The following is a 115,343-nucleotide window of genomic DNA, read 5'->3' as shown; positions in this document are numbered from 1 at the left end:
GCCCGGCGTACGTCCTCGTGATGGATGAAGAACTCCATCATGTTGGCCAACTCGTCGGTCAACGGGTTGCTCATCGGGCTCCACACCGGAGGGTGGCGTACCTGGTCGAGCAGTTGCGCCCAGTCGCCCGCCGCGACCTGCCGGCGGATCCGCTCGCCGCGATCGCGCAGCGGGGCGAGCACGAGGCCGGCGGCGGCGTCCGGTCGACGCTCGCGTACCACGAGGTGTGCGGCGAGGTCGCGAACCGTCCAACCCTCGTTGATGGTGGGGGCGTCCGGTCCCAACCCTGACATCAGATCGGTGAGCGCTTGGCGTTCGGATCGGGCGTACCGCGGCATGACTGCGATGGTAGGTGCAACTGACCGGTCCTGCCGGGTTCGCCGGTGCGCCGGTTGCTCCGGCCGGAGGTGACGTCGGACATATCACCCGGGGTCGGCGGGACGAGCGGGCAACGGTAAGGATGAGAGAGGATACTGGCGGCTTACGGCGGGGGAGACAGTGGCGAGCGGGACAAGTCGGGACGTGCTCGGTCGCGGGCTGGGCGTCCTGGGACGGGCCATCCGCGAACAGCCGAGGATCTTCGCGGTCGCGGTCAGCGGCAGCGTGCTGTTCGGCGCGATGGTGGTGGCCAGCGCATTCGTGGTCGGTCGGGTGGTCGGCGACGTGGTGGTCCCGGCGATCGAGCGCGGCTCGGTCGGGGTGAGCGCCCTGGCCATCGCGGCCACCGCGCTGTTCGGGCTCAGCGTGCTGCGGGTGGTCGGCATCTTCGGTCGGCGACTCGGCGCGGGATACATGCAGTACCGCCTCCAGGCCGATTACCGGCGTCGGGTCACCCGCCGCTACCTCGACCTGCCGTTGTCCTGGCACCACCGCAACGCCACCGGCACCCTGCTGTCCAACGCGAACTCCGACGTGGAGGCGGCCTGGCAACCGATCGCCCCGCTGCCCTTCGCGGTCGGCACGCTGGTGATGCTGGTGGGCGCGGTGTCGTCGCTCTTCTTCACCGACTGGGCGCTGGCCCTGGTCGGGCTGGCGGTGTTCCCGGCACTGTTCGCGCTCAACGTCGCCTACTCCCGGCGGATGGCACCGCGGCAGGCCCGTGCCCAGCGGCTGCGGGCCGAGGTCAGCGGGATCGCCCACGAGAGCTTCGACGGCGCGCTGGTGGTCAAGACGATGGGCCGGGAGAGTCAGGAGACCGCCCGGTTCGCCGACCGGACCGGACAGCTGCGCGACGCGTTGATCTCCGTGGGCCGGCTGCGCGGCATCTTCGATCCGATGCTGGAGACCCTGCCCAGCCTCGGCACCCTGGCGGTGCTGGTGGTCGGTGCGTACCGCCTGCGCCAGGGGGCCATCGACGTGGCGGAGCTGGTCAGCGTGGCCTTCCTCTTCACCGTGCTGGCGTTTCCGGTGCGGGCGATCGGCTGGGTGCTGGCCGAACTGCCGCGCAGCGTCGCCGGCTGGGACCGGGTCAGCCGGGTGCTCGACGCCACCGGCGAGATGCCGTACGGCGAGCAGCGGCTCGCCCCCACCGCCGCGCCGGCCTCGCTCACCTTCACCGACGTCGGCTTCGCCTACGAGCCCGCCGAAGCGCACCTGCCCGGCGCGCAGGTGCTCGGCGAGGTCTCCTTCACCGTCGAGCCCGGCAGGACCGTCGCCCTGGTCGGGCCGACCGGCTCCGGCAAATCGACAATCGCTTCGCTGGCCGTGCGGCTGGTGGACCCGCTGGCCGGCGCGGTCCGCATCGACGGGGTGGACGTGCGGCAGTTGACCGCGGATTCGCTCGCCGCCAACGCCGCCCTGGTCGCGCAGGTGCCGTTCATCTTCGACGACACGATCCGGGCGAACGTCTCGCTGGACCGGCCGGGCATCGACGACGAGGTGGTCTGGAGCGCGTTGCGGTTGGCCGAGGCCGACGGCTTCGTCGCCGCCCTGCCCGACGGACTGGACACCATGGTCGGCGAGCGGGGCACCTCGCTCTCCGGCGGCCAACGGCAGCGCCTCACCCTGGCCCGGGCGCTGGCCGGGCGACCCCGGCTGCTGGTGCTCGACGACGCGACAAGCGCGGTCGACCCTCGGGTGGAGGCCGCCATCCTGGCCGGGCTGCGCTCGTCGGCGACCGGTGGTCCCGGCGCGTCGATCCTGGTGGTGGCGTACCGCCGGGCCACCATCGCGCTCGCCGACGAGGTCATCTACCTGGAGCAGGGCCGGGTGCTCGCCCGCGGCACCCATTCGACGTTGCTGGCCACCGTGCCGGGCTACGCCGACCTGGTCACCGCCTACGAACAGGCCGAGGTCGACCCCGAGAGCACAGCGCAGGACTACGACGAGGTGGCCCCCCTGCCCTCCGGCCTGGAGGTGGACCGGTGACCGCGAGGAAGGTAGGGAACGAAGGGTGGGTCCGGTGAGCGCGAGGAACGCGGCGCAGCGCAGTCCCGCGGTCGGGAACGAAGGTGGACCGGTGAACGCGGCGTCGGAACGGGTCGAGTCGACCTGGGCGACGCTGCGCCGTGGCCTGGCCCTGTCCCCGGAGTTGCGGGTGGGCCTGGCCGGCACGCTCGGCCTGGCGTTGGTCTACATGCTCGGCCGGGTGGCCGTACCGGTGGCCGTGCAGCAGGGCATCGACCGGGGCATCGTCGGTGGGCTCGACCTGAACGCCCTGTTCGTCGTGGTGGCGGTGACCGCTGCCGTGCTGGTGGTGACCACCGCCTGCGGCTACCTGATGATGCGACGACTGTTCACCGTCAGCGAGACCGCGCTGGCCGGCGTACGGGTGCGGGCCTTCCGGCACGTGCACGACCTGTCGATGTTGCACCAGCAGTCCGAGCGGCGGGGTTCGCTGGTGTCCCGGGTGACCAGCGACGTCGACCAGATCACCCAGTTCCTCCAGTGGGGTGGCGTGATCCTGCTGGTCAACCTGGGGCAGTTGGCGGTCACCACAGTGGTGATGCTGGCGTACTCCTGGCAGTTGACCCTGGTGGTCTTCGCCGCCTTCGTACCGGCGGTCCTGGTGATCCGGCTGCTGCAGCGCCGACTGGCCGCCGCGTACGGGGTGGTCCGGCAGCGGACCGGCGCGTTGCTCGGCGCGGTCGGTGAGAGCGTGGTGGGTGCGCCGGTGATCCGGGCGTACGGCATCGCCGGGCGCACCGCCCGGCGGCTGGACCAGGCGATCGACAGTCAACGGCAGGCCCAGCAGAAGGCGATCCGGATCAGCATTCTGGGCAGTTCGGTCGGCGAGCTGGCCGCCGGGGTGGCGCTGGCCGGGGTGGTGGTCGTCGGTGTGCTTCTCGGCGCCGACCAGACGCTGAGCATCGGTGAGGTCACCGCGTTCCTGTTCCTCGTGACGTTGTTCATCCAGCCCGTGCAGATCGCCACGGAGGTGCTCAACGAGGCGCAGAACGCGATCGCCGGCTGGCGTCGGGTGCTGGATGTGCTGGACGTGTCCCCGGACGTGGCCGACCCGGGCGAGCAGGGGCGGGAGTTGCCGCCCGGCCCGCTGGACATCCGGTTCGCCGGGGTGAGTTTCGCCTACCCGAACGGCCCGACGGTGCTGCACGACGTCAGCCTGGAGATCCCGGCGAAGAGCCGGGTGGCGGTGGTCGGCGAGACCGGCAGCGGCAAGACCACCTTCGCCAAGCTGCTCACCCGACTGATGGACCCGACCCAGGGCGACGTGCTGCTCTCCGGGGTGCCACTGACCGACGTCCGGTTCGAATCGCTGCGTTCCCGGGTGGTGATGGTGCCGCAGGACGGCTTCCTGTTCGACGCCACCGTCGCCGACAACGTCCGCTTCGGTCGCCCCGAGTTGACCGACGAGCAGCTCACCGCCGCCTTCACCGAGTTGGGGCTGAGTGACTGGCTGGACGGTCTGCCGGCCGGTTTGGCCACCGGGGTCGGCGAGCGTGGTGAGGCGTTGAGCGTGGGGGAGCGGCAGTTGGTCGCGTTGGCCCGGGCGTACGTCGCCGATCCGGATCTGCTGGTGCTGGACGAGGCGACAAGCGCCGTCGACCCGGCCACGGAGGTCCGGCTGCAACGGACCCTGGACGCGGTGACCCGGGGCCGGACCACCCTGGCCATCGCGCACCGGCTCTCCACGGCGCAGAGCGCCGACGAGGTGATCGTGGTGGACCGGGGCCGGATCGTGCAGCGCGGTCCGCACGACGAGTTGGTCGCCGACCCGGATTCGGTCTACGGCCTGCTCTACGCCTCCTGGCTGGAACAGACCCGCTGATCAGAGCGGGGCGGTGAGGTAGCGCCCGATGGTGGGGGCGATCGCGGCGACCAGGACCTCGGGATCGGCGGTGGCGATCGGCTCCAGCCGGATCACGTGCCGCATCACCGCCAGCCCGACCAGTTGGCTGGCCAGCAGTGACCCGCGTAGCGGCACCTCCGCCGGGTCGACGTCGACGTGGTCGAGGATCGGGCGCAGCACGTGGATGGTGACGAACTCGCGCAGCAGCCGGGCGGTCCATTCGTTGCTGACCGCGGAGCGCAGCATGGCGATCCCGGCGGTGCCGGCGGGGGAGTCCCACACCGAGAGGAAGGTCCGCACGATCCGTTCGCCGAGGCCCGCGCGGTCGCCGGCGAGCACCGCGGGCAGCACCTCCCGGGGGTCGAACGGCGCCTGCATGGCGGCCAGGAAGAGCTGGTCCTTGCTGCCGAAGTAGTGGTGCACCAGGGCCGGGTCCACTCCGGCGGCGGCGGCGATGGCCCGGATCGTGCTGCCGTCGTACCCCCGCTGCCCGAAGGTGGCCCGGGCCGCGTCGAGGATCGCCTCGCGGGTCGCCGGGTTGCCGGGGCGTCGACCGGTCCGCCGTGCCATCGTCCTCCTTCCGCTCGGTGCCACGCCGCGTCCGGGCCGCCGACGTGTCAGCCGGCGGCCCGGACGCGGGTGTCAGCTGCTGCGTCGTCGCAGGGTGGCCGCGGCGAGCAGCAGCGCCAGCACCGCCACGGCGGCGACCACGGCCACGTCGCGCCACATCGTGGCGGTCGGCTCGGCGTGCGCGCCCACCTCCTGCAGAGCCTCGACGGCGTACGTCAGGGGCAGCGCGTCGCTTACCGCCTGCAACCAGCCGGCCATCTGCTCCCTCGGTACGAACAGCCCGCAGAGCAGCAGCTGCGGCGCGACCACGACCGGCATGAACTGTACGGCCTGGAATTCGGTGCGGGCGAAGGCGCTGCACAGCAGGCCGAGCGCGACGGCCAGCACCGCGTTCAACGCGGCGATCATGATCACCAACCCGCTGCTGCCGGCGGTGTGCAGGTCGAAGACCCAGTACGCCACGGCCGAGGCGATGGTGGCCTGTACCGCGCCGGCCAGCCCGAAGGCGATGCCGTACCCGAAGAGCAGGTCGGCCTTGGCCAGCGGCGTGGTCAGCAGTCGTTCCAGCGTGCCGCTGGTCCGCTCGCGGAGCATGGCGATGCTGGTCACCAGGAACATGATGATGAACGGGAAGAAGCCGAGCATGACCAGCGCGATCCGGTCGAAGGCGGACGACGTTCCCGGCACGCTGGGCTGGTCGGCGTACATGTAGTAGACAAGCGTGAGCAGCACGGTGGGCACCACCACGAGCAGGGCCACCGTACGCCGGTCGTGGCGCAGTTGACGCAGGATGCGCCCGACGGTGGCGACGAGAATCCGGCTGTTCATCACGCCTCCCCGGCCTGCGTCGTCTCGGCCGCCCTGATCAGCCGCAGGAACGCCTCGTCGAGGTCGTCCACCCCGGCGGCGGACCGGACGGCGTCCGGCGTGTCGTCGGCGACCAGCCGTCCGGCGCGGATCAGCAGCAGCCGGTCGCAGCGGGCCGCCTCGTCCATCACGTGACTCGACACCAGCAGCGTCGTCCCGGCCGCGGCCAGTTCGTGGAAGCGGGCCCAGAGGTCGGCGCGCAGCACCGGATCCTGACCGACAGTCGGTTCGTCGAGCACGATCAACTCCGGGTCACCGACAAGTACGCAGGCCAGTGATGCCCGGCTGCGCTGCCCACCGGAGAGGTTGCCCACCAACTGTCGTGCCGCGGCGGCCAGACCCACGTCGGCCACAGCCCGGTCCGCCTCGTCCGCGCCCCGGCCGTGGAGGGTGGCGAAGTAGCGGGCGTTCTCCCGGACCGTGAGGTCGGCGTAGACGCTCGGCGCCTGGGTCAGGTAGCCGACCCGGTGCCGCAGACCCGCCGAGCCGGCCGGCTGACCCAGCACCGTCACCGCGCCGGCCGTGATCACCTGCACTCCGACGATCGCCCGCATCAGGGTGGTCTTGCCGCTTCCGCTCGGCCCGAGCAGCCCGGTGACCGAGCCGCCGGGAACGACGGCGTCGATGCCGTCCAGAACTCGCCGTCCGCCCCGGTCCACGACCAGGCCCCGGACGGCGATCGCGTCGACCATCGTCCACCTCCCAACAAACTCATCAACTGTTGAAATCAACGCTAGTTGAATTGGGTCGACCGGGAAAGGCCGGAAGTGAATCGCGGGCTGATACCACGGGCAACTAATGATTTAACGGACACAGAGTCCGTCATCGGGCATTGCACCTAGATCGGACCTGCGGCAGGATGGCGCAGTGGATCACGCTCCGTCATCGGACAGCCGATTCTTCGACGACTGGACCGCACGGCTGCGGGCGAGCGCCGACCGACCCGTGGTGGGCATTCTGCTCCGCGGCAGCCACGCCCGTCGGGCCGCCACCGCCCACAGCGACGTCGACGTCGACGTTCTGGTCGGCGGTGGTGCGCCGTACGCGGCCCGCCGGGCCTACATCGCGGAGCATTCCGGCCGGCTGACCCACGTCTCGGTCGCGGCTCGGGACATCCGGTCGTGGGTGACCCGACTGGGCGAACCGGCCGACTGGGCGTTCGGCCTGCCCGTGACGGCTCCCGCCCGGCTGCTGTGGGCGGATCCGCGCTGGCGGGCCCGGATCGACCTGCCGGTGCTCTGCCAGCCGGCCGACGAGCCACGGCTGGAGGAAATGATCGCCAGCCTCGGCAAGGTGGCCTCGGCCCGGGACGCCGACGACCGGCTCGGGGTCCGGCTGGCCGCCGCCGACCTGGCGCGGCTCTGCCCCTCGGTGCTGCGACTGGCCAATCCCTCCGTACGGGTGGTGTCCCGCCGGTCGGCGTTCACCGCCGCGCTCGACCTGCCGGTGGCACCCGCCGGCTACCGCGAGGCCATGCTGCGCTGTCTCGGGTTGCGGCCCGGCTCGACCCGCCAACTGTGGGCCGCCGCGGCCCGCCTGGTGGCCGGCACCCTCCCGTTGATCCGCCCGTACGCCGCCGAGGTGGCGGAGGTCGGCGGCGCGGACCTCGCCGCCGCCCTGCTCGACGGCCGGTTGGACCGCTACGTGGCCCAGCTGGGCCACCCCGTGGTCCCGCCCCAGCACACCGGCCAGGAGTCCGCCGCCGTGCCGTCGCCAGGTCGCGAGTCGACCGGGGCGGTGCCGTCCGACGGTCGGGAGGCCGCTGGGGTACCCGCTCCGCGTGCGGAACAATGGCTAACTGTGCCCGTACCTGACGCGCCGGTGACCGGCGCCCACCGCGAAGGTCGCCCCCGCCCGGCGGCCCGGACCGGCCGTCCCGGCTCGACCCGGCGATCGCCGCCCGGCTGCGCCGGACCCCCGACGGCCTGGTGGCCGCCGTGGTCCGTCAGCACGACAGCGGTGAGGTGCTGATGGTCGCCTGGATGGACGACGAGGCCCTGCACCGCACCCTGACCACCGGCCGGGCCACCTACTGGTCGCGCAGTCGCCGGGAGTACTGGGTCAAGGGCGCCACGTCGGGCCACCACCAGTACGTCCGCTCGGTCGCGCTGGACTGTGACGGCGATGCCGTGCTGGTCAGCGTCGACCAGGTGGGTGCCGCCTGCCACACCGGGCAGCGCACCTGCTTCCATACCGAGCTTCCGGTCACCGGCGAGGTGACCTCATGACCGACGGTCGGGTGAGCCCCGACGAGACCACCTTCACCGAACTGGCGGCCCGCTGGCGGGTGGTGCCGGTGACCCGCCGGCTGCTCGCCGACGCGGAGACGCCGGTCGGGGTCTACCGCAAGCTCGCCGGTGGCCCCGGCACCTTCCTGCTGGAATCCGCCGAACAGGGCGTCGGCTCGGCGGGGCTGGCCTGGGCCCGGTACTCCTTCGTCGGCGTACGCAGCAGCGCCACCCTTGTCGAACGGGACGGCGCGGCGGCCTGGCTCGGCACGCCCCCGGCCGGACTGCCGACCACCGGCGACCCGGTCGAGGTGCTGCGGGCCACGGTGGCCGCGCTGGCGGGCCCGCCCGGCGACCCGCAGGGCGGGATGCCGCCGCTGACCGGGGGCATGGTCGGCTACCTCGGTTACGACCTGATCCGGCGCTTCGAGCGGCTGCCCGCGCTCACCGAGGACGACCTGGCCGTACCCGAACTGGGCATGATGCTCGCCACCGACCTGGTGGTGCTCGACCACTTCGACGGCTCGGCGATCCTGGTCGCCAACGCGATCCTGCCCCCGCAGGACGAGCCGGGCCGCGAAGCGCTGGTCGCCGCCGCGTACCACCACGCGGTGGGTCGGCTGGACGCGATGACCACCGCGCTGTCGCGGCCCATCCCGCCGATGGTCTCCACGGTGCACCGCCCACCCGTCGGCGAGGTGCGCAGCCGTACCCCCGACGGCGGCTACCCCAAGGCGGTCGAGGCGGCCAAGGAGGCGATCCGGGCCGGCGAGTGCTTCCAGATCGTGCTGGCCCAACGCTTCGAACGGGACACCGCCGCCGACCCGCTGGACGTCTACCGGGTGCTGCGTACCACCAACCCCAGCCCCTACATGTACCTTCTGCGCTTCGACGACTTCGACATCGTCGGTTCGTCGCCCGAGGCGCACCTGAAGGTGACAATCGAGGAGAGCGGCGAGCGGCGCGCCCTGCTGCACCCGATCGCCGGCACCCGCCCGCGCGGCGCGACCCCGGAGGCCGACGCCCGCCTCGCCGCCGAACTGCTCGCCGACCCGAAGGAACGGGCCGAGCACGTCATGCTCGTCGACCTGGGCCGCAACGACCTGGGTCGGGTCTGCCGGCCCGGCACCGTCGAGGTGCCGGAGTTCGCCACCATCGAGCGGTACAGCCACGTCATGCACATCGTCTCGACCGTGGTCGGCACCCTGCGCGAGGACCGTACGGCCTTCGACGCGCTGGCCGCGACGTTCCCGGCGGGCACCCTCTCCGGCGCCCCCAAGGTGCGTGCCATGGAGATCATCGAGGAACTCGAACCGGTACGCCGGGGCCTCTACGGCGGCACGGTCGGCTACTTCGGCTTCGGCGGCGACCTCGACATGGCCATCGCGATCCGGACCGCCCTGATGCGCGCCGGCCGCGCCTACGTCCAGGCCGGTGCCGGCGTGGTGGCCGACTCCGACCCGGCCGCCGAGGACCAGGAGACCCGCAACAAGGCCGCCGCGGTACTGGCAGCCATCGCCGCCGCCGAAACCCTGAGAGCAGCCCGATGACCGCCCGACGTGAGTTGGCGTACGCCGTGCTGCTCTGCCTGGCGGGCGCGGGGCTGGCGCTCTGGGCGGTGACCCGCACCTGGGTGGTGGACTCCACCACGTCGTCCGCCCTCGACGAAGGGGGTACCGGCGCCCGACTGCTGCCCTGGCTGCCGGCGCTCGCCCTGGTAGGGCTGGCCGGCGGGGGTGCGGTGCTGGCCACCGGAGGTTGGCTGCGCCGGGTGCTCGGTGCGCTGCTGGCGCTGTTCGGCCTCGCCCTGGCCGGCGGTGGTGGCTACGGGCTGCTGGCGGACCTCGGTGACCAGGTCAGTTCGCAGTGGCCCGCGCTCACCCTGCTCGGTGGCCTGATGGCGACGGCCGGCGGGGCGCTGACCGCGCTGCGCGGAAACCGTTGGCCGGCGATGAGCGCCCGCTACGAACGCCGATCGCGGCGGGACGCCGACACGTCCGGCCCCATCCAGGGTGCCGGCACCGTGGACGCCTGGGAAGCACTGGACCGGGGCGAAGACCCCACGGTGCGCTGAGCGCGGTCAGGCCCTGCGGGCGTCAGGCCACTCGATCCCAGATCGAGCGTGACCATGGGAAGCTGCCGCGGTCGGGTGGGCGACCTTTGAGTGGCGGGTGCGGCCGGGCTGGTCAGCTGACGGGTTGCCGGTCGCGGGTACGGGCGGCGGCGAGTTCGGCGACCAGCTGGTCGAGGGCGGCGCGCTGGTCGGCGCGGGCACGGTCGGCGCAGATGGCTTCCCAGGCGTTGCCCTGTGCGGTCCGGATCCGGGTCGGACCGACCACGGCGCGCTCGACCGTGTGGACGACACCGACGGCGAGCGACGCGACGGTACGCGAGATGGTGGTGAGTCCGATGGTCTGGTGCGGCGCGGAGGAACTCATGAGAACCCCGAAGAGATCGTCGTGGTAGAGGGGCAAGCGCGTCATTGAGTCTGCCCGAGAACGATGCTGCGCGGCTCACGTTTCGTAGTGATGACTGCAACGTCAACTCTGCGGTAGCTGCCCTGACCAGGCAAAGGGCCGTTCGTCCTTGAGGTAGCTCACAGCATCGACGGCGGTCATCGCGGGTGGTGGGTTCCCGTCGGCCGAGCCTGCGCATGGGCATCTGTCGATGTGGTGGTGACGTAGAGTCACGGTACGTTTGCGCAAGTCGGCCATTATGCCCGAGCCATTTCGTGAGGAGCGCCATACCCCCGGCGGGCGGTGCCTGGCAGAGCCACCTAGCATCGGCCCATGACACCCGGAGAGGGGAGTCCGTTGGTGACTGCTGAGCATGCGCACGCGGAGGGGGACAAAGCCGGTTCTCCGGCCGCCCCGACAAGCGTGCTCGACGAGATCCTGGCCGGCGTCCGCGAGGACGTGGCCCGGCGGCAGGAGCAGGTTCCGCTGGAGCGGATCCGCGAACTCGCCGCCGCCGCCCCACCGCCGTTGGACGCGTACGCGGCCCTGCGGCGGCCGGGCGTCGCCGTCATCGCCGAGGTGAAGCGCTCATCGCCGTCCAAGGGCCAGTTGGCGGAGATCGCCGACCCGGCCGAGCTGGCCGGCGAGTACGCCGCCGGTGGGGCCCGGGCGATCAGTGTGCTCACCGAAGGGCGCTGGTTCGGTGGCTCGCTGGACGACCTCGCCTCGGTGCGGGCCGCGGTGAACATCCCGGTGCTCCGTAAGGACTTCGTGGTCTCCAGCTATCAGGTGCACGAGGCCCGTGCGCACGGCGCGGACCTGGTGCTGCTGATCGTCGCCGCGCTGGAGCAGAACGTGCTGGTCGGCCTGCTGGAGCGGATCGAGTCGCTGGGCATGACCGCGCTGGTCGAGGTGCACGACGAGGAGGAGGCCGACCGGGCTCTGGAGGCCGGTGCGCAGGTGATCGGCGTCAACGCCCGCGACCTGCGTACCTTGGAGGTCGACCGGTCGGTGTTCGAGCGGATCGCACCGGGGCTGCCGAGCAGCGTCGTCAAGATCGCCGAGTCCGGCGTACGCGGTCCGCACGACCTGATCCGGTACGCCTCCGCGGGTGCCGACGCGGTCCTGGTCGGTGAGGGCCTGGTCACCAAGAAGAGTCCCCGCGAGGCGGTGGCCGAACTGGTCAACGCCGGAAACCACCCGGCCACGCCCCGTCCGGTGCGCTGACGTCGTACCGGTTGTCCTTCGAGGGGGAGGTTCCCCGATGAGCGCAGGTCACGGCAGGAGCACCGCGGAGTCGGCCGGCCCGGCGGCGCAGTTCCCGGACGCCGCCGGTCACTTCGGTCGTTTCGGCGGGCGGTTCGTGCCGGAGGCGCTGGTCGCGGCCCTGGAGGAACTGGACGTCGCACACCGTACGGCGATGGCCGACGAGGCGTTCCGCGCCGAGTTCGGCGCGCTGCTGCGCGACTACGCGGGCACCCCGTCGCTGCTGTACGAGGCCCGCCGCTTCTCCGCCCGCGCCGGTGCCCGGGTGCTGCTCAAGCGCGAGGACCTCAACCACACCGGCGCGCACAAGGTCCGCAACGTGCTCGGCCAGGCGTTGCTCACCCGGCGGATGGGCAAGAAGCGGGTGATCGCCGAGACCGGCGCCGGTCAGCACGGCGTCGCCACCGCCACCGCGGCCGCCCTGTTCGACCTCGACTGCGTGGTGTACATGGGTCAGGTCGACACCGAGCGGCAGGCGCTGAACGTGGCCCGGATGCGGATGCTCGGCGCCACCGTCGTCCCGGTCACCACCGGCAGCCGTACGCTCAAGGACGCGATGAACGAGGCGATGCGCGACTGGGTCGCGAACGTCGACGACACGCACTACCTGATCGGCACCGCCGCCGGCCCGCACCCGTTCCCGGCGCTGGTCCGCGACTTCGTCCGGGGTATCGGCGACGAGGCCCGGCAGCAGTGCCTCGACCTGACCGGCGCGCTGCCGGACGCAGTGACCGCCTGTGTCGGCGGCGGCTCCAACGCGCTGGGCATCTTCCACGCCTTCGTCGACGACCCGCAGGTGCGGCTGTACGGCTTCGAGGCCGGCGGCGAGGGGGTGGCCAGCGGCCGGCACGCGGCCAGCATCACCGGTGGCTCCGCGGGCGTCCTGCACGGCACCCGCACCTACGTGCTCCAGGACGCCGACGGGCAGACGGTCGAGTCGCACTCGATCTCCGCCGGCCTGGACTATCCGGGTGTCGGCCCGGAGCACGCCTGGTTGCACGACACCGGGCGGGCCAGCTACCTGCCGATCACCGACGACGAGGCGATGGCGGCGTTCGAGCTGCTCTGCCGTACCGAGGGCATCATTCCGGCGATCGAGAGCTCGCACGCGCTCGCCGGCACCCTGGCCATCGCCGGGAAGCTCGCCGCCGAGTTGGGTCGGCAGCCCACCATCGTGGTCAACCTCTCCGGCCGGGGCGACAAGGACGTGCACACCGCCGGCGGGTACTTCGGCATCCTGGACGGGGAGTCGGCATGAGTGAGCAGCAGAGCCGGATCGGGGTGGTCTTCGACAAGGCGCGGGCGGAGGGCCGGGCGGTGCTGATCGGCTGCATGCCGGCCGGATTCCCGACCGTCGAGGGCAGCATCACGGCGATGAAGGCGATGGTGGCGGCCGGGGTCGACGTGATCGAGCTGGAGATCCCGTACTCCGACCCGGTGATGGACGGCCCGGTCATCCAGCGGGCCAGCGACATCGCGCTGGCCGGGGGCGTACGCACCCGGGACGCGTTGCGGATCATCGAGGAGGTCACGGCCACCGGCGCGCCGGTGGTCACGATGACCTACTGGAACCCGATCGAGCAGTACGGCGTGGACGCGTTCGCCCGGGATCTCGCCTCGGCCGGTGGCACCGGACTTATCACGCCCGATCTGATTCCCGAGGAAGCCGGCGAGTGGCTCGCCGCCTCGGACGCCCACGGGCTGGACCGTACGTTCCTGGTCGCGCCCTCGTCGACGGACGAGCGGCTGGCGATGACTGTCGAACACTGCCGCGGTTTCGTCTACGCCACCGCGCTGATGGGTGTGACCGGTGCCCGGACGCAGACCTCGGAGGCGGCGCCCGTGCTGGTGTCCCGGGTCCGCAAGGTGACCGACCTGCCCGTCGGCGTCGGCCTCGGGGTGGGCACCGGCGCCCAGGCGGCCACCGTCGCCGGCTACGCCGACGGCGTGATCGTCGGCAGCGCCCTGATCCGTTGCCTCCTCGACACCCCCGACGAACCCACCGCCCTCACGGCCCTGACCACCCTCACCACCGCCCTGGCCACCGGCGTCCGCCACCCCGCCACCCCCTAACCCCGCACCCCTTTTCTCGCCGATCATGCACTTTTGGTCGCACATATGCCTGAAATGTCAGGGTTTGTGGAGGCGGGAAGTGCAAGATCGCGGGGAGTGGGGTGGGTGTGGGGGTGGTCGGGGTGGTGGGCCGGGGTGACGGGGGAGGGGTTGGCAGCGGTAGGGTGCGCGCGTGAGTCTCGCCTCGCCGACGTACCTTGCCGCCATCCCCAGCCCGAGCACCGCCGTGTGGCACCTCGGGCCGATTCCCCTGCGGGCGTACGCGCTGTGCATCATCGCCGGCATCGTGGTGGCCTGCTGGGTCACCGACCGGCGACTGCGCCAGCGTGGGGTCGCTCCCGGCGCGGTGCTGGACATCGCCCTGTGGGCGGTGCCGGCCGGCATCATCGGCGCCCGGATCTACCACGTGATCACCTCACCCGCGGCGTACTTCGGCACCGGCGGTGACCCGATCAAGGTCTTCTACATCCACGAGGGTGGGCTCGGGATCTGGGGCGCGGTCGCCGGTGGCGCGGTCGGCGCCTGGCTCGCCGCCCGGCAGTTGGGCATCCCCTTCGCGGTGGTCGCCGACGCGCTGGCACCCGGCCTGCCCCTGGCGCAGGCGGTCGGCCGGCTCGGCAACTGGTTCAACAACGAGCTCTACGGCAGCCGGACCGACCTGCCGTGGGGCCTGGAGATCCACCGGATGGACGGCGGGCAGGCGCTGCGCGACGAGGCGGGCCGGCCGATCCTGGAGGAAGGGCTCTACCACCCGACCTTCGCCTACGAGGCGCTGTGGAACGTCGGCGTCGCGGCGCTTGTCTTCTTCCTCGACCGCAAGCTGCGGCTCGGCCGAGGCCGGGCGTTCGCGCTGTACGTGATGGGCTACACCGCCGGCCGCTTCTGGATCGAGATGATGCGCACCGACGAGGCGAACACCATCCTCGGCGTACGCCTCAACGTCTGGACCGCCGCGCTGGTCTTCCTCGGCGCGCTGGCGTACTTCCTGCTGGTCCGCGGCCCGCGCCAGTACCTGATCCCGATCGGCGCCTCCGTCGCGACCTCGACGGCGGCCTCCGACGTCTCCCAGGTGGACCTGTCCGCCCGGCAGGCGGGCGAGCAGCCGGTCGCGCCGGAGGGCTACCGGGTGGTCAGCGAGGAGCAGTTCCGCCACTGGCAGGAAACCGGCGAGGCGCCACCCGAGCCCACCGGCACCGACGATCCCGCTACGGGCACCACCACCGACGCTTCCGGAACGAGCACCACCACCGGTGCTTCCGGGACGGGCACCGCCTCGACCGGCGATGCCGCGACGGGTGAGTCGGTGACCGCCGCGGGCCGGTCCGACGATGCGGCCACGGCCGAGGAGCGGCCAGGCGACGCGGCCACCGACGGTGGTGCGGCCGCGTCGGCTCGGCCCGCCGAGCGCGACAGCTGAACGAGGGGGCGGTATGCGGACCGCGGTGGTGGTCGGCGGCGGGTTGGGTGGCCTCGCGGTCTCGGGTGCGCTGGCCCGATCCGGCTGGCAGGTCACCCTCCTGGAGCAGGCCGACCGGATCCGCCCGGAACCGACAGCCGTCGTGCTCTGGCCGAACGGGGTCCGCGCCCTCCGTGCCCTCGATCTCGGTGCCGGCCTGGACGCGGTCGCCACGGCGCTGCCCGATGGTGGGGTACGCCGTCCCGACGGTCACTGGCTGGTCCAGCCGCGTCCGGTTCCGGTCGAGCGGCTGCCCGTCGTGGTGCACCGGGAGGACCTGCACGACGCGTTGATCGCAGGGCTGGGTGACCGGGTCGAGCTGCGCACCGGGGTGACCGTACGAACGGTACGAGCGGCACCCGGTGCCCGCCCGGCGGTCGGCGACGGCCGGCACCTGTACGAAGCCGACCTGGTGGTGGCGGCGGACGGCGTCGACAGCGTGATCCGTCGTCAGCTCGCCCCCGGAGCCAACGTGGTCAGCTCCGGATGCGCCGCCTGGCGGGCGGTGATCCCCTGGTACCGGGCACCCAACCTGTCCGAGTCGGTCAGCGGCGAGATCCTCGGCGCGGGTTACCGGTTCGTGGCCGCCTCGCTGGGTGAGCGGGGCTCCTCCGGCGCTTCCAGCCGGGGCGGCATCTACTGGATGGCCACCGCCGCGGGCGCTGCCCGACCCGAGCCGCCGCAGACCCAGTTGGCGCTGCTGCGCCGTTGGTACGCCGGCTGGCCCGGGCCTGTCGAGGAGTTGCTGGCCGCCACCGAGCCCGACGACCTGGTGCAGCAGGAGATCCGTGAGCTGCGCCCGTTGCCGAAGGCGTACGGCTTCCCGCTCGGACCGGGCGGGGTGGTGCTGCTCGGCGACGCGGCCCACGCCATGCCGCCGCATCTCGGCCAGGGAGCGTGCCTCGCGTTCGAGGACGCCGCGACGCTCGCCGCATTGCTACGTGAGTCCACGCTGCCCGACGCGGTGCTCGCGTACGACCGGGCGCGTCGCCCCCGCGCGGCCGCCGTGGTCCGTCAGACCCGTCGGATGTCCGCCGTGCTGCAGACCCGGGGCCGACTGGCCCTGCGCGCCCGTGACGTCGCCCTCAACACCATCACCCCGCGCATCCTCGGCACGGCCGCCACCGTAGCCGCCCAGTGGCGCCCCCCACCCCCCTAACCCCACCCTTCCCTCCCGCCCCCTCCCTTCCCTTCCCTCCCCGCTCGCCGCCGCCCCGTACCCTCGCCCCTCTCGCGGCGTCGATCATGCAGTTCTGGTCGGCACAAAGGGTGGCATAACGGGATGAAGGGGTGACCGAAAGTCCATGATCGCGGGGGCGTGGCGGGCTCGCGGCGGACTGCGTCCGCTCACCTGCACCCTGACCGCTCGTGCGGCGTCGATCATGCGGTTTTGGTCGGTGCAAAGGGTGGCATAACGGGATGAAGGGGTGACTGAAAGTCCATGATCGTGGGGGCGTGGCGGGCTTGCGGCGGATTGCGTCCGCTCACCTGCACCCTGACTGCTCGTGCGGCGTCGATCATGCGGTTTTGGTCGGTGTAAAGGGTGGCAGAACGGGATGAAGGGGTGACCGAAAGTCCATGATCGCGGAGTGCGGCGGGGCTGGGGTGGCGCGGGAGAGGGCGTGGGGAGGGGGCGTGGGGGGAGGGAGGGAGGGCGGCGGGGTGGGGGTCAGGGTGGGGGGATGGTGGGGGGTTCGGCTATGCAGGCGGTGCCTATGCGGCGGAAGCCGGCGCGGAGGTAGACGCGGGCTATCTCGTCGCTGCCGGCGGAGAGGAAGATCACCTCGACACCCTCGGTGAGCAGGGCATGGGACAGGGCGGCGGTGACGGCGGTGGCCAGTCCGCGGCGGCGGGCGCTGGGCAGGGTGGCGACTCCGGCGATCTCGGCGACGTCGTCGACGCGCATGGCCATGCCGCTGGCGAGGGCCCCGTCCTCGGGCGTCTCGGCGAGGGCGGCGAGGCGGCTGCCGTCGGCGATGCGGGTCAGCTCCTCGTCCAGGGCCGCGACCTCCAGGCCGTACAGGGCGGTGTCGCGCTGGGCCGGTCCGGCTTCGCCGCGGCTCGTGCCGGGGGCGGCGAAGCCGATCGCGGCGACGGCCCGGCGGGCGGCCACGTCGGCGGCGGTGGGCGGTGTCGAGGCGGTCAGGAGTCGCACCGGTACGTCGGTGAAGGTGGTCGGGTCGGCCAGGGTGGTCGGGTCGAGCACCAGCAGCGGGGCCTCCAGCACGGCGAGGCCGGCCGAGCGGGCCACCGTGAGCAGGTCGGGGTTGATCTCGTGCACCCATTCCAGGGTTTCGGGCAGGCCCAGTTGGCGTTGTCGGGCGCGAACCGCGGTCAGATCGGCCAGCGACGGGGACCGGTCCGCGCCGCGACGAGGGCGGGCGTAGAACGGCCATCCACTGCCTTCGCGGACGAACAGGACGCAACTACCGTGATCCTCCGCGCGAGCGGCGTCTCGCGGCACAGCGTCATAAAATTGTTCCAATCGGCCCAGCAGGTCAGCGTGGTCTGCATCCACCCGGCGAGACTACCTGTCCCAGAGTCTGGACGGTGTGATCAATCTGCACTGGCCCTGCGTACCCAGCCCTAACGTAGACTCAGAAGTCCGTGTAGAGGGCCGACGTCGTCCCGACCATGATCCACCCTGAGTGACGACAGGAGGCCCGGTGGCCTTTGCGTACCCACACCGCCCCCAGCCGGCACCGCAACACCCCCAGGTGACGTCCCCCGCCGGCCTTTACGACGCCGCCCACGAGCACGACGCCTGCGGTGTTGCCTTCGTGGCCGACCTGCACGGTCGACGCTCCCATACGGTGGTCGCCAACGGTCTCGGCGCCCTGTGCCGGTTGGACCACCGGGGTGCCCGCGGTGCGGAACCGAACACCGGTGACGGCGCGGGCATCATGATCCAGGTGCCGGACGCGTTCCTGCGCGCGGTGGTGGACTTCCCGCTGCCTCCGGCCGGCGAGTACGCCACCGGTCTGGTCTTCCTGCCCGACGACGACGCCGGCGAGGCCCGTGCCCGTCAGGTCGTCGAGAAGTACGCCCTGGTCGAGGGGGCGGAGCTGCTCGGCTGGCGGGACGTGCCGGTCGACCCGTCCGACCTCGGCGCCACGGCGCTGGCGGCGATGCCCCGGGTGCGGCAGCTGTTCCTCGCCGCCCGTCGGCTCACCGACACCCCGGCCGGCCCGGCCGGCTCCCCGCTGCGCGGTCTGGAGCTGGAGCGGGTCGCCTTCTGCGTACGCAAGCAGGCCGAGCGGGAGTCCGCCGAGCGCGGCGTGCCGGCGTACTTCCCGTCGCTGTCCGGGCGGACCATGGTCTACAAGGGCATGCTCACCCCGGACCAGCTGCCCGCCTACTATCCGGACCTGACCGACGAGCGGGTGGACAGCGCCATCGCCCTGGTGCACTCGCGCTTCTCCACCAACACGTTCCCGTCCTGGCCGCTGGCGCATCCGTACCGGTTCATCGCCCACAACGGTGAGATCAACACGATCCGGGGCAACCGGAACTGGATGCAGGCCCGCGAGGCGTTGCTGCGTACCCCGGAACTGTCCGGCAACATCCGTCGGGTCTTCCCGATCTGCACCCCCGCCGCCTCCGACTCGGCCAACTTCGACGAGGTCCTGGAGCTGCTGCACCTGGCCGGGCGGAGCCTTCCGCACGCGGTGCTGATGATGATCCCGGAGGCCTGGGAGAACGACCCGGACATGGCCGCCGACAAGCGGGCCTTCTACCGGTTCCACGCCAGCCTGATGGAGCCCTGGGACGGCCCGGCCTCGGTCGCCTTCACCGACGGCGAGATCGTCGGCGCGGTGCTCGACCGCAACGGCCTGCGGCCGGGCCGCTGGTGGCAGACCGCCGACGGGCTCGTCGTGCTGGGCAGCGAGGCGGGCGTGCTCGACCTCGACCCGGCCACCGTGGTCGCCAAGGGTCGCCTCCAGCCCGGCAAGATGTTCCTGGTCGACACCACCGCCGGTCGGATCGTGCACGACGACGAGATCAAGACCGAGTTGGCCGCCGCCCAGCCGTACGCCGACTGGCTGCACGCCGGGCTGATCGAGCTGGACGACCTGCCGGCCCGCGAGCACCAGGTCTACACCCACGATTCGGTACGCCGCCGCCAGCTGACCTTCGGCTACACCGAGGAGGAGCTGAAGATCCTGCTCGCCCCGATGGCCCGTACCGGCGCGGAGCCGATCGGCTCGATGGGCACCGACACCCCGATCGCCCCGCTGTCCACCCGGCCCCGGCTGCTCTACGACTACTTCCATCAGCTCTTCGCCCAGGTCACCAACCCGCCGCTGGACGCCATCCGGGAAGAGTTGGTGACCAGCCTGGCCATGACCATCGGCCCGGAGGGCAACCTGCTCGACCCGGGTCCGGCGAGCTGCCGGCAGATCGTGCTGCCCTACCCGGTGATCGACAACGACGAGCTGGCCAAGATCCTCAGCATCGACGAGGACGGCGACCTGCCCGGCTTCAAAGCGGTACGGGTCTCCGGGCTCTACCGCATCCGCGACGGCGGCGCCGGGATCAAGGCCCGGCTGACCGAGATCTGCCGGCACGTCTCCGAGGCCATCGAGGACGGCGTACGCATCCTGGTGCTCTCCGACCGGGACTCCAACGCCGACCTGGCCCCGATCCCGTCGCTGCTGCTCACCGCGGCGGTGCACCAGCACCTGGTCCGCGAGCAGACCCGCACCCAGGTGGCGCTGATCGTGGAGTCGGGCGACTGCCGCGAGGTGCACCACGCGGCGGTGCTGATCGGCTACGGCGCGGCGGCGGTCAACCCGTACCTGGCCTTCGAGTCGGTCGAGGACATGATCTCCACGGGCGCGCTGGCCGGCGTCGAGCCGCGCGCCGCGATCCGCAACTACGTCAAGGCGCTCGGCAAGGGCGTCCTGAAGATCATGTCGAAGATGGGCATCTCAACGGTGTCGTCGTACTGCGGCGCGCAGGTCTTCGAGGCGGTCGGGCTGGACACCCGCCTGATCGAGCGCTACTTCCGGGGCACCCCGAGCACGATCAGCGGCGTCGGTCTGGACGGCATCCACGCCGAGGTGGCCGCCCGGCACGCGCTGGCCTGGCCGGCACCCGGCCTCACCGCAAGCGACCGGCTGCCGGTGGGCGGGGAGTACCAGTGGCGTCGCGAGGGTGAACTGCACCTGTTCAACCCGGAGACGGTCTTCCTGCTCCAGCACGCCACCCGCAGCCGCCAGTACGACGTGTTCCGCAGCTACACCGCCAAGGTCGACGAGTTGGCCGCGAAGGCCGGTTCGTTGCGCGGGCTGTTCCGGCTGCGTACCGGTGAACTGCCGCCGGTGCCGATCGAGGAGGTCGAGCCGGCCAGCGAGATCGTCAAGCGGTTCGCCACCGGCGCCATGTCGTACGGGTCGATCTCGGCCGAGTCGCACGAGACCCTGGCGATCGCGATGAACCGCCTCGGCGGCAAGTCCAACACCGGTGAGGGCGGCGAGGACGTCGACCGGCTGCACGACCCGCTGCGTCGCTCGTCGGTCAAGCAGATCGCCAGTGGCCGGTTCGGGGTGACGAGCGAGTACCTGGTCAACGCCGACGACCTGCAGATCAAGATGGCGCAGGGCGCGAAGCCCGGCGAGGGTGGGCAGCTGCCCGGCAACAAGGTGTGGCCGTGGATCGCCCGGACCCGGCACGCCACCCCCGGCGTCGGTCTGATCTCCCCGCCGCCGCACCACGACATCTACTCCATCGAGGACCTCGCCCAGCTGGTGCACGACCTCAAGTGCGTCAACCCGGCCGCCCGGGTGCACGTCAAGCTGGTCAGCGAGGTCGGTGTCGGCACGGTCGCCGCCGGCGTGGCCAAGCTCAAGGCCGACGTCATCCTGATCTCCGGCCACGACGGCGGCACCGGCGCGTCCCCGCTGAACTCACTCAAGCACGCCGGCACCCCGTGGGAGCTGGGCCTGGCCGAGGCGCAGCAGACGCTGCTGCTCAACAAGCTGCGCGACCGGGTCACCGTGCAGGTCGACGGCCAGCTCAAGACCGGTCGGGACGTGATCGTCGCGGCGCTGCTCGGTGCCGAGGAGTTCGGCTTCGCCACCGCCCCGCTGATCGTCTCCGGCTGCATCATGATGCGCGTCTGTCACCTGGACACCTGTCCGGTCGGCATCGCCACCCAGAACCCGGTGCTGCGGGAGCGGTTCACCGGCAAGCCGGAGTTCGTGGAGAACTTCTTCCTCTTCCTCGCCGAGGAGATCCGCGGCTACCTGGCCGAGCTGGGTCTGCGCAGCATCGACGAGGCGATCGGCCGCACCGAGCTGCTCGACGTGGCACCGGCGATCGAGCACTGGAAGGCCGGCGGGCTCGACCTGCACCGGGTGCTGCACCTGCCGCAGCTGCCCGATCAGACGGCGCGTCGGGGCGTACGCGCTCAGGATCATGGCCTGGAGCTGGCGCTGGACAACCAGCTCATCGCGCTGGCGGAGCCGGCGCTGCACGGCGACGGCGCGCCGGTGCGGGCCGAGGTGACGATCCGCAACGAGCACCGCAGCGTCGGCGCGATGCTCGGTGGCGAGGTCACCCGCCGCTACGGCGGTGCCGGGCTGCCCACCGACACCATCGAGTTCACCCTGCGCGGCACGGCCGGGCAGTCCTTCGGGGCGTTCCTGCCCCGCGGGGTCACCCTGCGGTTGTACGGCGACGCCAACGACTACGTCGGCAAGGGACTCTCCGGTGGGCGGCTGATCGTCCGGCCGGCACCGACGTCGCCGTTCGTCGCCCCCGACGCCGCACCGGGTGGCCGTGCCGAGGACCAGATCATCGCCGGCAACACCATCCTGTACGGCGCCACCGGCGGCGAGGTCTTCCTGCGCGGTCGGGTGGGGGAGCGGTTCGCGGTCCGCAACTCCGGTGCGGCAGCCGTCGTCGAGGGCGTCGGCGACCACGGCTGCGAGTACATGACCGGCGGCACGGTGGTGGTGCTCGGCGCGACCGGGCGCAACTTCGCCGCCGGCATGTCCGGCGGTACCGCCTTCGTCTGGAATCTCGACCGGCGGCGGGTCAACACCGAACTGGTCGACCTGTCCGCGCCCAGCGAGACCGAGCGGGCCCGACTGCACGAGCTGGTGCAGCGGCACTTCGCCGAGACCGACTCGGCGGTCGCCGAACAGCTGCTCAAGCGCTGGCCGGAGGCGGTGGAGGAGTTCACCGCAGTGGTACCCCGGGACTACCGCCGGGTCATGGAGATCATGCAGGCCGCCGAAGCCGCCGGCCAGGACGTCGACGACGCGGTGATGAGCGCCCTGGCGGCGCCAGCCGCCACACAATCGCAGCCGGCGCCCACCGAGGCGTCGCAGCCGGCGCCCACCGAGGCGTCGCAGCCGGCGCCCACCGAGGCGTCGCAGCCGGCGCCCACCGAGGCGTCGCAGCCGACGCCCGGTGAGGTGTCGCTGGCACCCGCGAACCGGGTGGTCGCCCAGGAGGTGGCTCGTGCCTGACCCGAACGGTTTCCTGCGCTACCCCCGCCGGGTGCCGGCGCGCCGGCCGGTGCCGGTGCGCATCAGCGACTGGCGGGAGGTCTACCCACCGGCCGGTGAGGAGCTGATCCGCGAGCAGGCGGCCCGGTGCATGGACTGCGGCATCCCTTTCTGCCACAGCGACACCGCCGGTTGCCCGCTGGCGAACCGGATCCCGGACTGGAACGACCTGGTCCGCACCGGCAACTGGGACGCGGCGGTGGAGTCGTTGCACGCCACCAACAACTTCCCCGAGTTCACCGGTCGGCTCTGCCCGGCGCCCTGCGAGGCCGCGTGTGTGCTCGGCATCGCCGGGGGTGACCCGGTGACCATCAAGCAGGTCGAGGTGGAGATCGCCGACGCCGCGGTGGCCCGGGGGCTGACCCCGCGTGCGGTGCCGCCGCCGACCGGGCGGTCCGTCGCCGTGGTCGGTTCCGGCCCGGCCGGGCTCGCCGCCGCGCAGCAACTGGCCCGCGCCGGTCACGCCGTCACCGTGTACGAGCGCGACGACGCGATCGGCGGCCTGCTGCGGTACGGCATCCCCGACTTCAAGCTGGAGAAGCGGCACATCGACACCCGGCTGGCCCAGCTCACCGCCGAAGGGGTGCAGTTCCGTACCGGGGTCAACGTCGGCGTCGACATCACCGCCGAGCAGTTGCGCGAGCAGCACGACGCGGTGCTGCTGGCCTGCGGTGCGTTGCAGGGCCGCGAGACCGACACCCCGGGCCGGCAGCTGCGGGGCGTACACCAGGCGATGGCGCATCTGGTGGCGGCGAACCGGGTGGTGGCCGCGGCCGGTGAGGGGCGGCCCGCCCTGGCCACCCTGGCCGACGGTACGCCTATCGACGCGGCCGGCAAGCACGTGGTCATCATCGGCGGCGGCGACACCGCGGCGGACTGCCTCGGGGTGGCCCACCGGCAGGGTGCGGCCGGCGTACACCAGTTGGACCTGTACCCGCAGCCACCTCGGGCCCGCGACGAGGCGCGCGACCCGTGGCCGACCTGGCCGTGGATCCTGCGCGAGTACGCGGCCCACGAGGAGGGCGGCGAGCGGGTCTTCGCGGTGGCGGTGCAGGAGTTCGTCGACGACGGCACCGGGGCGGTCCGGGCGGTACGCATCGCCGAGGTGACAGTCGAGAAGCGCGACGGCCGGCGGATCGTCACCGCCGTGCCGGGCACCGAGCGGGAGTTGCCCGCCGACCTGGTGCTGCTGGCGATCGGCTTCGAGGGCACCGAGGAGCAGCCGCTGCTGGCGCAGTTCGGGGTCGCCCGCAACGCCCGGGGCGCGATCGACTCGCGGGCCGACTGGCAGACCGGGTCCGACGGTGTCTTCGTCGCCGGTGACATGCACCGGGGCGCCTCGCTGATCGTCTGGGCGATCGCCGAGGGCCGGGCCGCCGCCGCGGCGATCCACACCTACCTCGGCGGGGTGGGCGCGCTTCCTGCGCCCGTGCACGCCGGCTCCCGCCCACTCGCGGTGTAAGGAAGGGCCCCCTCTTAACGTCTCATGTAGAGCAGGGGTCCCCTGTTAACAGCACACCGACGGCACCCGCCTGGATCAGGCGGGTGCCGTCGGCTATTCCCTTCATTCACTTGTTTCGATAGCATTACCGCCCAGTAACAACCCTTGGCCACGCGCGCGGTTCTCGGGCTCCACCATCACCCCCCTGTGGAGGTCCGTCCATGCCCCACCGTCCGCTGGCCCGCGCCCTCGCCGCGCTGGTCGCCCTCGCCACCGCCACCCTCGGCGCGCTGGCCGTCCCCGCCGCCGCCCAGGCAGCCGCCGCCCCCATCCACTACGTCGCCCTCGGCGACTCGTACTCCTCCGGGGTCGGCGCCGGCCCGTACGACCTGTCCACCTGCCTGCGCAGCCAGAAGTCGTACGCCCCACTGTGGGCCGCGGCCAACAACGTGGCCAGCTTCCGCTTCCCCGCCTGCGGCGGCGCGGTCACCGCCGACGTGCTCAACAACCAGCTCAGCTCGCTGAGCAGCACCACCACCATGGTCACCATCACCATCGGCGGCAACGACGCCGGGTTCGCCGACGTGATGACCAGCTGCCGCTTCGGCAGCACCTCCAGCTGCACCAACGCCGTCAACGAGGCGAAAGCCTTCGCCACCGGTACGCTCCCGGCCCGGCTGGACCGCACCTACGCCGCCATCCGCGACCGGGCCCCCAATGCCCGGCTGATCGTGCTCGGCTACCCGCGTCTGTTCGAGACCGGCTCGTGTGGTCTGCTGGCGATGAGCAGCCAGAAGCGCATTCTGCTCAACGAGGCCGCCGACGTGCTCGCCCAGGTGACCGCCGACCGGGCCGCCGCAGCCGGTGCCACCTTCGCCGACACCCGGCCCACCTTCGCCGGTCACGGCGTCTGCGCCGCCCAGCCGTGGATCCGCGACGTCACCGGCGTCATCGAGGCGTACCACCCGAACGCCGACGGCTACCGCCACGGCTACCTGCCGGCGCTCAACGCGGTCACCGGCTGACCGCCCACCCACGACGGCCGGCGGTCCGCGCCCGCGTACCGCCGGCCGACGTCGTCCACCGTGGAGCCGACACGTCCGGGTGCGGACACGTGCCCGCCTCGCCGCGGTCCGTTAGGGTTTCACCGACCAGACGGCCGTCGGCGGAGGGGCAGACGTTGGGCAGGCTCGCGTCGGCGTACGGGCAGGCGATCGGCGCACACCGGGCCGCCCGGGCCCACCTCGACGCCGCTCGGCACACGTTGCAGCAGAGCACACCCACCGCCCCGACGGTCGACCCCGACCTGCTGGCCCTGCTGGCCCGGGTCGGTGGCACCCTGGCCACCCCGACGCCGGGCACCCCGCTGGCCGGACAACCGGTGCCGGTACGCCTCGGCGAGGCGGTCACCGCCGGTGGCGGCTTCCCCGTCCTGGTGCCGCTCGGCGCCGGACACCACCTGGCCGTCGACACCGACGCCCGCGACCCGGCCGTGGCCGGACTGCTGCGCGCGGTCGTGCTGCGACTGCTCGCCACCGCCGCACCCGGCGGCGTCCGGGTCGCCGGGTGCGACAGCGCCGCCCTCGGCGCGACCTTCGGTCCACTGCGACCCCTGCTCGACGCCGGCGTCATCGACCCGCCGGCCACCACCGAGCCGGAGGTCGCCGCGCTGCTCGACGCCGCCGAACAGCACGCCCGTACCGCCCGGCAGGCCGCCCGGCCGGACCAGGACCTGCTGGTGCTGGTCGCCGCGTCGGTGCCGTCGCCACGGGACGCCGCCCGGCTCGCCGCGCTCACCCACGCCGGTCCGGCCGCCGCCGTCTGCGTCCTGCTCGCCGGCTGGCGGGCGGCCGGTCCGGGTGAGCCGGCGCCGCCGCTGGGCGCCACCACCGTGCTCCGGATGATCGACGGGTACGCCCGCGTCGGTGACCCGCCGCACGCACCGTTCAGCGCCGACGGCAGCGGCCTGGCCGTCCCGGTACGGCTCGATGGTGACCCGCCACCGGCCTCGGTCGCGGCGCTCGCCACCCACCTCGGCGAGGCGGCCCGCCGGGGCGCGACGATCGGCTTCGCCGACCTGCTGCCGTCGCGACGATGGGCCGCCTCGGCCCGCGCCGGACTGCGTACCGTGGTCGGTCGGGCCGGCCGCGAACCGTTCACCATCGCCTTCGACGACGCCACCCCGCACTGGCTGGTCGGCGGGCGCACCGGCGCCGGCAAGACGGTGTTCCTGCTCGACGTGCTCTACGGGCTGGCCGCCCGCTACGCCCCGAGCGAGTTGCAGCTCTACCTGCTCGACTTCAAGGAGGGGGTGAGCTTCACCGAGTTCGTCCCCACCGGCCGCGACCCGTCCTGGCTGCCGCACGCCCGCGCCGTCGGCATCGAGAGCGACCGCGAGTACGGCGTGGCCGTGCTGCGGGAACTGCGCCGCGAACTGCAGCGGCGGGCCACCGCGCTGAAACGTCACGGCGTCACCAAACTGGCCGACCTGCCCGCCGCCACCGCAGTGCCACGGATCATCGCCGTGATCGACGAGTTCCAGGTGCTGCTCGCCGGCAACGACCCGATCTCCCGCGAGTCGGTGGACCTGCTGGAGGAACTGGCCCGCAAGGGCCGCTCGTACGGCGTGCACCTGGTGCTGGCCAGCCAGAGCACGACGGGCATCGAGGCACTCTACGGCCGCGCCGAGGCGGTGTTCGGGCAGTTCGCGTTGCGGGTGGCGCTGCCCGGCGGCGGGGGAGTGCTCGACCCGCTCAACGACGCCGCGGCCACCCTGCCGGTCGGCTCGGCCGTGATCAACACCGCCGCCGGCGTGACCGGCGCGAACACGGTGATCCGCTTCCCCGACGCCTACGCCGCCGTCGACGAGTTGACCCGACTGCGGCACGAGCTGTGGCAGGCCCGCCCGTCGGATGCCCGGCCACCGTCGGTGTTCCGGGGCTACGAGACCGCCCGCGTCGAGGACGACGCCACCTTCACCGGCCTGCGCCCCGGCGGCCGACGCCCCCTGGCCCTGGTCGGCCGCACCGTCGACGTGGACGGCACCAGCGCCCTGTTCATCATGGACACCGCACCCGGCCGGCACCTGGCTGTGGTGGGCACCTCCGCCGCCGGTGCCGAGGTGCTGCGCGCCGCCACCCTGAGCCTGGCCCGGCAGCACACCCCCGGCGAGGCGACCTTCCTGCTCGCCCCGCTGGTCGCCGCCGCCGACCCGGCGGCCGACGACACCGCCGCCACGCTGACCACCGCCGGCCACCCCGTGGTACGCCTCGACGCCGCCGCCCTGCGCCGGCACCTCGCCACCCTGGCCGCAGCCGGCGGCCCCGGCCCGACCGCTGAACCGACGGTGGCGAGTGGATCGGCAGGGGACGCCGGGGCGGTCGGAAGCGACATGCTTGGTGCCGCGCCGGGGCGTAGCTACCTGGTGGTGTTCGGGATGGACGCGGCAGCCGGGCTGCTCGCCGAGTCCGATCCGGCCACCTTCCGTTCCGGCCACGACGACCTGCGTACCCTGCTGCGCCAGGGCCCCGGCCACGGGGTGCACCTGCTCGGCTGGTGGCGTGGGCTGCGCCGGCTCGCCGACGACCTCGGCGGGACGCAGAACCGCGACGACGTCGCCTGCCTGGTCGCGCTGAACGTGCCCGGCGCCGACCTCGGCCTGCACCTCGGGGTGCACGACCTGGCGTACATGCCCCGAGCCGACCGGGCCCTGCTGGTCGACCGGCACGATCAGCGGATCCGGCTGATCGTGCCGTTCGCTCGCGATGGGTACACCGCCGAGGGGCAGGAGTGAACGTGTCCACCTTCGACGAGTACGCCGCGCTGGTCCGTCACCTGTCCACCCAGCAGCGCGCCAGCGAACAGGGTGTCGCCGCCGACGAGCAGCGGCGACGGGACCTCGGCGCGACCGTGGAATACCTCGATCGTCGACTGCTCGCCCAGGGGCAGCGCCTCGACCAACTCGGCCGCACCATCGGCGTCACCTCGCCACCCCCCGGCCCATCGGGCACCGCGCCCACCTCCGGCCCACCGGGCAGCATGCCCACCTCCGGCCCGCCAGGTCCACCCGGCGTGCCCACCTCCGGTCCGCCTGCGCCGTCTGGTCACGCGGGAGCAGGTGGCTCGGGACCGGGGACGGGGTGGGACGGCGGCGCAGCCGCCGCGCCGGGGCGGTCGGGGGTCGGGGCGTACCCCCAGGTGAGTGTGGGGGAGGCGGAGCGGGCGTTGCCGGTGGCGGTGAGTGCGACGGCGGCCGGGGTGCCGGGGCAGCGGGCCGGGGAGGTCGATGCGGCGACGGAGCTGGAGATGGCCCGGCGGTGGGCCGACGAGGCCGACCGGTACGCGCAGCAGACGGAGGTGCTCGCCCAGCAGCCGGCGCTGCTGCCGACCTGGTCGCCGATGGCCCGGGCGTTCGCCGTCTACCTCGCGTTCGCCGCCGTGTCGGTGCTGATCATGCTGGTGATGGTGCTCGCCTCCGGGGTCGGCGTGGTCGGCGGATGGACGCTGTTCTCCTGGATGTGTGCCGGCCTGCCCGCTGCCTCGCTGATCGGTGGCTGGCTGGTGCTCGGCCGCTGGGGTCGGCCCGCCGTCGGCGCGATGACCGCACCCCGCTACCCGGTGATCGGCTTCCTGCTCTGCTTTCTCGCCGTCCCGCTCGCCTACTGCGGCTACCTCATCCTGATCCGCACCCTGCGGTGAACCTCCGCGCAGACCTTGGAACGTCAGCGCCCCTCCAGGGGCACTTTCGTACCAAGGTCTGCGCGGAGATTCAGGGTGTCGCGGCGGGTGCGGGAGTCTCGTAGGCTCCTCTGTGGTTGCTCGTGGTGGCGGAGGGTCAGGCGGGGGAGGGCTTGTGAGTGCAGCGGAGATGATCGTCAGGCTGGCGGCAGCGGCGCAGAAGCTGGACGAGGCGAAGGCGAAGACGGCCGCCGCCGCGCAGGACGCGGCCGAGGCACGGCAACTCGTCGCGGGCGCGTTGCAGGGCGTCGCCGCCGGGCCGCTGATCAACATGATCGATTCGTACCGGCAGGCGCTCGCGCAGGCCGCCCAGGGCGGTGAGCCCGCCAAGCAGCACGTCCAGGAAACCATCGCGAAGGTACGCGCACTGGGCAACTGACCGCCGACGGCGGGACGAGGGTGGAGGTGGCGCAGTGGGTGACGGCGGGATGCTTGACGGGTTCCACATCGGACATCTGCCGGGCGGGCTGGGCGATCTGGTCTCCGACTTCGCCAGCGAGTGGGAGGACGTGCAGATCACCAGCCGGATCTGGGAGCGGCAGACCGCCGACGGATACCGGGTGGATCTGCGGGTGCATGTGCTGCGCGGGCCGCGGCTGAGTGACCTCGACGGGCTACGTGCCTTCCTCGTCGACTATCACGAGCGGGAACTCGACGATTCGCAGTTGGTCGACTTCCCGCACCCCGACGGGCCCGGTCGGGCGACCGATGCGCAGGCGTTCTGGCTGACCGAGCCGGGGGTCGCGGTGACCGTGCTTGTCGACCCGGAACAGTTCGGTCAGGACGCCCTGCTCACCGTCGCGCATAGCGTCGTCCGGCCACGCGAGCAGGCGGGCTGAGCCGGGGCCGCAGTTCTGCTGCGGCCCCGCGGTGCGAGTCGGGGATCAGGAACCGGTCGGGCTCAGCGGAGCACCATCCGGAACGGGTATGACCCCGGTCGGGCCGACGTAGAGCAGCCGGTTCGGCGAGCTCTCCGGGTTGGGAATCTTGTTCCCGGTGGCGTTGCCCAGGATCACGTTGCCTACCTGCTGGGGGGTCAGGCCGGGGTTGTTGCCGAGGATCAGGGCGGCGGCACCGGCGACGTGCGGGGCGGCCATCGAGGTGCCGCTGGCAATGTAGGAGCTGTTGTCGCTGGTGTACCAGGCGGAACGGATTTCCTGGCCGGGGGCGAAGATGTCGGTGCAGCGGCCCCAGTTGGAGAACAATGCCCGGGTGTCGCCGATGGTGCTGGCGTTAACCGTGATCGCTTCGAGGACCTTGGCCGGGGTGTATTCGCAGGCGTCGGAGTTGTTGTTACCCGAGGAGATCGTGTACAGCACGCCTTTCAGGATGGAACCCCGGATCGCGTTCTCCAGGGTGAGGTTGCTGCCTTTGGCGCCGAGACTCATGTTCGCCACCGCCGTCGTCCTGGTCACGTGTTGAGCGGTCACCCATTCGACCCCGGCGATGATTCCCGCGATAGCACCCACTCCGCCGCAGCCGAGGACCTTGACCGCGACCAGTGACACGCTCTTGGCAACTCCGAATGCCCTGCCACCGAGGGTGCCTGCGACATGCGTACCGTGGCCGTTGCAGTCGGTGTTGATCCCGTCCCCGGTGGTGTTGATACCCCAGACCGCCCGGCCGCCGAAATCGGCATGCGTCGTCCGGATCCCGCTGTCGATCACATACGCCCGCACCCTGTTCGTCGCGTCCGGGTACATGTACGTGTTGTCGAGCGGCAGATGTCGCTGATCGATCCGGTCGAGCCCCCACGACGGCGGGTTCGTCTGGGTGCCCGTGAGCCGGACCTCGACGTCCTGCTCGACGTACGCCACTCCCGGCTGGGCGGCGAGCCGACGCGCGTCCGCCTCGCTCATCGTGCCGGCGAACCCATGCAGGGTATGCGAGTAGGTGTGCGTGACCTTGACGTTGTATGTGGTGGTCAACTCGCGGGTCAGCGCCTGGGTTTTCATGGCGGTGTCGTCCTTGAGCACCACGAGGTAGCTGTCCGGAATGGCATTCGGGTTGCTGGCGCCGAGAATGTTGCCCTCGGCTGCGGCCGCCGGTGACGGGGCCACCGAGACCAGTAGGGCAGTCGCCATTGCAATCGCCACTGAGCTGGCGGAACGCCGTCGCCAGGCTTTTCCGGCATCGTTCATGGTGATTCCTCCCATGCTGACGCTGAGTGTGGGACCCCGTCGAACATGCAGAGCGCCATCTGCCGCGCAAGAATAACGAAATCTATCCGTAACCGTCAATTAGTTGAATCGAGATAGCCTGCGTGGGCTAGCGTCTGGAGGAATTGCCCATTAGCTCGCAAACCTGTTTTAGTCGCGATAATGCATGGTAGGCCGCATCTTCAATTCGGGTCGAGGAATTGCGGTCGTGCGACTTGCGCAATGCACAAGCGCTACGCCGACGGCTCGTACCGGTCCTCGGCGGCCTCCGACAAATGACACCGGACGATCGCCCGGCAGGAGGTGGCCAGCAACAACCCGATGCCAGCCGCCATGATCGGCAGCCCGACACCGAAGGACCGCTCGGCCACCGCATTCAGGCTGCTCTGTTCGCCCAACATCGCGAAGCTCGCCGCCACCACCGCAAGCGCGTTGACCAGGGTGCCCACGGCGGCCACCATGCCGGTCATCGCCGCCACCACGCTCCGCCCTGCCCACAGTGCCGCCCCGGCAGCCAGCAGCAGCCACGCGAAGGTGATCAGAGTCCAGCCACCCCCGCTGCTGAGCGACGCGTACTCCCAGCCGGAGAACGACCACATAGCCCGGTTCCTCTTGAACCAGGGCATCAGGTATCCGACGAGAGTGACCAGAGTGGCCACGAGCATGCCCGTGTCGACGGCGACCAGCCGAAGCGATGAGGTCTGCGGTGTCGTGGACATGATCCTCCTCGTCATCGAATTACGGAGCAGCATCGTACGCGCGCTCCATGATCGCGACTTGGTCGCGCGTGGTCCCGACGTCTGATGGGAACACTGTGGACACCGCCCTGAAAACGTTGCGTGGTGATGGATGTGGATGCCGGTGACTACACTGCGCGGCCGTGGAACCTGCCTCGCTCACCTCCGCCCTGGCCAAAGCGATCATGTCGCAGTTGGTCAGACAGTTGGCGGGCCCGGCACTGACGAGCGTGAAGACGCGCCTGGTGGGCGACCCGGAGCGCAAGGCGCTGGAGCAGGCGTTGGACCGCGCGTTCGGCCAGACCCGGCAGGCGTACGGGCACCAGCTCGCAGACTTCGACGTCAATCCTGACTTCTGGCAGCATGAGGGCGCCATGGAGCTGGCGAAGGTCCTCCTGCCCGGTGCGCGACCCTCGCCGGCGGCACTGGCCCGGCGGGCCGTCGAGTCGCTGGGGACCTTCCAGTCCGACGACGAACAACTCGACCGCATCAACCTGCTCCGCCCGGTGTTCAAGGCGTTCCTCGACGCCCTGAGCACCGAGGTACGCCGCGAACCGGCGCTGCAAGCCCTGCTGCACCGTTCCGACGAGGCCCACAGCGCCCAGGCGACCGGCAGGCTGGCCGAGCAGTCGGGTGCTGCCGGGGCCGGCGAAGACGATCTGCTGCACTACCTGACCTGGCTGATCGACCAGCACCGGTACCTGCCGACCGTGGGGGTGGTCCGCAACACCACCGTCCGGCTGCCGCTGACCGAGGTGTTCGTCGGGTTGCAGGCCCAGGTCGACAGACGTCCCGGTGACCGGGCGTGGGAGTGGTTCACGCGGGAACGCGACAAGCTGACCGCGCTGATGGAGACCGGTCAGCTCGACCAGACCGGCTTCGAGGCCGCCCTGGACCGGTTGCAGCTGACCTACGGCCGGAAGTTCCCCGCCGATGGTGAGCGGGACGATACAGCGACGCCGGTGCTGGACACGGTCGGCAGGAACGCCCAGTTGCTGGTGCTCGGCGACCCAGGTTCGGGCAAGACGACCCTGTTGCGCTACCTGGCCCTGACCTATGCCAAGGCCCGGATCGCCGATTCCACGGATCCGGCCACCCGACTGCCGATCTATCTGCGGATCGGCGAGTACGCCCAGCACGGCTACCCCCGGGTGGGCATCGGCGAGTTCCTCGTCGAGCACCTGCGCCGCCACGAATGCCGTACGCCGGGCCTGGCCGATCTGCTCCAGAGGCACCTCGACACCGGTCGGTGCCTGGTGCTGTTGGACGGTCTCGACGAGATCGCCTCCGCAGAGTTGCGGCGGGGGGTGGTCGCGGCGGTGGTCAACTTCGTCACCGCGCATGCCCGGCAGGGCAACCGCTTCGTGGTGACCAGCCGGATCTCCGGCTACCAGGCCGCGCCGCTACCCGACTCGTTCCACGCGGTGCGGTTGACGGAGATGGACGACGCGACGATCGAAGCTTTCCTGGAGGTCTACTGCCGGGAGGTGGAACGGGCCGAGACCCCGGAGCGGAGCGCCTCCGCGACCCGCGAGGCCGCCGCCCGGGAGGCCGCCGCGATCGGCGCGGCCCTGAAAACCACCCCGGGGGTACGCCGACTGGCCGCCAACCCGCTGCTGCTCACCGCCCTGGTCCTGGTGCACCGCTCCAGTGGGCGACTGCCGCACCGGCGGGTCGAGGCGTACATCGAGGTGTGTCACGCCCTGGGGCGCACCTGGCGCAGCGCGCAAGGGGTCGCGGAGGCCGACCTGCCGGACGAGCGGATCCTCAACCGGTGGTTGGCACGGCTCGGGGCCTGGCTGCACGAGCATCGCCCCGAGGGCGCGGCCAGCAAGCTGGAACTGCTCGACGTGCTCGGCCCGCTCTGGGCGGCGCACCACGGCAGCCCCTGGGATCCGCAGGTGTTGCGCGACGCCGACCCGTTGGACACCGATCCGGGTCGGGGGGTGCTCGACTTCGTCAGGAAGGTCGACGCGCACACGGGGCTGCTTGTCGAGCGGGCACCTGGAAGGTACGGCTTCGCTCACCTGACCTTCGAGGAGTACTACACCGGCCGAGCGCTGGCCCTGCTCGGCCCGATCGAGAACCGGGCGAGCGAGATCCGCCGCCGGCTGCACGATCCCCGCTACGACGAACCGATCCTGCTCGCCCTAGGCCTGATCGGCACCGATTACGCCGAGCAGATTGACGAGGTGGTCGCGCAGGCGATCTGGCCTGCGGCAGAACCCAGCGAGTACGAGGATCTGCTCGGACGTGACTTCCTGTTCATGCTCCGGGTCCTGGCCGATGACGTGCCGCTGACGCGGACCGCGACCATCGACGAGATCCTGCACCAGGCGATAGAGGAGTACCTCCACCGTGATTCCAGCCGATGCCGCTTCACCGCCTACCGGGAAGCCCTGGTCCAGCGACTGAGCGCACTCGGGGGCACCAGAGCTGGTGAGCGTTTCCGAGCCGCCGTTGACGCCTGGGTGGAGATCCTTGACTCGCTCGCGGGGATACCCGACGCCCTCGAGCCCGGACGTTGGTGTGAGCTGGCCGGGATAGCCGCTGCGCACGGTCAACTCCTCCCTGCCACCCGCAACCGGCTCGTGCGGCTTGCGACGAATTCTTCTGATCCATACCGGGCGATTCAGGCGATGGTGGTGTTGGCAAAACAGAATGCATGGACCGATGCGGTGGTCGCGGCGGCTCTGGCGTTGTTGAGGAGCGACTGTGGTTCGGACGTTAAGCGTTTCGCGCTGATTGCCTTGCGCCTTGCTGATGCTTTCACCCCTGATGTGGTTGACGCGATAATGGAGATGGCGACGAGTGCCGCCGATCCGTTCAATCGGCCGTTGGCGGTGGAGATGTTGGCGCTTCGCGGTCTGCTGACCGATGAGTTGATCGCGGCTGTCGTGGGACTGACGACGAAGGAACAGTCGGAGGACACGGCTTTGGCGTTGATGGAGTTGGCGTGGGCAGGTGTGTTGACTGACGAGGTGATCGCTGCGCTGGTGGGGTTGGCGACCGGCGCTGATCGCGTCGACGTCAGGGTTATGGCGGCGGAGGTACTGGCGGCCGGTGGGGAACCTGCTCCGGAGGTGGTCGCTGCATTGGCGGAGCTGGCGACCAGTGCTGCTGACTTTGAGGTTCGGGTGGTTGCGGTCGAGGAACTAGCTCGGTGTGGCCGGTTGACCGGTGAATCGGTGACGTCGGCGATGGAGGTGGCTACGAGCATCGGGGCCCCCGAATCGAGGACCAGAGCGATAAAGGTGTTGGCGGACGGTGGCCGGTTGACCGATGAGGTGGTTGCGGCGGCGGTGGAGTTGGCGACCGGGCCGGGCCGCACGGCCGTCAGGGTGCGGGCGATGAAGGCGTTAACCAGCAACGAGACACGGACCGATGAGGTGACCGCTGCGCTGGTGCGGGTGGCGACCACCGAAAGCGAGAACCTCTCCGAGCGCGTGCAGGCGATGGAGGTGCTGGGCGAGATTCGTGCGCTGGGCGGCGAGGTGGTCGCGGCCGCAGTTGGAGTCGCGACCGGCGAGCATCCACCGGACCTGCGGGCGCGGGCTATTTGGGCCCTCGCCGCAGGAGGGATGCTGACCGGACCGCTCGCCGCCATCGCTCAGGAGATCGTCGCCGAGGTGGAAGATTGGCGGATTCGACGCGCTCTCGTGCGACACCTGCGGTACGCCCCACCGACTATGGAACTCTTCGACACCCTGATGGCCCGGTTTCGGGACCGCAGCGCACCGGTCTGGGACGAGGTCGGAGACACGCTGGTCGAGATCTCCCGCCGGCATCCGGAGGTTGCCGCCGATATCCGATCGAGACTGGCTGCTGCCTGCACCGACCCGCTGATGCGGAGCGACTTCGTATACCGGGCGCTGCACCGTCAGGTCGAGGCCATCGGTTAACGGCACCGTCTAGTGGCTTGCTCAGGTAGCGGCACCAGATAGACCGGCAGCCGACCGGCCAGCTCGGCTGCCGGGTCGGCGCCTGGTGCCTGAGTCAGCGTTGCGCATCCCGGTCGCTGCGGAACCGGACGATTTCCTGGGCGATCAGCTCGTTAGCGTCGATGAGGCCGGTGGCGACGTCTCGAAGCGTTCTCTTCCACTCTTCGTCGAATTCGACGCCTGCGAGCGCGGCGTTTGCGACGGCGTTGGCAACCGCCGTTTCGACGTCGGACACCTCGGTATGTGGGCTGCTTCGATCTGTCATCCGGGGGGAGTTACCGGGACCCAGTCGGTGAAGCGTTGGTGCAGGTTCGGGTAGGCGTCGGGATGCAGGTCGGCGAGTTGTTCGGTGGCCTGTTCGCGCAGGGTGACCAGGTGGACCAGCAGCCCTGGCATGTTGCCCCGGTACTCGGCGAGCAGGCGCAGCTTCGCCGGTGAGCAGGGCCAGAAGCTGCCGCACGCCTGGCAGCGCCAGGTCGGGCGGTACGGGACGTGATCGCGCAGGTGCGCCCGCCTCACCGGTCGCCCCCGGCCGTGCCGCGCCGCCGGCTCCGAGCCCGGCTTCTGCTCGGCGGGGGTACGGGTCGAAGCCCGACCGGTCGTACGAACAACTCCCGGCGCTGGACGGCGTCGCCGTTGCGGTCGAGTACGTACGCCTGGATCCAGGCCCAGCCGTGGAAGCTGTTTCGGTCGGTCAGTTCACGGATGACCCGTACCGTGATCGGCTTGGCGAACTGCGGTGACGCCTCCTGTGTCAGCAGGTAGACGCCGGGTACGACGCGAGGGGTGCCGTCCTCCCGTGCACCGGGGGTCGGGGTGGCCGGGCGACTCCTCCAGCGCGAGACGGGGACAGCATTCGCGGGCCTGGGCAATGTCACGGGCACCTCCTCGTCTGGTCGGTGTGGCGGGCCGATGGCCACGGCCACTTCCTGCCACGGGCGGCGAAGGTCGCCGCGATAGTGCGGTGCTCTGGATGGGGGTCGCTGCGGTGGGGACATCCGGCAGCGACCCCCGGGACGTACGCGCCTGCCGGGTCGGGGGGATCGACCTCCACCAGGCACGCCGTGCTACTTCCACCTTGGACGTACGCCCCATACGGTGTGAATAGTCAGCACTCGATCGCGGAACGTAGCGGCCGGGTCCGGGCTTGGGTGGAGTCGGGCAGAGCGTCGGGGAAGGGTGTGGAAGTCGTGGGAATCTCGCCCTCGGAGTACCTGCTTCGTGAGCTGCGGCGTCGGCGTGGGGCCGCCGGGCTGACTCAGGCGCAACTCGGCGAGCGGGTCTTCTGCTCGGATTCGCAGGTGAGCGCCATCGAGACCGGCACGAAGCCGCCGACCCTGCCCTACCTGACCGCTGTGGATGGCGCGTTGGAGACCGGCGGCTACTTCGCGACCCTCTGGGACGAGTTGGTCAAGGGCGATTCCTCACCGGTCTGGCTGCGCGAATGGATTCAGATCGAGCGGGAGGCGACGGCGCTGCGCTGGTACGAGCACTCGTTCGTGCCGGGGCTGCTCCAGACCGAGGCGTACGCCCGCGCGACGTTCCGGGCGGCGCGGACGCCCGCTGCCGAACTGGATCGGCGGGTCGCGGCACGGTTACAGCGACAGGCGGTGCTCGCCCGTGACCCGAGTCCGCAGTTGTTCGTGGTGTTGGACGAGATGGTGCTGCGGCGGGCCTGCGGTGGCCCGGAGGTGATGGCCGAGCAGGTCGCCCACCTGATCAGTTGCGCCGAGCAGCCGCATATTCAGTTGCAGGTCGTCCCGCTGTCGGCTGGCATCTATTCGGGACTGGCCGGGGCGTTCATCCTGGCCGATCTGCCTGACGGAGCCCGTGCGGCCTGCGTGGACCATCAGCTTGAATCGCAGACCACTGGGCAGCCGGATCCGATAGCGCGCGTCGGTTTGGAGTGGGACGCGGTCCGGGGCGAAGCGCTCCCGTTGGGGCAGACACTCCACATGCTCAAGGAGGCGGCGAAGACATGGACAACCTGACCGGCGCACGGTGGCGTACCTCGTCGCGCTCCTCCACCAACGGCGGTGTCTGCGTCGAGGTCGCCGACAATTTGCCCGGGGTGGTCGGCGTACGCGATTCGAAGGATCCGACCGGCCCGGCGCTGACCTTCACCCCGGCCGCCTGGCGGGCCTTCCTCACCCGGTTCCCCGAGCGTCCCTGACCGCGCGCCCTCGGCCCACCGGCTGCTGAAACGGGTGTCGCCCCGGCCTCGACGGCCGGGGCGACAGTGTTGCTACTCGGTTCAGTTACGCGGGACGTTGCGGCGCTCGGGGATGAGCTCGTACCGCTCCGGGTCGATGGTGTTCAGGGTCCCGTCGGTGATCGCGTTGAAGATGCCGAAGAGGCCGTCCTCGACCTGCTTGGTCAGCATGCCGTGCTGCTTCTGGCCCCAGGACTGGGTCTGCCCACGGGTCTCGAACAGGATGGTGGCGCTACCCCGCAGGGCGAACGAACCAAGCGCGGTGCCCGGCAGGTTGGTGTTCTGCGGGTAGAGGGTCACCTTGCTCTGCGGCGAGTTGCCGGACTGGAGGGCGTCGTACACCGCGACGTTCACCCGACGCGAGGCGTCGTAGTTGAACTTGGGCCAGTTGCCGTGCTGGGCGGGGTTGTTGATGAAGCGCCCGGAGATGGAGAGGGTGGTGTAGTCGTCCATTCCCTCACCGGTGTAGCAGGCGGCCTGGTTGTGCAGGTCGGCGAAGATGTCGACAGTGCCGAACTCCTGCTCCAGCGCGCGGTACACGTCCCGCGCGGTCTGCGCCTCCGGGGTGATGTACCAGCCGGTGGAGGCGCTGTTGCCCGGGAAGTGGGCAGCCTGCGGAACGTAGTCGAGGTTGGGGTTGAAGTCGCGGTTCACGTCGAACCCGCCGACCCGGGTGTTGTAGTTCCAGGCCGTGCGGGCGTCGGCGAGCTGCGGGAAGTCGGCGACGACGTCGCTCCAGGTGCGCTGGTTCTGCCGAACGTCCGCCTCGCTGCCATCCGGGTTGAGCTTCGGAATGGCGACGATGGTGACGGCCTTGCGGATCTCTTCGGACCGCTTCGAGTTGTTGCCCAGGGTACGCAGGGCGTCGAGGACGGCGGCGGTGCCGTGCATCTCGTTGCCGTGGATCTGGCTCTGCACCAGGACCACGGTGTCGCCCTCGCCGACCCGGGCCGTCCAGATCTCGCGGCCCTGGTTCGAGTAGCCGGCGACGTCGACCTGGACCTTGCCGTTGCTGGTGTGCTCGATCTGCTGGAGGCTGCGGCGCAGTTCCTCGTGGCTGATGAAGCCCTGGACCGACTTGCCGCCGGTCTCGTTTCCGCAGTGCGATTCGAGCGGTTGGGCGGCTGCCGGAGCGGTAATTGACACCGCCATTCCGGGAAGGCCGATGAGCAGCGCGGCGGCGACTGCGACGTGACGCTTTACCCGACTTGGTGACGCTGACGGAATAGCTTGACGCATGGATAGCCCTCCACAGTGATCGGGTGGATCTAGTTCGCCACCTAAGCACAGTTGGGTGCGGCTAGCAATGGATCGCTTTGACCGGGGCACCGCTTTCCGGCGATTCCCGGGACCGTGGCGACGCTGCATGGAGCGCCGTTTTGCCGTGCTCGTCGTTATGGCGACATCGCCAATCTCAAGATTTCCTCAACTGTTGGCAGTCAAGCCTGTCGAGAACTGCCGGCGCGTTTAATGTGCCGCATCCGGTCGCCTGTCACGACTCTGAAAAAATTAAAGATCCGTGCGATCGAGCCCGACGATTGTAGGAGATTTGACGAGCAGATCTGGACATCTGTCCAACAGCGAATTCACGGGCCGGTTCTGCGCAATGGTCGCCCCGGTCGCTGGCCGGGGCAACTCCCCGTTCAGACGGGCCGCGACCGGAGTCGGTGCGGGCAGCCGGCGCTGTTGGTCAGTAGTGCGGCCATGCGTTCGCCGAGATCGCCATCGCGCCCCGCAGCAGCACCAAGCCGCCGTTCCTCGCCGCCGCAGCCGGAGCGCCCGCGCCGTCGAGCACTACTCGCGCTGATCATCAGGTGCTGCGGCGCCCGGCGCTCGGGCCGCGTGGAGTGCGTTGGTGACGAGGCGGTCGGCGAAGTCCCGGTCGAGTGGTCCGGTCCCGAGCAGCCAGCGCTGGGTCAGGGGTGCGTAGAGCATCTCCACGATGAGGTCGAGGTCCGCGTCCGGGTGGAGTTGTCCCTGCTCCTGCGCAGTGCGCAGGCGGCGACGTTTCGCCTCGTTGATGGGGGCCGCCATCCGGCGGCGGTAGTCCGCGGCGAGGTCGGCGTCCGTGATCATCTCGATGTAGAGGGCGCGCAGGGGCGCCTCGAATGCCGGGTCGGCGAACTCGGCGACGGTGGCTCGCAGGACGGTGCGCAGGTCTGCGTCGATGTCCCCGGTGTCGGGCAACTCGACGGTGCCGGGCGTGCCGGACTCGGCGCCCTCGGGCGTCTCGCTCAGCGCGAGTAGCGCGTCGAACACCACCGCGCCCTTGGACGGCCACCACCGGTAGATCGTCTGCTTGCCCACCCCGGCGCGTGCCGCGATCTTCTCGATGGTCAGTGCCCGGAAACCCGCCTCGGCGAGGAGTTCGCGGGTCGCCGCGAGGATCGCGGCGCGCGACCGTGGGTTGCGGCGGCCCGGGTCGGGTGCTCGGGAGGTCATGAGAACGCAGTTTAGGCAAGACGAGACGTATCGGATTGCTTGCCGCGCCCTCGTGTGGCACTCTCAAAACGAGACGGTACGTATCGTCTTGTCTTTGGCCGCGAGGGCGGCCCGGATTGGAGGAATCGGTGACAGTGGATACGGATGCCAAGGGCCGCATCTGGTTCATCACCGGCGCGAGCCGGGGCCTGGGGAGGGCGTTCACCGAGGAGGCGCTCGCCGCCGGGGATCGTGTCATCGGCGTCGCCCGGGACGTGTCACCCCTTGCCGAGTTGATCGACCGGTCGGACGGGCGGCTGGTCGCGTACCCCCTGGATGTCTCGGACCGGGCGGCGGTGATGGCCGGCGTGCGACGTGCGGTGGCGGTGTTCGGCCGGCTCGACGTGGTGGTCAACAACGCCGGCGGCGCGCTGCTGGGGATGATCGAGGAGGTCTCGGAGGAGCAGGCCCGGCGGCACCTGGACACGAACCTGTTCGGAGTGTTGTGGGTGGCCCAGGCGGTCGCACCGTACCTGCGCGAGCAGCGCTCCGGGCACCTGCTGATGATCTCGTCGATGGGATCGGCCGGCGGATTCGCCTCGACCGGGCTCTACGGCGCGGGAAAGGCCGCGGTCGGGGCGATCTCCGACGCCTTGGCGATGGAGCTTGCCGACTTCGGTGTGCACGTCACGCTGGTCGGTCCCGGCGGGTACGAGACCGGTCTGTTCACCAAGGGGCTGACCCTGGCGGACCCGAATCCGGCGTACGCCGAGTTGCGGGCCCGGCTGGAGCGGCTGTGGGGGGAGTCCCGCGACTTCGATCCGGCCGACGCGGCGCGGGTGCTGCGGGAGATCGTCGACCTGGCGTCCCCGCCGCGCCGGATCGTGCTCGGTGGCGTGGCGTTCGACATGGTCGCCGAGTTGGAGCGGACCCGCTGGGCCGAGTACGCCCGCTGGGAAGCCCTCAGTCGCCGCGCGGACCGGCCCTGATCCGGCCGGGGTTGCGGAGCGGGGGGTGACGCGGTACGCCATGCTTGCGCAGATCGCCGATGGTTCCGGGTGCCCCGCCCGGCGGTGGTCTGAGAGTCGAGGATGGAATGGAATTCTTGACCAGTCCCGAGCTGTGGATCGCGTTCGCGACCCTGCTCCTGCTGGAGATCGTGCTGGGCATCGACAACGTCGTGTTCATCTCGATCCTGTCCGGCCGGCTACCCGAGCATCAACAGGCCCGAGCCCGTACGATCGGCATCTCGCTGGCCCTGGTCACGCGGCTGCTGCTGCTCGCCTCGCTGTCCTGGATCATCGGGTTGACCGCGCCCCTGTTCACCGTGCTCGGGCAGGAGATATCCGGGCGGGATCTGATCCTGTTGCTCGGCGGCTTGTTCCTGGTCGGTAAGGCGACGTACGAGATCCATGAGCACCTGGAGGGCTCCGACCACGGCCGGTCGAAGAAGAAGGTCGTGTCCTTCGGCGCGGTCATCGCGCAGATCCTGGTACTGGACATCGTCTTCTCGCTGGACTCGGTGATCACGGCAGTCGGCATGGTCGACGAGCTGGCCATCATGATCGCCGCCGTGGTGATCGCGATGATCATCATGCTGGTCTCGGCCGCAGCGGTCAGCAACTTCGTCAACCAGCACCCGACGGTGAAGATGCTGGCCCTGTCGTTCCTGCTGATCATCGGTGCGAGCCTGATCGCGGAGAGCCTCGACCAGCACATTCCGAAGGGCTACGTGTACGGGCCGATCGCCTTCTCCATCTTCGTGGAGTTCCTCAACCTGCGGGTACGGGCGCGGCAGCGCCGCGAGCAGGAGACGAAGCCGGTGCAGTTGCACCCGACGTACGTCAAGAACAGCCCGGCCCGGCCCGACCCCGAGCCCGAGCCGGAGGTGACCCCCGCCAGCTGAGTCTGCCCCGCGACCGTGCGCCGCCCGTACCCCGGTGGGTACGGGCGGCGTCCGTCGTCTATGGACAGTCGACATCCTGGATGCCTGGTGAAGGTCGGGGCTACCCGAGCGTAACTTTTCATTGACGTTTCTAGATTGTGACGGGATCATCATTGCACGGTCGATCGGACACACCCCCCACCTTTGCCCCGGCAACCCCGGGGCTCTCCCCTTGGGAGGTGCAGCGATGCTGCTCCGAAAGGCTGTCCCCGTCCTCGCGCTGACCCTCGCCGCCGTCCTGTCGGCACCCCCCGCCTCGGCTGCCGTGACCTCGGCCGCCGCGGTGGCTGCCGAAGCACCGGCCAGCACCGCCGCCGTGACCACGGCAGCCGACGCGTCGGTCGCCAGTGCGGCCGGCGACGGGCTCGGTGCCCTCGCCAATGCCAACCCGGTGATCGTGGTCGGTGGGCTCAGCGGCATCGCCGCGGTGTACCAGCCGCTGGCTGCCCGGCTGCGCGCCGACGGCTACCGGGTCTGGGTCTACGAGTTGCCCAATCTCGGGCTCGGCGACATCGCCGCCTCCGCCGGCAGCCTGCGCACCTTCGTCGGAACGGTCCGCTCCAGCACCGGCGCGGCCAAGATCGACCTGGTCGCTCACTCCGAGGGTGGCCTGGTCAGTCGGTACTACATCAAAAATCTGGGCGGTGGCGACACCATCGGTCGCTACGTCAGCCTCGGCACCCCCCAGTACGGCACCTACGTCGCCAACATGCTGGCGTTCCTCGGCCTGGGCAGTTGCGCCGGAATCGTCGCCTGCCAGCAGATGACCATCGGTTCGTCGTTCCTCGCCGCGCTCAACGCGGGTGACGACACTCCGGGCTCGGTCCGCTGGACCACCGTACGCACCTGGCAGGACGAACTCGTCCGCCCGGTCGACAACGCCACGCTGGCCGACGGCGCGACGAACGTCCTCATCCAGGCCAAGTGCCCCCTACGCGTGGTGGGTCACCTCGCCCTGGTCGTGGACGGCACCACGTACTCGATCATCCGCCAAGCCCTCCGCGACCACCCCATCAACCCCTCCTGCCTAGCCCTCTAACCCTTCCCCCACCCCACCCCCGTCCCACCCCCGCCCCACCCCCCTACCCCCTCGTCGCGTCGCCCCCGCCCTCTCGCATCGTCGATCTTGCACTTATCGACGGGACATTAAGGGCATAGGGCGTATTCAGGCGACCAAAAGTGCAAGATCGCGGGGGCGGGGCGGGGGGAGGGGGTGGGTGGGGGTGGGGGTTAGGCGGCGGTGGAGAGGGTTTCGTATTCGGTGTCGGTGAGGGTTACCTGGGCGGCGGCGACGTTCTCCTCGAGGTGGGCTACCGAGGAGGTGCCGGGGATGGGGAGCATGACGGGGGAGCGGCGCAGCAGCCAGGCCAGGGCGAGCTGGGCGGGGGTGGCGCCGTGCTCGGTGGAGATCGCGTCCAGCGGGCCGCCGGGGCGGGCCAGTTCGCCGGTGGCGATCGGGTACCACGGGATGAAGGCGATGTCGTTGTTCTCGCAGTAGGTGACGACGTCCTCGGCCTTGCGGTTGACCAGGTTGTAGAGGTTCTGCACGGAGGCGATCGGCGCGATCTGGCGGGCCGCCTCGATCTGCTCGACGGTCACCTCGGACAGGCCGATGTGTCGGATCTTGCCCTCCTCCTTGAGCAGCACCAACTCGCCGAGCTGATCGGCCAGCGGCACCTTCGCATCGATGCGGTGCAGCTGGTAGAGCCCGATGCTCTCCAGGCCCAGGTGGCGCAGGCTCAGCTCGCACTGCTGCCGCAGATACTCCGGCCGGCCGAGGGGACGCCAGTCACCCGGGCCGCTGCGCGACAGGCCGGCCTTCGTCGCGATGAGCAGATCATCGGCGTACGGGTGCAACGCCTCCTTGATCAGCAGTTCGGAGACGAACGGCCCGTACGAGTCGGCGGTGTCGATGAACGTCACGCCCAGCTCGTACGCCCGGCGCAGGACCCGTACCGCCTCGGCCGGGTCCTTCGGGTCGCCCCAGACGCCCGGGCCGGTGATCTGCATTGCCCCGTATCCGAGCCGGTCGACGGTCAGGTCACCGCCGATCCGGTAGGTGCCGGAGGCCTTGGCGGGTCGAGTGTCAGCATTGCTCGCCATGTCATTCCCATCGCGTCGATCGTCCTCGTCGGCCAATCTAGTCGTCATTGCTGCTCCCTGCTCCGATCGCGACACCATCGTGGTGCGCCCCGGATCTGCTGAGCGCCCGGTGTGGCCTGCCGGTTCATGGAAGGCTGGACGGTACCGCCGCGTGTGCCGCCGTCGGGCGCGGACGGGCCGCGAAAGGGAGCGTCATGACCGCAGAGCCGAACCTCGACTTCGCGCTTGACACGTACGAGTGCGTCGTGCTTTATCCCGGCACGGCCGGACGGGCGCTGCCCGCCGAGACCATCCAGCGGTTGCAGGCCGAGCACGCCGAACACATGCAGGCGCTCCAGCGGCGGGGGATCATCCTGGTGGCCGGAGCGGTCGACGGCAACGAGGCCCGGGAACCGGACCCGCCGCTGGGCTTCGGTCTGGCCCGCACCGGTTCGGTCGACGACGTGCGCAGCGTGATGGACGCCGACCCGGCGGTGCAGGCCGGGCTCTACCGGGTGGACGTGATGACCTTCCTCTGCCCGGCCGGTTCGCTCGAGTTTCCGCTGGCCAAGACGGAAAGCTGAACCGCAGCGGGGGTTGACCTTCGGCAATCGTGCGGTCACGAGCGGTTGGCGGAGCGGAGCGGCTCGGCGCACCCTGGCATGGGAGGCGTACCATTCCCGGCGCGCGGTCGCTGATGCCCGCCATCGACGTTCCGGCGTGGCTACGCCCGCCGGCAGCGCGCGTACGTCGCGCGCCGTTGGACAATTGTTCCGCTTTGCGCAAGGGGTCGGCCCGTGGTCCGACCCGGAGGAGAGACTAGCCTGATGGGCGTGACACGCCGCGCGAAGATCGTTTGCACTCTTGGTCCTGCCACTTCGTCGCCCGAGCGCATCCGTGGGCTCGTCGAGGCCGGTATGAACGTGGCGAGGCTGAACTTCAGCCACGGCAGCCACGCCGATCACGAGGCGGTCTACCACCTGGTCCGCGAGGCATCGGAGGCGACCGGCAAGCCGGTGGCGATCCTGGCCGACCTGCAAGGGCCGAAGATCCGGCTGGGCCGCTTCGCCGACGGCCCGCACGAGTGGCGCACCGGCGACTCCGTGGTGATCACCGGAGACGACGTCGTGGGTAGCAAGGAGCGGGTCTCCTGCACCTACCGCAAGCTCCCGCAGGAGGTCAAGCCCGGTGACCGGCTGCTGATCGACGACGGCCGGGTGGCCGTCGAGGTCACCGACGTCACCGGCAACGACATCCGGGTGCTGGTCACCGAGGGCGGGCCGGTCAGCAACAACAAGGGCGTCTCGCTGCCCAACGTGGCGGTCAGCGTGCCGGCCCTGTCGGACAAGGACGCCGACGATCTGCGCTTCGCGCTCGGCCTCGGCGTCGACCTGGTCGCGCTCTCCTTCGTCCGCTCCGCCGAAGACATCAAGCTCTGCCACGCGATCATGAACGAGGTCGGCGTACACCGGCCGGTGCTGGCCAAGGTCGAGAAGCCGGAGGCGGTCGACCACCTGGAGGCCATCGTGCTGGCCTTCGACGGGGTGATGGTCGCCCGCGGTGACCTCGGCGTGGAGTTGCCGCTGGACGAGGTGCCGCTGGTGCAGAAGCGCGCCGTGCAGCTGTGCCGGGAGAACGCCAAGCCGGTCATCGTGGCCACCCAGATGCTCGACTCGATGATCGAGAATTCGCGGCCCACCCGCGCCGAGGCCTCCGACGTCGCCAACGCGGTGCTCGACGGTGCCGACGCGGTGATGCTCTCCGGCGAGACCAGCGTGGGCAAGTACCCGGTGCTCACCGTCAGCACCATGGCCAAGATCGTCAGCACCACCGAGTCGGGCTCGATCGCCGTCCCCCGCCTCCAGCACGACCCGCGTACGCACGGTGGCGCCCTCACCGTCGCCGCGTCCTCGATCGCCCGGGCCATCGGCGCCAAGGCGCTTGTCGCCTTCTCGCAGACCGGCGACACCGTGCGCCGGCTCAGCCGACTGCACTGCGACCTGCCGCTGCTGGCCTTCACCCCGGTTCCGGAGGTACGCAGCCAGCTCGCCCTCTGCTGGGGTGTGGAGACCTTCCTGATGCCGTTCGTGCAGCACACCGACGACATGTTCCGGCAGGTCGACCAGGCGCTGCTCGGCCTCAACCGGGCCACCCCGGGCGACTACGTGGTGATCGTGGCGGGCAGCCCGCCCGGCACCCCCGGCTCCACCAACACCCTGCGGGTGCACCAGCTCGGTTCGCTTGTCGACGCCGCCTCGGCGCGGGCCCTGCAGTGACCGACGACCAGGTGCTCGTCGGTCAGGCCGCCGTCGACCAGCTGCTGGAGGTCCTCGACCTGGTGCCGACCGGCACCAGGTCGTTCCGGGGGATGAGCCCCCCGGTCGGACCCCAGCGGGTGTACGGCGGACAGGTCGCCGGCCAGGCCCTGGTCGCTGCCGGCCGCACCGTCGACCCGGAGCGGGTGGTCCACTCGCTGCACGGCTACTTCGTGCGCCCCGGTGACCCGGTCGAGCCGATCGAGTACGAGGTGGAGAGCATCCGGGACGGCCGGTCCTTCTCGGTACGCCGCTCGGTGGCGCTGCAACACGGCGAGCCGATCTTCTTCATGTCGGCGTCGTTCCAGCGCCCCGAGGAGGGGCTGGACCACCACGCCCCTGTCCCGCCGGACGTGCCCGCGCCCGACCAGGTGCCCACCATGTCCGACCGGCTGGCCCGCTACCCGGAACGCCTCGGCGTCTGGGGGCAGATCCCCCGGCCCATCGACGTACGCTACGTCGGCGAGCCCGGCTGGGTACGCCCCGGCGACCGCCCCGCGGACCCGCACCAGCGGGTGTGGATGCGCATCGACGGAAAGCTTCCCGACGATCCGCTGCTGCACGCCTGCGCCCTCACCTACGCCTCCGACCTCACCCTGCTCGACTCGGTGCTCTCGGTGCACGGCGAGGTGTGGGGCCCCGGCGGGGTGGTCGGTGCCAGCCTCGACCACGCGGTGTGGTTCCACCGGCCGTTCCGCGCCGACGAGTGGTTCCTCTACGACTGCTGGAGCCCGTCGGCCTCCGGCGCCCGGGGCCTGGCCACCGGCAGGTTGTTCACCATCGACGGACGGCACATCGCCAGCGTCGTCCAAGAGGGACTGCTGCGCCGCGTCGGCGCCTGATCCGGCGGCCGTACCATCCGGGTCAGCCGATCGGTGCAGGGGTGATCGTCCGGGTGGAGCCGCGGGCCGACTAACCTGTCGGGCATGCGACTCTCCGCCCGGGTGGACTACGCCCTTCGAGCGGTCACCGAGCTGGCCTCGGTGACCGGGGCCGGGCGTGGCCGTCCGGTGACCGCCGACCAGATCGCCCGCGCCCAGGACATTCCACCGAAGTTCCTGGAGAGCATCCTGCTGCAGCTGCGCCGCGGCGGCATCATGCAAGCCCAGCGGGGCCCCGAAGGCGGCTACTGGCTGGCTCGACCCGCCGAGGAGATCTCCCTGGCCGACGTGATCCGGGTGATCGACGGCCCGCTGGCCCACATCCGGGGCCAACGGCCCGAGCAACTCGGCTACCAGGGTGCCGCCCGGGCGTTGCAGGACGTCTGGATCGCGCTACGCGCCAACGAACGCCAGATCCTCGAACTGGTCACCGTCGCCGACGTGGCGCAGGGCACGCTGCCCGAGCAGGTCACCAAGCTGGTCTCCGACCCCCGCGCCTGGACCTGACCGCCACTTTCGGACCTGACCCCGGTACCTGGCGTGTGTGCGGTCCGGTGTCGCGGTGGATGAGGATGCTGACGACGGCGCGCGGGCTGGACCGCCCCGATTTCGGGTGGCATTGGTTCCGGCTTCCGGCTTCTGGATGACACGCCGCTCCTGGATCCGGCACCCGCTCCTGGGCCGGCCGCCCGCACTTCGCCTGGCTCCAGCCGCCCGGCCACCGGTAACCGGCGTAATCCGGGCGTCACCCCACGACGTGTGCCCTACTCGGCCGCGCAGGCAGAGGTACCCCTCGCCCCCTTTGCTCTGCTTCAACCGACGCACCGATTTGCCCCCAGATTTGGTGCGTGGAGTGAAGCAGAGCAAAGGGGGCGAGGTGGGGAGTGGTGCCCAGGTGGGCAAGCGATGGTCCGGGTGGGGGAGCGGTGGCTCGGGTGGGGAGGGGCCTGAGGCGGGGGAGCGGGCGAGGGTGTCGTCTCATTGACTGATCGGGGGCTTGACCGCGGGCCCTTCAATGCCGCATTGTCGACCAAGTTGATAGGAGTTGCCGAAAAGTTGGGGGGCGGCTGTGCGCAAGCTGCTGGTCATCGCGCTCGTCGGGCTTGCCGCCCAACTGGTCGACGGGGCACTCGGCATGGCGTACGGGCTGACCTCCTCCACGTTGCTGCTCCTGGTCGGGGTTGCGCCGGCCGCCGCGTCCGCCTCGGTGCACCTGGCCGAGATCGGCACCACCCTCGCCGCCGGCACCGCCCACTGGCGGTTCGGCAACGTCGACTGGCGAGTGGTGACCCGCATCGCCATCCCCGGCGCGGTCGGTGCGTTCGCGGGTGCCACCTTCCTCAGTTCGCTCTCCACCGAGGCAGCCGCCCCGTGGATGGCCGCGATCCTGTTCACGCTCGGGGCGTACCTGCTGGTGCGCTTTTCCCGGCCGTTGCGCCGCAATCCGGCGGCCGGGCAGCTGCGCGGGCGGTTCCTCGGGCCCCTCGGGCTGGTCGCCGGGTTCGTCGACGCCACCGGCGGCGGCGGATGGGGGCCGGTCGCCACGCCGGCCCTGCTGGTCAGCGGGCGGATGGAGCCCCGCAAGGTGATCGGCTCGGTGGACACCTCCGAGTTCCTCGTCGCGGTCTCGGCCAGCCTCGGCTTCCTCATCGGCCTGGGCACCGAGGGGTTCCTGCTGCCGATCGTGCTCGCCCTGCTCATCGGTGGTCTGATCGCCGCACCGATCGCCGCCTGGCTGGTGCGCATCGTGCCCGCCCAGATGCTCGGCGCGGCCGTCGGCGGCGTGATCGTGTTGACCAACGCCCGCATCCTGATGCGCACCGCCGAGCTGGAGGGCTCCCTGCCGGTGCTGGTCTACGTGCTGCTGGCGGCCGGTTGGGTCACCGCCCTGGTGCTGGCGGTGCGGCTGGTGCTGCGGGCCCGCCGTCAGCGGGCGACCGCCGCAGCGGCCAGCCTCCAGACGGCCAGCACCGACGGAGCTGACCCGGGTGCGGCGGCGGCCCAGGAGGTCACCGCACTCTCCGGCGCCGACCGCTGATCCGACCATCCCCGCAGGGCGTCAGTCGGCCAGGGCTGCCGCCTGCGAGATCAGCTCCCACGCCTCGTCGACATGGGTCTCGGTGGTCTGCGGCGCGCCGACCGCCAGGCGTAGCGTGTGCCGGCCGGCCACCCGGGTGTGCGTCAGATAGACCCGGCCGGTGCTGTTGACCGCCGCCAGCAGGCGTTCGTTCGGCCCGTCCGGGCCGCGCAACCGGAAACACACCAGGCTGTACGGGTGCGGGGCGACCAGTTCGAACCGGTTGTCGGCGCGTACCCGGTCGGCGAACCGGGCGGCCAGTGCCACCCCGTGCCGGATGTGCGCGCGCAGACCCTCGACGCCGTACCAACGCAGCACGAACCACAGTTTCAGGGCACGGAACCGTCGACCCAGCGGCACCTGCCAGTCCCGGTAGTCGATCACCGCGCCGGATTCGGTGGCGGCGTTGCGCAGGTACTCCGGCAGCACGGTCAACGCCTGCACCAGCTCAGCCGCGTCGGCCACCCAGAAGGCATCGCAGTCGAAGCCGGTGAGCAGCCACTTGTGCGGGTCGAAGCAGTAGGAGTCGGCGTACTCCAGACCGGCGTGGCCGAACCGCAGCTCCGGGCAGATCGCCGCCGCCCCGGCGTACGCGGCGTCGACGTGCAGGAACACCCGGTGCTCGGCGCAGATCGGGCCGATCTGCGGCAGCGGGTCGATCGCCGTGGTGGAGGTGGTGCCCACGGTCGCCACCACCAGGGCCGGCACCACCCCGGCGGCCCGGTCCGCCTCGATCGCCGCCCGCAGCGCCGCCGGTGACATGGCCCGGGTCACCGGATCCACCTCGATCAGCCGTACCCCGTCCACGCCCAGCCCGGCGATCCTGGCCGCCTTCTCGATCGACGAGTGCGCCTCGGTCGACGCGTACACCCGGTAGCGGCGGTCGACGCCCACCTCGCGCCACCGCCCGCCGCCGGCCCGGTGCAGGGCGACCAGGGTGGCGACAAGCGTGGCCGACGAGGCCGAGTCCTGGATGACCCCGCCGCCGGTGCCGGTGGAGCGGAACCGGGCCGGCAGGTCCAACGCCTGGGCCAGCCAGTCGAGCATCACCGTCTCCAGCTCGGTGCAGGCCGGTCCGGTGGCCCAGAGCATGCCCTGTACGCCGAGACCCGCACTGACCAGGTCACCCAGCACGCTGGGACCGCTGGTGTTGGCCGGGAAGTACCCGAAGAAGCCCGGATGCTGCCAGTGGGTCAACCCGGGTGCGACCAGCTTGTCCAGGTCGGCGAGGACGGACTCGACGGGTTCGCCCTCCGCCGGCGCAGCGGTCGGCAGCCCGGCCGCCACCGTGCCGGGCCGGTCCTGGGAGGTCACCGGGCGCTCGGCAACGGTGGCCCAGTAGTCGGCGATCCAGTCGACGACCGCGTACCCGGCCTGACGGAACTCCTCCGGTGTCATGTGCGCTGCCACGGGGGAAGTTGACCAAAAGGGCTGGGCCTGGGGCAAGCTGTGGCCGACCGATTGTGTGCCGAAAACGCGTGCCCTAGCATCGCAGCTGCGCGGGAACCAAACTACCGACGTCGATGCGTCGGGATCTCTGCCGCCAGCGCGGCACCCGCCGGCAACGGGCACGCCGGCGACGCCACCACTGCCGCGCGCCCGACCTCCACCGGAGGACCTTCATGCCCCGCACCGTCCGTCGGGTCATCGTGCTCGCCACCGCCACGGCAACCACCCTCGCCGCCGGCGTACTGACCACTCTGACCGCCTCGGCCGCCGCCACCGGCTGCCGGGTCGACTACCGCATCACCAACCAGTGGGGCGGCGGCTTCGGCGCCGACGTCACCGTCACCAACCTCGGTGACCCGCTCAACGGCTGGACGCTGACCTGGGCCTGGCCCGCCGGTCAGCAGGTCACCCAGGCGTGGAACGCCACCGTCAGCCAGTCCGGCGCGCAGGTCAGCGCCCGCAACGTCGACTACAACGCCACGATCGGCACCAACGCCAGCACCGGCTTCGGGTTCAACGGCTCGTGGACCGGCACCAACCCGGTGCCCACCAGCTTCGCCCTCAACGGCACGACCTGCACCGGCGCCACCACCCCGACCACCCCGCCGCCTCCGACCACCCCACCGCCCACGACCCCACCGCCCACGACCCCGCCACCGACCACCCCACCGCCGACGACTCCACCACCGACCACTCCGCCGCCCGGGTCGATGCAGGCGGAGAACCTGGACCGGGGACTGGTCAGTGTCCGTTCCGGGTCGGCCAACCTGGTCTCCTGGCGGCTGCTGGGCACCGAGACCACCGGGGTGGCGTTCAACCTCTACCGGGGCGGCACCCGGGTGAACGCCAGCCCGATCACCGGGGCCACCAACTACCTGGACAGCGGGGCCGCCGCCGGTGCCGCGTACACCGTGCGGGCCGTGGTGGGCGGCGTCGAACAGGCCGACTCCGCCCCGGCGGTGCAGTTCCCGGCCGGCTACCTCGACGTACCGTTGCAGGTCCCGCCGGGCGGCACCACACCCAGCGGTGAGGCGTACAGCTACTCGGCCAACGACGCCAGCGTCGGCGACCTCGACGGCGACGGCCGGTACGAGTTCGTGCTCAAGTGGGAGCCGTCCAACGCCAAGGACAACTCGCAGTCCGGCTACACCGGCAACGTCTACGTCGACGCGTACACCCTCACCGGCGCCCGGCTGTGGCGCATCGACCTGGGTCGCAACATCCGGGCCGGCGCCCACTACACCCAGTTCCAGGTGTACGACTACGACGGTGACGGCCGTGCCGAAGTCGCCATGAAGACCGCGGACGGCACCCGCTCCGGCACCGGACAGGTCATCGGCAACTCCAGCGCCGACCACCGCAACTCCAGCGGCTACGTGCTCGCCGGTCCGGAGTACCTGACCATGTTCGACGGCCGTACCGGCGCCGCCCTCTCCACCGTCAACTACGACCCGCCCCGCGGCACCGTCTCCTCCTGGGGCGACTCGTACGGCAACCGGGTCGACCGGTTCCTCGCGGCCACCGCCTACCTCGACGGTCAACGCCCCTCACTGATCATGGCCCGGGGCTACTACACCCGCGCGGTCATCGCCGCCTGGGACTTCCGCAACGGCAGCCTCACCAAGCGGTGGACCTTCGACTCCAACGCCAGCGGCAACGGCGCCGCCGCCGGGCAGGGCAACCACAACCTGTCCGTGGCCGACGTCGACGCAGACGGCCGACAGGAAATCGTCTACGGTGCCGCCACCATCGACGACAACGGTCGACTGCTGCACTCCACCGCCACCGGCCACGGCGACGCCATGCACGTCGGCGACCTCGACCCGTCCCGCGCCGGCCTGGAGGTCTTCAAGGTCAACGAGGACGGCAGCAAGCCCAGCTCCTACCTCGCCGACGCCCGCACCGGGCAGCTCATCTGGTCCACCCCGGCCAGCGGGGACAACGGACGGGGCGTCTCCGGCGACATCTGGGCCGGCAGCCCCGGCGCCGAATCCTGGTCGTCGGCGGTCAGCGGCCTGAGCAACACCCGAGGCCAGAACGTCGGCCGCAAACCCTCCTCGACCAACTTCCTGATCTGGTGGGACGGCGACCCGGTACGCGAACTGCTCGACGCCACCCGCATCGACAAGTACGGCCCCAACGGCGACACCCGCCTGCTCACCGGGGCCGACGTGGCCTCGAACAACGGCACCAAGGCCACCCCCGCACTGTCCGCCGACATCCTCGGCGACTGGCGGGAAGAGGTCATCTGGCGCACCAGCGACAGCCGGGCGCTGCGGATCTACAGCACACCCACCCCGACGAACACCCGCATCCACACGCTTATGCACGACCTGCAGTACCGGGTCGCCGTCGCCTGGCAGAACACCGCCTACAACCAGCCGCCGCACCCGAGCTTCTTCCTCGGCGACGGGATGGCCGTCCCGCCCGCTCCGCGCATCTACCTGCGCTGACGCCGGAAAGCTGGGGCCGGAAAGCTGGGGTCTGGAGAAAGGGACAGGCACCGGGCCGCAATCGCGGAATCCGCTCAACTGCGGCCCGGTGCCCCACACCGCGGCACCCCCGACCCGTCCCGACCGGAGAGTGCCGTACCACCACCGGATATGAATCTAAGCGCACTCCGCGTCGCGGGGGTGACGCTCCCATGAAGATCGTGTTTCACGGCACAGAACCGCTGTGACCTGGGCCACCGTCGCCGGCACGCCAGACCTGCCCGGCCCGCGCCCCACGCCTGTGCCTTCACTCAGCGTCGCAGGCCCCCGGCGACCCGCTCGGCGATCAACTCGAACGAACGCACCCGGTCGTCGATGTCGTACACCATCGTGGTGAGCATCAACTCGTCCGCCCCGGTACGCGCCAGCAGATCGCCCAACTGCCGGGCCACCGTCTCCGGCGAACCGGTCGCCTGCCCCTCACGCCGCTGCGCCACGAACTCCCGCTCCAGATCGGTGTACGGGTACGCCGCCGCCTCCTCGGGCGAGGCCAGCGGCTCCGGCCGCCCGGCACGCAACCGCAGGAACGACAACCCGGCCGGCCCCGCCAACCACTCGGCCCGCTCGTCGGTCTCCGCACAGACCGCGTTCACCGCCACCATCGCGTACGGCTGCTCCAGCCACCGCGACGGGCGGAAACTCTGCCGGTACAACGCCAACGCCGGCAGCGTGTGCTGCCCGCTGAAGTGATGCGCGAACGAGAACGGCAACCCCAACGCGCCGGCCAACTGGGCGCTGAACCCGCTGGAGCCCAACAGCCACACCGCCGGCCGCTGACCGCGCCCCGGCGAGGCCATGATCCGTCCCGACCGGTCCTCGTCGAAGAAGTCCATCAACGCGGCCAACTCCTGGGGGAACTTCTCCGCCGACAGCCCCTCCATCGTCCGGCGCAACGCCAGCGCGGTCACCTGATCCGTGCCCGGCGCCCGCCCGATGCCCAGGTCGATGCGGCCCGGATGCAGCGCCTCCAGGGTGCCGAACTGCTCGGCCACCACCAGCGGCGCGTGGTTGGGCAGCATCACCCCACCCGAACCCAGCCGGATCCGGCTGGTGTGTGCGGCCAGATGGGCGATCAGCACCGCCGGCGCCGACGACGCGATCGCCGGCATGTTGTGGTGCTCGGCCACCCAGAACCGGTGATAGCCCAGTTCGTCGGTGCGCCGCGCCAACTCGGTGGTGTGCCGCAACGCCTCACCGGCGGAGGCGCCGGCGGCGACGGGGGCGAGGTCCAGAACAGAAAGCGGTACGTCGATCACAGCGGCTGCCAACCCGCGAGATGCCGGTTTTGTTCCCGCCGGGACCTGGACGTGATCAGCCCGACCCGCGCGCCTGCTCGAAGATCAGGCTGGTCTGGGTGTGCTGCACCGCCGGATCCACCGCCAGATGATCCAGTACGAAGTCCCGCAGCGCCTCGGCCGAGGCGGCCCGCACATGCAGCACGTAATCCTCCGCCCCCGCCACGTGGAACACCGACACCACCCCCGGTAGCCGCACCGAACGGGCCCGGAAGGCGTCCACCGCCGCCCGCGCGTGCTCGGTCAGCCGTACCGACACCAGCGCCTGCAACGGCAGACCCAGCGCGGCCGGATCCACGTCCGCGTAGAACCCGCGGATCGCCCCGCTCTCCCGCAACGCCCGGGTACGCGCCAGACAGGTCGACGGGGCCACCCCCACCCGCTCGGCCAGGGCGTTGTTCGGCAGCCGCCCGTCGGCGGACAACTCCGTCAGGATCGCGCGGTCGGTGTCGTCGAGGCCGGTGAACGGCCGTAGAACATTCGATGCGGGGGGCATGAAGTGATCTTCCATCGAACAAGTGCGCACCGGGAAGGGGGTCGTTACGAATTAGTTTCGAATCTGTTGCCAAAGATGAACCGGTCATTCGATCCTTGCGGCATGACGACCGTGGACACCCGAGCCGTGCACGCCGGCCGTGAAGACCTCACCGGCCTCGGCGTCCACGTGCCGCCCATCGACCTGTCGACCACCAACCCCCTGCCCTCGGTCGACGGCGGCGGCGACGCGTACGAGGCACTCGCCACCGGCAACCCACTACCCGCCGGCGCCAGCGCCGTCTACCAACGGCTCTGGAACCCCACCGTGGCCCGCTTCGAAACCGCCCTCGCCGAACTGGAAGGCACCGCCGAGGCCGTCGCCTACGCCAGCGGCATGGCCGCCCTCACCGCCGCCGTACTCGCCGCCACCCGCGACGGCAGACGCCACCTGGTCGCCGTACGCCCCCTCTACGGCGGCACCGACCACATCCTGGCCACCGGCCTGCTCGGCACCGAGGTCACCTGGGCCCGACCCGACCAGGTCGCCGCCGCCATCCGCCCGGACACCGCCCTGGTGATCGCCGAAACCCCGGCCAACCCCACCCTCGACCTGCTCGACATCGCCGCCCTGGCCGAAGCCGCCGGGGACGTGCCGCTGCTGATCGACAACACCGTCGCCACCCCGATCCTCCAACAACCCGCCCGGCACGGCGCCCGGCTCGTGCTGCACAGCGCCACCAAGAGCATCGGCGGCCACGGCGACGTCCTCGCCGGAGTGGTCGCCTGCGACACCGAATGGGCCGCCCGGCTACGTCAGGTCCGCGCCGTCACCGGCGCCATCCTGCACCCCCTCGGCGGCTACCTGCTGCACCGTGGCCTGCAGACCCTGCCGCTGCGAGTCCGCGCCCAGCAGGCCGGTGCGGAGAAACTCGCCGCCTGGCTCAGTGAACACCCCGCCGTCACCCGGGTACACCACCCCGGCCTCGACGACCCCGCCGGGCTCGTCGGCCGGCAGATGTCCGGCCCCGGCAGCCTGCTCGCCTTCGAGGTACGCGGCGGCGCCCCCGCCGCCGCAGCCGTCGCCGGCACCTGCCAGCTCATCACCCACGCGGTCTCGCTCGGCGGAGTCGACACCCTCATCCAGCACCCGGCATCGCTGACCCACCGACCCGTCGAGGGCGACGCCAAACCCGCCGCCGCCCTGCTGCGCCTCTCCGTCGGCCTGGAGGACCCCGAGGACCTGCGCGAAGACCTGGCCCGGGCGCTCGCCGCAACCTGACACCCGGCCGCGCCGCCACGGACGGTCCGGGGTTCACGACTTCGGGCCGACGTGGCGGTCCAGTGCGGCGACCGCCTCGCGGCGCGCGACCGAGAGACTGTTGCGGCGGTTCATCGCCCACGCGATGCCGAGCAGGTCCAGCGCCCACTGGCACAGGCCCATGATGTCGGAGGACTCGTTGACGAACATGTAGCGGGGGTAGGCGTACTCCCGGCCCCTGACGGTGACCCGGTTCGACACCCGACAACCGTCGGAGTGGAAGAGCCCACGTACGAAGTGGCCTGCGTGGGAGGTCAGGATGTCGCGCTGCCAGGCGGCAAGGACGATGGGTCGCTGGTGCTTCTTTCCCGGGCCGTGCTGCGGGATGAGGCACGGCCAGTGCTTGCCGGTGCTCTGCACCGCCACACAGCCCTGCTTCTGAATCCGTTGGATCCGGTTCGCGAGTACGGCTCTCATCGCGGCATCGCATGCCTCGATCAGGTTCGGCCAGGTGTCGGTGCAATAGATGCGCAGCACCGGCACCCGGTCACTCGTGACGAGATGCCCGTCGCCGAGGTAGAGGCCGAGCAGGTAGGCGTACGCGGTGGGATCGGTGGGACCCGTCAACTCCGGCCGGCAGCGGAAACAGCGGACGGCGCTGTTGACCTGGGTCGGCTCGGGCCGGTCGACGCACCAGTGCCACACCGTGGTGTAGGGCAGGTCCAGGCTGCGGGCTACCGAGCGGATGTTGTGGCCTCGGGCGCGCAGTGCACGAACCCGCGCCCGGATCTCCGGTGGATGCACATCGACATCCTCGAACGCCTGTATGACAAAGTGCCGGGAGCGGGATTCGAACCCGCAAGCCCTTTCGGGCAGAAGTGTTTGAGACTTCCGTGTATGCCGTTCCACCATCCCGGCGAGTGAGGCTTACTGTACCCGACTACTCTCGTGCGAGAGCATGGGTGGGTAGCCGTGCAGGAAACGATGGTGGGAGTGGCTCGTGGCCGAGACGCAGACGGATGCCGCGCGCAGGCGGGTACTGATCGCCGAGGACGAGGCGCTGATCCGGCTGGACCTGGCCGAGATGCTGGCCGAGGAGGGCTACGAGGTGGTCGGGGAGGCCGGCGACGGCGAGACCGCCGTCCGGCTGGCCGAGGAGCTCAAGCCCGATCTGGTGATCCTCGACATCAAGATGCCGATCATGGACGGGCTGGCCGCCGCTGAGCGGATCGCCGGGTCCCGGATCGCTCCGGTGATCATTCTGACCGCCTTCAGTCAGCGTGACCTGGTCGAGCGGGCGCGGGCGGCAGGTGCGATGGCGTACCTGGTCAAGCCGTTCCAGAAGAGCGATCTGGTGCCGGCGGTGGAGATCGCGCTGTCCCGCTACTCGGAGATCGCCGCGTTGGAGGCCGAGGTCGCCGGGCTGACCGACCGGTTGGAGGTCCGTAAGACCGTCGAGCGGGCCAAGGGTGCGCTGATGACCACGTACAACATGACCGAGCCGCAGGCCTTCAAGTGGATCCAGCGTACGGCGATGGATCACCGGATGACCATGAAGGAGGTCTCCGAGCGGATTCTCGCCGAGACCGCCGGCGGTGAGGTGACGCAGCCGGCTCCCTGAGTCGGCTTTGCGACGGGCGCGGCGAGGGGCCGGGGTCGATAGCATCGATCCGTGGTGATCCGGCGGTGGGTCGCGGTCGTCGCCGCCGTGGCGGTGACGTCGGCCGGCTGCTCCCGACCGGCCGCCGAGCCCGCCGAGCCGGCGCCGGTGCGCCCGGCCTGGCAGGCGATGGCCTTGCCGGCGACGTCCGGGGACTCCGCCCGGCTCCTGGTTCGGGACGCGACCGTCTGCGCCGGGCGGTGGTACGCCGTCGGTGCGCTCGCCGATCCGGCGGGACGGAACGCACCGGCCGTCTGGTCCACGGTGGATGGTCTGATCTGGTCACCGATCCGGCTTGTGCCGTCGAGTGTGTACGGTGCCCGGCACGTGCTCTACGCGGTGGCCTGCCGGGATGCCCGGTTGGTGGCGTTGGGCGCGGCGAGCGGTGGCGCGCACGGGAATCCGCGTACCGCCACCTGGATGCTGCACCCGGACGGCGCGTTACGTGAGGTGGGGGCCGGGTTCGAATTGTTCGGCGGGCCGCGGGCGGTGAGTGTGTCCCGGGTGGCGGCCGGGCCGCGGGAGTGGCTGCTGGTGGGTGCCCGGGTGGCCGGGGCGGCGGTGTGGAGTTCCGGTGATGGTGAGCGTTTCGCGGTGCACGAGGCGTTGCCGGAGCTGGCCAGCGATGATCGGGGTCGGACGGTGGCGTACGACGCGGTGGCGGTGCCCTCGGGCTGGGTGTTGGTGGGTGCGGTGTTGACGCCGGGTGCCGTGCCGGTGGCGTGGACGTCGTCGGATGCGCGGGTGTGGCGGCGGGCGGTGTTGCCGGGAGTGGACGGTCCGGGTCAGGCGCAGCGGGTGGTGGCCGCCGACGGCGCGGTGCTGGCGGTCGGTCCGGTGCGTACGGGCTTCGGGGTGTGGCGGTTGGCGGAGCCGGGTTGGCGGTGGGTCGGCGGGTTCGGTGGTGGTCGGGGTGCGTTGTCGGTGCGTGCTCTGGTGGCTTCGGCCGGCCTGGTCGTGGCGGTGAGCATCGACGCTGATGGTCACCGTCTGTGGTGCTCGGATGATCTCGGGGAGTCGTGGCGCCCGGTGAACCTGCCGGTGGCGGTGCCGTCGGGGGATACGGGGCTGGTGGTGGCGCTCGAAGAAGGTCGGCTTATGGTGTTTGCGGATACGGGAGTCGGGTCTCGCGCCTGGTGGGCGCACCTCCCGGCGGGTTGCTGAAGGAAGATCATTCGGCAGCGGTTGTCACCGATAAAACGAAGGCGAATTGGCCTCGTGGCCGATCAATCAACGGTTCCCTCTTACAGCGATCGCACCCTATCCACCACGGCGTGTAACGGTTCGGTCAACGGCCCCTTCCGGGGCTTACGTCGTGCCTGCACCGTGGGATAACGTCCGGCCCCAGACCGGCGACGACGGTCTGGTTCGTCCGCCCCCGCAATGGCCAATTGGTAGCGGGTGGTTCGGGCCATGGGACTGAGGAGGGTTCGGGCCTTGAGGCAGAAGCTCGCACGTTTGGTCGGTGGGGTGGCGATCGCCGCGCTCGCCCTTGGCGGTACGGCCGCCTGCAAGTCTGACAGTGGAACCGACGAGGCCAGCGGCGGTGACGGCTGCGGCAGCAAGATCGCCTTCTTCGGCGCGCTGACCGGCCCGAACGCGGCCCTGGGCATCAACATGAACGGTGGCGTCAAGCTCGCCGTCGACAAGTACAACAAGGAGAACGCGGACTGCCAGGTGACCCTGGTGCCGCTGGACTCCCAGGGTAACCCGGAGCAGGCGCCGGGTCTGGCCCAGCAGGCGATCGACGACACCAAGATCCTCGGCATCGTCGGTCCGGCGTTCTCGGGTGAGTCGGAGGCGGCCAACCCGCTGTTCTCCGAGGCCGAGCTGGTGCACATCACCCCGTCGGCGACCCGGCCGAGCCTGGCCGACCAGGGCTGGAAGACCTTCTTCCGGGCGGTCGGCAGCGACTTCAGCCAGGGCCCGGCCGCCGGTCGGTACATCAAGGACGTGCTGAAGGCCGAGAAGGTCTTCGTCATCGACGACCAGTCCGCGTACGGCGCCGGCCTGGCCGACGAGGTCAAGAAGGTCCTCGGCGCGGCTGTTGTCGACAGCGACAAGGTCCAGGGCGACGGCAAGCAGAACGACTTCTCGGCGACCGTCACCAAGGTCAAGTCCTCGGGCGCGACCGCGATCTTCTACGGTGGCTACTACCAGGAGGCCGGCCTGATCCGCAAGCAGCTCACCGCTGCCGGCGTCACCGCCGTCCTGGTCGCCGGTGACGGCGTCAACGACGCCGCCTACATCGAGGGCGCCGGTGCGGCGGCGGCTGAGGGCACCATCCTCACCTGCCCCTGCCAGCCGGCCACCGAGGCGCGCGGCAGCTTCGTCGACGACTTCAAGGCCCTCAACGGCAGCGACCCGGGCACCTACAGCGACACCGCCTTCGACGCGGCGAACATCCTGCTCGCCGGTATCAAGGCCGGTAACACCACCCGCACCAAGATGCTGGAGTTCGTGAAGGGCTACAGCGGCGAGGGCGTGGCGGCGAGCTACAAGTTCACCGAGACCGGTGAGCTGGACCCGGCTCAGGTCAAGGTCTGGGCGTACAAGGTCGTGGGCGGCAAGGTCGTTCCGGACCAGGAGGTCCCGAAGGCCTGACCGGTCCCGTAACGGTTCCGCTGTGATCGTGGGGTGCGGCCGGGGAGCACCTTTCCCGGCCGCACCTTCACTGTCTTCCCTTCCTGTACGGAGTGCCCTTCCTTGAACTTCAACGCCCTATTCTCCGATTTCGGGGGATATACGATAACCGGGCTGACGGTGGGCGCCATTTATGCCCTCGTCGCGCTGGGTTACACGCTGGTCTACGGCGTGCTGAGACTCATCAACTTCGCCCACTCCGAGGTTTTCATCGCCGGTGCCTTCGCCGCGATCTGGGGTTGGGCCGCACTCGGTCTGGATCGTGACTCGGTAGCCAGCGGCTTCGGCTCGATCATCCTTTATCTTCTGGTCGGTGCGCTGATAGCCGCGGTGGCGTCCGCGGGCACCGCGACGGTGGTCGAACGGGTGGCGTACCGGCCGTTGCGTAAGCGCAACGCCCCACCGCTGGCCTTCCTGATCACCGCGATCGGCGCCTCGATCGCGATCGCCGAGGCGTTCGGCATCTACACCCGGCGGCTCCCGGTCGGTGCGCCCACCATCGTCAAACCCGACCTCGTGCTGTTCGAGGTCGCCGGTACCGAAGTGACCGTGGTGCAGGTGCTGGTCATCGTGTCGGCGCTGGCGATGATGGTCGCGCTGGACCTGTTCATCAACCGCAGCCGGATCGGTCGGGGCATCCGCGCGGTCGCGCAGGACCAGAACACCGCGGCGCTGATGGGCATCAACAAGGACCGGATCATCCTGGTGGTCTTCATCATCGGTGGTGTGATGGCCGGTGTCGCCGGGATGCTCTACGACATCCGGATCGGCACCCTGACCTACAGTGTCGGCTTCCTGCTCGGGTTGAAGGCGTTCACCGCGGCGGTTCTGGGCGGCATCGGCAACCTGCGCGGTGCGCTGGTCGGCGGCCTGCTGCTCGGCCTGGTCGAGAACTACGCGTCGGCCTTGTTCGGCGCGAACTGGAAGGACCTGGTCGCCTTCGTCGTCCTGGTCGTGCTGCTGATGTTCCGGCCGACCGGTCTGCTGGGCGAGTCGTTGGGGAGGGCCCGCGCATGACAAGCGTGAGGGAATGGATCGACTCGGGTCGCCACGCGGTCAGTGACCGCTGGCACAACGCACCCCGCTGGATGCGATGGGCCGTCATCGCGGCAGTGATCGTGTTCTTCTACGCATTGCCGAACCGGGAGTTCTACCAGTGGCTCGGGCCGATCCCGACCACCGGGTCGAACTTCGGGCAGGTGCTCTTCACCATCTCCATCTACGTGCTGCTGGCCGTCGGTCTGAACATCGTGGTCGGTTTCGCCGGCCTGCTCGACCTCGGCTACTTCGGCTTCTTCGCGGTCGGCGCGTACACGGTGGCGGTGTTGACGTCGCCGAGCAGTGACCTCAAGACGCTCTGGCCGTGGCTGTTGGCCCTGCCGGTGGCGCTCGTGCTCACCATGATCTCCGGCGTGATGCTGGGTACCCCGACGCTGCGGCTGCGGGGCGACTACCTGGCCATCGTGACCCTCGGTTTCGCCGAGATGATCCGGGTGGCGGCGACCAGCTCCGAGTTCCTCAAGGGGCAGCGGGGCTTCAACCAGATCCCGCACCCGCCGGGCAGCTACTCCGACGGCAAACCGATCTTCGGTGTGCTGGACCCGCGGCCGTACTACTGGCTGGTGCTGACGCTGATCATCCTGGTGGTCATCGGGGTGCGGAACCTCAACCGCAGCCGGGTCGGCCGGGCCTGGATCTCGATCCGTGAGGACGAGGACGCGGCGCAGCTGATGGGTGTGCCGACGTTCAAGTTCAAGCTCTGGGCGTTCGCCTCGGGTGCGTTCATCGGTGGTCTGGCCGGGGCGCTCTTCGCCGGCAAGCAGAACTTCGTCAGCTCGCAGAACCTGGAGCTGCTCAACTCGATCATCATTCTGGCCGCGGTCATTCTGGGCGGCTCGGGCAACATCGTCGGCGCGATCGTCGGTGGCGGCCTGGTGGCGTACATGATCGAGCGGTTCCGTGGCATCGAGTTCTTCGGCGTCGAGCTGTACGAGTACCGATTCATGTTCTTCGGCCTGGTGCTGGTGGTCATGATGATCTTCCGGCCGCAGGGCTTGATTCCGAACCGACGAAGGGCGGCGGAGTTCAAGGACCGTCGCAAGGAGGTGATCGTCGGTGGGTGAGACCGTGCAGAAGCCGACCGTTCCTGAGCAGGCCGGTGCCCCGGCGGTGGAGTCCACCGCCAAACGGGAGCCGCTGCTGGAGGTTGACCACGTCACGCTGCGTTTCGGTGGCGTGGTGGCCCTCAACGACGTGAACTTCACCCTCTACAAGGGTGAGATTCTCGGTCTGATCGGCCCCAACGGCGCCGGCAAGACCACCTGCTTCAACGCGATGACCGGCATCTACCAGCCCTCCGAGGGTGAGATCCGGTTCCGTGGTGAGCGGATCACCGGCAAGAAGAAGCACCACATCACCAAGATGGGCATGGCGCGGACGTTCCAGAACATCCGCCTGTTCCCGGAGATGACCGCGCTGGAGAACATCCAGGTGGGCGCGGACGCGCACCACAAGACCAGCGTCCTGTCCGCGCTGTTCCGGCTGCCCCGGCACCGCCGGGAGGAACGCGACGGGCTGCAGAAGGCCGAGCGGCTGCTGGAGTTCGTCGGCATCCCGCACCGGATGCACGACGCCGCCCGCAACCTGTCGTACGGCGAGCAGCGCCGGCTGGAGATCGCGCGGGCGCTGGCCACCGACCCGGTACTGCTCTGCCTGGACGAGCCGGCTGCCGGCTTCAACCCGGCCGAGAAGGAGGAGCTGCTCCAGCTCATCCGCAAGATCCGGGACCAGGGCATCACCGTGCTGCTCATCGAGCACGACATGCGTCTGGTCATGGGAGTGACCGACCGGATCGTCGTGCTGGAGTTCGGAAAGAAGATCGCTGATGGGCTCCCCGCCGAGGTGCGTGAGGATCACCGGGTGATCGCGGCTTACCTGGGGGTGCCGGATGACGACGCTGCTTGAGATCGAGGACGTCAGTCTGCTCTACGGGCGGATCAAGGCGCTGCACGGCATCAGCCTGACCGTCAACGAGGGTGAGATCGTGGCCCTGATCGGTGCCAACGGCGCCGGCAAGTCCACCACGATGCGGGCCATCTCCGGCATCCGGCCGATCGCCTCCGGGCGGATCGTGTTCAACGGTGAGGACATCAGCAAGCTCCGGGCCGACCTGCGGGTACGGCGTGGGCTGTGCCAGGCACCCGAGGGTCGGGGCATCTTCCCCGGCATGACGGTGATGGAGAACCTGGACATGGGTGCCTACACCCGGCGGGACCGCGCCGAGGTGGCCAAGGACCTGGCGAAGGTGCTGGATCTGTTCCCCCGGCTGGCCGAGCGGCGCAAGCAGGTCGGTGGCACGCTCTCCGGCGGTGAGCAGCAGATGCTGGCGGTGGGTCGGGCGTTGATGAGCCGGCCCAAGCTGCTGCTGCTCGACGAGCCGTCGATGGGTCTGGCGCCGATGCTGATCCAGCAGATCTTCAGCATCATCACGGAGATCAACCAGCAGGGCACCACGATCCTGCTGGTGGAGCAGAACGCACAGCAGGCTCTGGCTCGGGCGCACCGCGCGTACGTGCTGGAGACCGGCCGGATCGTCAAGGAAGGCAGTGGGGCCGACCTGCTGCACGACCCGGCCGTCAAAGAGGCCTACCTCGGCGTGGCCTGAACGGGCGTCACCCCTCTTCGCAAGGAGTACGACATGTTCAACCTCAAGGGTCGTCGCCGGGCCGTCATCGGTGTCGCTGGTGCGGCGCTGCTCACCCTCTCGATGGCGGCCTGCGGCGAGCAGGAGAGCAGCAACGAGCCCGGTACGGGTCCGTCCGTCTCGGCCGCGCCGGACAACGATCTCGCCGCCAAGGTGCCCGACGCGATCAAGGCCGACGGTGTGATCAAGGTTGGCACCGATGCGACGTACGCCCCGGCGGAGTTCCTGGACACCGACGGCAGCACCGTGATCGGCTTCGACGTGGAGCTGTTCAACGCGGTCGCGCAGAAGCTGGGCCTGAAGGCGGAGTACGAGTCGGCGCCGTTCGACGCGATCCTGCCGGGCGTGCAGTCCGGGAAGTACGAGATCGGGGTCTCCTCGTTCACCATCAACGCCGACCGGTTGCAGTCGGTGAACATGGTGAGCTACTTCTCCGCCGGCACCCAGTGGGCCACCAAGGCCGGTAACCCGGCTCAGGTGGACCCGGACAACGCCTGCGGCAAGAAGATCGCCGTGCAGGTCGGCACCGTGCAGCTCGACGACATCACCGCCCGGTCGAAGGCGTGCACCGACGCCGGCAAGCCGGAGATCACCATCGATCAGTACCAGGCGCAGAGCGACGCGACGGCCGCCGTGGTCAGCGGCAAGAACGACGCCATGCTGGCCGACTCGCCGGTCGGGGCGTACGCGGTGAAGCAGAGCAACGGCCAGCTGGAGGTGCTCGGCGACATCTACGAGTCGGCGCCGTACGGCTACGCGGTCCCCAAGGACCAGACCGCCTTCGCCGAGGTGCTGAAGGAGGCCGTGCAGGCGGTCATCGCCGACGGCAGCTACAAGGCGGCGCTGGAGAAGTGGGGCGTCGAGGGTGGGGCCATCACCACGTCGGAACTGAACCCCGCCGGCTGACATGTCAGTCGACACCGATTCACCCGAACGGGCACGGCCGGAACCCATCCAGGCCGTGCCCGTGCGGCATCCCGGGCGGTGGGTAGCCGTCGCCGTGATCGGGGTGCTGGTCGCCATGTTCGTGCACCTGCTGGTGACGAACGAGGCGTTCAACTGGTCGTTCATGATCGACAACATGTTCCGGCCGCCGATCATGGCCGGTGTCCGCGGCAGCCTCGCGCTGCTGGTGACGTCCATGCTGATCGGCATCGTGCTGGGTGTGGTCATCGCGATCATGCGCCTGTCGGGGAACCCGATCCTGCGCGGCGTCGCGTGGGCGTACACCTGGTTCTTCCGGGCGGTGCCCCGGTTGGTGCTGGCGATCCTCTTCGGCAACCTGGGCCTGCTGTGGTCCCGGATCGAGTTCGGGTTGCCCTTCGACCGGCAGATCGGCGCGCTGTTCGGGGTGCAGGACTTCCAGGCGCGGCTGTTCGGCTTCTCGGCGAGGGACCTGCTTACCGGTTTCGTCGCCGGCATGCTCGCGCTCGGGCTCTCCGAGGCCGCCTACATGGCGGAGATCGTCCGGGCCGGCATCCAGTCGGTCGACGAGGGACAGACCGAGGCGGCCCAGGCGCTGGGCATGACCCAGGGGCAGATCCTGCGCCGGATCGTCCTGCCGCAGGCCATGCGGGTGATCGTCCCGCCGACCGGCAACGAGACCATCGCGATGCTCAAGGACACCTCGCTGGTGGCCTTCGTGCCGGTCTCCACCGAGCTGTTCTTCCAGCTGAGAGCCGTCGGTAGCCGGACCTTCCAGGTCTTCCCGATGCTTGTCGCGGCGACCCTGTGGTACCTGCTGCTGAGCAGTGTGCTGCTGGTCGGGCAGTACTACCTGGAGCGGCACTTCGCCAGGGGCAGCGGTCGCGCCGGTCAGGCCAAGGCCCGGCTGCGGGGCATGGCGGTCGGTGGCGGCGGCGCCGCCGGAGGGGCAGGGGGCGTATGACGCAGGCGAGCGTGCCGGCCCAGGCCGGCGTCCCGGCCTCCGAGTCCGGGCCGATGGTACGAGCCGAACAGGTGCACAAGTCGTTCGGCTCGATCGAGGTGCTCAAGGGCATCGACCTTGAGGTACGCGCCGGGGAGGTGTGCTGCCTGCTCGGGCCCTCCGGCTCGGGCAAGTCGACCTTCCTGCGCTGCATCAACCACCTGGAGAAGATCAACGCTGGGCGGATCTGGGTGGACGGCGACCTGATCGGCTACCGGGAGCGGGGCGGCAAGCTGCACGAGATGCGGGAGAAGGAGGTCGCCGCCCAGCGTCAGGCCATCGGCATGGTGTTCCAGCGGTTCAACCTGTTCCCGCACAAGACCGCCCTGGAGAACGTCACCGAGGCGCCGCTGCTGGTGCGCAGGGAGAAGCGGGCCGAGGTCCGCGACCGGGCGGTGGCACTGTTGGAACGGGTCGGCCTGGGTGACAAGCTGGGCAACTACCCGAGCCAGCTCTCCGGTGGGCAGCAGCAGCGGGTGGCCATCGCCCGCGCCCTGGCCATGCAGCCCAAGCTGATGCTCTTCGACGAGCCGACCAGCGCGCTGGACCCGGAGCTGGTCGGCGAGGTCCTCGACGTGATGAAGGACCTGGCCCGCGACGGCATGACGATGATCGTGGTCACGCACGAGATCGGCTTCGCCCGCGAGGTCGGCGACTCCCTGGTCTTCATGGACGGCGGCGTGGTGGTCGAGCAGGGCAACCCCCGCGAGGTGATCGCCAACCCGCAACACGACCGCACCAAGGCCTTCCTGGCCAAGGTGCTCTGACCTGCCCTGCGTCGATCGTGGGGTTGGCGGCAGTTCATTGCCGCCGACCCCAGGATCAGCGGATGAGGGTGCCGCGAGGCGGCGGCGGGAGTTGTCGGCGGTACGGACTAGAGTCGCCACCGTGACAGCTACGACGCCGCGCCTGCTCCTCGTCGACGGACACTCCCTGGCATACCGGGCATTCTTCGCCCTGCCTGTGGAAAACTTCTCCACCACGACGGGGCAGCCGACCAACGCGGTCTACGGCTTCACCTCGATGCTGATCAACGTGCTGCGCGACGAGCAGCCCACCCACATCGTGGTCGCCTTCGACGTGTCCCGTCGCTCCTTCCGCACCGAGAAGTACGCGGAGTACAAGGCCGGCCGCAGCGAGACCCCGACCGACTTCAAGGGCCAGGTCAGCCTGGTCAAGGAGGTTCTCGCGGCGCTGCGGATCCCGGTGGTGGAGAAGGAGGGCTACGAGGCCGACGACATCATCGCCACCCTGGCCTGCCAGGCCCGCGACCAGGGCATGCCGGTGCTGATCTCCACCGGCGACCGGGACGCCTTCCAACTCGTCGACGAGCAGATCACCGTGCTCTACCCCCGCAAGGGCGTCTCCGACCTGGCCCGGATGGATCCGGCCGCGGTCGAGGCGAAGTACGGTGTCGGCCCCGGCCGCTACCGGGATCTGGCCGCGCTTGTCGGCGAGACCAGCGACAACCTGCCGGGCGTGCCCGGCGTCGGCCCGAAGACCGCCGCCAAGTGGATCAACACGTACGGCGGGGTGGAGGGCATCATCGCCCGCGCCGACGAGATCAAGGGCAAGGCCGGCGACAGCCTGCGGGAACGACTCGCCGACGTGATCCGCAACTACGAGATCAACTGCCTGGTCGCCGACCTGGACCTGCCGATCCGCCCCGAGGACGCCCGCTGGCAGGGGTGGGACCGGGAGGCGGTGCACCAGGTCTTCGACACCCTCCAGTTCCGCATCCTGCGCGACCGCCTCTACCAGTACCTCGACGCCGTCGAGCCGGAGGCCGAGGCGGGCTTCGACCTGACCGGTGAGGTGCTCACCGCGCCCGGTGCGCTGACCGGCTGGCTGGAGACGCACGCGTCGCCGGGCACCCCGGTCGGGGTGGCGGTCAAGCTGGACACCGGCCCCAACCGGCGGCACACCGCCACCGTCACCGGCCTGGCCCTGGCCACCGCCGACGGCGCGGCGGCCTGGTTCGACCCGAGCAGGCTCGACGAGAGCGACGAGGCGGCGCTGGCCGGCTGGCTGGCCGACGAGACCCGCCCCAAGGTGTTGCACGACAGCAAGCCCGCCGTACTCGCCTTCGCCGCGCACGGCTGGACGCTGGCCGGCATCGCCCGGGACACCCAGATCGCGGCCTATCTGGCCCGCCCCGACCAACGCTCCTACGACCTGACCGACCTGGCCCTGCGTTACCTGCACCGGGAGCTGCGAGTCGACGTTCCCGACGACGGCCAACTCACCCTCGACGGGCTCGGCGGCGACGGCGAGGCCGAGCAGAACCTCATGCTGCACGCCCGGGCCACCCTCGACCTGGCCGACGCGATAGACGCCGAACTGTCCCGTGACGGGGAGCAGTCCGCGCGGCTGATGGCCGGGGTGGAGCTGCCGTTGATGCGGGTGCTGGCCGGCATGGAGCGCGTCGGCATCGCCGCCGACACCGACTACCTGTCCGAGTTGGAGGCGCACTTCGCCGCCGAGGTGAAGGCCGCCGCCCAGGCCGCGTACGCGGTGATCGGTCGGGAATTCAACCTGGGCTCGCCCAAACAGCTCCAGGAGATCCTCTTCGGTGAGCTGAACCTGCCCAAGACCAAGAAGATCAAGACGGGTTACACCACCGACGCCGACGCGTTGCAATGGCTCTACGCGCAGACCGAGCATCCCCTGCTGCACCACCTGCTGCGCCACCGCGACGTGGCCCGGCTCAAGTCGACGGTGGACGGTCTGCTCAAGTCGGTCTCCGACGACGGGCGCATCCACACCACCTTCAACCAGACGGTGGCCGCCACCGGCCGGCTCTCCTCCACCGAGCCCAACCTGCAGAACATCCCCATCCGCACCGAGGAGGGACGGCGCATCCGCCGCGCCTTCGTGGTGGGGGAGGGTTACGAATGCCTGCTCACCGCCGACTACAGCCAGATCGAGATGCGGATCATGGCGCATCTCTCCGGTGACGAGGCGCTGATCGAGGCCTTCAACTCCGGGCACGACTTCCACGCGGCCACCGCCTCCTCGGTGTTCGAGGTGGCGGTCGCCGAGGTCACCCCGGACCAGCGGCGCAAGATCAAAGCAATGAACTACGGCCTGGCGTACGGGCTGAGCGCCTTCGGCCTGTCCCAACAGCTCGGCATCACCGCCGAGGAGGCGCGCGGGCTGATGGAGGTCTATTTCGCCGGGTTCGGTGGGGTCCGCGACTACCTTCAGGAGGTGGTCGCCCGAGCCCGTCAGGACGGCTACACCTCCACCATCCTGGGCCGCCGCCGCTACCTGCCCGATCTGGTCAGCGACAACCGGCAGCGCCGGGAGATGGCCGAGCGGATGGCCCTCAACGCCCCGATCCAGGGCTCGGCGGCCGATATCATCAAGGTCGCCATGCTGCACGTCGACACCGCCCTGCGTGACGCCGGGCTGCGGTCCCGGATGCTGCTCCAGGTGCACGACGAACTCGTCTTCGAGGTCGCCCCGGGGGAGCGGGCAACCCTGGAGGAGTTGGTCCGCCGCGAGATGGGCGGGGCGTACCCGCTCTCCGTACCTTTGGAAGTCTCCGTCGGCGAGGGCCGCGACTGGAACAGCGCCGACCACTGACATCTCGACCAGATCTTGGTACGAAAGTGCCCTTATGGGGGCGGTTTCGTACCAAGGTCTAATCGACGCCGTCGAGAGCGGCGGCGAGCAGGTGTCGGATGTTGCGGACCCGGGTCACGGTGCTCGCGTCGTAGCACCGGTAGCCGTTGGCGGCGCGGCGCGATTCGATCAGACCGTGCTGCTCGTAGTGGCGCAACGCCCGAGGGGTGCTGCCGGTGGCCCTGGCCAGTTCCCCGATCCGCATCCGTCGACGCCGTTCCCTTTGTGCCATCCCGCCGACCTGCCAGCCGAGCTCCCGTCTGTGGGCCCAGCCCCGTCTGTGGGCCGAGCCCCGTCTGTGGGCCCAGCCTGTCTGCCAGCCGAGCCCGCGACGGGCGAAGCCGGCTGAGCGGAGCGAGCCTGTCGGCACTGACGTATCGTCGTCGCGGGCCCGAGACGGGGAAGCACGGGGCGACCAGGCACCGCTGCGGCGAGCAGGTTCGTGGCGAGCTGGGCGTGGGTCGCTGCCTCGTCCAGGTCCGCGAGCCGGCCGGCACCGGCGATCCCCGCGTTGTTGACCAACACGTCCAACCGGCCGTACCTGTCGAGTGCGGCGTCGACCACCCGGCGGGGCGCGTCGGCAGCGGTCACGTCGACAGCCAACGGGGCGATCAGCGGGTGGCCGGTCGCGGTGTCGGCGAGCGGCGCACCTCGGCGGCCGACCGCCAGCACCTGGGCGCCGTCGGCGCTGAACCCTCGGGCGGTGGCGCGGCCGATGCCGGTGCCGGCACCGGTGACGACGACGACTCTGCGCGGCACATCGTTCATGCCGTCGATCCTGCGCCCCTGCGCCTGCCCGTCAGTCGTCAGGCCGGTCGGGGCCGGCGGGCCTCCGGCGGGGCCCCGTGCCGTTGGAGGGCCTTGCGGGAGGGGCCGCCGGGCGGCGGCAGTTTGGCCTTGACCGGGTCGTGGCCCCAGTTCATCAGGGAGTAGCGCCACCGGGTCGCCCGTACGTCGCCGCTGGGTCGTTGGGCCATGTGTCGCCGGACATACCCGACGACCTTGCGCATGTGTTTGTAGTCGGCCTCGGTGAGCTGGTCGCGTTTGCGCCGCAGCAGGTCGATGATTCTCCGGCCGGACTGGTGGCCGACCGACTCACCGCCGCCCTTGCGCCAGCCGACCTGTTTGGACTCCTCGGTCTCCAACCAGGTGGACAGCTCACCGGGCTTCATGTTCACCGCCTCGGTGAACTCCCGGTAGGTCTGGTCGGGATCGTCACGACCGCTCACGACGCAACACCTCCGGCCGGTGGGCGACGTCCCTGCCCGAGTCGTCGTTGGTGATCCGGTACTGCGGGTCCTCCGGGGAGGCGTTCACCGGGTGTCCTCGGACGTGGGTGCGTTCGGTGAGCTTCTCCTTGACGACCCCGTACGCCCGGCCGCTGTGGCTGGCCCAGGAGACATGGTCGCCGGTGTGGAACTCCGTGTCGGCCATGCCGTCGGGTTACCCGAGGTCGGCGGAGGAAAACGACCAGCGGGTACGGGCTACGGGACGATCTCGGCGCTCGGCAGTTTGATGTCGAAGGGTTCGGTCAGCTCGACCAGGTCGGCGCTGTCCGCGGCGAGTTCGTACTCTCGCTCCCCGCCCGGCCCGAGCCGGTACGCGTACAGGTGCACCGGGTCCTGTTCGATGCGCCAGTAGAACGGGATGCCGGCGGCGGCGTACTCGTGCAGTCGGCACGCTGCCGCCGCATCGGATCCGGACACCAGGGGCCAGGTGATGTCGGAATGGGCTCGGCGCCCATGAGGCCGAGCGTACCGCCGCTGATGGCCCTCCAGGTCTTACCGGGAGTGCGGTGCGGCTCCGCTCAGTCGGTGGGTTTCTCGCTGACGAAGATGGCGGTGCCGGGGAAGAGGCGGCCTCGCAGCGGGCTCCACTGCCCCCAGATCCCCTCGTGCCCCTCCGGCCACTCCGGTTCCACCAGGTCCAGCAGCCGGAAACCGGCGCCGACCAGCTCGCGGACCCGGTCGCCGAGGGTGCGGTGCTGCTCGACGTAGCTGGCCGCGCCCTGCTCGTCCTGTTCCACGTACGGGCGGGTGTCGAAGTACGAGTGCACCGCGGTCAGCCCGCCCTCGCCCGGGTCGTCCAGGAAGATCCAGCGCATCGGGTGGGTGACCGAGAAGACCCATCGGCCCCCGGGGCGCAGCACCCGGTGCACCTCGCGCATCAACGCCGCCGAGTCGGCGACGAAGGGCACCGCCCCGAAGGCGGTGCAGGCCAGGTCGAAGCTGGCGTCGCGGAAGGGCAGCGCCAGGGCGTCGGCCTGGGCCAGGGGTACGCGTACCCCGGTGCGCTCGGCGGCCTGGACGGCGTGGCGCAACATGCCGGCGGAGAGGTCCACGGCGACCGGCCGGGCGCCCTCGGTGGCCAGCCAGCGGGCGCACGAGGCGGCTCCGCAGCCGACCTCCAGCACCCGGCGTCCGGCCACCTCACCGAGGAGCCGGGCGTCGGCCTCGCGCAGCCCCTCCGGGCACCAGACGAAGTCCACCTCGCCGAGGAAGTGTCCGTGTTCGGCTTGGTACGCGTCGGCGTCGGCGTCCCACCAGTGGCGGTTGGCGCGGCGTGCCTCGGTGTCGTCCACCCGGCGCCGGGTCACCCGGTTGTCGTCGTCCACCCGTTCACGCTAGGCCCCTGGGCCGCGCGGGCTCGGGGCGGCCCGGCGTCGGCTGTGGCCCTCCGGGCGAAATCTCCGCTTTCGCGGGTGGTGCGGTGATGAGGAGACGGGAGGGCTTGCACGCTGTGGTAATGCAGCGGGTAGGGTATTGGATGCGCTCGCGGATCGTGTGCCTCGGCAGGGAGCAGGTGCGCGGTCGACGGAGTCACATCAAGAACTCGTTACGCGATTTTTGGGTGGGCCCGCCGGCGGATCCGTTGGCGCGCACAGGTCACCGCGACACCAGCCTGCTGTGACACACATCCGACCGGAGCAACCGCCCACATGACGAGCAGCATCGAGGCCCCCTCGAGCGCCACCAAGGTCACCGTCGACGACCTCGGCTCCGAGGAAGCTTTCCTCGCCGCGATCGACGAGACCATCAAGTACTTCAACGACGGCGACATTGTCGAAGGCACCGTCGTCAAGGTCGACCGGGACGAGGTCCTGCTCGACATCGGCTACAAGACCGAGGGTGTCATCCCCTCTCGGGAGTTGTCGATCAAGCACGATGTGGATCCGGCAGAGGTCGTCTCGGTCGGTGACCACATCGAGGCCCTGGTCCTCCAGAAGGAGGACAAGGAGGGGCGGCTGATCCTCTCCAAGAAGCGGGCGCAGTACGAGCGGGCCTGGGGCACGATCGAAAAGATCAAGGACGAGGACGGTGTCGTCCGCGGTTCGGTCATCGAGGTGGTCAAGGGTGGCCTCATCCTCGACATCGGGCTGCGCGGCTTCCTGCCGGCCTCCCTGGTCGAGATGCGGCGGGTGCGCGACCTGCAGCCGTACGTCGGCCGCGAGCTCGAAGCCAAGATCATCGAGCTGGACAAGAACCGCAACAACGTGGTCCTGTCCCGCCGGGCGTGGCTGGAGCAGACGCAGTCCGAGGTGCGCACCGAGTTCCTCAACAAGCTCCAGAAGGGGCAGGTCCGCAAGGGCGTCGTCTCCTCGATCGTCAACTTCGGCGCGTTCGTCGACCTGGGCGGCGTGGACGGCCTGGTGCACGTCTCCGAGCTGTCCTGGAAGCACATCGACCACCCGTCCGAGGTCGTCGAGGTGGGCCAGGAGGTCGAGGTCGAGGTCCTGGACGTCGACCTGGACCGCGAGCGGGTCTCGCTGTCGCTGAAGGCGACCCAGGAGGACCCGTGGCGGCAGTTCGCCCGCACCCACGCGATCCAGCAGATCGTGCCGGGTAAGGTCACCAAGCTGGTGCCGTTCGGTGCGTTCGTCCGGGTGGACGACGGCATCGAGGGCCTGGTCCACATCTCCGAGCTGGCCGAGCGTCACGTGGAGATCCCGGAGCAGGTCGTCCAGGTCGGCTCCGAGGTCATGGTCAAGGTCATCGACATCGACCTGGAGCGCCGCCGGATCTCGCTGTCGCTCAAGCAGGCCAACGAGGGCTTCGTCGAGGGCGAGGAGCACTTCGACCCGACCCTCTACGGCATGGCCGCGACCTACGACGCCGAGGGCAACTACATCTACCCGGAGGGCTTCGACCCGGAGACGGGCGAGTGGCTCGAGGGGTACGACAAGCAGCGCGAGGCGTGGGAGAACCAGTACGCCGAGGCGCGGCAGCGCTGGGAGGCGCACCAGAAGCAGGTGCAGACCTCTCGGGCCGCCGAGGCCGAGGCCGCTGCCAACCCGCAGCCCGCCGCCACCGGCACCACCACCACGACCAGCGCGGCACCCAGCCGCCAGGCCGAGGAGCCCGCTGGCACGCTGGCCACCGACGAGGCGCTCGCCGCTCTGCGCGAGAAGCTCGCCGGCGGTAAGTGACCCGCTAGGCAACACCGCAGGGCCCCGCTTCGACCCGGATCTCCGGGTCCGAGGCGGGGCCCTCGCCATCTGCGGATGCGGGTGGGGCGCACCAGGCCCACCGCGGGGCACTCGCGGCTGTGAATGAGGCTCGCCGGGCGCGGACATGGCGGGCTCCTGTTTGGCGGTGCGGCGATGATCGGGTTGACTGAGTGCCGTGCTGAAGGTGGGGTTGACCGGCGGGATCGGTTCGGGCAAGAGCGCGGTGGCACGGCGGCTGGTCGAGCGCGGCGCGGTGCTCGTCGACGCCGACCAAATCTCCCGGGAGGTGGTGGCCCCCGGCACCGACGGGCTGACCGAGGTGGTGGCCGCCTTCTCCGCGCGGGTACTGGACGCCGACGGCGCCCTCGACCGGGCCGCGCTCGCCGACCTGGTCTTCACCGACGAGGCTGCCCGCCGCCGGTTGGAGGCGATCGTTCACCGCCGGGTACGGGCGCGTACCGCCGAGTTGATCGCTGCCGCGGCACCCGACGCCGTGGTGGTCAACGACGTACCGCTGCTGGCGGAGGTGGGGCTGGCACCCACGTACCACGTTGTGGTTGTGGTGCAGACGGCGCTGGCGACCCGGTTGCAGCGGCTGACCCGCGACCGGGGGATGAGCCGCGCGGACGCCGAGCGGCGCATCGCCGGCCAGGCCGACGACGCGAGTCGGGCCGCGGTGGCGGACGTGCTGCTCAGCAACGACGGCACCCTGGCGCAGCTGCACGCGGCGGTCGACGCGCTCTGGGACGACCGCCTGGTGCCCTACGAGGAGAACGTGCGGCATCGGCGGGCGGTCCGGGCGCAGCGGGTGACGCTTACCGAACCGGATCCGACCTGGCCGCAGCAGTACGCCCGGCTGGCCGCCCGGATCCGGCACGCGATCGCCCCGGCGGAGCTGCGGATCGACCACATCGGCTCCACCGCGGTGCCGGAGCTGGCAGCCAAGGACGTCATCGACATCCAACTCGGCGTGCCGTCCCTGGCCGAGGCCGATGGGCCGCTGGCGCAGCGACTCGCCGACGCCGGTTTCCCCCGGATGCCCGGTGACTGGTGGGACACCCCACGGCCGGCGGGCACCGGCCGGTGGGAGAAGCGCCTGCACGGCAGCGCCGACCCGGCCCGTCCGGTCCACCTGCACCTGCGGGTGACCGGGTCACTCGGCTGGCGGTACGCCCTGCTGATGCGCGACCACCTGCGGGCCGATCCGGACCGGCGGGCCGCCTATCTGATGCTCAAGCGGGAACTGGCGGCCTCGGCACCGGACAGCGGGACGTACGCGACGGCGAAGGACCCGTGGTTCGACGAGGAGCACCTGCGGGCGGAGGAGTGGGCGGCCAGGACCGGATGGCGTCCGTAGCCTGCGGTCAGCGAGCCTTGGTCGGCCTGGTCAACGAGGGCACCCGGCCGGGTGTCAGGTCGAGTTGGGCCCAGGCGCCGGCCTTGCTCGGCAGCTCCAACCGGCGGAGCAGGCCGGACCGGTCGATCCAGTAACGGGTCCGGCCGGCGCCGGTGCCGACCTCGACGACGTCGACCACGGTGCCGGCGAGGTTGTCGCCGCGTACCCGGTGCGGGTTGCCGGTCGGACCACCGCCGCGGGCGGCGCGTAGCGCCCGCGCCACGAGTGGGTCCAGCGCGTCGGTGCGGTGCGCGCCGGCCCGCCATCCGGTGGCCGGTGGTGGCAGCGGCGGTGGGCCCGCCTGGTCGTCCGACGCTGACGCGTCGATCCGGGTGACGCCGGTGCGGTCCCGGCGGACCAGGGTGCGGGGGGAATCGGGGCTGTCCAGGTCGGTGACGCCGAGGTAGGCGGTGCCCGAGGTCCAGCTCAACCAGCCGGTGCCGCGTAGGTTGGCGTCGGCCGACGCGGGCACGGTCAGGGTGACGGCGGCACCACCGGCGGCCCGTAACCGGGCGGGTAGGTGCAGCCATCTGTCGCGTTCGGCGGTGGTGAGGGCGCGGGGCAGGCCGGGACGGCCGCCCAGCGCGTCGACCGGCCGCAGGGTCGGCCGATCGGCGCGGTTCAGGTGTACGGTGACCCGCCCGAGCGCGGCGACGGTGGTCTCCAGCCGGTGCAGCCGGCCGGCGCTGTCCAGCCAGTAGCGGGTGGTGCCCGCTGCGCCGGTGCCCGGCGGGGCGGCCTCCAGGATGTCGACGTCCTCCCCGTTTCGTCGGTCCCGGCCGACCCACCGGCCGGACAGGTCGTCGGCCGGGTCAGGACGTTCGGCGCTGAGCGCGAAGATCATGGTCAGCAGCGGGGTGAGCCGCTGCTCCGCAGGGATCCGCCAGCCGTCGACCGGAGGGATCAGCGGCGGCATTGCGGGTGCCGGTACCGCGGTGGGGTCGGGCCGGGACACCAGCACGGCGGGGCTGGCCTGCGCCAGACCGCGCAGCGCGCCGGCACCGGGCCCACCCACGTCGACGTAGACCAGTTGCCGGGCCCAGTCGACCCAGCCGAGCAGGTCGGTGCGGTTCGTGCCGGTGCCGATCGTGACGTGCAACCCGGCGCGCAGGTCGCGCTGGTTGGTCACCCGCATGACCGCCAACCGGTCCCGTTCGGCCGAGGTCATGTCGCGGGCCGCAGGCTCGTCCGGGGGCCAGGTGACCAGGGTGACCACCAGCATGACGGCGGAGAGCACGGCGGTGAGCGCGAGCCCGGTCAGGGTGAGCCGCCGTCGCCGGGCGGACCTCTGCCGGGCCTCGTCGGCCCCGGCGTGGTCGTCGTCGGCTGCGTCGGCGCCGGTGGGGTCGGTGGCTGAAGCGAGCAGGCGGTGGGAGAGCGCGGCCCGGCGGGTGCCGGCACGTCCGGGCAGGCCGGCGGCCGGCGATCCGTCGAGTCCGATGCCGGCGGGGGGCCCGATGCCGGCGCGATGTCGGCGTGGGCCGGCGCGGTGCCGATTGTCGCTTCGGGCACCGGACGTCGGTCGCGAACTGTTCTCCACGGAGGGTGAACGCCTCGGACCGGGATCGGGTGACGACATAGGGGCGCTCGCGGCGGCCGGTCTGCGCGTCGTCCGCGCGACCACGTCGGGTGCGCACGCCGCAAATCCGGGTGCTGCGACCCCACTGCGCCGGCGGCAGCATGACCTGTGTGGCCCGCCACCTGCCCGGTCGGCCGCCGCGAGCGGCCTACGGGGAAAGGGTAGCCGGGTGAGAAGAACCACACAATGCGAATATTGAGGCCGGTCACGTGCGGTGCGTACTCGCCGCGGAGTGTCAGGCCCCCCGCGTACCGTGGATGGTATGGCGCTCGACATTCCCCGGCTCGACGGTCGCTTCAAGGTCATCAGCGAGTTCCAGCCGGCCGGCGACCAGCCGGCCGCGATCGACGAGCTGGAGCGGCGAGTGCGTCGCGGTGACCGGCACACGGTCCTGCTCGGCGCGACCGGCACCGGCAAGAGCGCCACCACCGCGTGGTTGATCGAGCGGATGCAGCGCCCCACGTTGGTGCTGGCGCCCAACAAGACGCTCTGCGCGCAGCTTGCCAAGGAGTTCAGCGAGCTGCTGCCGGACAACGCGGTGGAATACTTCGTCTCCTACTACGACTACTACCAGCCCGAGGCGTACATTCCGCAGACCGACACCTACATCGAGAAGGATTCCTCGGTCAACGAGGAGGTCGAGCGGCTGCGGCACTCGGCGACGATGTCGTTGCTGACCCGCCGCGACGTGGTGGTGGTGGCCACCGTGTCGGCGATCTACGGCCTCGGCACCCCGGAGGAATATCTCGATCGGGCGGTGCGGGTCGCCGTGGGCCAGGAGCTGGATCGCGACCAGCTGCTGCGTCGGCTGGTCGACATCCAGTACACCCGCAACGACATGGCCTTCCAGCGCGGCACGTTCCGGGTCCGCGGCGACACGCTGGAGATCATTCCGGCGTACGAGGAACTGGCCGTGCGGATCGAGCTGTTCGGTGACGAGGTGGAGAAGCTCTACTACCTCAACCCGCTCACCGGTGACGTGGTGCGCGAGGTGGATCACCTGCTGATCTTCCCGGCCACGCACTACGCGGCCGGGCCGCAGCGGATGGAGCGGGCGATCCGCGACATCGAGACCGAGCTGGCCGAGCGGCTGGCCGAGTTGGAGCGCCAGGGCAAGCTGCTGGAGGCGCAGCGGCTGCGGATGCGCACCACGTACGACATCGAGATGATGCGGCAGGTCGGCTTCTGCTCCGGCATCGAGAACTACTCGATGCACATCGACGGCCGGTTGCCCGGCAGCCCGCCGCACTGCCTGCTCGACTACTTCCCCGACGACTTCCTCACCGTCATCGACGAGTCGCACGTGACCATCCCGCAGATCGGCGGCATGTACGAAGGCGACGCCTCCCGCAAGCGGATGCTTATCGACCACGGTTTCCGGCTGCCCAGCGCCGCCGACAACCGGCCGTTGCGGTTCGACGAGTTCCTGGAGCGGGTCGGTCAGATGGTGTTCCTGTCGGCCACCCCGGGGCCATGGGAGCTGGAGCACGCCCAGGGCGAGTTCGTCGAGCAGGTGATCCGTCCGACAGGTCTGGTGGATCCGGAGGTCGTGATCAAGCCCACCAAGGGCCAGATCGACGACCTGATGCACGAGATCAAACTGCGTACCGAGCGCGACGAGCGGGTCCTGGTCACCACGCTGACCAAGAAGATGGCCGAGGATCTGTCGGATTATCTGCTGGAGAACGGCATCCGGGTGCGTTACCTGCACTCCGAGGTCGACACGCTGCGCCGGGTGGAGCTGCTGCGGGAGTTGCGCCGGGGCGACTACGACGTGCTGGTCGGCATCAACCTGCTGCGGGAGGGCCTCGACCTGCCGGAGGTCTCGCTGGTGGCGATCCTCGACGCGGACAAGGAGGGCTTCCTGCGCAGCGGTCGGTCGCTGATCCAGACCATCGGTCGGGCGGCCCGTAACGTCTCCGGCCAGGTCCACATGTACGCCGACAAGATCACCCCGTCGATGGCGGACGCGATCGATGAGACGAATCGGCGTCGGGCCAAGCAGATCGCGCACAACGAGGCGCACGGCATCTCACCCGAGCCGCTGCGGAAGAAGATCCACGACATTCTCGACGACATCTACCGCGAGGCGGAGGACATCGAGGCGACCCGGGCGGGCGGTGCGGTGCGGCAACTGTCCCGGGGCAAGGCGCCGGTGAAGGAGACCCGTAGTCGGGCCCGGGCCGGTGCCGCCACGCCTGCGCGGGAAGGCATGGCGCGGGCGGAGTTGGCGCAGCTCATCCAGGACCTCAGCGACCAGATGCTGGCCGCCGCGCGGGAGCTTCAGTTCGAGTTGGCCGCCCGGATCCGCGACGAGGTCTCGGAGCTGAAGAAGGAGCTGCGGGGGATGGACGCGGCCGGGGTGCGGTGATCCGGGGCCGACGGCACTCTTTCTCGGCGAAAGCTGTTCCGGCCGGAGGGGGTAGCGGAATGCGAGCATCCTATTGCGCTGGGTGATCGTCGTGCGTACTCTCCCTGCGTGGGGAGGCGGGAATGCCGTTGCCAACGAGTCCGGTCATTCGACGAGCGCGGCTCGGAGCCGAGCTGCGACAGCTGCGGCGACGAGAGACATTGACACTGGAACAGGTGTGTGACCGGCTCGGTTGGGCATCCACTTCCAAGCTGTCCCGCATCGAGTTGGGGCAGAGCCGCCCCGATCTGGCCGACGTGCTGGATCTGCTCGACGTCTACCAGGTGCCGCCGTCGCAACGCGATGCGTTGATCGTCATCGCCCGCGACGCCGCGACCAGCCGTGGCTGGTGGAAGGCGCTGGGCGAGATGGGGGAGCGGCAGCGCACCTACGCCGAGCTCGAAGCCGGCGCGGCGGGCATAGTGGAATACCAGCCCTGCGTCGTACCGGGTCTACTGCAGACCTCGGCGTACGCCCGCCTGCGCATCGCCGCCGGTCAGCTCATCGATCCCCAGGTGGATGTGGAGGCCGACCTGCGGGCCCGGGCGGCCCGGCACGCGGTGCTGCGTCGGGTCGAGCCGCCGCGCTACACGGCGCTGATCACCGAGGTGGCCTGCGCGCCGGCCGGTGATCCCGTCGAGGTCTGGCGTGGTCAACTGCGGCACCTGCTCGACCTGACCGAGTTGCCGCACGTGACGATCCGGCTGCTGCCGAGCGGGGCCGGGGCCGGGCCGCTGCCGCTGACTCCGTTCTCCTGCTACTCCTTTCCCGACCCGGCGGATCCTCGGACGGTGATGCTGGAGGCGCTGACCACGGACGTGCGGTTGACCACCGCGATCGACGTCGACCGGTACGAGCGGGTGACGCAGCAACTGCTGGAAGCGGCGTTGCCGGAGAAGGAGACGGCACGGGTGCTGGCCGGCTGGCTCGACGGGTGAGCTGGGTGCGTCGGCACCTCGCCCGGCGCCCCCGTAGCCGTCGGGAGTGGTGCCGACGCGAGGCGCAGGATAAGCGAGGGGTACGACAAAATCCCGACGCCTGAGGTCGGCGTCGGGATCGGTGGTGCCGGCGCGGTCAGGCCGGCAGGTCCACGAAATGCTCGACTCGGGGCGGGCTGGCGAAGTACGGGCCGATCAACTCCCGCCACCGGACGAACCTCTCGCTGGCCCGGAAGTTCTCCTCGTGCGCCTGGACCGAGTCCCATTCGACAAGCAGCACGAAGCGGGAGGGCGATTCGACACCCCGGGTCATCCGTACCGAGCGGCAACCGGGGGTGCCGGCCAGCACGGGATGTCCCTCGGCGTACGCGGCGGCGAAGGCGTCTTCCTGGCCGGGTACCACGTCGATCAGCGCGACCTCAAGAACCATGTCGGCAGCCTGCCATGGCGGGACGCCCCTCGGTGGGCGGCCGCCGCGATTCTCACACCCCGGTCAGGTGCGGCGATTTACACCTAGCCTCCTAGGAAGCCTAGGGTGGGTGGCCGAGGGCAACCCCGAGGCGGCACCGCTCGACGACCGATGGTTGTCGTACGCCAGAATGGTCGGCGCTCGGCCCCGTCTCCGGCGAGGCGTGCATGTGCCGGTTGCTGGGGTCTGCCAGGAGGATGAGACTGTTGGACGTGTCCGGACTCGTGTGGGCGATCACGCTCGTCGCGCTGACCGCGGTGCTCCTGGTGGATCTGTTCATCATCGGGCGCCGGCCGCATGAGCCGAGCGTGCGTGAGTCGAGCCTCTGGGTCGCCTTCTACGTGGGGCTGGCCCTGCTCTTCGGCGTCGGGCTCTGGCTCACCGCCGGGGGGAGCGTGGCCGGGCAGTTCTACACCGGCTGGCTGACCGAGTACAGCCTCTCGGTGGACAATCTCTTCGTCTTCATGATCATCATGGCCCGCTTCGCGGTGCCCCGGCAGTACCAGCAGAAGGTGCTGCTCGTCGGCATCGTGCTGGCGCTGATCATGCGCGGCGGCTTCATCGCGTTGGGCGCGGCGCTGATCTCACAGTTCAGCTGGGTCTTCTACATCTTCGGCGCGTTCCTGATCTACACCGCGATCAACCTGGCCCGGCAGGGCGAATCGGCCGAGGACGAGTTCCAGGAGAACGTGCTGATCCGGTGGAGCCGGCGAGCGCTGCCGATCTCCCGGGGCTACGACGCCGCGCGGCTGACCACCCGGGAGCAGGGCCGACGGATGTTCACCCCGATGCTCATCGTCATGATCGCGATCGGGACGACCGACCTGCTCTTCGCCCTGGACTCGATTCCGGCGATCTTCGGCATCACCCACGAGCCGTACCTGGTCTTCACCGCCAACGTCTTCGCGTTGATGGGGCTGCGGCAGCTGTACTTCCTGCTCGGCGGACTGCTGAGCCGCCTGATCTACCTGAGCTACGGCCTGGCCGTGGTGCTCGGGTTCATCGGGGTCAAGCTCATTCTGGAGGCGCTGGCGGAGAACTCGTTGTTCTTCCTCAACGGTGGGCAGCCGGTGGGTTGGGCGCCGCACATCCCGATCTGGCTGTCCCTGCTGGCGATCGTGGGCATCCTGGCCGTGGCGACGGTGGCCAGCCTGGTGAAGTCGTCGCGGGACCGGCGACGGGATCTCACCGGGGCGGGACGCTGAGGCGGGGCCGCGCCGGCGGGGCTCAGCGCGGGTCGGCGGTGGTCAGGTCGTGGCGAGCCTGCCAGACCTGCGCCGAGATGTCGGCGACCAGCTCGCGGGCGTCGGCGTCGGTGTCCTGGCTGCGCTGCTCGTCGTCGAGCGGGGTGGTGGTGCAGACGACGAGCAGGTACGGGGCGGCGTCGTCGGGGAAGACCACGGCGGCACCGTGCCGGACGCCGCGTACCCAACCGTTCTTGTGAGCCAGGCGGGTGCCGGCAGGCAGCCCTTCGGCGATGTCCTGCCGGATCTGCTGCTCGCAGAGCACGTCGAGCATCGCCGCGCAGCCGGCCGGTGAGGCGATCGGCCCGGGCCGGGTGACGCCGGTGGCGACGGCGTCGAGCAGAGCCGCCAGGTCGGCGGCGGTGACCAGGTTGCTGATCCCGGCCTCCCGGGCGGCGAAGTCCTCGATGCCCCGCCTGGTGACACTGTGCCGGGCGCCGACGCGAGCCCAGATCTCCGCCACGGCGGGCAGCCCGACCTGCTCGATGAGCAGGTTCGTGGCGAGGTTGCTGGATCGTACGATCATCCGCTCGGCGAGCCACCGCAGCGGCACCCGCTGCCCGAGTCGATTCCACACCTCGGTGTCGTTGTCGTACGCCGGGGCGCAGGAGAAGGGGGCGGCGCCCGCGCGGGCCGAGGTGAACCGGTTTGTCACCTCGACCGGAGTGTCCAGGTCCGGGCCGTCGGTCTCCGCCGTGTGGTGCACCGCGGCGAGCACTGCCAGTTTCATCGTGCTCGCCGCGTAGTGGGTGACCTCGGTGTGCCGGGTCCAGGTGGGCGGCGCGTCGAGTCGACCCGCGTACACCGAGATCGTCCCGGGCACCTCATCGAGTCGCGCGTCCAACCCGTCGAAGATCACCCGCCGAGGGTAACGGAAAGGAAGGGCCCCTTCTTACCGTCTGGTGAGGTGAAGGGGCCCCTTCTTAACATCCGCGCGAGGGTCAGCTGGCGTGCTTGCGGCGGGCGGTGGCGCGGGCCCGCTGGGTCTGGTCGAGGGTCACCTTGCGGATGCGTACGGCGGCCGGGGTGACCTCGACGCACTCGTCCTCGCGGCAGAACTCCAGGGCCTGCTCCAGCGACAGCTTGCGCGGCGGGATCAGCTTCTCGGTCTCCTCGGCGGTGGAGGAGCGCATGTTGGTGAGCTTCTTCTCCTTGGTGATGTTGACGTCCATGTCGTCGGAGCGGGAGTTCTCCCCGACGATCATGCCCTCGTACACCTCGGTGCCGGGCTCGACGAAGAGCGTGCCGCGCTCCTGGAGGTTCATCATGGCGAAGGCGGTCGCGGCACCGGCGCGGTCGGCGACCAGCGAGCCGTTGTTGCGGGTACGCAGCTCGCCGAACCAGGGCTCGTAGGACTCGAAGACGTGGTGCAGGATGCCGGTGCCCCGGGTCTCGGTGAGGAACTCGGTGCGGAAGCCGATCAGGCCGCGCGCCGGGACCAGCCACTCCATCCGGATCCAGCCGGTGCCGTGGTTGACCAGCTGCTCCATCCGGCCCTTGCGGGTGGCCAGCAGTTGGGTGATCGCGCCGAGGTACTCGTCCGGGGCGTCGATGGTCAGCCGCTCCACCGGCTCACAGGTCTTGCCGTCGATCTCCCGGGTCACCACCTGGGGCTTGCCGACGGTGAGCTCGTAGGACTCGCGGCGCATCTGCTCGACCAGGATGGCCAGCGCCAGCTCGCCTCGGCCCTGCACCTCCCAGGCGTCGGGGCGTTCGGTGGGCAGCACCCGCAGCGAGACGTTGCCGACGAGTTCCTTGTCCAGGCGGTCCTTGACCATCCGGGCGGTGACCTTGGCGCCCTTGACCCGACCGACAAGCGGCGAGTTGTTGGTGCCGATGGTCATCGAGATGGCCGGCTCGTCGACGGTGATCAGCGGCAGCGGCTGCGGGTTCTCCGCGTCGGCCAGGGTCTCGCCGATCATGATCTCGGGAATGCCGGCGACGGCGATGATGTCGCCCGGCCCGGCCGAGTCGGCGGGCTTGCGCTCCAGGCCCTCGGTCATCAGCAGTTCGGAGATGCGGACCCGCTGGGTGCTGCCGTCGGTGCGGCACCAGGCCACGGTCTGGCCCTTGGCGATGGTGCCCTGCCGGACCCGGCACAACGCCAACCGGCCGAGGAACGGGGAGGCGTCGAGGTTGGTGACGTGGGCCTGCAGCGGCGCCTGCTCGTCGTACGCGGGCGGCGGGATGGTGTCCAGCAGGGTACGGAACAGCGGCTCCAGGCTGGTGCTGTCCTGCGGCACGGAGCCGTCGGCGGGCTGGGTCAGCGAGGCGATGCCGTCGCGGGCGCAGGCGTAGACGATCGGGAAGTCGATCTGCGTCTCGTCGGCGTCCAGGTCGAGGAAGAGTTCGTACGCCTCGTCGACGACCTCTTTGATCCGGGCGTCCGGACGGTCCACCTTGTTGATCACCAGGATGATCGGCATGCGGGCCTTGAGGGCCTTGCGGAGCACGAACCGGGTCTGCGGCAGCGGGCCCTCGCTGGCGTCGACCAGCAGCACCACGCCGTCGACCATGGTCAACCCGCGTTCCACCTCGCCACCGAAGTCGGCGTGACCGGGGGTGTCGATGATGTTGATGGTGACCGGGTCGGAGCCGTCGGCGGGCAGGTAGCGCACGCCGGTGTTCTTGGCCAGGATGGTGATGCCTTTTTCTCGTTCGAGGTCCATCGAGTCCATCACCCGCTCGGTCACCTCGCCCCGGGCGCCGTAGGCGCCGGCCTGCCGCAACATGGCATCGACCAGGGTGGTCTTGCCGTGGTCGACGTGAGCGATGATGGCGACGTTGCGGAGGTCGGTGCGAAGCTGCATGAGTTCCATCCTCCCGCCTGTGCCGACGAGATGCCGCGTCGGGGTCGCCGATGGGCGAGTGCGCTGCGCCACATGTCGGTGCTGTCACACTGACGGGGCAGCCTTGCTGAGGTGACCCCGGGGGGCCGGCGTGCATGAACTGCTGAGTTCGGTGCAACACCTGCCGTCCTGGTTGATCTACGTGGTGGCGGCGCTGGTGGTCGCGGCGGAGACCGCGGTGATCGTCGGGCTGGTCGCTCCCGGCGAGGCCACCCTGCTGCTTGTCGGTTTCCTCGCGTACACCGGCACTCTCCGGCTCGGTCCGGCGCTGCTGGTGATGATTCTCGCGGCCACGGTGGGGGACGCGGTGGCGTTTCGCGCCGGTCGCCGGTACGGGCCTCGGCTGCGGGCCAGCCGGTGGGGCGCCCGGGTGGGGCCGCACCGGTGGGCGCGGGCCGACGCGATGGTGGCGCGGATGGGCGGCCGGGGAGTCTGCACCGCGCGGTGGGTGGCCTTCGCCCGCACGTTGGTGCCTCGGCTCGCCGGGGCGGCGGGCATGCCGTACCGGCGGTTCGCGCCGTGGAACCTGGCCGGGGTGATCACCTGGGTCGGCGCGTCGGTGCTGGCGGGCCGGTTGGCGGGCGAGTCGTACCACACGGTGTCCCGGCTGCTGGGCCAGGCGACCGGGGCGTTCCTGGCCCTGGTGGCGGCGCTGGTGGCGGTGGTGCTGGCGGGCCGGTGGTTGGGCCGCAACCCCGACCCGGTGCGGGCGCTGCTGAAACGTGCCGCCCGGCTGCCGCCGGTGCGCTGGCTGTCGGCCCGGTACGGGCTGCTGTTCTTCCTGCTCAGCATGCGGTTCGGGCCGACCTGGGCGTTGCTGGCCAACCTGACCGCCGGGGTGGGGCTGTTGTTCCTGGTCGCGTTGGCGGTCGCCGGGACGATGCGGGCGGCGGTACGGCACAGCGGCCTGGCCCTGGTCGACGGTGTGATCGGCGGGTGGTTCGCGGCCCGCCGGACGCCCGACGCGGTGGAGGTGACGCAGCTCGCCGTCTCGGTGCTGCGCGGCTCGGTGCTGATCGTGCTGGTGGCTGTGGTCGCCGCGGTGCAGGCCTGGCGGCACCGGCCGTGGCAGGCCGACCTGCTCAGCGTGGTCGGCACGATCGGCGCGTTCGTGCCGCTGGTGGTCCTGGCGGTGGTGACCGAGCTGGCCGCCGACGGCCGGGTGGCGCACTTCTCCACGCAGAGCGCGGTGGTGACGGCCAGCCTGTGCATGCTGGCCTGGCTGCTGTCCCGCGAGGCACGGTGGCCGGTGGCGGTGGCGCTGTGGACCACCGCCGTGGCCGGCGTGGTCGGCATCGGTGGCGCCCGCCTCTACCTGGGGCTGAGTACGGCCAGCGGCACCGTCGCCGCGGTGTTGCTGGGTGCGGCGTGGACGGCCGTGTTCATAGTCGCCTGGGCCACCCGGGACCGTGCCCTGGCCGCCGGCAACGCCCCCGGACGCCGCCGGCGTGGCAGGCGAGGGGACCATCTCGCCGATCGCTAGCTGTTAGGGTGCGGCGGTTCGTCGCTGCCGAAGGGGGATCGACATGGGACGCAACGTCGGCCGTTTCACCGTGGCGCTGGTTGCCGGCCTGCTGATGGTCACCGGGGGTGCATGCGCCAGGGTGGACACTCCGGCCGCGGAGTTGCCCGCCCCGGTCGCCCTGCCCGAGGAGGAGACGCAGCCGTCGAGCGAGCCGGCCGAGCCGAGCCCGACGCCCGAGGCGGTGGAGTCGATGGGGGCCGCGCCGAAGGTCAGCCGCAGCCCCAGCGCGAGTCCCAAGGCCTCCGCCTCGCCGGAGCCGCCGCCGAAGCCCAAGCGCACCAGCACCGCGCCGCGCGCCGTGCCGAAGCCGCCGACGGAGACGAAGGTGCCGCCAGCGCCGCCCAAGCCCGCGCCGAGCAGCTGCAAGCCCAGCTACAAGGGTGACCAGGCGAGTCGGGCGCAGGCCAGGGCCGCGCTGACCGACGCCGCGGGCCGGGTCTACTGGCCGACGTCGGCGCCGGACATCCGGGTCCCGGTGAACCTGATCAAGGCGACGGGGTGGCAGGAGAGCGGCTGGCAGTCCAACATCGTCGCCTGCGACGGCGGCATCGGCCTGATGCAGGTGATGCCGGACACCGCGACCTGGATGAACCAGCGGTTCGGCCAGAACTACGACGTGTGGGACTACCGGGACAACGCCTACCTGGGTGGCACCTACCTGGCCTGGCTGACCAAGTACATCGGCGACATGTACTTCGACGCCGACTACCGGCTCGACACCGAGCTGTGCACCAGCGAGCTGAACTCCTGCCTGCTCAACGCGGTCATCGCCGCCTACAACTACGGCCACGGCGCGGTAGCTCGGGAGGGGCAGCCGTTGGCCATCCCCAACCCGAGCTACGTACGCAACGTGCGAGCCCTGATGACGGAGTGCGTCTGCCTGGGCTACTGAGCCTGCTCGGGGGTGATCCGACCGGGCCACCAGAACCGCTCGCCGAGCAGGAACGCCAGGGCCGGGACGACGACCGTACGCACCAGCAGGGTGTCCAGCAGCACGCCGAGGCAGACGATGATGCCGATCTGGGTCAGGGTGATCAGCGGCAGCACCCCGAGGACGGCGAAGACCGCCGCGAGCAGGATGCCGGCGCTGGTGATCACCCCGCCGGTGACCCGGAGCGCGGAGAGCATGCCCTTGCGGGTGCCGGTGCTGCGGGCGTCCTCCCGGGCCCGGGTGACCAGGAAGATGTTGTAGTCGACCCCGAGCGCGACGAGGAACACGAAGGCGAGCAGCGGCACGCCGGTGTCCATCGCCGGGAAGTCGAAGACGTGCTCGAAGATCAGCCAGGCCCCGCCGAGGCTGGCGAAGTACGAGGCGACGACGGTGGCGACCAGCAGCACCGGGGCCAGCAGGCCGCGTAGCAGCAGGACCAGCACCGCGCCGACGAGCAGCAGGATGAGCGGCAGGATGAGTCGCAGGTCCTTGGCGTCGGCGGCGGCGGAGTCGTACCGGCCGGCGACGGTGCCGCCGACGACCGCTCCGGACGGTTGGTCGACTCCGGCGGTGGCGGGCGGCGCCGAGTTGTCGACGGCCCCGACGGTGTCCCGGAGCTGCTCCAGGGTGCGGTTGGCGGCGGCGGTGCCCGGTTCGGCGTCGAGCACCACGTCGACCTGGGCCACGTCGGCGCCGGCGGGACCGGGCCGGGCGGAGGCCACTCCCGGCACCTCGGCGGCAGCTGCGGTGACCGCCTGCACGGCGCCGGGGTTGGTCATCACCGCGAGCGGCTGGGTGGTGCCGGCGGGGAAGGCACCGGCGAGGGTCTGCGCCCCGGCCACCGCCTCCGGCTTCACCCGGAACTGCTCGGTCTCCGACAGCCCGGTGCGGATGCCGAGGCCACCGAGGGCGAGCCCGGCGAGCAGCAGGGTGGCGAGCACCGCGACGGGTACCGGGCGACGGATCACGGCGGCACCGAGCCGGCCCCAGATCCGGCCCTCCCGGCCGACGCTGCCGACGGTCGGCACGAACGGCCAGAACAGGCGGCGGCCGAGCAGCACCAGCGCGGCGGGCAGCACCAGCAGGGCCGAGGCCATGGCGAGCAGGATGCCGGTGGCGCAGGCCACGGCGAGCGCACGGTTCGTCTCCTGCTGGCTCAACAACAGTGTGAGTACGCCGAGCATCACGGTGCCGCCGCTGGCCAGGATCGGCTCGGCGGTACGGCGCAGGGCGGCGCGCATCGCCGCGAAGCGGTCCTCCTCGCGGCGCAGTTCCTCCCGGTAGCGGGCGATCAGCAGCAGCGCGTAGTTGGTGGCGGCACCGAAGACGAGAACGCTGGCGATGCCGGTGACGGCGCCACCGGCGAAGTTGATGCCGACCGCCGGGATGATCGTTTCGAGTGCGCGCAGGGTGATCTGTTCGGTGGCGGCCACGATGACCAGGGGAACCAGCCACAGCACCGGACTGCGGTAGGTGATCAGCAGCAGTACGGCGACGACGGCGGCGGTGAACGCGAGCAGGGTGACGTCGGCGCCCTCGAAGACCTTGGTCAGGTCGGCGGTGAAGGCGGGCGGGCCGGTCACCTGGACGGTGAGGTCCCCGGGAAATCCGGCGAGTTCGGCGCGCACCTGGGCCACCCGTTCGGCGACCGCCTCCTGCCCTCCGGTGGCGTCCAGCGGTACGGCGACCAGGGCCACCGTGTTGTCGGGGGACAGTTGCGGCGGGGCGACCTGGCCGCCGGCGGCGAGCCGACTGAGGCTGCTGGTGTCGGCGGTGATCGCCGCACGGTCCGCCTCGCTCAGTGGTGCGCCGTCGTCGCGGCTGACCACCACGACGGCCGGCTGGACGCCGCTGGCGGGCAGCTCCCGTTGCAGGCGCTCGACCTGGGTGGACTGCCACTGCTCGGACAGACCGGTGGCGGAGACCGGTGCCGGGTTGCTGGGAATGGGTAGCCCGAAGACGGCCACGCCGACGAGGACGGCCACGGCCACGGTGAGCCAGGCGGTCCGGCGGCTGCGGGCGACGCGGGTGAACAGAGACATGCTCGGCGCTCCGGTCGTTGGAATCGGCCCGGCTCCCGCCGAGGGAGCCGATAGTTTGATTGTCGAGATTCTTGCTTATCAAGAAACGACGCGCAACAGCTCTCCGTTGTCGAGTATCTTGACTGTCGAGAGATATGACACCCTGGGCTATGCTGCGCATCCGGGGACCTTGGGAGGAAGCGGCGGGACGTGGCAGGGCACGGGATGTACCGGCGGCGTGACACCCGGCGGGAGATGTTGGTCGCGGAGATCACCGCCGAGCTGCGGCGCTACTGCGTGGACGCGCAGCACGTCGGGCACGCCTTCGCCGGCCAGCACGGCCTCAACGGCACCGACCTGCAGGCGTTGATCGCGGTGATGGACGCCGAGTTGTCGGGTGAGCCGATCACTCCCGGCCGGCTCGCGGAACACCTGGACCTCTCCTCCGGCTCCGTCACCGCGCTGATCGACCGGTTGGAGCGGGCCGGGCACCTGCGGCGCGACCGGGACACCACGGACCGGCGCAAGGTGCTGCTGCACTACGCGGAGCAGGGCGCCACCGTCGCCCGGGACTTCTTCCGCCCGCTCGGTGAGCGTACCGACGGGGTGATGGACGAGTTCCAGGACGAGGAACTTGAGATCGTGTACCGGTTCATCACGGCGATGGGCCAGTCCCTGCGGGAGCACCGCGACGCGATCCGCGACGGCCGGGTCACGCCGCCGCCGCGGCACCGGGCGGGTTGAGCCCGTGCTGGATCGGGTGGCGTCCCGGCTCGCCGTGGCCGCGTTGCGGCTGCCCCGGGCGCGTACCCGAAGGATCACCGTCCGCCGCGACATCGCGCTGCGGGTCCGCGACGGGGTGATCCTGCGTACCGACCACTACGCTCCCGACCTGCCGGACGCGCCCACCATGCTGATCCGTACCCCGTACGGCCGGGGCGGGCCGATGCGGCTGCTCTGCCGGCTCGCCGCCGAGCAGGGGTTCCACGTGGTCATCCAGTCGTGTCGCGGCACCGACGGCTCCGGCGGCACCTTCGATCCGTTCGTGCACGAGCGCGAGGACGGGCTGGACACCCTCGACTGGCTGCGCCGGCAGCGGTGGTGGTGCGGCGCGTTCGGCATGTTCGGCGCGAGCTACCAGGGTTTCGTGCAGTGGGCGCTGGCCGCCGACGCGGGCGAGGAGCTGCGGGCCATGGTCGCCGTGGCCACCGCGTCGACCACCCGTGACTCCACCTACGCCGGGGAGTCGTTCGCCCTGGACACCGTGCTGACCTGGGTGGAGTTGCTGCAGGCGCAGACCGTGCCCTGGCTGGCCCGGCAGTGGGAACTCAAGCGGGGGCAACCGCGACTGGCCGCCGCCCTGTCCCACCTGCCCCTGGTCGAGGCCGACCGGGTCGCCACCGGGGTCACCGTGCCGTTCTTCCAGGAGTGGCTGCGCCACCACACCCCGCAGGCGGACTACTGGCGCAGCCGCGTCTTCGACGACCGGCTGCATCTGGTCCGGGCGCCGGTGGCGATGGTCAGCGGCTGGCACGACATCTTCCTCCCCGCCCAACTGCGCGACTACGCCGCGCTGCGCGCCCTCGGTGCCCGCCCGCGTCTGATCATCGGCCCGTGGACCCACGGCAGCCCCGGCCTGTTCGTCGCGGCACTGCGCGAGGGACTCGACTGGCTCGGCACCCACCTGACCACCGCCGGCACCGGCCGGGCCGCCGTCCCGGCCGCTGGTGCCGATCGCTCGGCGGCTGGGGAGCCGGCGGACGGGCCGGTGCGGATACATGTGGGTGGCGTCGGGGGCGGTTGGCGCGACCTGCCGGACTGGCCGCCGCCGGCCCAGGCCACCCGGTGGTATCTGCACCCACAATCGGCGCTGCGCACCGCTGCGCCGGTGCCGTCACCGCCGGACGGGTTCTGGTACGACCCGGCCGACCCGACGCCCTCGCTGGGTGGCCCGCTGCTGGTGGCCCAACGGTCCGGGCCGGTGGACAACCGGCCCGTCGAGGCGCGACCCGACGTGCTGACCTGGACCAGCGAGTCGTTGACCGGCCCGCTGGAAGTGATCGGGCCGGTGCAGGCGGACATTCACGTACGCAGCGACCTCGAACACTTCGACGTCTTCGTGCGACTGTGCGATGTCGACCGCCGGGGGCGGTCCTGGAACATCTGCGACGGGCTGGTCCGGATCGACCCGCGGCGCTTCCCCGTCGACGGCTCCGGCGCGGTGGCGGTCACCGTACCGATGTGGCCGGTCGCCCACCGCTTCGCCGCCGGGCACCGGCTACGGCTTCAGCTTTCCGGCGGTGCCCACCCCCGGTACGTCCGCAACCCCGGCACCGGTGAACCACTCGGCACGGCGATTACGCTTCGTGGCGGCTTTCGGGAGATTCTGCACGACCCGGAGCGGCCGTCCGCAGTGGTCCTGCCGGTCGTCCACTCTGGTTCTCAGCTTGTTCCAAGCTGAAACAAAGCCGCTCTGAGCTGGGCATTTACCGGTTCTACGGGCTATCGTGGTGGCACGCCCGGCGCCGTGCAGCTGACAGTCGGGCTCGCCTGTGAGGCTTCCCTACCGCGTCACGCGGTGTCACGGTCGTGCCCGGCTCCGACGAGACCGCGAAGGGGGACCCCATGACGCGGGCACCAGACAACCTGATGGCCGTCCGCCGGTTACTGCTCGACCACCTCAATCGCGACCCCAACCGGGCGCGCGACGAGGATCTCGAACCCAACGAGGTCGGCATCGTCGGCGATGCCAATCACCGCGGCGGATACCACTGTGGGTCCGACCGAGTGGTGACCAACGACTACTCGGTGGTCGAGTCGCCGCGGGACCGCAACGGACTGACCCTCGATGCCGCCGCGCTCGACGTGGGCATGTTCCAGGTCACCGTCGACGGCCGTCGGCACGACCTGGCGAGCTTCTCGACCTGGTGTGTGGCGCAGTGCGCCGCCAACGCCGCGGACACCCGCGACATCAGGGAGATCATCTACTCGCCGGACGGCAAGGTGGTCCGCCGTTGGGACCGGCTCGGCCGGCGTAACACCGGCGATCGCTCCCACCTGTGGCACACCCATTTCAGTTTCTTCCGCGACTCGATCAAGGCGAACCGCGACCAGAGGCCGCTGTTCCGCCGGTACCTGACCAGCATCGGTCTCATCACCCAGAAGCCGGAGGCGAACGACATGACACCCGAGGAGCACAACTGGCTCAAGACCGTGCACCGCAACCTGACCGTCCTGGACGGACGCAATCCGATCGGTCAGACGTACACCCGGATGTCCATGGGGGAGGACCACACCGACCCGAAGTTCCAGGTGGGGCATCCGACGCTGCGCAGCATCGGGGCGCAGTTGACCGCGCTCCAGACGGCGATGGACGCGCTGATGAAACGCGACTTCACCGACGAGCAGGCGATCGTCGCCGGGGTCCTCGCCGGCCTCAGCCCGCAGGAGATCGCCGCGGCGATCCCGCCGACCGTCGCCGAGCAGGTGGTGCGGGAGTTGGGTCGACGGCTGGCCGCCTGACCGTGGCCGGACACCTCGCAGGTTAGCGGTGGCGGCGGCCGGAACCGGCCGCCGCCACCGGCACCGGTTACAGCGAGCGGACGTTGTCCGCCTGCGGACCCTTCTGCCCCTGGGTCACATCGAACTCGACCTTCTGACCCTCGGTCAGCTCCCGATATCCGGAGCTGGCGATCGCCGAGTAATGGACGAACACGTCAGGTCCGCCGCCGTCCTGCTCGATGAAACCGAAGCCCTTTTCCGAGTTGAACCACTTCACGGTGCCGGTTGCCATGCGTTCTCTCTCCCTGTTCCAGCGGGCGACCCCCGACTGCGCGCCGGTGATCGCCCGATACTTTCCCGACATTAGCCGGTGAAAAGCCGATTTGCCGGGTGAAGTGCCTCAGGTGTCGGAGGAGCGACGCAGATGGCCGCCCCTGCGCGTCTCCGGGATCACCCGGAGGTGATCTCCGTCAACGTCGGGTGGAAACCCGATGTTCGTCGTGGCGGTGAGGCCATAGCGTACGAGGCATGGCAGACGAGCTGGCCCAGGTCGGAGAGTTACCCGTCGCCCTGCTGATGGCCGTGCTCGGGGTGGTCATGCTCTTCGACGCGGTGCCGCTGTTCGGCGTCCTGGTCCCCGGAGACGTGGCGGTGCTCGCCGCGGTGGCCGTCGGCACGCCCAGCACCGGCCTGGCCACCTTCGTCGCCGTGGTCACCGGGTGCCTCGTCGGCTGGTCGCTGACGTTCCTCGTCGGCCGGCGCTGGGGTGAGCGGCTGCGGCACAGCCACTTCGGCGCCTGGATCGGGGAGCCCCGCTGGGCGGCGGCCGAACGCATCCTGCGCCGCGACGGTGGGCGGCTGGTGCTGATCGCGCCCTTCCTGCCGGTGTTCAACGCGCTGCTGCCGCTGGCCGCGGGCGGTCTGCGCATGTCGTACCCCCGGTTTCTCGGCTTCGCGGCGCTCGGCGCGGGCGCCTGGGCCGGTCTCTACCTGGCGGTGGGCACCGCGTCACGGTCGCTGGCCGGCCTGTTGCCGAAAGGCACGAGCCCGTTGCTGGTCACCATGGTCGGAGGTCTGCTGCTGGCCGCGGTGGTGCTGCTCGGCACCCGCCGTCGACTGCGTACGGTCACCAACTGACCCCCGACCACGCGCCGCTCACCAGCCGCGAGCCCGCCACTCACCGAGGTGGGGACGCTCCGCACCGAGCGTCGAGTCCCGCCCGTGACCCGGATAGAACCACGTCTCGTCCGGCAGCCGGTCGAACAGCTTGTGCTCCACGTCGTCGATGAGCGCCGCGAACCGCTGCGGATCCTGATCCGTGTTGCCCACCCCGCCCGGGAAGAGGCTGTCGCCGGTGAACAGGTGGGGGATGCCGTCGGGGTCGCGGTAGAGCAGCGCCACCGAGCCCGGCGTGTGCCCCTTGATGTGGATGACCTCCAGGGCGCAGTCGCCGACCGGCACGGTGTCGCCGTCGGCGAGCGTCTGCGCCTCGATCGGCAGCCCGGCCGCGTCGTCGGCGTGCACCAGCGCGCGGGCGCCGGTCTTGGCGACCACCTCCTCCAACCCCACCCAGTGGTCCATGTGCTGGTGGGTGGTGACCACCGCGGTCAACCCGGCGTCACCGATCAACTCCAGCAGGCGGGGCGCCTCGTTGGCCGCGTCGATCAGCACCTGCTCGCCGGTGGCGTGGCAGCGCAGCAGGTACGCGTTGTTGTCCATCGGCCCGACCGACACCTTGGTGATGCTCAGCCGGCCGAGTTCGCGTACCGCGGCAGGTCCGCCGGGGGTGACTTCTCCGTCATAGGTCATGTCTGACTAGATCCATTCAGGTGGGTGGGGCAGTTGACCGTCGGGGGTGACGGTCAGGGTGGCACCGGGGCTGCGGCCGGTCAACCAGGCCGCGATCTCGACCGCCGGCCCGGAGACGACGGGCGCCTGCGCGCGGTCCCCGATCACGAGTTCGTGACTCGTACCGTCGAAGCGCAGCACCAGCGCCGGCGCGTCGTCGCGGGCGGCCAGGTCGGTGGCCACCTCGTGCAGCAGCCGGTGACCGAAGGTCGGCGACCAGTCCCGCGGCCGGTAGTCGGCGGCCAGGTCGACGTGGTGGATCTCCACCTCCCGGAGCCGACGCCAGACGAGCAGCGAGGCCGGCAAGGGACCGCGCCGGGTCTGCACGGTGGCGGCCCAGGCCGGTGCCGGCATCGCCGCGACCGCCTCGGCGTACCGGTCGGCGCTGCGCCGCAGGTCGTCCAACTGCTCGTCGGGCGGCCGAGGTGCGCCGGCCTCGATGTCGGCGGTCCGGGACTCGGCGCTGGCGTACATCGGGATCAACTCGCCGGTGCGGGCCGAGGTGAGCGCGTTGACCAGGGCGTCGGCGTTGCGGGACAGGTGGGCCAGGACGTGACCGCGGGTCCACCCCGGCAGCAGCGACGGCTGCGCCAGGTCGGCGGCGTCGAACCGGGCCGCCGTACGGATCAGACGGGTCGTGGCGTCGTCCACGTCACCGGTCAACAGCAGGGGGTCCGTGGTCACGATTCGACCCTAGCCCGCTGCGCCGACCGCGTCGCCAGGGAATTCACTTCCCGCCCGGGAGCACGCCTCCTACCGTGGGGGTGTTCGCGGCGCCGGAGCGGAGGAGGTGGTGGTCATGCCGGTCACCGCACGCCCGTATCACCCGCAGCGACCCTGAACGAGGAGCCTTGGACATCACACTGACCGCCCTGGGTTGGGACACCGACCGGGCGGCGCACCTGAGCCGTATCCACACCGATCACCGCCCGGGCCGGGTCGCCCGGGTCGACCGTGGCGTCTGCACCGTACTCACCTCCGACGGCCCGGTGCGCGCCTCCTGCGGCGGCGCCCTGCTGGCCGCAGCCGTGGGCGACGCCACCCGGCTACCCGGCGCGGGCGACTGGGTGCTGCTCGGCACCTGGCCCGACGCGCGGGTCACGGTGGAGGCGGTGCTGCCCCGGCGTACCGCGCTGATCCGGCGCACCGCAGGCAAGGACGCCAGCGGTCAGCTGCTGGCCGCCAACCTGGACACCGCCGCCGTGGTGGAACCGGTACACCCCGAGCCGAACGCCGCCCGCATCGAGCGGCTGCTCTCCCTGGTGCACGAGTCGGGCGCCCGGCCGCTCGTCGTACTCACCAAGACCGACCTGACCGCCGACCCGGCGGCGGTGGCACGTCAACTCGCGGCCCTCGCGCCCGGGGTGCCGGTGCTGCCGGTCAGCGCCGAGACGGGCACCGGGCTGGACCCGCTGCGCGCCGAGGTGGCCCCGGGGCGGACGCTCGGTCTGCTGGGGCCCTCCGGCGCCGGCAAGTCGAGCCTGGTCAACGCGCTGGTCGGGGCCGTGGTCATGCCGACCCAGTCGATCCGTCGGGTCGACGGCAAAGGCCGACACACCACCACCTGGCGGGCGCTGGTGCCGCTGCCGGGCGGCGGCGCGGTGCTGGACACCCCGGGGGTACGGGCGGTCGGCCTGCTCGACGGCGAGTCCGGCCTCGACCGGGCCTTCGGCGACATCGCCGACCTCGCCACCGGCTGCCGCTACGGCGACTGCGGGCACGAGGCCGAGCCGGGCTGCGCCGTGCAGGCCGCCCTCGCCTCCGGTGACCTGTCCACCCGCCGCTGGCAGAGCTGGCGTCGCCTCCACCGTGAGCTGACCCACGAAACCCGCCGCCACACCACCCGCCCCACCCGCCCCCGCCACCCCCGCTGACCCACCCCCACCCCCACCCCCCTCGCTCCTCCCGCCCTCGTCCTCCCGTCCGCGCCGTCGCTCCCGCCCCCTCGCGCCGTCGATCTTGCACTTGTGGTCGCCTGAATGTCGCTTTCGCGTAGCTATGCCCCGACTGAAAGTGCAAGATCGACGGGGTGGGGGGTGGGGCGAGGGGTGGGTGGGGGTGGGGGGTGGGTGGGGGAGGGAGTGTGGGGTGGGGTTGTGTGGCGGGGGGAAGTTGTCGTAGGGCGGGTCTACAGTTGCCGGGGCGCGCTCTCCGCGCTGGCACAACCGCTGGGTTGATCCCGAAGCGGACAGATCCTCCTCGTCATCCTCACCCGGGAGTACACGGACCGTGGCCGACCGTCTGATCATCCGTGGCGCACGCGAGCACAACCTGCGTGACGTCAGCCTCGACCTTCCCCGGGACGCCCTGATCGTGTTCACCGGGCTGTCCGGGTCGGGCAAGTCGAGTCTGGCGTTCGACACGATCTTCGCCGAGGGGCAGCGCCGGTACGTCGAGTCGCTGTCGTCGTACGCCCGACAGTTCCTCGGCCAGATGGACAAGCCGGACGTCGATTTCATCGAGGGTCTGAGCCCCGCGGTGTCGATCGACCAGAAATCCACCTCGCGCAACCCGCGCTCCACCGTCGGCACCATCACCGAGGTCTACGACTACCTGCGGCTGCTGTTCGCCCGGGTGGGCGAGCCGCACTGCCCGGTCTGCGGTGAGCGGATCTCCAAGCAGAGCCCGCAGCAGATCGTCGACCGGGTCCTGGCGATGGCCGAGGGCACCCGGTTCATGGTGCTCGCCCCGGTGGTACGCGGCCGCAAGGGTGAGTACGTCGACCTGTTCGCCGAACTCCAGGCCAAGGGGTACGCGCGGGCCCGGGTCGACGGCGTGGTGCACCAGCTCACCGACCCGCCGAAGCTCAAGAAGCAGGAGAAGCACACCATCGAGGTGGTGATCGACCGGCTCAGCGTGAAGCCCAGCGCCAAGCAGCGGCTCACCGACTCGGTCGAGGCGGCGCTGGGTCTCTCCGGCGGCCTGGTCCTGCTCGACTTCGTCGACGTGCCCGAGGGCGACCCGGAGCGGGAGCGCCGCTACTCCGAGCACCTGGCCTGCCCCAACGACCACCCGCTGGCGATCGAGGACCTGGAACCGCGGGTCTTCTCCTTCAACGCGCCGTACGGTGCCTGCCCGGAGTGCACGGGTCTGGGCACCAAGAAGGAGGTCGACCCGGAGCTGCTCATCCCCGACCCGGAGCGGACCCTGCGCGAGGGCGCGATCCAGCCCTGGGCCACCGGCCACAACCTGGAATACTTCCTGCGCCTGCTGGAGGCCCTCGGCGAGGCCCAGCACTTCGACATCGACACGCCGTGGCGGGCCCTGCCGTCGCGGGCGCAGAAGACGATCCTGCACGGCTCCGACGACCAGGTGCACGTGCGCTACCGCAACAAGTACGGCCGGGAGCGCTCGTACTACACCGGCTTCGAGGGCGTGGTGCAGTGGATCGAGCGCCGGCACTCCGACACCGAGAGCGAGTGGTCGCGGGAGAAGTACGAGGGCTACATGCGCGACGTGCCGTGTGCCGCCTGCGGCGGTGCCCGGCTCAAGCCCGAGGTGCTCGCCGTCACGCTGGCGGGGCGCAGCATCGCCGAGGTCTGCAACCTGTCCGTCGGTGAGTGTGCCGACCTGCTGGCCGGCATCGAGCTGACCGACCGGCAGAAGTTGATCGCCGAGCGGGTGCTCAAGGAGATCAACGCTCGGCTGCGGTTCCTGCTCGACGTGGGTCTGGACTACCTCTCCCTGGACCGCCCGGCCGGCACGCTGTCCGGTGGTGAGGCGCAGCGCATCCGGCTGGCCACCCAGATCGGTTCCGGGCTGGTCGGCGTGCTCTACGTGCTGGACGAGCCCTCCATCGGTCTGCACCAGCGTGACAACCACCGGCTGATCGAGACCCTGGTGCGGCTGCGCGGGCTGGGCAACACGCTGATCGTGGTGGAGCACGACGAGGACACCATCCGCACCGCCGACTGGATCGTCGACATCGGGCCGGGCGCGGGGGAGCACGGTGGGCAGATCGTGCACAGCGGCTCGGTGCCGGCGCTGCTGGCGAACCCGGATTCGATCACCGGGGCGTACCTGTCGGGTCGGCGGGAGATCCCGACGCCGAAGGGCCGCCGGCCGCAGACCCCGGGCCGGGAACTGGTGGTGCACGGCGCTCGCGAGCACAACCTGCGCAACCTGACGGTGAGCTTCCCGCTGGGCCAGCTGATCGCGGTCACCGGGGTCAGCGGTTCCGGCAAGTCGACACTGGTCAACGACATCCTGTACGCGGTGCTGGCCAACCAGATCAACGGCGCCCGGCTGGTGCCCGGCCGGCACACCCGGGTGTCCGGGCTGGAGCACGTGGACAAGGTCGTCGGCGTCGACCAGTCGCCGATCGGGCGTACGCCCCGATCCAACCCGGCCACCTACACCGGGGTCTGGGACCACGTCCGCAAGCTGTTCGCCGAGACCACCGAGGCCAAGGTGCGCGGGTACGGCCCCGGCCGGTTCTCGTTCAACGTCAAGGGTGGCCGCTGCGAGGCCTGCTCCGGCGACGGCACGATCAAGATCGAGATGAACTTCCTGCCGGACGTGTACGTGCCGTGCGAGGTCTGCAAGGGCGCCCGGTACAACCGGGAGACCCTGGAGGTGCACTACAAGGGCAAGACCGTCTCCGACGTGCTGGAGATGCCGATCGAGGAGGCTGCGGAGTTCTTCTCCGCGATCCCGGCCATCCACCGACACCTCAAGACCCTTGTCGACGTGGGTCTGGGCTACGTACGCCTGGGTCAGCCGGCGCCGACGCTCTCCGGCGGTGAGGCGCAGCGGGTCAAGCTCGCCTCCGAGTTGCAGAAGCGTTCCACCGGGCGGACGGTCTACGTGCTCGACGAGCCGACCACCGGCCTGCACTTCGAGGACATCCGCAAGCTGCTGATGGTGCTGGAGGGCCTGGTCGACAAGGGCAACACGGTGATCACCATCGAACACAACCTCGACGTGATCAAGAGCGCCGACTGGCTGATCGACATGGGGCCCGAGGGCGGGCACCGGGGCGGCACCGTGCTCGCCACCGGCACCCCGGAGGAGGTCGCCGAGGTCGCCGAGAGCCACACCGGGCAGTTCCTGCGTACCGTGCTCAAGCTCGACGGCACGGCCAAGGGTGCGGCGGCGGCCACCGCCCGCGCGGCCAAGGCGAACGGCAACAAGACGACCGGCACGAAGACGGCCGCGACCAAGACGACCGCGACCAAGGCGCGGGCCGGACGCAAGAGCGTCCCGGCCGGCTGACCGGCCCCCGACCACCCGGCGTAGGCGGCGCCGGGTGGTCGATCGGGTGAACCGCCAGGCAGAGTGGTTCGGGTTCGAAAACCTGACGGGGATCATGCACGGTGGTAGCCGAGGAGGGTGCAGGGATGACTGACGACCAGGTGGCGGGGGCGCGGCCGGTACGGACACGGCGGGCGCTGCTGGCCGGTGCGGGTGCGGCCGGGGCGGCGGCGATGTTGGCGGCCTGCGGCGGCGGGGACGACGGCGCGGCGACCACCAGCCCGGGTCCGCAGGTGACGAACACCGGCGACGCGGGTGGGGGCGGCCGCCAGGACAGCCAGTCGCTGGCCCGGACCAGCGACATCCCGGTCGGTGGGGGTGCCGTCCTGTCCGCCCAGGGGATCGTGATCACCCAGCCGTCGCCGGGGGAGTTCCGCGGCTTCGACCCGAAGTGCCCGCACCAGGGGTGCAACGTGACGACCGTCGAGGGCGGCACGATCAACTGCGTCTGCCACAACAGCCGGTTCTCGATCGAGGACGGCTCGGTCCAGTCCGGTCCGTCCCCCGCGCCGCTGGAACGTAAGGACGTCAAGGTCTCCGGCGACCAGATCGCTCTCGCCTGACCCGCCGGCCGGTGGGCCGTCGACGAGACGACACCCTGGCCGGTGTGGGCCGTCGACGAGACGACCCACCGGATCCAGCCGCAGCGGCCGTAGCCAGGGGTCGGCCCCGGCCACGGCCGATCGCGCTCAGTGTGCGTACACGGACAGTTCCCACAGGGAGAAGCCGTAGGAGGTGCCTCGGGTGAGGCCGGTCATCCGGACGTAGCGGGCCTGCTGCGGGGTGAAGGCCACCACGTCGGTGCCGCCGTCGCCCGCCGTGGTCGACCACACCGGCCGCCAGGTGCTTCCGTCGCCCGAGACCTCCACCCGGTACGACCGGGCGTACGCCGCCTCCCAGGCCAGCACCACCCGGCCGACCTGCCGGACGCTGCCCAGGTCCACCCGGATCCACTGGTTGTCCGACCATGAACTGGCCCAGCGGGTGCCGAGGTTCCCGTCGACGGCCCGGGCGGCGCCGTTGCCGAGTTGGCTGCTGGAGGCGGTCACCGGCCGCCCGACGGCCAGGTTGGTCAGGTCGTCGCCGCGGCGCGCCGGGAACGAGACCACCTGCTGGTAGGTGGGCCGGTTCTGCCAGGCGATGGTGGCGTGCTTGATGCCGCCCAGCGGCGACTGGATGATCGCGTCGGCGCACCACTGGTCGCCGGCCGCGCAGCTGGCGTCGCCCGGGTAGGTCGTGGTGGCCGGGGTGGCCGCCGCCGTGCGCAGGGTGTCCAGCAGGATCTGCCGGCACGCGCCCAGGTTGCCGTTGCCGCAGAAGGTACGCCCGGGGCCACCGGCGACCGGGGCACCGAGGACCGCGCGCAGGTCCTTGTCGACGTAACCCCACCAGCCGTACTGGAACGCCGAGCCCTTGTGGGTCTGTGCCCCGTTGGCCGAGGACGGCAGGTTCGACACGTCACCCTGTTGCAGGCCCGACGGTGATTCGTTGACCTGGAGGGTGTTGATCAGCGACTGGTAGAGGTCGGGGCCGAGGGGGTCCCGGAACATCCCCCGGACCAGCAGGGGCCACCAGGCGTCGAAGGTACGGATCGCCTCGGCGTGCTGGTACACCTTGCTGCCCTTGGCGGTCTCCACCCGCAGCGCCCCGGCCTGCCGCCACGCCTTCAACCGGCCGATCTCGGCCGCCAGGGCCGTGTCGGTGACCGGCTGGCTCTCCAGCACCCGGATCAGCTCGTCGAGCACCTCCGCACCGCGCAGGTCGGTCAGCCCGGCCCGCTGCACCAACTCGGTGAGTGAGCCTCGGTCGAACTTGCGGCCCGCCGCGATGGCCGCCTTCACCGGCTTGTCCAGCAGGTCACCCCGGTGTACGGCGCCGAAGCTGAAGTTGCCGTCGGCCGCCCCGAAGTCCTTGGCCTGCTTGTTGTTCCAGCTGATGTAGTAGTCCTGGTCGATCGACTGCGGGTGGGCGGAGCGTGGCGCGTACCGGGCGGTGCGGGCGTCCGGGTCGAAGTCCTGCCACTCGTAGGCCCGATCGGCGCGCATCGGCAGGTGCGGGTTGCTGCTGGCGGCCCGCACCGGGTTGAGCCCGGAGTTGAAGTACGCCGACTGGGTGGAGTTGACGTAGAACCAGTTGAAGGCGTACTCGACGTTGTGGGCCGACTCCAGGAACGCTGACGCGGTGCCCATCTGGGTCGGGTCGTTGAACATCTGGAACCCGATCGCCGAGTCGGCTTCCCGCCCGTAGGTGGAGCGCAGCTGGGTGAAGGCGTGCGGGACGCCGCCGACGGTGCCGCGCCAGGCCACCAGGCCCAGCTTCGTACGCCAGGCGATCAGCTTGTACGACCCGGCCGGGGTGCTGTCGGCGACGGTCGGGTTCCACCGGTTGACGTGCGACAGTTCCTCCATCGCCAGGCACTGGCCGCGGAACAGGTAGTGGTTGCTGGCCAGGGTGGGCGTGCCGCCACCGGGCACGCACAGCGGCACCGCGTACGTGTCGGTGATGTCGTGGACGGCGGAGGTGGCGCTCCAGGCGTAGTCCTGGCCCCGGCCGAGCAGCACGTACAGGTTGAGTCCGGCGAAGGCGGCGCCCCGGGCGCTGATGCCGGGGCCCTGCAACTCCTGGACCATCAGCAGTTGCGGGGAGAAGTAGCCGGTCTGCGGCCCGAACACGGCGATCGGGTGGCCGGTGGCGGAGTGCTCGGCGGAGATCACCGCCGCGTTGGACATGCCCCGGTTGGCCGGGGTGATGGTCAGCCCGGACAGCGCGGCGGCCAGTTCGGAGGAGCTGGTGGACCCGGCGGTGGTGGCGGAGCCGGTGGGGTCGGTGACGACCGGCTCGACCCGGGCGGAACCCGCGTCGGGCAGCACCACGCTGGGGGCGTCGGGGGAGGCGTCACCGTACGGGAAGCTCTGCCCGTCGTGCAGGGTCAGCACGGTCTCCGGGTCGTTCTGGCCCCGGAAGCCGTTCCACACCCGGTCGCCCTCGACCGGGCCGTACTTGGCGCGGGCGGCGATGCGGACCAGCGCGGACTGCATCTCGTTGCCGCCACCGCCGCCGAACAGGCCGCCGACCACGCCGGCGATGGCGATCAGGTCGGTCATGGTGAACGGCTTCGGCCCACCGGCGTTGGTGATCGCGTCCAGGTGGCCGGTCAGCACGTACTCGCCGGGGCAGTTGCGGCCCGACATGCAGGTGCGGATGTACGCGTTGATGCCGGCGATGTACTCCTGCACGTCGGCGTAGAGCTGCTCGCCGCGCGCTCCGCCCTTGCGCCGCAGCGCCTCGACCTGGGCGGCCAGGTCGGCCTCGGTGTAGGGGGAGGTACGCCAGACGCTCTGTTCCAGGGCGCGGTTGCCGGGGGCGCCGCCGGCGAAGGAGGTCAGCGTGCCCCGGCCGACGTGGCGCAGCAGGTCCATGGTGAACAGTCGGTCCTCGGCGCCGGCGTAGCCCGCGCCGTACATGGTGCCGGCTCGGGTGCTGCCGGTGATGTGCGGTACGCCGGTGGCCTTGTCCCGCACGATGCGCACGTCGGAGCGCGGGGAGTAGTCGCGTTCGACCTGGTTGGGGGCGACCCCGAAGGCGGCGTCGTGGAAGAAGTTGCCGATCTGCTCCTCGCGCAGTCCGGCGTAGCCGTAGACGAGGTTGGCGTACCTGTCGAGTTGGTCGGCGGAGTGCCGGGGCAGGGTGCCGAAGGCCTGGTTGCCGAGGATCTCGACAAGGGTGGCGTTGCCGTTCTGGCCGGGCGGCAGGATCTCCGAGCATTCGCCGAGGCAGTAGTCGTTGCCGGCGAAGGCGCTGGCGACGTTCACCGCGAGGGTGCTGTTCGCGGGCGCGGCGGTGGTGGCGGTGGCGGTGGGCGGGACGGCGACCAGCAGGGCGGCGACGGCGATGGCGCCGGTCGCACCGGCGAGCAGCCGGCGGGTGGCGGTACGAGCAGACATGGCGATCCTCTGTGGACGGGGGACCATCGGGCGGGATCATTACATGAAGAACATTCGGTTACTGGATGGTAGGCCGCAGGCGTCGATATTGGAAGACGTCAATCCCGATGGCCGGCGCTGCCCACGCACTCGGGCGGGAAGCCGTCGACCAGGGACGATTCGGGCTGTCGGGGGCGGCGGATAGGCTCGGAGCGTGGCTGATCCGTCGACCTACCGTCCCGCCCCCGGCACCATCCCGGAGTCCCCGGGGGTCTACCGGTTCCGCGACGGCACCGGCCGGGTGATCTACGTCGGCAAGGCGAAGAACCTGCGCAGCCGCCTCAACTCCTACTTCGCCGACCTGCTGGGGCTGCACGACCGCACCCGGCAGATGGTCACCACGGCCGAATCGGTCGACTGGGTCACCGTCGGCACCGAGGTCGAGGCGCTCCAGCTCGAATACACCTGGATCAAGCAGTACGACCCGAGGTTCAACGTCCGCTACCGCGACGACAAGTCGTACCCCTACCTCGCGGTCACCCTCGACGAGGAATATCCGCGGTTGCAGGTCATGCGCGGGGCCAAGCGCAAGGGGGTGCGCTACTTCGGGCCGTACTCCCACGCCTGGGCGATCCGCGAGACGCTCGACCTGCTGCTGCGGGTCTTCCCGGCGCGGACCTGCTCCGCCGGGGTGTTCAAGCGCGCCGGTCAGGTCGGCCGGCCCTGCCTGCTGGGCTACATCGGCAAGTGCTCCGCGCCCTGCGTCGGCAGCGTCACCGCGCAGGAGCACCGTGAGATCGTCGACGGGTTCTGCGACTTCATGGCCGGGCGCACCGACAGCATGGTGCGCAAGCTGGAACGCGAGATGACCCAGGCCAGCGCCGAGTTGGAGTTCGAGCGGGCGGCCCGGCTGCGCGACGACGTCGCGGCGCTGCGCCGGGCGATGGAGAAACAGACAGTCGTGCTCGGCGACGGCACCGACGCCGACGTGGTCGCCTTCGCCGACGACCCCCTGGAAGCCGCGGTGCAGGTCTTCCACGTCCGGGGCGGCCGGGTGCGGGGCCAGCGCGGCTGGGTGGTGGAGAAGACCGAAGACCTCACCACCGGCGACCTGGTGCACCACTTCTGCACCCAGGTCTACGGCGGCGAGCACGGCGAGACCGACGTGCCGCGCGAACTGCTGGTGCCGGAGTTGCCCGCCGACGCCGAGGCGCTGGCCGACTGGCTGGCCACCCACCGGGGCAGCCGGGTCAGCCTGCGGGTGCCGCAGCGCGGCGACAAGCGTGCCCTGCTGGAGACGGTGGAGCGCAACGCCAAGGACGCCCTGGCCCGGCACAAGCTCAAGCGGGCCGGTGACCTGACCACCCGCAGCAAGGCCCTCGACGAGATCAGCGAGGCGCTCGGCATGCGGACGGCACCGTTGCGCATCGAGTGCTTCGACGTCTCCCAGATCCAGGGCAGTGACGTGGTGGCCAGCATGGTCGTCTTCGAGGACGGCCTGCCCCGCAAGAGCGAGTACCGCCGCTTCATCGTCCGGGGCGCCACCGACGACCTGTCGGCGATGTCCGAGGTGCTGCGCCGCCGCTTCGCCCGCTACCTCGACGTGCGCGCCGAGACCGGCGAGATCGGCGAGGAGACCGCCGCGGATCCGGACCGCCCCGGCGTCGACCCGACCACCGGGCGGCCCCGCAAGTTCGCGTACCCACCGCAGCTGGTGGTGGTCGACGGCGGTGCCCCGCAGGTCGCCGCCGCCGCGCAGGCCCTCGCCGAGCTGGGCATCGACGACGTGGCGCTGTGCGGTCTGGCCAAGCGGCTGGAGGAGGTGTGGCTGCCCGACGACGACTTCCCGGTCATCCTGCCGCGCACCTCGGAAGGGCTCTACCTGCTGCAACGGGTACGCGACGAGGCGCACCGCTTCGCCATCACCTTCCACCGGCAGCGCCGCTCCAAGCGGATGACCACCTCCGCCCTGGACGACATCCCCGGCCTGGGCGATGTACGCCGCAAGGCACTGCTGCGGCACTTCGGCTCGCTCAAGCGCCTCTCGGCCGCCACCGTCGAGGAGATCACCGAGGTCCCCGGTGTGGGCCGGCGCACTGCCGAGGCCATCCTCGCCGCCCTCGCCCCCGCGACCTCATCTGATTGATCAGCTCGGCGGGGCACCGGGCAGGGGCGTGCCCCGGGGTGCGGTGGCGTCCAGCGCGTCCAGCATCAGGTGCAGGTAGCGGGCCGGCTGGTCGGCGACATGTCTGGGCAACCGGTCCGGATGGCAGGTGAAGACGGTGAGCAGGGCCACCAGATCGCCGGTGCCGATATCCGCGCGGATCGTCCCGGCCCGTTGCCCATCGGTGACCAGGCCGTCCAGCAGGTCCAACCACTCCTGGCGGGACCGGGCGAACGCGGGTAGCGCCTGCACCTGCGCGACGGGGAGGTCGGCCAGAGCCGCAGCCAGCGCGCCCTGCCCTGGAGAGGCGCACCAGTCGACCAGTTCGCGCAGCGCCGACCAGGAATCCGCCGCGCCGTCGATGATCCGCCGGGTGGCGGTCACCAGGTCGGCGACGTACGCCTCGGCGACGGCACCGAGTAGCGCCTCTCGGGTGGGAAATCGCCGATAGAGCGTGCCGACGCCGACCCCGGCGCGGCGTGCCACCAGTTCCATCGGTGCGTCGAGCCCGTGCTCGACGACCACCTCGCGGGCCGCCGACATGATCTTAGTCAGGTTGCGGCGTGCGTCGGCCCGTAGGGGAGCGGCGTCGTTTGTCGGCAAGGCGTCCTCTATCCGGAAGGTTGTCCTCCGGTTATCCTAGTCGCCGGATAACCGGAATACCTCATTCCGCTTGGAGGCTTGGTGATCATCGTGACCGGCGCGACCGGACGGATCGGGCGCGCACTTGTCGATCGACTGGACCGGCACGCGGTAGCCCGGCGGGCGGTGGTACGCCAGCCTCGGCACGTCGCCGAACTCGGCGGTGATGTCACGCTCGCCGACTTCGCCGACCCCCGCTCGATCCGTGCCGCCCTCGTTCCCGGCGCCCGCCTGCTGCTCAACGGCGTACCGGGGCCGGACTTCGTCCACCAGCAACGGTCGATCATCGATCTTGCCGCCGAGGCCGGCGTCGCGCAGCTGGTCAAAATATCGGTACGCGGAGCGGCGCCCGGTGCGCTACTGGCCCAGGGCCAGCACGGCGAGATCGACGATCATTTGCGCGCATCAGGACTGCCGTACCTGATCCTGCAACCGGTCGGCTTCATGCAGAACCTCCTCCCCGAGGTCAGTTTCACCGATGGCGAGGGACGGTTCTACGGGTCGTACGGGTCTGGGCCGGTTGGCTACCTCGATGCTCGGGACATCGCCGACGTCGCCGCCGCCCTGCTGACCCGGCCGGTCGAGGCGAACGCCACGCTGACCCTGACCGGCCCCGAGGCGTACACCCACCAGGAGGTGGCCGAGACGATGACCGCCGTGCTCGGCCGCCCGGTGCACTACGTCGACCTGCCGGTGGCCGCCATGGCACAGCGCCTACGCGCGGCCGGCCTGCCTCCGGCGTTCGCCGACGACCTCGCCAGGCTGATGCGCGACGTCGGCGACGGCCGGTGGGCCGACACCACCGACACCGTCCAGGCGATCACCGGCCGCCCCCCGCGCACCCTGGCCACCTTCATCGCCGACCACGCCACATCCTGGACCTGACCCCACACGATTCGGCGGGTCACGACAAGGTGGTGCAGTCGGGTTACTCAGCGTTGGTGAGGACGTTGAGGATCTGCTCGCCGTACTTGGCCAGCTTGTTCTCGCCGACGCCACTGATTCCGGACAGCTCGGCCAGTGAGGTCGGCATCTCGGCGGCGATCTGCCGCAGCGTGGCGTCATGGAAGATGACGTACGCCGGGACGCCCTGCTCTTTGGCGGTGGCGGCCCGCCAGGCGCGCAGCCTCTCGAAGGTGCCGGTCGCCTCCGGGGACAGGTCGGCGACCACGGTGGCCGCGCCCCGCGGCTTGGCGGTGCGCGCCGCACGCGCCGGGCGGGCCGCCTCACGGCGCAGCATCACGGTACGCCGCCGGCCCAGCACCTCGGCGCTGGCGTCGGTGAGCGCCAGGGTGCCGTAGTCGCCCTCGACGGCCAACAGCCCCTCGGCCAGCAGTTGCCGCACCACGCCACGCCACTCGGCCTCGCTGAGCTCACCGCCGATGCCGAACACGGTGAGCGAGTCGTGCCGATGTTGGGTGATCTTGTCGTTGCTGCGGCCCAGCAGGATGTCGATGCAGTGCCCGGCACCGAAGCGCTGGTTGCGTTCCCGATCGAGCCGGAACACCGTGGAGAGCAGCTTCTGCGCGGCCACCGTGCCGTCCCACGACTCCGGGGGCTCCAGGCAGGTGTCGCAGTTGCCGCAGTTGCCGCTGGCCGGCTCGCCGAAGTACTCCAGCAACTGCACCCGACGGCAACGGACCGTCTCGCAGAGCGCCAGCATCGCGTCGAGGTGGGCGGCGAGGTTCCGCCGGTGCGCCAGGTCACCCTCGGACGTGTCGATCATCTTGCGCTGCTGCACGACGTCCTGCAGCCCGTACGCCAGCCAGGCGGTCGACGGCAGCCCGTCGCGGCCCGCGCGGCCGGTCTCCTGGTAGTAGCCCTCGACCGACTTGGGCAGGTCGAGGTGGGCGACGAAGCGGACGTCCGGCTTGTCGATGCCCATCCCGAACGCGATCGTCGCCACCATCACCACCCCGTCGGCCCGTAGGAACCGCTGCTGGTTGGCCGCGCGCGTCGCCGCGTCCAGACCGGCGTGGTACGGCAGTGCGTCGATGCCGTTGGCGACCAGGAACTCGGCGGTCTTCTCCACCGAGGCGCGGGACAGGCAGTAGACGATCCCGGCATCCCCCGGATGCTCGTCGCGCAGCAGGGCCAGCAGTTGCTTGCGCGGCTCCCGCTTCGGCACGATCCGGTACTGGATGTTGGGCCGGTCGAAGCTGGCCACGAAGTGCCGCGCCTCGGTCAGGTTGAGCCGGGTGGCGATCTCCGACCGGGTGGCGCTGGTCGCGGTGGCGGTCAGCGCGATCCGGGGTACGCCGGGCCACCGCTCGTGCAGCATCGACAGGTTCAGGTAGTCGGGGCGGAAGTCGTGCCCCCACTGCGACACGCAGTGCGCCTCGTCGATGGCGAACAGGCTGATCCGGCCCCGGTCCAGCAGGCTCAGCGTGGCCCGGCTGGCCAACGCCTCCGGGGCCAGGTAGAGCAGGTCGATCTCCCCGGCCACGAACTCCGCCTCGACCAGCCGGCGGGTGTCCAGATCGAGGGTGGAGTTGAGGAAACCGGCCTTCACGCCGACCGCGGTCAACGCGTCCACCTGGTCCTGCATCAACGCGATCAGCGGCGAGATCACCACCGCGACGCCGTCGCGGACCAGGGCCGGGATCTGATAACACAGCGACTTGCCGCCGCCGGTCGGCATCAGCACCAGGGCGTCCCCGCCGTCGACCACGTGGTCGATGACCTCGCGCTGGAAGCCCCGGAAGGCGTCGTACCCGAAGACCCGCCGCAGCACCTCCAGCGCCGCCGTCACCTTCGCACCGGCCGGCGCGTCGCTGTCGGTCACGTCCGCGATGCTCAGGTCACTGGTGCGCACGTCGGCGGGAGAGGCCATCCGAGGATTCTATGAGCAGCTGCTCGCCGGGCCGCTACGCCGGTTCGATGGGCAGCCAGAGCTCGCAGGTCGCGGTGCTGAAATCGTTCGCCGGATCGGGCACCGCGACGATCTCCGGGCCTCGCCGCAGCCGCCACGGATTGAAGGGAAACCATTCGGCTGCGGCCGTGGCCCAGGCATTCTGAAGGGTCTGCGGATGCGGCCCCGCCGTCCGGATGACCACCCAGGTACCGGCCGGGACCTCGATGATGTCGAGGCCGCCCGGGATCGGCGTGCTCGGGGACACGGCGACCCCATGCAGGTAGGTCAGCTCGCTGCCCTCGCCGTAGTCGGCGTCGAGGTCGTCGCTGACCGCGAGCAGGCCGCTCGGGTCAGCGTTGCCGAGTGCCTTCAAGCGCAGGTGCTCCTCGGCCGGCAGCGCGGCGATGTGCTGCTGGATGTACGGGTTGATACCCCGGTGGGTCAGCGGAACGCGAGCAGCGTGCCCCACGAGCCGGAACGCGGGATGGTCGACGATGCGAGTGTCCATGTGTTCGCTTCCTTCGACAGGTAGGCGGAACCTGAGCTGGGGGTGATCGACGGCGTACCGGTCGCGGCTGATCGTCGTTCCTCCGATCCGATCGTGCGGCAGCGCTGCTGCGACCCACCCGATGGAAGCCGCGCGGGAAGTGTCGGGTGAGCGGGATCGATGTCGCCGCATGATGGGGCCATGGATGACACAACACTGGTGTCCCGCTTTCTTCGCGACGGCTTCGTCAAGTTGGCTGGTGCCGTCGCGCCGCGGGTGGCTGCGGACTGTGCGCGGCTGCTGTGGCGAGAGACGGGCTGCGACCCGGACGACCCAGCGACGTGGAGACAGCCCGTGCACTGGGTGGAGGGCATGGCGCAGGGGCCGTTCGCCGCCGCCCCCAATTCCCCGTTCCTCCATCACGCGTACGACCTGCTGGTCGGCGCGGGACGCTGGGAGCCGCGCTACTCGCTGGGCACGTTCCCGCTGCGCTTCCCGCACGAAGAGGAGCCGAACGACGCGGGCTGGCACATCGAGGGCAGCTATCTGCCGGAGGGCGAGAGCTGGTACTTCACGAATGTGCGTTCCCGTGGCCGGGCGCTGCTGATGCTGTTCCTGTTCAGCGAGGTCGGTGAGGAGGACGCCCCGACCCGGATCCGGGTCGGCTCACACCTCGACGTGCCGAGGGTGCTGGAAAGTACGGGGAGGACGGGGCGAGCGGGCTGGAACTTGCGCCCGACCTGGTGGCGGCATCCAGCCACCGGCCACTCGCCCTCGCCACCGGGTCCCCGGGCGACGTCTTTCTGTGCCATCCGTTCCTGGTGCACGCGGCGCAACCGCACCACGGGACACGGCCGCGCTTCATGGCCCAGCCGCCGCTGATGCCGGCCGCGCCGTACGAATTGGAGCGGGCCGACGGCGCCTACTCACCCGTGGAGATCGCGATCCGTCGGGGCCTTGGACAGGACACCCCCGATCTGGACGGGGTAGGCACCGACGACAATGCCGGGTAGGCGTGCCAGGCGTGGCACGGGTGATGCACGACGGAGGCGGGGACAAGGGTGGTTCTGCGGGTGAGTGGTCGCAACGCGCGATTCCAGCAGTGGGAGGCTCTCCTGCACAATCGGACCAAGCGGCAACGTCGCGGCGAATTCCTCGTGCAGGGCGTGCGTCCGATTGCCATGGCCGTCGAACACGGTTGGCAGATCCGAGAGCTGCTGTACAACACAAGCGTTGCGCTGTCCGGCTGGGCACGCGACCTGCTGGAAAAGGTCCGGGCCGAGAAGATCGCCGTCTCCCGTGAACTGATGCACGAGCTGGGAGGTAAGGCGGACGACGTACCGGAGCTGCTGGCCGTGGTCGCGCTGCCGGAGGACGACCTGTGCCGTATCCCGACCGGACCGACCATGCTCACGGTCGTGTTCGATCGGCCGACCAGCCCCGGCAACATCGGGACCCTCGTCCGGTCCGCAGACGCCTTCGGCGCCTCCGGCGTCATCATCACCGGCCACGCCGCCGACGTGTACGACCCGAAGGCAGTCCGGGCGAGCACCGGCTCGCTGTTCGCTCTGCCAGTGGTTCGGGTGCCCGCCCGTCAGGCCGTGCTGTCCTGGGGCGTCGACGTCCGTGCGGGCGGCATCGGCATGAACGTCGTGGGAACCGATGAGCTGGGCGCGCTGGATGTCGCCGATTACGACTTCAGGCAACCAACGCTGATCGTGATCGGCAATGAGACCACCGGTCTCAGCTCCGGCTGGCGTGAGGCCTGCGACCAGGTTGTCCGGATCCCGATGTCCGGGGCAGCCAGCTCACTGAACGCGGCGACCGCCGCGACCGTCGTGCTGTACGAATCGGCACGGCAGCGGACTGCTGCCGCCCGACGCTAGCGCACTGGTCGCCGCGAATCGCCGCAAGGCTCTCCACTGCTGCTGACCGGCTCAGGAAGGCACGGGGACGGGTTTGGCCCAGCGGGGGGTGCCGGTGGGGTCGACGTAGCAGACGGCGACCAGCAGATCGGCGGGGTCGGTGAGGGGAGTGGCGGCGGGGCCCATCCGGAACAGGGCCACCAGGTCGCCCTCGGCCACCGCACGGGTGCTGACCGCGCCGAGGTTGTCCGGGGTACGCAGCGAGTCGCTCGACTCCGGGCGGGAGACGGCACCGGCGAGGAAGTCGTACCGTGCGGCGAGTGTCTCGTACGAGTCGGCCCAGTTGAACCCGGTGCTGCCGGCGGCGTCCCAGCCACCGCTCGGGGGCACCACCCGGGGCGGGTCGAGCCGGTTGTCCAGCAGGATCACCTGATAGGTGCCGGGCTGGCCCGGGCCGGACCACCGCAACCGCAGCAGCACGGACTGGTTGTCGGGGTCCCCGACCGGGGCGGAGCCGTTGCGCCAGCCGTACGCGCTGACCAGGTCGGCCACCTGGTCCGGCTGCGGCAGCATCGCCTCGACGGTGACGGTGACCGCGTCAGGGCCGGCGTTGTGCTCACGTTCGCGTTGCCGCGCGTGGTCGATCGTGGCCAGTACCGCGACGGTGACCGAGACGAGGGCCACCACCCAGCGCAGTCGCGCTCCGTGTCTGCCCATGGCCGGAGGATAACGCCGTCGCCCGCCGCGCGCCGTCAGTCAGCCGACAAGGCCGGGGGTTGGTCGACAATGGCGGCGGGCAGTCCGCCGACATGCAGGTGGGTAGGTGATCGACAGCCGGGTTGACCGGCGCGATCGGGCTGGCGGGGGAGCCTCGGGGCGTCGGTGGCAACGCTCCGGCAGGCCGCACTAGAGTCGCTTTGACCATGCCCGGTCGGCCTGACCGGAGCGCCACAGCTTGGGGGTTGACGGGTGGGCGAGGCGCACACGAACGGTCATCACGTCGGCGGCACCGGGGCGGCGGAGACGGACACCACGCTTGTCGTGGTCACCGGTCTGTCCGGTGGTGGGCGCAGCACCGTCGCCCGAGCCCTGGAGAACGTCGGCTTCTACGTCGTGGACAACCTGCCGCAGGCGTTGCTGCTGGACATGGCCGAGCTGGCGGTGAAGGCCGGCGGGGCGGCCCGACGTACCGCGATGGTGTTGGACGTGCGGTCCCGGGCCTTCTCCACGGACCTGGCCGAGGCGATCCGGGAGCTCAAGGAGCGCGGGTACGCGCCCCGGGTGGTCTTCGTCGACGCCGACGACGAGGTGTTGATCCGCCGTTTCGAGAGCGTGCGTCGTTCCCACCCGTTGCAGGGCGACGGGCGGCTCGCCGACGGCATCGCGGTCGAGCGGGGCCTGCTGGAGGAGGCCCGCGACCAGGCCGACGTGATCATCGACACCAGCCACCTCAACGTCAACCAGCTGCGTCGGCGCATCGAGGAACTGTTCGGCGGGGAGGATGCCCGCAAGCTGCGGGTAACGGTGATCTCCTTCGGCTTCAAGTACGGCCTGCCGCCGGATGCCGATTTCGTGCTCGACGCCCGGTTCCTGCCCAACCCGTACTGGGTGCCGGAACTGCGGGAGCACACCGGCCGCGAGGAGGCGGTCAGCGCGTACGTGCTGGGGCAGGAGGGTGCGGACACCTTCGTCTCGGCGTACGCCGATCTCGTGGGCGCCACCACCGCCGGCTTCGAGCGGGAGGGCAAGCGGTACCTGACCGTCGCGGTGGGTTGCACCGGCGGCAAGCACCGCAGCGTGGCCATCGCCGAGGAGTTGGCCGCCCGGTTGCGTCGTGCCGGCCTGGCCGCCAACGCGCAGCACCGCGACCTGGGGCGGGAATGACGATCCGGGTGGTGAGCTTCGGTGGCGGGCACGGCCTGTCCGCCGCGCTGCGGGCGTTACGTCGTTGCGCACCCGAACTGGATCTGGACATCACCGCGGTGGTGACCGTCGGTGACGACGGCGGTTCCAGTGGGCGGCTGCGCGCCGAGCGGGGTGGGCTGCCCCCGGGTGACCTGCGGCAGGCGTTGGTCGCGCTGGCCGGTGACCACCCGGCCACCCGACGCAGCGCCGGGCTGTTCCAGCACCGCTTCGCCGCGGTGGCCACCGACGGTGGCCGACCTGACGCGCTCGCCGGTCACGCGGTGGGCAATCTGGTGATCTCCGGCCTGATGGAGTTGCTGGGCGACCCGGTGGCCGCGCTGGAACACGCCGGGGCGATGTTGGGTGCGGTCGGCCGGGTGCTGCCGATGTCCTGCGAGCCGGTCGACATCGAGGCGCGGGTACGCGGCACGGACCCGGATCGCCCCGACGAGGTCCGCACCGTACGCGGCCAGCACCAGGTCGCGGTCAGTACCGGTCGGGTGGAGTCGCTGCGGATCACCCCGCAGGCCCCGGAGGCCTGTCCGGAGGCGGTCGCGGCGATCGGTGCGGCCGACTGGTTGATCTTCGGGCCGGGCAGCTGGTACACAAGCGTCCTGCCGCACCTGCTGGTACCGCAGCTGGCCGCGGCGATCCTGGCCAGTTCCGCTCGCCGGCTGGTCACCCTCAACCTCGCCGCCGAGCAGGAGACGCTCGGTCTGTCCGTGGCCGACCACCTCGCGGCGCTGCGGTGGTATCTGCCGGAGTTGACTGTCGACTACGTGATCGCCGATTCCAAGGCGGTCGGTGATCCCGCCCCGGTCGACCGTGCGGCAGAATCGCTCGGGGCCCGACTCGTCCTCGCCCCGGTAGCGGTCGACGACGGCACTCCCCGCCATGATCCGGCCGCGTTGGCCGCCGCGCTGGTGCCCGT

Annotated in this window: 97 protein-coding genes, 1 tRNA gene and 2 pseudogenes (2 of these 100 cut by a window edge); 62 read left to right on the top strand and 38 right to left on the bottom strand. The window is 70.8% G+C overall.

The features are described from left to right. Positions 1–338: the 5' portion of a TIGR03085 family metal-binding protein gene (locus tag VAB18032_RS21630; protein ID WP_043721518.1), read on the bottom strand. Its footprint begins 292 nt before the window's first position; 338 of the gene's 630 nt are visible here — the first part of the coding sequence; its start codon is at positions 336–338; the stop codon falls past the left edge of the window. A 160-nt stretch (positions 339–498) separates the two neighbouring features. Here VAB18032_RS21630 and VAB18032_RS21625 point away from each other — a divergent pair, with 160 nt between their 5' ends. Then, entirely contained in the window at positions 499–2,367 is a 1,869-nt protein-coding gene (locus VAB18032_RS21625; protein WP_050814640.1) for an ABC transporter ATP-binding protein, read from the top strand. Between the two features lie 91 nt (positions 2,368–2,458). Then, positions 2,459–4,228, top strand: a complete 1,770-nt coding sequence (locus VAB18032_RS21620; RefSeq protein WP_013735052.1) for an ABC transporter ATP-binding protein — start codon at positions 2,459–2,461, stop codon at positions 4,226–4,228. Here the strand turns inward: VAB18032_RS21620 and VAB18032_RS21615 are convergent, their stop codons facing one another. The 3 genes from VAB18032_RS21615 to VAB18032_RS21605 form a co-directional block, all read right to left on the bottom strand. Next, positions 4,229–4,819 (bottom strand): TetR/AcrR family transcriptional regulator, encoded by a 591-nt coding sequence (locus VAB18032_RS21615; protein WP_013735051.1) that lies wholly within the window; start codon positions 4,817–4,819, stop codon positions 4,229–4,231. Between the two features lie 72 nt (positions 4,820–4,891). After that, complete coding sequence (locus VAB18032_RS21610; RefSeq protein WP_013735050.1) at positions 4,892–5,647, bottom strand: ABC transporter permease; 756 nt, start codon at positions 5,645–5,647, stop codon at positions 4,892–4,894. Next, entirely contained in the window at positions 5,647–6,378 is a 732-nt protein-coding gene (locus VAB18032_RS21605) for an ABC transporter ATP-binding protein (protein WP_013735049.1), read from the bottom strand. Before VAB18032_RS21605 ends, VAB18032_RS21610 begins: the two co-directional genes overlap by 1 nt. A gap of 580 nt (positions 6,379–6,958) precedes the next feature. Between VAB18032_RS21605 and VAB18032_RS32145 the strand changes: the two are divergent. The 4 genes and pseudogenes from VAB18032_RS32145 to VAB18032_RS21590 all read left to right on the top strand — a co-directional run. After that, a pseudogene (locus VAB18032_RS32145) lies at positions 6,959–7,192 on the top strand (phosphoribosyl-AMP cyclohydrolase); the annotation flags it as partial. A 294-nt stretch (positions 7,193–7,486) separates the two neighbouring features. Beyond that, positions 7,487–7,914, top strand: a pseudogene (hisI, locus tag VAB18032_RS21600) (phosphoribosyl-AMP cyclohydrolase). After that, entirely contained in the window at positions 7,911–9,464 is a 1,554-nt protein-coding gene (locus VAB18032_RS21595) for an anthranilate synthase component I (protein WP_013735048.1), read from the top strand. The pseudogene hisI and the gene VAB18032_RS21595 overlap by 4 nt, the downstream one beginning before the upstream one ends. After that, complete coding sequence (locus tag VAB18032_RS21590) at positions 9,461–9,988, top strand: Trp biosynthesis-associated membrane protein (RefSeq protein WP_013735047.1); 528 nt, start codon at positions 9,461–9,463, stop codon at positions 9,986–9,988. The genes VAB18032_RS21595 and VAB18032_RS21590 overlap by 4 nt, the downstream gene beginning before the upstream one ends. Positions 9,989–10,100: 112 nt before the next feature. Here the strand turns inward: VAB18032_RS21590 and VAB18032_RS21585 are convergent, their stop codons facing one another. Then, entirely contained in the window at positions 10,101–10,352 is a 252-nt protein-coding gene (locus VAB18032_RS21585) for a hypothetical protein (protein WP_043721515.1), read from the bottom strand. A gap of 441 nt (positions 10,353–10,793) precedes the next feature. Here VAB18032_RS21585 and trpC point away from each other — a divergent pair, with 441 nt between their 5' ends. From trpC to VAB18032_RS21560, 5 genes are all read left to right on the top strand, one after another. Continuing rightward, the gene (trpC, locus tag VAB18032_RS21580) at positions 10,794–11,597 is read left to right on the top strand and encodes an indole-3-glycerol phosphate synthase TrpC (RefSeq protein WP_013735045.1); all 804 of its coding nucleotides are present in this window, start codon (positions 10,794–10,796) and stop codon (positions 11,595–11,597) included. Positions 11,598–11,634: 37 nt separating this feature from the next. Continuing rightward, positions 11,635–12,894 carry a tryptophan synthase subunit beta gene (gene trpB, locus VAB18032_RS21575; protein WP_013735044.1) on the top strand — a complete coding sequence of 420 codons (1,260 nt, stop codon included), beginning with the start codon at positions 11,635–11,637 and terminating at the stop codon, positions 12,892–12,894. Then, positions 12,891–13,709 carry a tryptophan synthase subunit alpha gene (gene trpA, locus VAB18032_RS21570; protein WP_013735043.1) on the top strand — a complete coding sequence of 273 codons (819 nt, stop codon included), beginning with the start codon at positions 12,891–12,893 and terminating at the stop codon, positions 13,707–13,709. Before trpB ends, trpA begins: the two co-directional genes overlap by 4 nt. Positions 13,710–13,881: 172 nt before the next feature. Continuing rightward, positions 13,882–15,126, top strand: coding sequence for a prolipoprotein diacylglyceryl transferase (gene lgt / locus VAB18032_RS21565; protein ID WP_013735042.1), 1,245 nt, complete (start codon positions 13,882–13,884; stop codon positions 15,124–15,126). Positions 15,127–15,139: 13 nt separating this feature from the next. Then, positions 15,140–16,324 carry an FAD-dependent oxidoreductase gene (locus VAB18032_RS21560; protein WP_013735041.1) on the top strand — a complete coding sequence of 395 codons (1,185 nt, stop codon included), beginning with the start codon at positions 15,140–15,142 and terminating at the stop codon, positions 16,322–16,324. Between the two features lie 510 nt (positions 16,325–16,834). Here VAB18032_RS21560 and VAB18032_RS21555 read toward each other — a convergent pair. Further along, a complete protein-coding gene (locus tag VAB18032_RS21555; RefSeq protein ID WP_013735040.1) occupies positions 16,835–17,629 on the bottom strand; it encodes a GNAT family N-acetyltransferase in 795 nt (264 codons plus the stop codon). Positions 17,630–17,831: 202 nt separating this feature from the next. On the opposite strand from VAB18032_RS21555, the gene gltB reads away from it, so the two are divergent. The 7 genes from gltB (at position 17,832) to VAB18032_RS21520 (ending at position 29,699) form a co-directional block, all read left to right on the top strand. Continuing rightward, positions 17,832–22,643, top strand: a complete 4,812-nt coding sequence (gene gltB / locus VAB18032_RS21550; protein ID WP_013735039.1) for a glutamate synthase large subunit — start codon at positions 17,832–17,834, stop codon at positions 22,641–22,643. Continuing rightward, positions 22,636–24,144: a glutamate synthase subunit beta gene (locus VAB18032_RS21545; protein WP_013735038.1), complete on the top strand. Its 1,509-nt coding sequence runs from the start codon at positions 22,636–22,638 to the stop codon at positions 24,142–24,144. Before gltB ends, VAB18032_RS21545 begins: the two co-directional genes overlap by 8 nt. Positions 24,145–24,344: 200 nt before the next feature. Continuing rightward, positions 24,345–25,148, top strand: coding sequence for an SGNH/GDSL hydrolase family protein (locus VAB18032_RS21540; RefSeq protein WP_013735037.1), 804 nt, complete (start codon positions 24,345–24,347; stop codon positions 25,146–25,148). A gap of 155 nt (positions 25,149–25,303) precedes the next feature. Beyond that, entirely contained in the window at positions 25,304–27,916 is a 2,613-nt protein-coding gene (locus VAB18032_RS21535; protein WP_013735036.1) for an FtsK/SpoIIIE domain-containing protein, read from the top strand. A gap of 2 nt (positions 27,917–27,918) precedes the next feature. Next, complete coding sequence (locus VAB18032_RS32975) at positions 27,919–28,821, top strand: hypothetical protein (RefSeq protein ID WP_043725300.1); 903 nt, start codon at positions 27,919–27,921, stop codon at positions 28,819–28,821. Positions 28,822–28,975: 154 nt separating this feature from the next. Beyond that, positions 28,976–29,239, top strand: coding sequence for a DUF6244 family protein (locus tag VAB18032_RS21525; RefSeq protein ID WP_043721505.1), 264 nt, complete (start codon positions 28,976–28,978; stop codon positions 29,237–29,239). A gap of 34 nt (positions 29,240–29,273) precedes the next feature. Then, positions 29,274–29,699: a hypothetical protein gene (locus VAB18032_RS21520; protein WP_013735033.1), complete on the top strand. Its 426-nt coding sequence runs from the start codon at positions 29,274–29,276 to the stop codon at positions 29,697–29,699. 45 nt (positions 29,700–29,744) lie between these two features. Here VAB18032_RS21520 and VAB18032_RS21515 read toward each other — a convergent pair whose 3' ends face one another. Continuing rightward, complete coding sequence (locus VAB18032_RS21515; RefSeq protein ID WP_232510841.1) at positions 29,745–31,100, bottom strand: S8 family peptidase; 1,356 nt, start codon at positions 31,098–31,100, stop codon at positions 29,745–29,747. A 152-nt stretch (positions 31,101–31,252) separates the two neighbouring features. After that, on the bottom strand, positions 31,253–31,738 hold the full coding sequence (locus tag VAB18032_RS21510; RefSeq protein WP_013735031.1) for a hypothetical protein: 486 nt from the start codon (positions 31,736–31,738) through the stop codon (positions 31,253–31,255). 161 nt (positions 31,739–31,899) lie between these two features. On the opposite strand from VAB18032_RS21510, the gene VAB18032_RS21505 reads away from it, so the two are divergent. Continuing rightward, on the top strand, positions 31,900–35,658 hold the full coding sequence (locus VAB18032_RS21505) for an NACHT domain-containing protein (protein ID WP_013735029.1): 3,759 nt from the start codon (positions 31,900–31,902) through the stop codon (positions 35,656–35,658). Positions 35,659–35,752: 94 nt separating this feature from the next. On the opposite strand, the gene VAB18032_RS21500 is transcribed toward VAB18032_RS21505, so the two are convergent. The 3 genes from VAB18032_RS21500 to VAB18032_RS21490 are packed head-to-tail and all read right to left on the bottom strand — an operon-like array spanning position 35,753 to position 36,575. Next, positions 35,753–35,932: an antitoxin VbhA family protein gene (locus VAB18032_RS21500; protein WP_013735028.1), complete on the bottom strand. Its 180-nt coding sequence runs from the start codon at positions 35,930–35,932 to the stop codon at positions 35,753–35,755. A gap of 26 nt (positions 35,933–35,958) precedes the next feature. Continuing rightward, the gene (locus VAB18032_RS21495; RefSeq protein WP_013735027.1) at positions 35,959–36,216 is read right to left on the bottom strand and encodes a hypothetical protein; all 258 of its coding nucleotides are present in this window, start codon (positions 36,214–36,216) and stop codon (positions 35,959–35,961) included. Next, a complete protein-coding gene (locus VAB18032_RS21490; protein WP_232510840.1) occupies positions 36,213–36,575 on the bottom strand; it encodes a hypothetical protein in 363 nt (120 codons plus the stop codon). Before VAB18032_RS21490 ends, VAB18032_RS21495 begins: the two co-directional genes overlap by 4 nt. 303 nt (positions 36,576–36,878) lie before the next feature. On the opposite strand from VAB18032_RS21490, the gene VAB18032_RS21485 reads away from it, so the two are divergent. Beyond that, positions 36,879–37,688 carry a helix-turn-helix domain-containing protein gene (locus tag VAB18032_RS21485; protein WP_013735025.1) on the top strand — a complete coding sequence of 270 codons (810 nt, stop codon included), beginning with the start codon at positions 36,879–36,881 and terminating at the stop codon, positions 37,686–37,688. After that, positions 37,676–37,870 (top strand): DUF397 domain-containing protein, encoded by a 195-nt coding sequence (locus VAB18032_RS21480; protein WP_013735024.1) that lies wholly within the window; start codon positions 37,676–37,678, stop codon positions 37,868–37,870. The genes VAB18032_RS21485 and VAB18032_RS21480 overlap by 13 nt, the downstream gene beginning before the upstream one ends. Before the next feature lie 81 nt (positions 37,871–37,951). Here VAB18032_RS21480 and VAB18032_RS21475 read toward each other — a convergent pair whose 3' ends face one another. Both VAB18032_RS21475 and VAB18032_RS21470 read right to left on the bottom strand, forming a co-directional pair. Then, positions 37,952–39,061, bottom strand: a complete 1,110-nt coding sequence (locus VAB18032_RS21475) for a M14 family zinc carboxypeptidase (RefSeq protein ID WP_415878004.1) — start codon at positions 39,059–39,061, stop codon at positions 37,952–37,954. Between the two features lie 642 nt (positions 39,062–39,703). Beyond that, entirely contained in the window at positions 39,704–40,351 is a 648-nt protein-coding gene (locus tag VAB18032_RS21470) for a TetR/AcrR family transcriptional regulator (RefSeq protein WP_013735021.1), read from the bottom strand. 128 nt (positions 40,352–40,479) lie between these two features. Between VAB18032_RS21470 and VAB18032_RS21465 the strand changes: the two genes are divergently transcribed. From VAB18032_RS21465 to VAB18032_RS21455, 3 genes are all read left to right on the top strand, one after another. Then, on the top strand, positions 40,480–41,319 hold the full coding sequence (locus VAB18032_RS21465) for an SDR family NAD(P)-dependent oxidoreductase (RefSeq protein ID WP_198408916.1): 840 nt from the start codon (positions 40,480–40,482) through the stop codon (positions 41,317–41,319). A 107-nt stretch (positions 41,320–41,426) separates the two neighbouring features. After that, positions 41,427–42,236 (top strand): TerC family protein, encoded by an 810-nt coding sequence (locus VAB18032_RS21460; protein WP_013735019.1) that lies wholly within the window; start codon positions 41,427–41,429, stop codon positions 42,234–42,236. Positions 42,237–42,462: 226 nt separating this feature from the next. Further along, positions 42,463–43,314 (top strand): esterase/lipase family protein, encoded by an 852-nt coding sequence (locus tag VAB18032_RS21455; protein ID WP_013735018.1) that lies wholly within the window; start codon positions 42,463–42,465, stop codon positions 43,312–43,314. Positions 43,315–43,505: 191 nt separating this feature from the next. Here VAB18032_RS21455 and VAB18032_RS21450 read toward each other — a convergent pair whose 3' ends face one another. After that, entirely contained in the window at positions 43,506–44,378 is an 873-nt protein-coding gene (locus tag VAB18032_RS21450; RefSeq protein ID WP_013735017.1) for an aldo/keto reductase, read from the bottom strand. Between the two features lie 194 nt (positions 44,379–44,572). Between VAB18032_RS21450 and VAB18032_RS21445 the strand changes: the two genes are divergently transcribed. From VAB18032_RS21445 to VAB18032_RS21425, 5 genes are all read left to right on the top strand, one after another. Then, the gene (locus tag VAB18032_RS21445) at positions 44,573–44,941 is read left to right on the top strand and encodes a YciI family protein (RefSeq protein ID WP_013735016.1); all 369 of its coding nucleotides are present in this window, start codon (positions 44,573–44,575) and stop codon (positions 44,939–44,941) included. A 243-nt stretch (positions 44,942–45,184) separates the two neighbouring features. After that, the gene (gene pyk / locus VAB18032_RS21440) at positions 45,185–46,633 is read left to right on the top strand and encodes a pyruvate kinase (RefSeq protein WP_043721498.1); all 1,449 of its coding nucleotides are present in this window, start codon (positions 45,185–45,187) and stop codon (positions 46,631–46,633) included. Further along, positions 46,630–47,514, top strand: coding sequence for an acyl-CoA thioesterase (locus VAB18032_RS21435; RefSeq protein ID WP_013735014.1), 885 nt, complete (start codon positions 46,630–46,632; stop codon positions 47,512–47,514). Before pyk ends, VAB18032_RS21435 begins: the two co-directional genes overlap by 4 nt. Before the next feature lie 84 nt (positions 47,515–47,598). Then, positions 47,599–48,060 carry an RrF2 family transcriptional regulator gene (locus VAB18032_RS21430; protein WP_013735013.1) on the top strand — a complete coding sequence of 154 codons (462 nt, stop codon included), beginning with the start codon at positions 47,599–47,601 and terminating at the stop codon, positions 48,058–48,060. A gap of 562 nt (positions 48,061–48,622) precedes the next feature. Next, entirely contained in the window at positions 48,623–49,591 is a 969-nt protein-coding gene (locus tag VAB18032_RS21425; protein ID WP_013735012.1) for a sulfite exporter TauE/SafE family protein, read from the top strand. A gap of 21 nt (positions 49,592–49,612) precedes the next feature. Here the strand turns inward: VAB18032_RS21425 and VAB18032_RS21420 are convergent, their stop codons facing one another. After that, positions 49,613–51,040, bottom strand: coding sequence for a pyridoxal-dependent decarboxylase (locus VAB18032_RS21420; protein ID WP_232510839.1), 1,428 nt, complete (start codon positions 51,038–51,040; stop codon positions 49,613–49,615). A gap of 212 nt (positions 51,041–51,252) precedes the next feature. Between VAB18032_RS21420 and VAB18032_RS21415 the strand changes: the two genes are divergently transcribed. Continuing rightward, complete coding sequence (locus VAB18032_RS21415) at positions 51,253–53,532, top strand: rhamnogalacturonan lyase family protein (RefSeq protein ID WP_013735010.1); 2,280 nt, start codon at positions 51,253–51,255, stop codon at positions 53,530–53,532. 290 nt (positions 53,533–53,822) lie between these two features. On the opposite strand, the gene VAB18032_RS21410 is transcribed toward VAB18032_RS21415, so the two are convergent. Both VAB18032_RS21410 and VAB18032_RS21405 read right to left on the bottom strand, forming a co-directional pair. After that, positions 53,823–54,827: an LLM class flavin-dependent oxidoreductase gene (locus VAB18032_RS21410; RefSeq protein WP_013735009.1), complete on the bottom strand. Its 1,005-nt coding sequence runs from the start codon at positions 54,825–54,827 to the stop codon at positions 53,823–53,825. A 55-nt stretch (positions 54,828–54,882) separates the two neighbouring features. Beyond that, positions 54,883–55,362: an Lrp/AsnC family transcriptional regulator gene (locus VAB18032_RS21405; RefSeq protein WP_013735008.1), complete on the bottom strand. Its 480-nt coding sequence runs from the start codon at positions 55,360–55,362 to the stop codon at positions 54,883–54,885. A 102-nt stretch (positions 55,363–55,464) separates the two neighbouring features. Here VAB18032_RS21405 and VAB18032_RS21400 point away from each other — a divergent pair, with 102 nt between their 5' ends. Beyond that, on the top strand, positions 55,465–56,622 hold the full coding sequence (locus VAB18032_RS21400) for a trans-sulfuration enzyme family protein (protein ID WP_086011293.1): 1,158 nt from the start codon (positions 55,465–55,467) through the stop codon (positions 56,620–56,622). Positions 56,623–56,655: 33 nt separating this feature from the next. Here the strand turns inward: VAB18032_RS21400 and VAB18032_RS21395 are convergent, their stop codons facing one another. Next, positions 56,656–57,405, bottom strand: coding sequence for a hypothetical protein (locus tag VAB18032_RS21395; RefSeq protein WP_013735006.1), 750 nt, complete (start codon positions 57,403–57,405; stop codon positions 56,656–56,658). A 31-nt stretch (positions 57,406–57,436) separates the two neighbouring features. After that, positions 57,437–57,519, bottom strand: a tRNA-Leu gene (locus VAB18032_RS21390). 82 nt (positions 57,520–57,601) lie between these two features. Between VAB18032_RS21390 and VAB18032_RS21385 the strand changes: the two genes are divergently transcribed. The 11 genes from VAB18032_RS21385 (at position 57,602) to polA (ending at position 70,122) form a co-directional block, all read left to right on the top strand. Next, positions 57,602–58,222, top strand: coding sequence for an ANTAR domain-containing response regulator (locus tag VAB18032_RS21385; protein ID WP_013735005.1), 621 nt, complete (start codon positions 57,602–57,604; stop codon positions 58,220–58,222). Positions 58,223–58,273: 51 nt separating this feature from the next. Beyond that, positions 58,274–59,425 (top strand): hypothetical protein, encoded by a 1,152-nt coding sequence (locus VAB18032_RS21380; protein WP_013735004.1) that lies wholly within the window; start codon positions 58,274–58,276, stop codon positions 59,423–59,425. A 273-nt stretch (positions 59,426–59,698) separates the two neighbouring features. Further along, complete coding sequence (locus tag VAB18032_RS21375; protein ID WP_013735003.1) at positions 59,699–60,865, top strand: branched-chain amino acid ABC transporter substrate-binding protein; 1,167 nt, start codon at positions 59,699–59,701, stop codon at positions 60,863–60,865. Between the two features lie 102 nt (positions 60,866–60,967). Next, on the top strand, positions 60,968–61,921 hold the full coding sequence (locus VAB18032_RS21370; RefSeq protein WP_043721490.1) for a branched-chain amino acid ABC transporter permease: 954 nt from the start codon (positions 60,968–60,970) through the stop codon (positions 61,919–61,921). Beyond that, positions 61,918–63,027 (top strand): branched-chain amino acid ABC transporter permease, encoded by a 1,110-nt coding sequence (locus tag VAB18032_RS21365; protein ID WP_013735001.1) that lies wholly within the window; start codon positions 61,918–61,920, stop codon positions 63,025–63,027. The genes VAB18032_RS21370 and VAB18032_RS21365 overlap by 4 nt, the downstream gene beginning before the upstream one ends. Further along, entirely contained in the window at positions 63,020–63,868 is an 849-nt protein-coding gene (locus VAB18032_RS21360; RefSeq protein ID WP_013735000.1) for an ABC transporter ATP-binding protein, read from the top strand. Before VAB18032_RS21365 ends, VAB18032_RS21360 begins: the two co-directional genes overlap by 8 nt. Further along, positions 63,852–64,568, top strand: a complete 717-nt coding sequence (locus VAB18032_RS21355; protein WP_013734999.1) for an ABC transporter ATP-binding protein — start codon at positions 63,852–63,854, stop codon at positions 64,566–64,568. Before VAB18032_RS21360 ends, VAB18032_RS21355 begins: the two co-directional genes overlap by 17 nt. Before the next feature lie 33 nt (positions 64,569–64,601). Beyond that, positions 64,602–65,513, top strand: coding sequence for an ABC transporter substrate-binding protein (locus VAB18032_RS21350; RefSeq protein ID WP_013734998.1), 912 nt, complete (start codon positions 64,602–64,604; stop codon positions 65,511–65,513). Position 65,514: 1 nt separating this feature from the next. Continuing rightward, complete coding sequence (locus VAB18032_RS21345) at positions 65,515–66,495, top strand: amino acid ABC transporter permease (protein ID WP_013734997.1); 981 nt, start codon at positions 65,515–65,517, stop codon at positions 66,493–66,495. Further along, positions 66,492–67,301, top strand: a complete 810-nt coding sequence (locus VAB18032_RS21340; protein WP_043721485.1) for an amino acid ABC transporter ATP-binding protein — start codon at positions 66,492–66,494, stop codon at positions 67,299–67,301. Before VAB18032_RS21345 ends, VAB18032_RS21340 begins: the two co-directional genes overlap by 4 nt. Before the next feature lie 121 nt (positions 67,302–67,422). After that, on the top strand, positions 67,423–70,122 hold the full coding sequence (gene polA, locus VAB18032_RS21335; RefSeq protein WP_013734995.1) for a DNA polymerase I: 2,700 nt from the start codon (positions 67,423–67,425) through the stop codon (positions 70,120–70,122). A gap of 58 nt (positions 70,123–70,180) precedes the next feature. On the opposite strand, the gene VAB18032_RS21330 is transcribed toward polA, so the two are convergent. The 6 genes from VAB18032_RS21330 to VAB18032_RS21310 form a co-directional block, all read right to left on the bottom strand. Continuing rightward, a complete protein-coding gene (locus VAB18032_RS21330; RefSeq protein ID WP_232510838.1) occupies positions 70,181–70,393 on the bottom strand; it encodes a MerR family transcriptional regulator in 213 nt (70 codons plus the stop codon). Beyond that, positions 70,291–70,929 carry an SDR family oxidoreductase gene (locus VAB18032_RS30895; protein ID WP_081476178.1) on the bottom strand — a complete coding sequence of 213 codons (639 nt, stop codon included), beginning with the start codon at positions 70,927–70,929 and terminating at the stop codon, positions 70,291–70,293. The genes VAB18032_RS21330 and VAB18032_RS30895 overlap by 103 nt, the downstream gene beginning before the upstream one ends. Positions 70,930–70,967: 38 nt before the next feature. Then, positions 70,968–71,390: a DUF3140 domain-containing protein gene (locus VAB18032_RS21325; protein WP_013734992.1), complete on the bottom strand. Its 423-nt coding sequence runs from the start codon at positions 71,388–71,390 to the stop codon at positions 70,968–70,970. Continuing rightward, positions 71,377–71,595, bottom strand: coding sequence for a hypervirulence associated TUDOR domain-containing protein (locus VAB18032_RS21320; RefSeq protein ID WP_013734991.1), 219 nt, complete (start codon positions 71,593–71,595; stop codon positions 71,377–71,379). Before VAB18032_RS21320 ends, VAB18032_RS21325 begins: the two co-directional genes overlap by 14 nt. Positions 71,596–71,645: 50 nt before the next feature. After that, the gene (locus VAB18032_RS21315; RefSeq protein ID WP_013734990.1) at positions 71,646–71,867 is read right to left on the bottom strand and encodes a PDDEXK family nuclease; all 222 of its coding nucleotides are present in this window, start codon (positions 71,865–71,867) and stop codon (positions 71,646–71,648) included. Between the two features lie 101 nt (positions 71,868–71,968). Continuing rightward, on the bottom strand, positions 71,969–72,775 hold the full coding sequence (locus VAB18032_RS21310) for a class I SAM-dependent methyltransferase (protein WP_013734989.1): 807 nt from the start codon (positions 72,773–72,775) through the stop codon (positions 71,969–71,971). Positions 72,776–73,099: 324 nt separating this feature from the next. Here VAB18032_RS21310 and rpsA point away from each other — a divergent pair, with 324 nt between their 5' ends. Beyond that, positions 73,100–74,587 carry a 30S ribosomal protein S1 gene (gene rpsA / locus VAB18032_RS21305; protein ID WP_013734988.1) on the top strand — a complete coding sequence of 496 codons (1,488 nt, stop codon included), beginning with the start codon at positions 73,100–73,102 and terminating at the stop codon, positions 74,585–74,587. Between the two features lie 196 nt (positions 74,588–74,783). Further along, on the top strand, positions 74,784–75,965 hold the full coding sequence (coaE, locus tag VAB18032_RS21300; protein ID WP_013734987.1) for a dephospho-CoA kinase: 1,182 nt from the start codon (positions 74,784–74,786) through the stop codon (positions 75,963–75,965). Positions 75,966–75,972: 7 nt separating this feature from the next. Here coaE and VAB18032_RS21295 read toward each other — a convergent pair whose 3' ends face one another. Further along, the gene (locus tag VAB18032_RS21295; RefSeq protein ID WP_013734986.1) at positions 75,973–77,544 is read right to left on the bottom strand and encodes a hypothetical protein; all 1,572 of its coding nucleotides are present in this window, start codon (positions 77,542–77,544) and stop codon (positions 75,973–75,975) included. Between the two features lie 301 nt (positions 77,545–77,845). Between VAB18032_RS21295 and uvrB the strand changes: the two genes are divergently transcribed. Together uvrB and VAB18032_RS21285 are read left to right on the top strand one after the other, a co-directional pair. Then, complete coding sequence (gene uvrB / locus VAB18032_RS21290; protein ID WP_013734985.1) at positions 77,846–79,954, top strand: excinuclease ABC subunit UvrB; 2,109 nt, start codon at positions 77,846–77,848, stop codon at positions 79,952–79,954. Positions 79,955–80,076: 122 nt separating this feature from the next. Beyond that, on the top strand, positions 80,077–80,931 hold the full coding sequence (locus tag VAB18032_RS21285; protein ID WP_043721481.1) for a helix-turn-helix domain-containing protein: 855 nt from the start codon (positions 80,077–80,079) through the stop codon (positions 80,929–80,931). A 136-nt stretch (positions 80,932–81,067) separates the two neighbouring features. Here the strand turns inward: VAB18032_RS21285 and VAB18032_RS21280 are convergent, their stop codons facing one another. After that, a complete protein-coding gene (locus VAB18032_RS21280; protein ID WP_013734983.1) occupies positions 81,068–81,361 on the bottom strand; it encodes an antibiotic biosynthesis monooxygenase family protein in 294 nt (97 codons plus the stop codon). Positions 81,362–81,606: 245 nt separating this feature from the next. Between VAB18032_RS21280 and VAB18032_RS21275 the strand changes: the two genes are divergently transcribed. Further along, positions 81,607–82,605, top strand: a complete 999-nt coding sequence (locus VAB18032_RS21275) for a TerC family protein (protein ID WP_013734982.1) — start codon at positions 81,607–81,609, stop codon at positions 82,603–82,605. Between the two features lie 22 nt (positions 82,606–82,627). Here VAB18032_RS21275 and VAB18032_RS21270 read toward each other — a convergent pair whose 3' ends face one another. Next, on the bottom strand, positions 82,628–83,503 hold the full coding sequence (locus tag VAB18032_RS21270; protein WP_013734981.1) for a serine hydrolase: 876 nt from the start codon (positions 83,501–83,503) through the stop codon (positions 82,628–82,630). Positions 83,504–83,585: 82 nt separating this feature from the next. Then, positions 83,586–85,454 (bottom strand): translational GTPase TypA, encoded by a 1,869-nt coding sequence (gene typA, locus VAB18032_RS21265; RefSeq protein ID WP_013734980.1) that lies wholly within the window; start codon positions 85,452–85,454, stop codon positions 83,586–83,588. A gap of 130 nt (positions 85,455–85,584) precedes the next feature. Between typA and VAB18032_RS21260 the strand changes: the two genes are divergently transcribed. Beyond that, the gene (locus tag VAB18032_RS21260; RefSeq protein ID WP_013734979.1) at positions 85,585–86,976 is read left to right on the top strand and encodes a DedA family protein; all 1,392 of its coding nucleotides are present in this window, start codon (positions 85,585–85,587) and stop codon (positions 86,974–86,976) included. 43 nt (positions 86,977–87,019) lie between these two features. Next, positions 87,020–87,910 (top strand): lytic transglycosylase domain-containing protein, encoded by an 891-nt coding sequence (locus tag VAB18032_RS21255; RefSeq protein WP_013734978.1) that lies wholly within the window; start codon positions 87,020–87,022, stop codon positions 87,908–87,910. Here the strand turns inward: VAB18032_RS21255 and VAB18032_RS21250 are convergent. Then, positions 87,904–89,991 (bottom strand): MMPL family transporter, encoded by a 2,088-nt coding sequence (locus VAB18032_RS21250; RefSeq protein ID WP_013734977.1) that lies wholly within the window; start codon positions 89,989–89,991, stop codon positions 87,904–87,906. The genes VAB18032_RS21255 and VAB18032_RS21250 overlap by 7 nt on opposite strands. Before the next feature lie 204 nt (positions 89,992–90,195). Here VAB18032_RS21250 and VAB18032_RS21245 point away from each other — a divergent pair, with 204 nt between their 5' ends. From VAB18032_RS21245 to VAB18032_RS21235, 3 genes are all read left to right on the top strand, one after another. Continuing rightward, complete coding sequence (locus VAB18032_RS21245; RefSeq protein WP_013734976.1) at positions 90,196–90,714, top strand: MarR family winged helix-turn-helix transcriptional regulator; 519 nt, start codon at positions 90,196–90,198, stop codon at positions 90,712–90,714. A 4-nt stretch (positions 90,715–90,718) separates the two neighbouring features. Next, positions 90,719–92,431 carry a CocE/NonD family hydrolase gene (locus tag VAB18032_RS21240; RefSeq protein WP_013734975.1) on the top strand — a complete coding sequence of 571 codons (1,713 nt, stop codon included), beginning with the start codon at positions 90,719–90,721 and terminating at the stop codon, positions 92,429–92,431. A gap of 164 nt (positions 92,432–92,595) precedes the next feature. Next, positions 92,596–93,492, top strand: coding sequence for a hypothetical protein (locus tag VAB18032_RS21235; RefSeq protein WP_013734974.1), 897 nt, complete (start codon positions 92,596–92,598; stop codon positions 93,490–93,492). Positions 93,493–93,559: 67 nt separating this feature from the next. On the opposite strand, the gene VAB18032_RS21230 is transcribed toward VAB18032_RS21235, so the two are convergent. Then, entirely contained in the window at positions 93,560–93,763 is a 204-nt protein-coding gene (locus tag VAB18032_RS21230) for a cold-shock protein (RefSeq protein ID WP_013734973.1), read from the bottom strand. Positions 93,764–93,999: 236 nt separating this feature from the next. On the opposite strand from VAB18032_RS21230, the gene VAB18032_RS21225 reads away from it, so the two are divergent. Further along, complete coding sequence (locus VAB18032_RS21225) at positions 94,000–94,608, top strand: DedA family protein (RefSeq protein WP_013734972.1); 609 nt, start codon at positions 94,000–94,002, stop codon at positions 94,606–94,608. A gap of 18 nt (positions 94,609–94,626) precedes the next feature. Here VAB18032_RS21225 and VAB18032_RS21220 read toward each other — a convergent pair whose 3' ends face one another. Continuing rightward, complete coding sequence (locus VAB18032_RS21220; RefSeq protein WP_013734971.1) at positions 94,627–95,280, bottom strand: MBL fold metallo-hydrolase; 654 nt, start codon at positions 95,278–95,280, stop codon at positions 94,627–94,629. A 6-nt stretch (positions 95,281–95,286) separates the two neighbouring features. Next, positions 95,287–96,003 (bottom strand): maleylpyruvate isomerase family mycothiol-dependent enzyme, encoded by a 717-nt coding sequence (locus VAB18032_RS21215; RefSeq protein ID WP_013734970.1) that lies wholly within the window; start codon positions 96,001–96,003, stop codon positions 95,287–95,289. Between the two features lie 167 nt (positions 96,004–96,170). Between VAB18032_RS21215 and rsgA the strand changes: the two genes are divergently transcribed. From rsgA to VAB18032_RS21200, 3 genes are all read left to right on the top strand, one after another. Next, positions 96,171–97,193: a ribosome small subunit-dependent GTPase A gene (gene rsgA, locus VAB18032_RS21210; RefSeq protein WP_013734969.1), complete on the top strand. Its 1,023-nt coding sequence runs from the start codon at positions 96,171–96,173 to the stop codon at positions 97,191–97,193. 355 nt (positions 97,194–97,548) lie between these two features. Then, on the top strand, positions 97,549–100,533 hold the full coding sequence (gene uvrA, locus VAB18032_RS21205) for an excinuclease ABC subunit UvrA (RefSeq protein WP_013734968.1): 2,985 nt from the start codon (positions 97,549–97,551) through the stop codon (positions 100,531–100,533). A gap of 125 nt (positions 100,534–100,658) precedes the next feature. Next, entirely contained in the window at positions 100,659–101,135 is a 477-nt protein-coding gene (locus tag VAB18032_RS21200; protein ID WP_013734967.1) for a Rieske (2Fe-2S) protein, read from the top strand. A gap of 126 nt (positions 101,136–101,261) precedes the next feature. Here VAB18032_RS21200 and VAB18032_RS21195 read toward each other — a convergent pair whose 3' ends face one another. Further along, positions 101,262–104,516: a penicillin acylase family protein gene (locus tag VAB18032_RS21195; protein WP_013734966.1), complete on the bottom strand. Its 3,255-nt coding sequence runs from the start codon at positions 104,514–104,516 to the stop codon at positions 101,262–101,264. Between the two features lie 193 nt (positions 104,517–104,709). Here VAB18032_RS21195 and uvrC point away from each other — a divergent pair, with 193 nt between their 5' ends. Continuing rightward, complete coding sequence (gene uvrC / locus VAB18032_RS21190) at positions 104,710–106,641, top strand: excinuclease ABC subunit UvrC (RefSeq protein ID WP_013734965.1); 1,932 nt, start codon at positions 104,710–104,712, stop codon at positions 106,639–106,641. On the opposite strand, the gene VAB18032_RS21185 is transcribed toward uvrC, so the two are convergent. Further along, entirely contained in the window at positions 106,642–107,262 is a 621-nt protein-coding gene (locus VAB18032_RS21185; RefSeq protein ID WP_013734964.1) for a TetR/AcrR family transcriptional regulator, read from the bottom strand. 81 nt (positions 107,263–107,343) lie between these two features. Between VAB18032_RS21185 and VAB18032_RS21180 the strand changes: the two genes are divergently transcribed. After that, complete coding sequence (locus VAB18032_RS21180; RefSeq protein WP_013734963.1) at positions 107,344–108,186, top strand: NmrA family NAD(P)-binding protein; 843 nt, start codon at positions 107,344–107,346, stop codon at positions 108,184–108,186. A gap of 43 nt (positions 108,187–108,229) precedes the next feature. Here VAB18032_RS21180 and recQ read toward each other — a convergent pair whose 3' ends face one another. Next, on the bottom strand, positions 108,230–110,134 hold the full coding sequence (gene recQ, locus VAB18032_RS21175; RefSeq protein ID WP_013734962.1) for a DNA helicase RecQ: 1,905 nt from the start codon (positions 110,132–110,134) through the stop codon (positions 108,230–108,232). 34 nt (positions 110,135–110,168) lie between these two features. After that, entirely contained in the window at positions 110,169–110,663 is a 495-nt protein-coding gene (locus tag VAB18032_RS21170; RefSeq protein WP_013734961.1) for a GyrI-like domain-containing protein, read from the bottom strand. Between the two features lie 180 nt (positions 110,664–110,843). On the opposite strand from VAB18032_RS21170, the gene VAB18032_RS21165 reads away from it, so the two are divergent. Both VAB18032_RS21165 and VAB18032_RS21160 read left to right on the top strand, forming a co-directional pair. Beyond that, on the top strand, positions 110,844–111,524 hold the full coding sequence (locus tag VAB18032_RS21165; protein WP_013734960.1) for a hypothetical protein: 681 nt from the start codon (positions 110,844–110,846) through the stop codon (positions 111,522–111,524). Between the two features lie 185 nt (positions 111,525–111,709). After that, complete coding sequence (locus VAB18032_RS21160) at positions 111,710–112,528, top strand: TrmH family RNA methyltransferase (protein WP_232510903.1); 819 nt, start codon at positions 111,710–111,712, stop codon at positions 112,526–112,528. Positions 112,529–112,579: 51 nt separating this feature from the next. Here the strand turns inward: VAB18032_RS21160 and VAB18032_RS21155 are convergent, their stop codons facing one another. Further along, positions 112,580–113,224 (bottom strand): hypothetical protein, encoded by a 645-nt coding sequence (locus tag VAB18032_RS21155; protein ID WP_043721475.1) that lies wholly within the window; start codon positions 113,222–113,224, stop codon positions 112,580–112,582. A gap of 252 nt (positions 113,225–113,476) precedes the next feature. On the opposite strand from VAB18032_RS21155, the gene rapZ reads away from it, so the two are divergent. Beyond that, positions 113,477–114,391, top strand: coding sequence for an RNase adapter RapZ (gene rapZ, locus VAB18032_RS21150; protein WP_013734956.1), 915 nt, complete (start codon positions 113,477–113,479; stop codon positions 114,389–114,391). Then, positions 114,388–115,343, top strand: the 5' portion of a protein-coding gene (locus VAB18032_RS21145) for a gluconeogenesis factor YvcK family protein (RefSeq protein WP_013734955.1). The gene runs 19 nt beyond the window's last position; the window shows 956 of its 975 coding nt (coding positions 1–956); it begins with the start codon at positions 114,388–114,390; its stop codon lies off the right edge, out of view. Before rapZ ends, VAB18032_RS21145 begins: the two co-directional genes overlap by 4 nt.

This window comes from Micromonospora maris AB-18-032, assembly GCF_000204155.1.
GTDB classification, from domain to species: domain Bacteria; phylum Actinomycetota; class Actinomycetes; order Mycobacteriales; family Micromonosporaceae; genus Micromonospora; species Micromonospora gifhornensis.
This window is presented reverse-complemented; position numbering and strand designations above follow the sequence as displayed.

Bases quoted from the DNA above. Each gene is read 5' to 3' on its own strand.
- VAB18032_RS21615 (WP_013735051.1), bottom strand. From the start codon at position 4,819: ATGGCACGGCGGACCGGTCGACGCCCCGGCAACCCGGCGACCCGCGAG.
- VAB18032_RS21610 (WP_013735050.1), bottom strand. From the start codon at position 5,647: ATGAACAGCCGGATTCTCGTCGCCACCGTCGGGCGCATCCTGCGTCAA.
- VAB18032_RS21605 (WP_013735049.1), bottom strand. From the start codon at position 6,378: ATGGTCGACGCGATCGCCGTCCGGGGCCTGGTCGTGGACCGGGGCGGA.
- VAB18032_RS21595 (WP_013735048.1), top strand. From the start codon at position 7,911: ATGACCGACGGTCGGGTGAGCCCCGACGAGACCACCTTCACCGAACTG.
- VAB18032_RS21590 (WP_013735047.1), top strand. From the start codon at position 9,461: ATGACCGCCCGACGTGAGTTGGCGTACGCCGTGCTGCTCTGCCTGGCG.
- VAB18032_RS21585 (WP_043721515.1), bottom strand. From the start codon at position 10,352: ATGAGTTCCTCCGCGCCGCACCAGACCATCGGACTCACCACCATCTCG.
- trpB (WP_013735044.1), top strand. From the start codon at position 11,635: ATGAGCGCAGGTCACGGCAGGAGCACCGCGGAGTCGGCCGGCCCGGCG.
- trpA (WP_013735043.1), top strand. From the start codon at position 12,891: ATGAGTGAGCAGCAGAGCCGGATCGGGGTGGTCTTCGACAAGGCGCGG.
- VAB18032_RS21560 (WP_013735041.1), top strand. From the start codon at position 15,140: ATGCGGACCGCGGTGGTGGTCGGCGGCGGGTTGGGTGGCCTCGCGGTC.
- VAB18032_RS21540 (WP_013735037.1), top strand. From the start codon at position 24,345: ATGCCCCACCGTCCGCTGGCCCGCGCCCTCGCCGCGCTGGTCGCCCTC.
- VAB18032_RS21510 (WP_013735031.1), bottom strand. From the start codon at position 31,738: ATGTCCACGACACCGCAGACCTCATCGCTTCGGCTGGTCGCCGTCGAC.
- VAB18032_RS21480 (WP_013735024.1), top strand. From the start codon at position 37,676: ATGGACAACCTGACCGGCGCACGGTGGCGTACCTCGTCGCGCTCCTCC.
- VAB18032_RS21475 (WP_415878004.1), bottom strand. From the start codon at position 39,061: ATGGCGGTGTCAATTACCGCTCCGGCAGCCGCCCAACCGCTCGAATCG.
- VAB18032_RS21470 (WP_013735021.1), bottom strand. From the start codon at position 40,351: ATGACCTCCCGAGCACCCGACCCGGGCCGCCGCAACCCACGGTCGCGC.
- VAB18032_RS21460 (WP_013735019.1), top strand. From the start codon at position 41,427: ATGGAATTCTTGACCAGTCCCGAGCTGTGGATCGCGTTCGCGACCCTG.
- VAB18032_RS21455 (WP_013735018.1), top strand. From the start codon at position 42,463: ATGCTGCTCCGAAAGGCTGTCCCCGTCCTCGCGCTGACCCTCGCCGCC.
- VAB18032_RS21450 (WP_013735017.1), bottom strand. From the start codon at position 44,378: ATGGCGAGCAATGCTGACACTCGACCCGCCAAGGCCTCCGGCACCTAC.
- VAB18032_RS21445 (WP_013735016.1), top strand. From the start codon at position 44,573: ATGACCGCAGAGCCGAACCTCGACTTCGCGCTTGACACGTACGAGTGC.
- pyk (WP_043721498.1), top strand. From the start codon at position 45,185: ATGGGCGTGACACGCCGCGCGAAGATCGTTTGCACTCTTGGTCCTGCC.
- VAB18032_RS21430 (WP_013735013.1), top strand. From the start codon at position 47,599: ATGCGACTCTCCGCCCGGGTGGACTACGCCCTTCGAGCGGTCACCGAG.
- VAB18032_RS21415 (WP_013735010.1), top strand. From the start codon at position 51,253: ATGCCCCGCACCGTCCGTCGGGTCATCGTGCTCGCCACCGCCACGGCA.
- VAB18032_RS21405 (WP_013735008.1), bottom strand. From the start codon at position 55,362: ATGCCCCCCGCATCGAATGTTCTACGGCCGTTCACCGGCCTCGACGAC.
- VAB18032_RS21400 (WP_086011293.1), top strand. From the start codon at position 55,465: ATGACGACCGTGGACACCCGAGCCGTGCACGCCGGCCGTGAAGACCTC.
- VAB18032_RS21365 (WP_013735001.1), top strand. From the start codon at position 61,918: ATGACAAGCGTGAGGGAATGGATCGACTCGGGTCGCCACGCGGTCAGT.
- VAB18032_RS21355 (WP_013734999.1), top strand. From the start codon at position 63,852: ATGACGACGCTGCTTGAGATCGAGGACGTCAGTCTGCTCTACGGGCGG.
- VAB18032_RS21350 (WP_013734998.1), top strand. From the start codon at position 64,602: ATGTTCAACCTCAAGGGTCGTCGCCGGGCCGTCATCGGTGTCGCTGGT.
- VAB18032_RS21345 (WP_013734997.1), top strand. From the start codon at position 65,515: ATGTCAGTCGACACCGATTCACCCGAACGGGCACGGCCGGAACCCATC.
- VAB18032_RS21340 (WP_043721485.1), top strand. From the start codon at position 66,492: ATGACGCAGGCGAGCGTGCCGGCCCAGGCCGGCGTCCCGGCCTCCGAG.
- VAB18032_RS21330 (WP_232510838.1), bottom strand. From the start codon at position 70,393: ATGGCACAAAGGGAACGGCGTCGACGGATGCGGATCGGGGAACTGGCC.
- VAB18032_RS30895 (WP_081476178.1), bottom strand. From the start codon at position 70,929: ATGAACGATGTGCCGCGCAGAGTCGTCGTCGTCACCGGTGCCGGCACC.
- VAB18032_RS21320 (WP_013734991.1), bottom strand. From the start codon at position 71,595: ATGGCCGACACGGAGTTCCACACCGGCGACCATGTCTCCTGGGCCAGC.
- rpsA (WP_013734988.1), top strand. From the start codon at position 73,100: ATGACGAGCAGCATCGAGGCCCCCTCGAGCGCCACCAAGGTCACCGTC.
- uvrB (WP_013734985.1), top strand. From the start codon at position 77,846: ATGGCGCTCGACATTCCCCGGCTCGACGGTCGCTTCAAGGTCATCAGC.
- VAB18032_RS21285 (WP_043721481.1), top strand. From the start codon at position 80,077: ATGCCGTTGCCAACGAGTCCGGTCATTCGACGAGCGCGGCTCGGAGCC.
- VAB18032_RS21280 (WP_013734983.1), bottom strand. From the start codon at position 81,361: ATGGTTCTTGAGGTCGCGCTGATCGACGTGGTACCCGGCCAGGAAGAC.
- typA (WP_013734980.1), bottom strand. From the start codon at position 85,454: ATGCAGCTTCGCACCGACCTCCGCAACGTCGCCATCATCGCTCACGTC.
- VAB18032_RS21255 (WP_013734978.1), top strand. From the start codon at position 87,020: ATGGGACGCAACGTCGGCCGTTTCACCGTGGCGCTGGTTGCCGGCCTG.
- VAB18032_RS21250 (WP_013734977.1), bottom strand. From the start codon at position 89,991: ATGTCTCTGTTCACCCGCGTCGCCCGCAGCCGCCGGACCGCCTGGCTC.
- VAB18032_RS21245 (WP_013734976.1), top strand. From the start codon at position 90,196: ATGTACCGGCGGCGTGACACCCGGCGGGAGATGTTGGTCGCGGAGATC.
- VAB18032_RS21235 (WP_013734974.1), top strand. From the start codon at position 92,596: ATGACGCGGGCACCAGACAACCTGATGGCCGTCCGCCGGTTACTGCTC.
- VAB18032_RS21230 (WP_013734973.1), bottom strand. From the start codon at position 93,763: ATGGCAACCGGCACCGTGAAGTGGTTCAACTCGGAAAAGGGCTTCGGT.
- VAB18032_RS21225 (WP_013734972.1), top strand. From the start codon at position 94,000: ATGGCAGACGAGCTGGCCCAGGTCGGAGAGTTACCCGTCGCCCTGCTG.
- VAB18032_RS21220 (WP_013734971.1), bottom strand. From the start codon at position 95,280: ATGACCTATGACGGAGAAGTCACCCCCGGCGGACCTGCCGCGGTACGC.
- VAB18032_RS21200 (WP_013734967.1), top strand. From the start codon at position 100,659: ATGACTGACGACCAGGTGGCGGGGGCGCGGCCGGTACGGACACGGCGG.
- VAB18032_RS21195 (WP_013734966.1), bottom strand. From the start codon at position 104,516: ATGTCTGCTCGTACCGCCACCCGCCGGCTGCTCGCCGGTGCGACCGGC.
- recQ (WP_013734962.1), bottom strand. From the start codon at position 110,134: ATGGCCTCTCCCGCCGACGTGCGCACCAGTGACCTGAGCATCGCGGAC.
- VAB18032_RS21170 (WP_013734961.1), bottom strand. From the start codon at position 110,663: ATGGACACTCGCATCGTCGACCATCCCGCGTTCCGGCTCGTGGGGCAC.
- VAB18032_RS21165 (WP_013734960.1), top strand. From the start codon at position 110,844: ATGGATGACACAACACTGGTGTCCCGCTTTCTTCGCGACGGCTTCGTC.
- VAB18032_RS21155 (WP_043721475.1), bottom strand. From the start codon at position 113,224: ATGGGCAGACACGGAGCGCGACTGCGCTGGGTGGTGGCCCTCGTCTCG.